Here is a 115,343-nt window from a genome sequence, read left to right on the forward strand (position 1 = left end):
CGCAGGCGGAAGCTGCGGGCGGAGTGTTGGACAGCATCCTGTCCTCCCCGTTCTTCACACAGCTTCTGGATTGGGTCAAAGACGCGAACGGCTTCCTGTGGGGGCCGCAGTTCCTGATCCCCCTGCTCTGCGGCACGGGGCTCTTCTTTTCCCTCCGTCTGGGGTTCGTTCAGGTCACGAAGTTCGGCACGGCGTGCCGCAAGCTCTTCGGGGACTTCTCGATCTTCGGGGAGGCTGCCGGCAAGTCCGGAATGAGCTCGTTCCAGGCGCTGGCCACGGCCATCGCCGCACAGGTGGGCACGGGCAACCTCGTGGGCGCCATGACGGCGCTGATCACGGGCGGCCCCGGCGCGATCTTCTGGATGTGGATCGCCGCGTTCTTCGGCATGGCCACGAACTTCGCCGAAGCCTGCCTGGCGCAACTCTACAAGGATAAGGACGAGTCCGGACAGGTGGTGGGCGGACCGGCCTTCTACATCTCCCGCGGCCTCGGCGGCGGCGTCTTCGCCAGGTTCCTGGCGGCCTTCTTCGCGGTCGCCATCATCCTGGCCCTGGGCTTCATGGGCAACATGGTTCAGGCCAACTCCATCAGCGACGCCTTCCACGGCGCCTTCAACGTGGACGTCAGGGTGACGGGCGCAGTCCTCGCCATCGTCGCGGGCGTCATCTTCATCGGCGGAGTGAAGCGCATCGCCGCCGTCATGGAGAAGCTCGTTCCCCTCATGGCCATCCTCTACATCGTCGTCGGCCTGGCGCTCATCGCCATGAATGCCCACCTGATCCCGCGGGTGTTCAAGGATATCTTCACCTGCGCCTTCCAGGCCAAGGCGGTCTGGGGCGGCGCCGTGGGCGTCGCGGTGGCCAAGGCGGCCCGCTACGGCATCGCCCGCGGCCTCTTCTCCAACGAGGCCGGCATGGGCTCCACACCCCACGCTCACGCGGTGGCCAAGGTGAACCACCCCGTCGAGCAGGGCGTCCTCGGCATCATCGCCGTGTTCATCGACACCTTCGTCGTCCTGAACATCACGGTGTTCAGCGTCATGTCCGCCGGCCTCCTCGAGGAGGGCTTCTTCAAGGACGGCGAACCCATCATGAAGGGCATCTCCGTCGTGCAGGCCGCGTTCGAGAACCACTTCCTCGGCGCGTTCGGCGGCCCCTTCATCGCCATCTGCCTCCTCTTCTTCGCCTTCTCCACGGTCATCGGCTGGTACTACTTCGGCGAGACCAACATCCGCTACCTCTTCGGGACGAAGGGACTCCTGCCCTATCAGGTCCTGGTCATGCTCTTCATCTTCATCGGAAGCGTGCTGAAGATCGACCTGGTGTGGGAGCTCTCGGACTTCTTCAACGGCATCATGGTCGTCCCGAACCTCATCGCCATCCTCCTGCTGAGCGGCAAGGTCGTCCGCCTGCTGGACGAGTACAACCGGGGGATTCCCTACGACGCCGAGCGCATCAAGGCCGACCTCCCCACCCCCGGCGACGCGAAGAACTGACCTCAGCGCCACGCTGTCGAACCTCAGGGAGGGCTGCCCTTCAGGGCGGCCCTCCCTTTTTCCTTTCACTCAAAAAGCGTGTGTGACCATGGTAAAATGGCCGAAGGGAAAGGAGTGATCGACAATGTTTTGCACAAAGTGCGGCGCTCAAATCGGCGACGAGGCGGCTTTCTGCGAGCAGTGTGGCGCAAGGACCCGTCGGGGGCAGAGCTCCGACCCAGCCTCGAACCCGACGGAAGAGACGAAGCCCCACCGGAGGGCTCCCAGCCCCATCTCCGACTTCATGGCGTGGTGTATGGTGGGGCTGGAGTGCGCTATCGCCCTCTACCTTGGCCTCTACGTCTTCCAAAACGGATTCTTCATCAACAGCACGGGCTATGAAGTCCCTCAATACCTGGCCTTTCTGGCGGACTGTGCTCTGAGGCTCCTCTGCGCAAAGATGGACTCGGACGTCCTGACGGCAAAGGGCTACCCGGCCCCCTCCATCGCCTGGGCCTTCTTCTTTCCGCCCATTTACCTCTACAGGAGGGGCAAGGCCCTTCAACGTCCTCACACCCTTCCAGCCCTGCTCTCCTTTGCGGCCATGATCGCCTCGACAGGCATCTTCGTAAGTGCAGAGATACGCCGCGCGGAGGTGGAGGCCACAGCCTCCCGCACCGTTTCCGGGATCATCCGGGAGAGGTTCTCCATGGACGTCCAGTGTCTCAAAGTCAAGTTGACCAAACGGCTCTTCAAGGGGAACTACGAGGCCCTGGCCCAACTGAGCAACGGCAGGGCGCTTCCCATTCAAGTGCTGGAACAGCAGGAGGACGTCTTCGTTTCACTGCGCCCCGCCCCCCTTCTGCTGGACGAGCTCTTCTCAAACTTGCTCTCGCTTGGCGATCAGGACACGTTTTCGCCCGCCGAGGCGGAGTCCGTCGACGAAAAGTCCCGCGATAGGCGAAACGCAACCAATCTAGTTTCATCCCTACGTTCCCTCAAGGCTGCCACCTTCCTGTTTTATGCGGACCATGCGGAAAACGGACGGGAAAGGAAGGTGATGGAACTCGTCAACGGACAGGACGGCATTGCCCAGCTAAAGGCCTACCTCGACAATCCGGAGCGATACGGCGAGCGTTACTCCATTTCGCTTTGGGACGCGAGCGATGGATCGCAACGCCTCATGGTCGTCTGCGACCTCTCGGGAGAGTCCGAGGGGGTGCGTCAGGCGCTGCAAGAGAGAGCGCGGTCCGTAGGGCTTTACGAAGGGCGTTCCCAATCGCTGGACGACTTTTACGCCGGAGGAGACTCCGTCTGCATGGTTGCTATGCCCGTCAACCTGGACATGACGCCTCGGATCACGCAGGCACAGCGTGCGGAGTTAAGCGATGCCTTCAGGTCCGGTTCGGCCGCAAGGCTGAAGGAGGTGCTTCAGCGGGAGCGCCTCTCTCCCGATATGATGTTCGAGGACGGGGAGCTCCTCCTGAGGGTAGCCGTAAAGGAGTCACCGAACGCAGACACGATCAAGGCTCTGCTGGCTCTGGGCGCAAACGTCAACGCGGAACGGCGGGACGGGCGAACAGCCCTCACGGCCGCTGCGGACGGAGGGCCTCTGGACGTGGTCAAGGCGCTGCTGGACGCTGGAGCGAACGTCAACGCAAAGAACAGGCACACCGGCTGGACTGTGCTCATGTTTGCGCTAAAAGAGGCAAATCCCGACGTAGTCCGGCTGTTGCTCAATTCCGGCGCAGACGTCGCAGCGGAGAACTCGGATGGGCAAACGCCGTTGGCCTTTGCCGTCCTACAAGGTGCAAGCACGAACGTCCTGAAGATGCTGTTGGACGCGGGCGCGGACATCGAAGCCAGGGACGGGGACGACAACACCCCCCTGATCCTTGCAGCCCAGTACACCTCAAACCCCGACGTCCTGCTCGTGCTGCTGGACGCCGGCGCCGACGCGGGCGCGAGGAACGCGGCGGGTCTGACGGCCCTGGACCTCGCCTCAACGAACCCAAACCTCGATGGAGCTCCAGCCCTGCAGAAACTTCGCAAAAAGACGCAGTAACCCCATCCCCCCCACGCTGCCTGAACCTCAAGGCGGGTTGCCCTTCGGGGCGGCCCGCCCTTTTTCAGCACGGACCGGACGCCGCATGTTATAATAAGGATAAGGTACATTCGCGTTAATTCACTGAAGGGAGAAGGCAAGGAGGGAACTATTCCATGAACGTCACGTCCATGCTCTCGTCGGGCTATCTTGAGCCTGTCATCCGTGAGCCGTCGTCGGACAAGCTTCGAGACGACAGGTGGCTTGGGGCGCAGGGGGCGGTGCGCTCGTCTGCAGCGGGGGAGGGTTCCCTGGCGCTTCAGGAGCGCAGCGTCCTGGACCAGGAGCGAGCGCTGAAAGCGGCAGCGGGCGGAAACGCCGAGGTCTACACGGTCTACCACTACACCGTGGGCGCAGACGGGCGGCGTTACATCACGGGGGCCTCCGTGACCATGAAGGGGCAGGAGGCGGACCTGAACCGGGCAGGGAACGGGCTTGCAACGCAGGAGATCCAACCTGGGGTGCCCCAGGAGGCGGGCGCGGCGGAGGCCGACGAAACGGCCGAAGCCCCGGAAGCCCAACCCCGAACGGACGCAAAGAGCGCGGAGGAACGCCAGAAGGACGCCCAGGTCCAGGAGCTGAAGCAGATCGAGCGGGAGGTCATCGCCCACGAGGCGGCGCACATGGTCGCTGCCGGTGCCCTGGGCGGGGGCGTCAGCTACACCTACACCGCAGGGCCGGACGGAAAGCGGTACATCACCGGTGGGGAGGTCCCCATCCAGATCCAGCAGGGGGCAACGCCGGAGGAGACGCTCCGCAACATGCAGCAGGTGCAGCGCGCGGCGCTGGCCCCGGCGGACCCATCGGGGCAGGACCGCCAGGTGGCGGCCCGGGCGGCGGCCATGGCCGCACAGGCGCGCAGCGAGATCGCCTCAGAGGGCGCACGAAAGGCGGCCCGGAGGACCGACGCGACGCAGGAGGAGGCCCCCTCCAAGGCCGAGACGGTGGCCCGCGGGACGCCGGTGCCCCCGCCGGAAGCGGCGGAACCGGACCCCTCGAAGGCGGGAGCCGCAGCCGTCGTCGCCTCCGTCCGCGCAGCGGACGTCATGGGCCAGCGCGCCGCCGCATAGAGGTCGTTCCCTGACGGAACAGGGCCCGCCGCGGGGTTTGGGAAACCCCGCGGCGGGCCCTGCGCGTTCCTCTCCGCCCCTAAGTCGGCCGGTTCTCCGGCTTAGGCTCCCGAAAGAGCAGCCCCTCGATGACCTCGTGGAGGGACGCGCCCTCGTAGAGGAAGGCAAAGACCCCCTCCGCGATGGGCAGCTCGATGCCGGCGCGCCGGGCGTAGGCGGTGAGAGCGCGCACCGTGTGCGCCCCCTCCACCACCTCTCCGACCTCCTCCGCGGCGAGGGCCGGCGTCTTGCCCCGGCCGACGGCCAGGCCGAAGCGGAAGTTCCGCGAGTGCGCGCTGTAGCAGGTGGCCATCAGGTCCCCGACGCCGGCGAGGCCGGCCAGGGTGAGGGGGTTGGCTCCCATGGCGACGCCCAGCCGCATGATCTCAGCAAGGCCCCGCGTCGCCAGCGCAGCCCTGGCGTTGTCGCCCAGTTCCAGGGCGCAGGCCACCCCCACCGCGATGGCGATGACGTTCTTCACCGCCGCCCCCATCTCGACGCCCAACACGTCGCCGCTCGTGTAGACGCGGAAGTGCGGGCTATTCATCCGCGCCTGCCAGTCCATCGCGACCTCCAGGTCCTCCGAGGCCGCGATGACCGCGGTGGGCAGGTCGCGCACCACCTCCTCCGCGTGGCTTGGGCCGGACATCGCGGCAAGGGAGGCGCCCGGAAGGACCTCCGCAAAGATGCGGTGCGGCAGGAGCCCCGTCGTGATCTCGATCCCCTTGGAGAGCGACAGGAAGCGTTTCCCCTCGACGGGCAGGCCCCGAACCCGCTCCAGGACGTCCCGCAGGCTCTGGGTGGGAATGGCCGTGATCACGTGGCTGGCCGTCGCCAGCGCCGCAGCCATGTCCGGCGTCGCTTCGAGGGAGGGGGCCAGGCCGTACCCCTTCAGGTGCCTGGGGTTCCTGTGGACTGAAGCGATGACCTGGGCCTGTTCCGGGTCCCGACACCACAGCACCGTCTCCAGCCCCCGCCGGGCCAGGCTGTTGGCCACGGCCGTGCCGAAGCTCCCCGCCCCAAGGACCGCAAACCGCATGTCAGTGCTCCTCCTCGGCGGGCGTCCCGGGCCGGACCACCAGGGTGATCCCCTCCATGGCCGCGACGACGCTCGACGACCCCGCCGGCATCGCGCCGCCCTCCGTCCGCGCGCGCCACAGCTCCCCGTGGCAGCGCACCCTGCCCCCCTCCGGGGTGATCTTCGTCACGGCCACCGCTTCGAGGCCGATCATCCCCCGCTCCCCGGTGGTTACGCGCCGACGCATCCCTCGAAAGACCAGCACGGCAAAGAGCACAAAACAGCCCCCCAGGGTCACCGCCGCTCCCGCCACGGCCGAGAGCGAGAAGCGCAGGAGCTCTCCTCCCGGCGCCTGGAACAGGAATATCCCGCCCAGGCAGAAGACCGCCAGCCCCAGGACGCTCAGGATGCCCATGCCTCCCACCAGGAGGTCCCCCACCATCACCGCGATCCCCGCCCCAAGCAGGAGCACGCCGGCCCAGCTGAAGGGCAGCATTTTGAGCCCGATGCTCCCCAGAAGCAACATCAGGGCGCCCGTCGTCCCCAGGACGAAGCCACCGGGGGTCATGACCTCGAAGAAGATGGCCAGCAGGCCGCCGGACAGCAGCATGTAGGCCACCTCCGGACTGGACACGAACTGGATCAGCCGCTCCTGCAGGGTCATCTCCATCCGCTCCGTCGGCGCCCCCGGCCGAAGGCGAATCGTGACGGTCCGCGCGGAGTCCAGCTTCACGCGGCGGCCGTCGAGGGCCGCCAAAAGCGACGGGACGTCCGAGGCGATGAGGTCCACGACGCGCCGCTCGAGCGCCTCCTGTGCCGTCAACGACAGGCTCTCGTCGACCATCAGCTGAGCGTCCACCTGGTTCCGCCCGCGCAGCTGGGCCACGGACCGAATCTGGGCGCGGAGGTCGTTCAGGACCTTCCTGCTCATGTCGTTCTCCCCCAGGTCCTCGCCGCCCGCGGAGACGGGGTGTGCCGCCCCGATGTTGGTCCCCGGAGCCATGGCCGCCACGTGGGCCGCCTGCACGATGAAGGCGCCCGCCGAGGCGGCGCGTCCGCCTCCGGGCACCCACACCACCACCGGCACGGGGGAGGCCAGGATGGACTGCACGATGCCGCGCATGGACTCCACCAGTCCCCCCGGCGTGTCCAGCTGAAACACCAGCACGTCCCGCCCCTCCTGAGCCGCCCGACGAACGGCCTGCTGGACGAACTCCTCCATCTGCACCCCCACCGTGCCGGTGAGGGGCGCCACCAGAACGCCCCCGCCGCCCTCCGAGCCCCAGGCCACGGACAGAGCCAGGACGACGAGGAGCAAGGCCAGAGCGCAGGACCGAACCGCCACCTTGACTGCGCGCATCTTCACCACGTGCAACGACCTCCCTTGGAGAAATCCAAAATCAACAGTTCAAGAAAGCGCCGACGAACCCGTTTCAGGCAACCCGATGCAATCAGCGCTCCTTAAGGATCAGCGCGGCCAACGCCTCGTCCAGGTGCGCGACGCGGAGGAGCTCAAGGCCCTCGTCCCGGTCGATCCGTTCTCTGGAGCTGACCACGGCCGAGGTGAAGCCCAGGCGCGCCGCCTCCCGAAGCCTCATGCCGATGCGGGACACCGGGCGCACCTCCCCGGCCAGGCCCACCTCCCCCAGCCAGCAGGAGCCGCCGGGGAGGGGCGTGTTCCTCAGGGCGCTGGCCAGGGCCGCGCAGGCGGGCAGGTCCGCGGAGGGGTCCTGGATGGAAAGGCCTCCCGCCACGTTGAGGTACAGGTCGTGGGCGCTGGCGGCGATGCCGCACCGCCGCTCCACCACCGCCGCCAGCAGTTGGAGACGGTTCAGCTCCACGCCACGGGCCGTGCGCCTTGGGTAGGGGAACACCGTGGGGGTGGCCAGCGTCTGGATCTCCGCCGCAAGGGGCGTCGTCCCCTCCAGCGCGACCGTCATGGCCACGCCGGGCACCGCGGAGTCCGAGCGGTTCCAGTAGAGCCCGCTCTTGTCCTCCACCGGCACGAGGCCGTCCTCCCGCATCTCGAAGACGCCCAGCTCCTCCGTGCTGCCGTAGCGGTTCTTCACCGCACGGAGCATTCGATAGGAGGAATAGCCCTCCCCGGAGAAGTCCAGCACCGCGTCCACCATGTGCTCCAGCAGCATCGGGCCGGCCAGCCGCCCCTCCTTCGTGATGTGCCCGATCATGACGGCGGGGACGTTTCGCTCCCGCGCGGCGTCCAGAACCCCCTGGGCTACGGCCCTCACCTGCGTCGGGGTACCGGGCCAGGTCCCCTCCTCCCCGGACCGCATGGCCTGCACGCTGTCCAGCACGAAGAAGGCCGCGTCCTCCAGGTTCGCCAGAGCTCCCTCCAGGTCCGTCCCGCAGGAGAGCATCAGGTGCTCCGACAGCGCCCCAATGCGCGCGGCACGCAGGGCCACCTGAGCCTCCGACTCCTCCCCCGACACGTAGAGCACCTTCCGGCCGGACGCGGCCACGCGCCCCGCCGCCTGGAGCAGGAGCGTGGACTTGCCGATGCCGGGCTGCCCTCCGATGAGGACCACCCCGCCCGGCGTCAGTCCGCCGCCCAGCACGCGGTCCAGCTCGCCGATGCCCGTGGAGAGCCGCGCCGGAGGCCTGACCTCGACGGCGCTCACCACCCTCGCGGGTGCGGCCGCCCGCGGGCCTGCGCCCCGCCGTCCCGGTCGGGCGGCGGGCGCGGACGGGACGGCCTCCAGGGCGCCCCAGGCCCCACAGGACGGGCAGCGCCCCGTCCGCGTCATCGTGACGTGGCCGCACTCCGAACAGACGTACCGCACCGCATCGCCCATCCTCATCCCTCCTTCAGAATATATGGCCTATAATATACTAAAAGCGAAGTTTGCGTCCGTCATGGGCAGAATTTTCGAGTTTTGAGCTGCAAAGCGCGGCCAAAGGGGCTAATACCAATTCGCGTTTAAAGAAGGGCAAGAAAGGCCCCCCTGCAAGGGGGGCTGCCCCGAAGGGGCTGGGGGGTGTTTTTCATAAGACGCGCCTGTCTGACATTCCCCGTCAACGCCTCCACAAGGCAATCAATTGCCTTGCTTCGGCACAGCCGACCAACGCAGCGCCGCAATCGCTGACGCGATTGCGTAAGCTGCGTCGTCTGGCTGAACCCCTCCGGTTCGCTGACGCGAACCACCTCTCCTTTCAGGGGAGGCAATCCATATTAAAAAACGCGAATTGGTATAACGTACGTTGGAACCCGGTTTTATGAGTTTTCTGCCTCACCTGAAGGGCGAAAGGACTGGTTTTGAACTTGAACAGGGTTGTGCTGGGAATCACGCTGGCCGCGGCGACGGGGCTGATCTGGGGCGCCGGAAGCCCGGCGTACAAGCTCATGGGACAGCAGGGCGTCTCCATGGTCACCGTCACCTTCCTCCGCTGCGCCGTGGGAGGTCCCGTCCTGTGGCTGCTCTTTCGCCTCCTGGCCCCGCGGCATCTGAGGGCGCCGCGGCGGGACCTCCTTCGGGTCCTCCTCCTGTCGATCCTGGCCCCCGCCCTCGACTACCTGGGCTTCATGCTCTCCGTGGTCTACCTGCCCGTGGCCACGGCCAACGTCCTGCACTACGTCAACCCCTTCGTCATCGCCCTGGGGTCTGCGCTGCTGCTGCACGAGCGCCCCACCGCCTGCGACCTCATCGGCGCCGCCATCGTCTTTGCCGGCGTCACCTGCTCCGTCCTCACGCCGGAGTGGAGGTTTGACGCAGGGATCTCGATCCCCGGCCTCCTCTGGGGCGTGCTGGCCATCTTCGGCATCACGGCCCAGGCGCTCTGCGGGCGGGCCGGGTCTGGAGGAGGGATGAGCGGCCTCGGCTTCTTCTGCTGGTCCCACCTCCTGGGGACCCTCTGGATAGCGCTCTACAAGACCTTCGCCGAGGGCTGGGGCGACATGGCGACGCTGACGCCCGCCCAGATGGGCCTGATCGCCATCCCCCTCTTCGGCGGAACGGTGCTGGGCTTCTCCGCCTTCTACGCGGCCCTGCAGTACATCCCCGCCCCTACCGTCACCCTGCTGACCTCCATGGAGGTCCCCTCGGCGCTCCTCTTCACCGCCCTCGTCCTTGGGGCGCGGCCCACGGCGCCCCAGGCGCTGGGGTGCGTCCTCATCCTGGCCGCCATCGCGCTCTCCTCCTTCGGGGCACGGCGACGGGGCGGTGAGGTCAGCGCACCACCCCGCTGATCGTGCCGCCGCCCACCACGACGTCTTCCTCCTCCATGTCATACAGCACGAGGGCCTGTCCCACCGTCGGGGCCCGCAGCGGCTCGTCGAACTCCACGCGCAGGCCCTCCGGGGCCTGCACCGCCGTGGCGGGGACCTCCCGCTGGCGGAAGCGCACCCTGGCCCTCACGCGCAGGGGGCGCCGGATGGAGGGCACGGCGATGAGGTTGAAGTCCTGCGCCGTGACCCCGCGGGCGGAGAGCCCCTCCCCGTGCGTCAGCGTGACGGTGTTGGCGTCAGCGTCGATGGCCGTCACGAAGAGCGGCGCGCTACTGGCGATGCCCAGCCCCTTCCGCTGGCCCACGGTGTAGCGCACGATGCCGCGGTGGCGCCCCAGGACGCGCCCCGCGGCGTCAATGAAGTCCCCGGCCGGATAGGACCTCCCCGTGTAGCGTTCCATGAAGGCGGCGTAGTCCCCGTCCGGCACAAAGCAGATGTCCTGGGAGTCGCGCTTTTGCGCGTTGATCAGGCCGCGGGCCTCGGCGACCCGGCGCACCGCGTCCTTGGTCATCCCCCCCAGGGGAAGGAGGGTGTGGGCCAGCTGGTCCTGCGTCATCATGCAGAGGACATAGCTCTGGTCCCGCGCCGGGTCCGTCCCCTTCCGCAGCAGGTGCCGGCCCCGGTCCGGGTCCCAGCCGATGCGCGCGTAGTGCCCCGTGACGACGAGGTCCAGCCCCCTCTCCCGCGCAGCCGTCAAGAGCCGGCCGAACTTCAGGTGCCGGTTGCAGTCGATGCAGGGGTTGGGCGTCCCCCCCCGCTCGTAGGTCGCGATGAACTTCTCGACGACCTTCAGCCTGAAGTCCGCCGCGCAGTCCAAAACCTCGTGGGGGATGCCCAGGAGCGCCGCGACCGCGGCGGCGTCCTCCGCGTCCCCTCGAGGGCGGCCGCAGGCGGGCTCGTCCGGAAAGAGGCGCATCGTCGCCCCCAGGCACCGATACCCCGCTTCCATCGCCAGACAGGCGGCCACGCTGCTGTCCACCCCGCCGCTCATGGCGACCAACGCACCCCGACTCGTCCGCTCCATCCCATCACCTCCGAAGGCCTGCCGGCCCGACCCCGACAAAAAAGGCGCGGAGGAGAGAGGCCCCCCGCGCCGAACGCACGCCCGACAGCCCTACCGCGCGGGGATCGCCGCCAGCCTCTCCAGCGCGGCCAGCCTCAGGCAGGTGCAGAAGACGTCGATGGCCTGCTTCAGCTCGTCCACCGGCGGCAGGCTCGGCGCGATGCGCACGTTGCTGTCCTGAGGGTCGCGGCCGTAGGGGAAGGTCGCCCCGGCGGCGGTCATCGTGACGCCGGCCTCGCGGCACAGGCGCAGCGTCTCCCCGGCCGTGCCCGGCATACAGTTGACGCTCACGAAGTAGCCGCCCTTCGGGTGCTGCCAGTCGGCGATGCCAAGCGGCGCGATCTCCCGCTCCAGCGCCTCCAGGACGGCGTGGAACTTCGGGCGCAGGATCTCCGCGTGCCTCTTCATCAGGGCCAGGACGCCCGCCTTGTCCTTCAGGAAGCGGACGTGGCGCAGCTGGTTGACCTTGTCGAAGCTGATCACCTGAACGTCCAACAGTTTGCTGAAGTACTTCAGGTTCGCCTCGCTCATGGCCGCCGCGGCGACGCCCGCCCCCGGCAGCGTGATCTTGGAGGTGGAGGCGAACTCCAGGACCATGTCCGGCCTCCCCGCCTCCGCGCACAGGCTCAGGATGTCCGGGAAGGGGACGTAGTCCCCCTCGAACTCGTGGACGCAGTAGGCGTTGTCCCACATCAGGAGGAAGTCCGGCGCCGCGGGCTTCAGGGCCGCGATGCGGCGGACGGTCTCGTCGGAGTAGACGATGCCGTCCGGGTTCGAGTACTTCGGCACGCACCACATGCCCCGCACCGCCGGGTCCCGGACCTCGCGCTCCACGGCGTCCATGTCCGGCCCCGCAGGCGTCATGGGGATCGTGATCATGGTCATGCCGAAGGTCTCGGATATCCTGAAGTGGCGGTCGTAGCCCGGCGCCGGGCAGAGCCACTTCACTTCGGGCTCACGGCTCCATGGGCGCTCGCTGCGCAGCAGTCCGTGGGTGAAGGCCTTCGAGACGGCGTCGTACATCAGCTGAAGGCTGGCGTTGCCCCCCACCAGCACCTGCGACGGCAGGACGCCCAGGAGCTCCGCAAAGAGCTTCCGGGCCGAGGGCAGCCCCTCCAGCCCGCCGTAGTTCCGGACGTCCATCCCGTCAACGATGAAATCGGAGTCGCTCCGCAGCACGTCAAAGATGCCGGAGACCATGTCGAGCTGCGCCTTGCCGGGCTTGCCGCGAGCCATGTTCAGGCTCAGCTTCCGCCCCTTCAGCTCCTCGTAGCGGCCCCGCACCGCCTGCCGCTCCGCCTCCAGCTCCCCCTGGGCCATCTCCGCATACCTCTTCACGTCGAACCTCTCCTTTCGGGAATGTGTTTCCACCCGCTCCCCACTATACCATGCCCGCAGGCTTATTTACCAACGGGCCGGCGATCCGCGGACTATATTCTCTGCAGGAGGCGGACAAAAAAAGCGGGCGCGGGGGACCCCCCGCGCCCGCCCTCCCCGACAGCGGCGGAGAGGAACCGACCTACGGCCTCTTCAACAGGTCCTCGCCCCAGCCCGCGGGCAGGAACTGGCCCCCGAACTTTCCGTCGAACACGGCCTTCGTGGCCGGCGACTGAAACGCCTTCACGATCCTCCGAAAGAGCTCCACCTTCGCCGGGTCCTCCAGGTCCGCCGTCCGCGCGACGATGATGTTCCAGTACTCGCGGTCGCTGACGCTCGTGTCGTTGAAGAGGACGTCCTCCGCCGTCAGGCCGAAGTCCATCGCGTAGCCGCAGTTGATGATGGCCGCCGCCACGTCCGGCAGCACGGAGGGGATGGTGTTGGCCGCCATCTCGCTGATCTCGACCTTCACCTTGTACTCCTCGATATCCTCCTTCGTGGGGCTGAAGGAGGCCCCGTCCTTCAGCCTGACGATCCCGGCCGCAGCCAGCACCTTGAGGGCCCGCCCGCCGTTGGTGGGGTCGTTGGGGATGGCGATGACGTCGCCGTCCTTCAGGTCCGCCACGGACTTCACCTTCCTGGAGTAGAGGTTCAGGGGGATGATGAAGGTGCTGCCGACGGTCGTCAGCCGGTAGCCGTACTCCTTGATCTCGTTCTGGAGGTAGATGTCGTGCTGAAAGCCATCCAGGTCGATCTCGCCGTCCGACAGCGCCCGATTGGGCGTCACGTAGTCGGAGAAGTGGACCAGCTCGAGGTCGATGCCCTCTTTGGCCAGCTCCTCCTTCGCCGGAGCCCACATGTCCTCGTAGAGGCTGCCCACCACGCCGAGCTTCACCGTCTGGGCCGCAGTGGCTGCGCCCGTCAGGCCGAGGAACGCCACAAGGATCGCGCCCGCAAAAAAGACCCGCTTCATCGCAAAGGTCCTCCTTACACCCGCGCTACTTGCGGAAGGGCGCTAGGAAGTCCTCGTCCCAGCCCGCGCACACCACGTAGCCGCCGAACATCTTGTCGAGGACCGCCTTCGTGGCCTCGGACCGGAAGGCCTTCATCACCTTGCCGTAGAGCTCCACCTTGGCGGGGTCCTCCAGGTCTGCCGTCCGCGCGGCCACCAGGTTCCAGTAGGGCTTCTCGTTCAGGCTCGTGTCCCGGAAGATGGCGTCTTCCAGCTTGAAGCCGAAGTCCATGGCGTAGTTTCCGTTGATGACGGCGGCCGTCACGTCCGGCAGCGCGGCGGGGATGATGTTGGCCGCCATCTCCTTGATCTCGACCTTCACGTTGTACTTCTCGACGTCCGCCACCGTCGGGCTGAAGCCCGCGCTCTCCTTCAGCGTGATGAGCCCCGACGCGGCCAGCACCTTGAGGGCCCGCCCGCCGTTGGTCACGTCGTTCGGGATGGCCACGGTGTCCCCGTCCTTGATCTCCGAGACGGACTTCACCTTCCGAGAGAAGATGTTCATGGCCTCGATGAAGGTGCCGCCGATGTTCGTCAGCTTGTAGCCGTACTCCTTGATCTCGTTCTGGAGGTAAATGTCGTGCTGGAAGGCGTTCAGCTCGATGTCGCCGTCCGACAGCGCCCGGTTGGGCGTCACGTAATCCGTGAAGGGCACGAACTCCAGGTCGATCCCCTCCTTCGCCAGCTCCTCCTTCGCCGGAGCCCAGAAGTCCTCGTAGATACCGCCCACCAAACCCAGCCTCACCGTCTGAGCCGCCGTCGCCGTGCCCGTCAGGGCCAGTGCAAGCACTGCCGCCGCAAAAAACGCCTTTTTCATCCAAACCATTCCTTTCGTCTTGTTCTAAGGAAGCGCTGGCCGCCCGCACCGGGACGCGCGCTTCCTCGAAAAATTTTAAGGGACGCCGCCTCAGTGGGTGCTCCGGCGTGCGATGCGCTCGCCCAGCCACTGGACAACGCTGACCGCGGCCACGGGCCCCTTGTCCATCTGAGCCAGGGCAGATTCCACCGCCGTGCCCCCGTCCGCCCTGAACCGCTTCACGATGTGCCCAAGCTCGATCAAGCCACATTCCCCCTAAGTTAAGAAGCCACCGTCGTTCTTCCAACATTGACCTAACCTGTCAGCCTACAAAAAAAGCGGGATGCACCGTGCTCCCGCCAATAAAAAAAGCGGGGCTTCACCGCTCCCCGCTTCGATCTCTATGGACCGGGCCTCCCGGCACAGGACCCCTGAAACCCTCAGCGGACAGCATCCATTGTGTACATGCGCATCATCATGCCCATGCACATCATCATGCCGCCCACGAAAAGAAGGATTCCGGTTTCAGGCTTCATCCCACGAACTCCCATCTTCAAAAATTTATGCTGCGAAGTATACCTCAGAGGCCCTCCGTTGTCAAATTTTTCAGCCGTCGGTCGCGCTTTCGGCACAAAGGGCCGAAGCTCCCGTCGGTAGCCAGAGAAAAGTCACCCTTAAGGGCTCAGAGCAAATGTCCTCCTTAGTATTTCACTGCTCTGAGTTAGCGTCATCACTTTTCTTGGAAAGAGCGATTTCAGAGGTGGTGTGGAATGGGTTTGTGAAGTTTCATGGGCTCGTCCTTTTTGTCCTTTACAACTTTTTACAGGGTGACATTACGACTGATCGACGACAGACCTCTCCATAATTCTTGACACGAATCGGGGGCAGGGATAAACTTAGAGTACTTCGTACTTCTTTTACTCCTGACTTTGAAAAGTTAGGGAGGCTTTTTAAGATGTCTCGTGTCGACGACGATGCTACAGGCGTTAAGGGATCGGGATTCCATCCGGACGAGACAAGGATTTACAATATTCTTGTCTGCGTTTCGGCTATCCTTTTACTTTTTTTAAATATCCGAAGCTCAATGGGTAAATACGAGGCGTTTCTTGTGTTCGGCGAAGAGGAGAAGTTGACCAGCCTTTTGATCGAGTGGACAACAGCACTGTGTGCGGAGTTTTATTTCTCCTGGACGATCTATCGTGGCATAACGCTGAAATGGAAGCGCCTCGGGCTCCTTATTCTGTTCTGCCTGTTATGCATTGGATATGTTCTGACGAGCATCGTTCTCTTTGCTTTCTTCTTCGACTTGCGGGAAGAAGGAACGAGCTCTAGTCTAGGCCAGATTATCGTATCTATTCTCTGCAAAATTTTTGTCTTTTTTGTATTGGCTGTTATAGCAGCTTTCCTCTCTTTTTCTGTCCCACTATATAACCCTTATAGTTATTACGACTTTCGTCCTGCGCCCTTCAGGGGCGTGTGGCCCCAGCGATTGAACATAGAAAAGTTGAGCGAAAATATAAGAGGCGATGTGCTGAGAGCGGTCTATGACAGGCGCGGCCTGGACGAAAACTACCTTCTGACGGACCGGGAAGAATTTCTGCGCGCCCTGGGGGAGATTGCCGCCTCAACGGATGCCCGGGGAACGGCCGTTTCCATGGAAAGCGTGAACTACAAGGTGCTTTTTGACGCCGGAGCGCTTCGTTTTATCCTTCGTGACAACGTGTGCTATCTTGACGTCGACCTCAACAAAACCGCTTCATTGATCTATTTTTCGCCTCCGTTTAAGGTTGAGCATTATATTTATCATGTTGCTCTTGTAAACGAGGAGGGGTACTTTGAGCTCTCCTCCGAAGTGTCGCGCGACGTCTATTACACGGATAAATCGTTGTGGGATGCTCTTTTTGCTGAGCGCCTCTCAAAGGCGAAGCCTATGGGGAATTGTCTTTTGCTTAATGGCCCGGTACTTGCCGTGCCGGATTTCAAACACCCGGATCTTGTAACGATGCGTGACGATAACTACTGGAATGATGAAAAGTGGCGCATTCTTGACAACGTGTACATCCCGCTGGTTGTGTTTTTGAACGTCGAGCCGTTCCCCTGCGTCAGGGTGCCGTAGGGCGTTTAGTTCTCCGCAAAATCTTAGAAAGAGGGGTGTGTTGTTCATGAGAAAGGGGTGCCGAGTGCAGTACATTGGGAATGGAGGTGTTTTCAGTTGAAACGGTACGTCACAAGACGCACGCTTGTGGTTCTGGTACTGTTTCTGCTTGCGGCGTCGCCGTTGGTGTACCGTTGGCTGGACCACACGCTGGTGTTTTATGACAGGTTGATACAGGGAGGGCATGCCTTTCCTCCTGTCAGAGTCGTTGATGGGCGGTTGGGTTATATGGAAGATATCCTTTGTTACTATGTTTCTAAATACAATGAAAGCAGGGACATTTTACTGTCCGATTTAAGGAGGGGAGTCAACAACATGAAAATGCTTACTGAAAAATATCAATATAAGACTGAACCCTCTATTAAGAGCTTTTACATAACGGGAGACAGCGGAGATGTGTGTTGGCTGGGGTATAACCTGGAGCCACCGCACCTTGACGGGCGGTTTGGCCTGGACAGAGCGAACCTGACTGTTAAAAAGAGGATTGAAGAAGTCTCCAATCAAAAACGGTTGGGATACTTTTTCTATGGCTCTTTATCGATCGATTCTCCCCCAATCTCAGATGATAAGAGGTTTCTTTTCAAGGCCTCTGATTCTGTCGTGTGGAAACGGGCTGTTAAAGTGGAAGCCGCGTTGAAAGATGCACTTTTCAAGGAGGGAACTCATGATGAACAGGTATTTTAAAGCACTTCTGCTGTCGGACTTGGTGGTGCTTCTGTCCTCAAGGGATGCAATGGCCTATTATCCTGTATCTTGATTAACCGAAGGGTTGTCGGGTGTGGTGCGTTGGGAAGGGAGGCGTTTTCAGTTGAAACGGTACGTTACAAGACGCACGCTTGTGGTTCTGGTACTGTTTCTGCTTGCGGCGTCGCCGTTGGTGTACGACTGGCTGGACCACACGCTGGTGTTTTATGACAGGCTGATACAAGGAGGGCATGCTATTTCTCCTGTTAGAGTCGTTCTTTTGCGGTTGTGTTCTTTGGAAGACAAACTTTCTTACTACGTTTCTAAGGACAATGAGAGCAGGGATATTTTTCTGTCTGATTTAAGGATAGGAGTTGACAACATGAAAATGCTCGTCGAAAAATATCCGAGCATTGCTAATTCATCCGTTCCATTTATGAGCTTTTACATACTGGGTGACAGTGTAGATGTGTTCTGGTTGGGGTATGACCTGGAGCCGCCGCACGTTGAAGGTCGGTTTGGCTTGGATAGAGCGAGTCCGACTATTAAAGAGAGTATTGAAAAAAGACGAGAGCTGCTGTACGGGCACTCTCTTTACGGCTCTTTATCGATCGATTCTCCCCCGATCTCAGATGATAAGAGGTTTCTTTTCAAGGCCTCTGACTCTGTCGTCTGGATACGGGCTGTTAAAGTGGAAGCCGAGTTGAAAGATGCACTTTTCAAGGAGGGAACTCATGATGAACAGGTATTTTAAAGCACTTCTGCTGTCGGGCTTGGTGGTGCTTCTGCCCTCAAGGGCTGCAACGGCCTATTATCCTGTATCTTGATTAACCGAAGGGTCGCGGGTACCGTACGTTGGAAGGGAGGCGTTTTCAATTGAAACGGTACGTTACAAGACGCACGCTTGTTGTTCTGTTGCTGTTCCTGCTTGCGGCGTCGCCGCTTCTGTACCACTGGCTGGACCACACGGTTGTGGTTGAAGATAAGAATTTTATGCGTGCTAGCGTGCCCCACATTTTAACTTCTATATCGGAGACAGTATACCACGTATATTTTACTAAAAAAGATGTTTTTGAAAAGGTTAAAAAAGGTGTTAACAATATAGAGGTATTTCTTGAAGCGTATCCCGATTTGTATTGGCCCAATGACCCAGTTTTGCTGAATCCATCTTTAAATAAGTTTTTATGTGACCGGAGCGAGTGAAGATGTGTGGTGGATTGGGTTTACCTTGAGCCACCCCATATTAAGGGATATTTTGGGCTTCAGCGAAAAAGTCATGCTGCCAAGACAAGGCTTGAAAAGGCGGCAATACGTATGCCTTATCGAAAACCCTATGGTTCGTCATCAATTAACGTTCCGCCTGCGTCAGATGACCTTAAATACCTCTTCAAGGCCAGTGATTCCGCCATATGGAGACGTATAGCTCCTGTTAAGCCCGATTTAAAGTGATTCCCAAATCCAAAGGCAAAGTTTTTAACGTGTGGCGAGGTCAGGTTTTGCGCGTTTTTTGCCGCGCCGGACGGATGCAAGGTCGGAGTTGAGTTAACCTATACGATGACGGGCTTGATTAAGGTCGTTGTGAGCTGCGGATTGGGGAACTGTCGTAACCCTTGACACGAATCGGGGGCAGGGATAAACTTAGAGTACTTCGTACTTCTTTTACTCCTGACTTTGAAAAGTTAGGGAGGCTTTTTAAGATGTCTCGTGTCGACGACGATGCTACAGGCGTTAAGGGATCGGGATTCCATCCGGACGAGACAAGGATATACAATATCCTTGTCTGCGTTTCGGCTATCCTTTTGCTTTTTTTAAATATCCGAAGCTCGATGGGTAAATACGAGGCGTTTCTTTTGTTTGGCGAAGAGGAGAAGTTGACCAGCCTTTTGATCGAGTGGACAACAGCGCTGTGTGCGGAGTTTTATTTCTCCTGGACGATCTATCGCGGCATAACGCTGAAATGGAAGCGCCTCGGGCTCCTTATTTTGTTCTGCCTGTTATGCATTGGATATGTTCTGACGAGCATCGTTCTCTTTGCTTTCTTCTTCGACTTGCGCGAAGAAGGAACGAGCTCTGGTTTAGGCCAGATTATCGTATCTATTCTCTGCAAAATTTTTGTCTTTTTTGTATTGGCTGTTATAGCAGCTTTCCTCTCTTTTTCTGTCCCACTATATAACCCTTATAGTTATTACGACTTTCGTCCTGCGCCCTTCAGGGGCGTGTGGCCCCAGCGATTGAACATAGAAAAGTTGAGCGAAAATATAAGAGGTGATGTGCTGAGAGCGGTCTATGACAGGCGCGGCCTGGACGAAAACTACCTTCTGACGGACCGGGAAGAATTTCTGCGCACCCTGGGGGAGATTGCCGCTTCAACGGATGCCCGGGGAACGGCCGTTTCCATGGAAAGCGTGAACTACAAGGTGCTTTTTGACGCCGGAGCGCTTCGTTTTATCCTTCGTGACAACGTGTGCTATCTTGACGTCGACCTCAACAAAACCGCTTCATTGATATTTTTTTCGCCGCGGTTTGAGTATGATATATTGAAGGCCGCTCTTTCAAATAAGGGCTACTTTGAGCTCTCCTCCGAAGTGTCGCGCGACGTCTATTACACGGATAAATCGTTGTGGGATGCTCTTTTTGCTGAGCGCCTCTCAAAGGCGAAGCCTATGGGGAATTGTCTTTTGCTTAATGGCCCGGTACTTGCCGTGCCGGATTTCAAACACCCGGCTCTTGTAACGATGGATGATTATGACTACCGGGGTGATGAAAAGTGGCGTATTCTTGACAACATGTACATCCCGCTGGTTATGTTTTTGAACGTCGAGCCGTTCCCCTGCGTCAGGGTGCCGTAGGGCGTTTAGTTCTCCGCAAAATCTTAGAAAGAGGGGTGTGTTGTTCATGAGAAAGGGGTATTTTGTTTTCTTTGCCGTGCTGTTGGGCCTGCTGATGCCCTGTGATGAGGGGTGTGCTATCAGTTGCGCTAAACCTGAGGAGGGGCATATAGACCAGGAGGTCGTTCCGCCGTTGCTGCAATACCAGGGCGCCCCGATATGCTGGAATTTTGTGGGGACGGTAAGCGGCGAGCCTTACTTCAACGTCTCCCTCGATAAGGTGGCGAAGGGGCAGGAGGGGCTTCAGCACGCCCAAGCCGGGTGTGTCAACACTTCGATGGGGACAATAATGTACGCCAATGCCTACCCCAGCGCCTCCGCGCTGCCCGGAGAGGCCCTGGATACGGACACTGAGTTTACGATTTCTGTCGGCAACCTTTTAAACCCTTTTAACTGGAAACGGGTTAAGATGAAGGGAGGCTCGGACAGGGGCAATTTCTATAAATGGGACCTGATGATCCCTTACCCCGTGTCCTCAGACCTGTCGCCCGTCGCTTCCGCCGATCCCCGAAGGGATGAAATGGCCGTGTTCCTGCGCGATATTGGCGCAGCCATGAGGACGGAGTATAAATCTTCAGCGGGAAATTCATATTTTTTCAAGGCTCCGGGGATTCTCAAGAAGTATTTCTTTTACAAAGACGCGCGTTATTACGGATGCAATCAGCTTGCCTTATTCTTCAACCTTGCGGATTTAACGCGAGAAGAAACAGAGGAGACCATCACGCCCAGCCTTGAGATGGGCATGCCGGTGATGATACAGCTTGCAGGGTTTGAAGATGATCCTCGAGCAAGTCATGCCATTGTTGTCGATGGCTATGCCTATGCCAGCGATAAGTTCGTCCAGGAGAACTACGGGGGTAAGTGCAATGATAATTTTAAAAAACTTCTTTATCACCTGGTTTTGAACGAGGGAGATAGAAGCGTGGATGGGTGGTACGACCTGGAGGATCGTACTGAGGTCGTGAGCATTGGTCGGTATACGAAGGTAACCGCCATCAACTACAATATATGCTCAAAGGACGAGGGGGGGGTTATCGGGGGGAGGCTCTTTCTCAGGAAGAGCGATGGGGAACTGGAGCTGCTCTCCGGCGACGCCTGTGCTGATTACGAGATGCAGGCACAGCTGATTCCTTTCGGTTTGGATAAGAGCGGGGTGACGCAGGCTAAAGCCAACGGGCACTATGCGCTGAGATATCCCATAGAGTGGGGACGGCTTCTCAATAACGCAGCCGTCAGGCTCATAAACAAGGCGGATGGAGCTGTCCTGGTAGCGTCAAGGATGTTGCCGGTCGGCGATAAAGACGACGATTCTGATGTGGGGCATTTAGGCGCAACGTTGCCTGGAATCTTTGGGGGGACGTATCACCTTCAAAGCCGTAATTTCTGGCCCGTGGACTTCATCCTGGACGAATCCGTGGTTATCGGAACAGGGGCGGATACGAAAGGGTTGAAGGCCTTGATTCAGTCTTCCGAAAACGCCAGCGACGACAGCGGCTTCAATCAATGGTGCCTGTCGGGCTTCGGCAAGCGGCTGAACAGCCGATGGACTGGAGAGGGAACGGACGCCTTTTTTGTCGACACGTTTCCGTACAATACCTTCCTGTCGTTGGGGGCGGGGCGGTTCCCGTGGATCGGTGAGCTGATGACGAAGGCGGAAAAGGTTGCGGCGGACGGCGGAATCGTCTTCATCTGCGGCGAGTCCTGGCCCTTCGCCCAGCGCCTCGCTGCGAGGGCCGGAAAACCGCTGGGCTTCTACAGCAAGGGGGCGATACGCCACACGTCGCCCAACGCCGTCGGGGTGGACCTGAAGGGCCGCCTCGCGAAGGAGACGGGCATGGGCCGCGTCGCCGTCCAGTTCACCCCGGACCTCGAGGCGCCCCTGATGTACAAGTCCCTGCCGGACGGCATCCGCATCCTCGCCATGGGCGAGGTCGTGGTCCTGACCGGTGGCCCGACGAGCCTCGGTGCGGAACGGCAGTTCTTCCCCATGGCGGTGGAGTTCGACCTCGGAAAGGGGAAGGTGATCTACACGTCCTTCACGGCGGACCCGAACCTCTCCGTCGCCGCGTCGCCGGAGGCGAAGAAGCTGATGCGCGAGCTTGTGGCCGGGCCGGTGCGGTATGCGCAGGAGCGGCGGACGACGCGGGAGGCCGCGGCGGAGCTGAGCAAGGCTGGAGTCTCCGGCGACGCCGTGCAGCGGGACAGCCTCGGCAGCATGGAACTGGGCAGGGCCGCCTCACGGGACTTCGAGGTGGAGTGCTCCCTGTCCGGGGACGTGACCTTCGTGCTTCAGGTCACGGACCAGAGGCTGGGACTCGACCTGCCTCCGACGGAGACGCTGCACGCCCTCGACGTATCGCTCTTCACGCCGGACGGGGAGCTGTTTGCCCGGCAGAAGCTCAACGGCACGCGGGCGTCCTTCGCGGTGTCCGCGGACGTGGCGCCGGAGGGGGTGGACCGCGTGGGCACGTGGCGGATGAAGCTGAACGAGGCGAAGGGCTTCATGCCCCGCCAGGTCGTGGTGGCCTTCTGTCTGGAGGGGGTCCACCCGCTTGACAACGGCGACCCGGGCTACGACCCGAACGCCTGGCAGGCGACCCTGAACGTCATCAGCGGCGACGACGGCGCCAACGTGCTGGTGGGCGCCTCGAACCCGGCGAGCGTGGACGTGTTCATCGGAGGGCCGGGTGACGACACGTACGTGGGCGGCAGCGGCGAGAACCTCTACACCTGGGAGCTGCGGGGCGGCGACGACACGATCGTCAACGACAGCGCGAAGTCCACGCTGTGGATTGGCAGCGGTGTGGAGCTCTCCGCCATGGGCGTTGAGAGGGTTGGCAAGGACATCGTCATCACCCTGCTGGATGAGAACAAGAGAAGGCTGGGATCCGTCACGGTGCGGGACTGGTACTCCGGCGCGGGCAAAAAGCTGAGGGAGATCGCCTTTGCGGACGGCCTGAGCCTGACGGCGGAGGAAGTGGAGAGCTGGGCGGCGGGCGGCGTCACGCCCCCCGCGAGCGGGGACGTGCCCGTCAGCTCGGACGTGCCCATTGCCTCCATCGTCCTGACGCCCTCGTCCCTGACCCTGAGGCCTGGGGAGACGGCGCAGCCGAGCGCCCTCGTCGCACCGCCGGACGCGACGGACAAGCGGATCGTGTGGAGCACGTCAGCCCCTGCCGTCGCGACGGTGTCGGGCGGGAGCGTCCAGGCCGTCGGGGTCGGGACGGCGCAGATCACGGCGACCTCCGCAGCGGATGCAACCGTGCGGGCGGTCTGCTCCGTGACGGTGAGGAAGCAGAGCGGGGGCGGCGGGACGGTCGAAGAGTTGGCCCACTACCGCGAGAAGTATCCGGGGCGTAACGTCCTGATCGCGTCGGAGGGCGACAGCGAGCTCCTGGGGACGGATGGAGCGGACGTGCTGGTTGGGAGTGCGGGAGACAACTGGCTGGAGGGGAAGGAGGGCGACGACATCTACGTCCAGACCCTGGGCGGCGGCCACGACACGATCTCGAACCGCAGCAGCGGGGCGCAGGACGTTGACGAGCTGCACTTCGGCCCTGGGATCGTCCCCGAGACGGTGTGGCTCCGCCGCAGTGGCGGCGACCTGGTCTTCTCCCTGCCAAATGAAAGGGGAGCGGAATCGGCCAGCACGACGGTGGAGGACTGGTATCGGGATGCCAGGGCGCGTTTGGACCGGGTTGTCTTCGTGGACGGCACGGTCTGGACGGCGGAGGAGACGGAGAGGCGTGTGGAGATTCCGTTCGGGGTGCAGAAGGGCGGCAGCGGAGCGGACCGGATGAAGACGCGCAGCCGTAAAGGGGAGACGGCGGTGCTCTATGGGCTGGAGGGAGAAGACCGGCTGAAGGGAGGAAGGGGCGACGACGTGTTCGTCGGTGGCCCCGGAGACGACTTCATCCACACCTGGAGCCTGTTTGGTGGCAAGTCGCACAAGACCTTCATCTGGAACCGGGGCGACGGAGAGGACACGGTGGACTTCTACTTCTTCGGGCAGAAATCGGGTCAGCGTCGTGGGGTACTGCGTCTGGGGCCTGGGATAGCGCCGAAAGAGGTGCATCTTGAGCGTCACGGCGGCAGCGTGAAGGTGGTGCTGCCGGGAGGGAGCGTGACGTTCAAGAAGGCGGGATGGTTCACGGGCTTCCACCACCCGGACGCGATCGTGTTCGCGGACGGGACGACCTGGCAGTGGAAGGACGTCCCGCAACGGTGAGAGCCGGTGCACGCGTTGGGCGCGTCGAAGGGTGCGCCGCATAGCGCTTTTAAGCGGGGGCCTCCGGACCGGAGGCCCCCCGCACTTTTCCGAAAGATGGCGGCAGGGGATGAGAGGCACCGTCATGCCGCCCCGCTGCACTCCAGTGCTTCAGTGCCTCGTTGTTAATTGACAGAACAGCAATGATTACGTTTCCCAACCCCAGGGCAAGCTTCAAGAGAGCGCCGACCGTCCCGCACCGGGGCGCGCGCCTCCTCGAAAAATCAGTGGGTGCTCCGGCGCGCGATGCGCTCGCCCAGCCACTGGACGACGCTGACCGCGGCCACGAGGAGGATCACCGTCACCCACGTGATGTCCGTCATGTTTCGGTCGTGCCCGTAGCGGATGGCAAAGTCGCCCAGCCCTCCCGCGCCCACGGCGCCGGCCATGGCCGTCAGGCCCAGCAGGCTGATGGCGGTGATGGTGGTGCCTCGCGCGATGGGGGCGACGCTCTCCCGCAGGTACACGCGGAAGATGACCTCGAGGGGGCTCGATCCCATGGAGAGCGCCGCCTCCACCAGCCCCTTGTCCATCTGGGCCAGGGCGGACTCCACCTGGCGCGTAAAGAAGGGCGCCGCCCCGAACACCAGCGGCACGATGGCGCCGCGCACGTAGATGGCCGTGCCCGTCAGGAGGCGGGAGAGGGGCATCAGGGCCGTCAGCAGGATGATGAAGGGGATGGACCGAAACAGGTTCACCAGCTTGTCCAGCACGTGATAGAGCGCGGGCCGTTCCAGGATTCCGCCCGGCCTCGTCACCGTCAGCACCACGCCGAGGAACAGCCCCACGACGAAGCAGATGGACCCGGCCCACACCTCCATCAGGATCGTGTCGCCGACGGCCTTCCAGAACTCCGGAAGCCGCTTCATCAGGTTCGGCAGCGCCTCAGTCAGAAACGTCTGCATCCTTGATCACCTCCACCCTTACGCTGTGCTGTCTCAGATACTCGATCGCGTCCTCGATCCTCCGCCGCTCGCCCTGGAAGATCACCACCGTGCCGCCCACCAGCGCGTCCGCCACGATCTCCACGTCCGCCAGGATGATGTTCAGGTCGATGTCGAACTTCCGGGCCGTCGACGAGATGAGGGGCGTCGAGACGCTGTTCTGGAGGTAGGTGAGGCGCGCCAGGATCTCGCCCCGCCTCAGGTTCACGACGTTCGAGTCGTTCCACACCAGCTCCTCCGCCTTGGCGAGGTGGGACGTGGAGCGCACGAAGTTCTTCGTCGTCCGGTGCTGTGGCGTCGCAAAGATGTCGAAGACGCTGCCCTCCTCCACGATCCGCCCCCGCTCCATCACCGCCGTGCGGCTGCAGATGCTCTTCACCACCTCCATCTCGTGAGTGATGACCACCACCGTCAGGCCCAGCCTGCGGTTCAGCTCCCGGATCAGGCGCAGGATCGACGCGGTGGTCTGCGGGTCCAGCGCCGAGGTCGCCTCGTCGCACAGCAGGATCTTCGGCTCGTTGGCCAGGGCCCGCGCGATGGCCACCCTTTGCTTCTGCCCCCCCGACAGCTCCGAGGGGTAGGTCCCCTCCTTGTCCAGGATGTCCACCAGCGACAGGAGCTCCCGAACCTTCTCCCGCACCTGCTCCCGCGACAGGCCGCTGCCCGCCAGGGGGTAGGCCACGTTCTGCCCCACCGTTCGAGAAGGCATCAGGTTGAACTGCTGGAAGATCATCCCGATCTTCCGCCGCGCCCGATAGAGGTCCTTCGGGGCCAGCTCCGTCATCTCCACGCCGTCGATTCGGACGGAGCCCGACGTGGGGCGCTCCAGCAGGTTGATGCACCGCACCAGCGTGGACTTGCCCGCGCCGGAGAAGCCGATGATGCCGTAGATCTCTCCGTCCTCCACCCTCAGGGAGACGTCGTTCACAGCGTCCACCGCCGTGCCCCCGTCCGCCCTGAACCGCTTCACGATGTGCTCAAGCTCAATCAAGCCACATTCCCCCTAAGTCAAGGAGCCGACGCCGTTCTTCCGACATCCGCCCAACCTGTCAGCCTACAAAAAAAGCGGGACGCACCGCGCTCCCGCCAATAAAAAAAGCGGGGCTTCACCGCTCCCCGCTTCGATCTCTATGGACCGGGCCTCCCGGCACAGGACCCCTGAAACCCTCAGCGGACAGCATCCATTGTGCACATGCGCATCATCATGCCCATGCACATCATCATGCCGCCCACGAAAAGAACGATCCCGGTTTCAGGCTTCATCCCACGATCTCCCATCCTCGAAAATTTATGCTGCGCAGTATACCTCAGGGGACCTCCGTTGTCAAATTTTTCAGCCGCCGGCCCCAGCCCCTGCGGGGCCAAAACAACCCCTCAGTCCCCCCTTCGGGGAGCCTTCCGGCTTGCCGTTCGCTACCGCTCACGGGGCGCCAGTCTCGCCCTTGCAGGGCTCGTCAGTCCCCCTTTCAGGGGAGGCAATCCACATTAGACGCGAATTGGTATCAGGAGCTGGCAGCCCTTCTTTTTTGAAAGCCCTGTCGCAAGTAATGTTTATGTTTTAATCCTCTTTTTAGAAAATTGACGACAACCTCTTGTTTCCCCTCTTGACACGGTGCGGCAACCTTGATAGGATAAAAACACATCGTTTTTGTGCTTCATGGATATAGACTTGGAACTAAGAAGGGAAAAACAGCGCTGCATGAGGCGACGTTAGGAAGATATGAAGAGGTGGTGCTCCTGTTGATTCAGTCGGGAGCTGATGTCAACGCCAGCAACAACGAAGGAGTGACGCCTCTTTGTTTCGCCTCCGGCATGGGGCTGCGGCGGGTGGTGTCCGCTCTGCTGGAACGCGGGGCCAATCCCAATGTCCGCATGGAGGGTGTAACGCCTTTACACATGTCGACGGGAATAACCCTGACAGACCAAAGACCTTCGGGAGAATGGGAGAGCTTCAGCGAGATGCTGAAGCGCACGGGAAGGGATGGAACCGACTTCCTGAAGGTGGCGAAAGCCCTGGTCGAGGCTGGGGCTGAGGTCAACGCTCTACGCAGTCAAGGTAAAAAGAGCACGCCGCTCGACATGGCCGAGGTGTGTGGAAATACGATGGTTGCGGAATACCTCAAGAGCGTCGGTGGCAAGAGGTGGAAGCCTTGGTACTGGCCGTTCTGAAATGAACGGTGAGCGAATTATCTTCAGGATAGGCAGTCTTGGATAGATTTTGGGGATGTTTCTGGAGAAAAGGAGTGAAGTGCAATGTTCATTATGATTATGAATTCCATAACTCCCCTAAGTACAAGTGGAAAAATTCCAACCTGCGGGGAATTCCTGGTTATGTGGGGTGTGATGTTTATTGTCGCCGTGTATTGTTTCATTGATAAAAAGTATCGTTAGAGGGGTGAAAGCAAGTATGCCCTCAAACTGTACGTCGCCGACAAGATTTGCTCCTTCTTGAAAGACCTGACGGATGAGGGGAAGGTGGCGAGCCTGTCTACGCAGGGATCAAGAGCCTGAACTGCCCACACCATCCCATTACCTTCTGCTAAATCGATATATCAAAAGAAGATGGCTAAAACAATGACGAAAGAGCAAGTCATGGCTATTATTCCTAAAAAATACGTGTCAAAAAACATTTTTCACTGTGGTTTTTATTATACAGGACATGGCGTTAAGTATCGTCACACGGCTTGGACGGGGTGGAAATATATCGTTAACATAAGTACAATTCAATTTTTAGTGTACGATATATCAATAAAAGCCTTTTTTCTGTTATCAATGGCGTATTATTTTTTTCAGGGGGAGCTTTTTCCGTGTTTGTTTTCTTTAATGCTTAGTGGTCTGATATTCAATATTGGCAGTTTGATGGCAAAGTGTTTATGTCCAATATATGCAGAAATTGACTTGACGAAAGAAGTCATTAGGTGGGGATATGTTTTTAAAAAAGAGATTTCATTTGAGGATATTGCTTATTTGAAAGTGGTAAGGCTGTATAGTCCGTTAGGTCGAATGAAGAATGACGCAGAAGGCATCTACTTGCGTATGGTTTTTAGTGAAAAAGAGCATCATTTTATGAACGGTTGTTTGAATGCTCTTATAGTTCGATTACCTTTTAATGAAGTGCAATGCGTGGAGGATTTGAAAAACGTTCTTATTAGCTTAATGAAAATAGATATACCAATAAAGTACTTTATGATCGATCAGGAGGTTGAGGACATCACAGGATTATACATTGCGAATGAAACGGCCTGACGTGGGAAGAAGAAGTGTCGCCCCTGAAGGGCAGGCGCACGAGGCGGCCCGGACAAAGGAACGTTTCGCGCTGTGTTTTGTAGAGATTCCTTAGCAAATGAATAAACCTCGTAAAATACAGGTGAAAGAAAAATGAACAACAAAGCCAATGTAACTGATAAAGTCATTTTCTCAAAAGAGCGTTGGCTATCATTTTTTTCTATAATTTTGATTAGTTTTTTAGAGTATTTTGCAGCGTTATACATCTACAAAGAAAATAACTCGATTATATTTGTTTTGTATTTTTTATTCACGCTTATCGGTATGTCGATGTGCTATATTTCAGGTTATTATTTTAATGGGTTCGTTTTTGAACGTATTTTTCGCCGAAAGAAACTGATAAGGATATTGTCTGTGTTAACAATGCTGGGCGTTGATCTTGTGTATTATCACTTAGTGTCAACGGTAATATCGCTTTGCCTTACGCCAAAAGGGCTTAGCTTTGAAGTGGTTTCAAGATGGGAATCTTTTTCGTTAACCTATACTGCTGCGCGATGGTCCTGTGTTTTTCAGTTCGCATTTTAAACATTGCACATCAAAGCGTTAGCGGTATCGTGAACTTTCCGCTCCTCTGCCCCGCACTCGGGGCAGGTGAATTTAGAGCCCTTTTGAAAGTCCAGGTGGATATCAAGCCTCTTAGCTGCAGGGGCCAACTCCAGGGATTCGACAAACCACGGCGACGGTATGTCAAGCGCCATTTGAAACAGTTCGATGTCCTTCATAAATATGCTAAAAATGTGCTAAAAATGTCATAACGGGTGCCTTTTATAAGCCATCCACTCCTTCCAGCGAGGAGCCCGTTTATGTAGGGCGATTGACCGCCTGCCACAACAACATTATAATGTGCATAAAAGGTATGTATAAATTGGAGGTGTGAGATGGTCTACGGGTACATGCGTATCTCTACGGGCGACCGGACGGTCGATGTGCAGCGGGACGCGCTGGTGAGCGCCGGTATTCCGGAGGAGAACATCTACAGCGACACGATAACGGGTTCTACCCGCATATCGCGGCGTCCGGAGTTTGAGAAGCTGCGGGAGCGTCTGCGACAGGGGGACATCCTGGTCGTCTGGAAGATGGACCGTCTGGGACGATCCATCCTGGACCTGATCACCACCGTGTTCGACCTCTTGGATCGCGATGTGACGGTACGCTCGATCACGGACGCCGTGGACAGTTCGACGCCGCAGGGCAGGGCGCTGTTTGGGATACTGGACACCATCGCCGATCTCGAGCGGGAGAACGTACGGGAGCGGGTCCGTGCAGGGATGCGGGCGGCCCGACAGCGCGGAACGCACTGCGGACGTCCCCGAATGGCAAATAGAGAAATGGCGGAAGCGATACGGGAGCACCTGCGCCGCGACGCATCCGTGCGGGATATCGCGCGGCAACTGAATATATCGGTCAGTCTGATCTACAAGGTGCTGAGGGAGTTTCCGGATCAGGACGCCGAACCGGCGCCGCCCATGCCGGAAGAAACTGAGGATGGACCGGAGCTGATGATACCCTGAAGACCACGCCGCGCCGCGGCGCCCCCAATGGGGCCGGAACGTGAAGGACAAAAGACCGCGGCAAGCAACCAAAGATTTGATAGTCAAAACATACTGGACCGAAAGGGGCCGGACATCAAACGGAAGGGGTGGGGTAGATGCAAAACACGCAAGACGAGCTGGAGCGGGAGGATGAGGAAACCATCGTCGGTGAAGCGACGGAGGACACGAACGAGGCGACGCATGACGACGCCGAGGCGAGGCACTGGCTCAAGGTCTTTGCGGCGCTGGCGTTCTGGGGGCTGGGGTTCCTGCTGTTCTACAACGGCGGGCCGGGTGTCTTCAAATCGTTCGTGAGCCCAATGGACTTCGAAAACCACTATTTGTTCTACGGCGCGGCGGCGTTTGTGGCGATGGTCGTCTGCGGGGCGAACACGCTCGCCTGTATCGTCATCGGACACAGGAAGAACGCGAATCTGTTCATGCTGTTCATCGCCGTATCGTTCATCTCTATTTTCGTCGTCCTCAGCCTGTTCGGCGCGGTGTTCTCGTTCTTCGCGGGACAGGCGACGACGCCGTATCGCAGGCAAGATGACGACTGGTGAACGCAGATATTAACACGGTGCAACAAAACTGGAAGGGAGAGGAGCACGTTGGTGAAGAAGTCTACTTTACGCACTCGCAGCGTTTCAGGGTTCGTCTTGTTGTTTCTGTTGCTGCTGACGCTTTTCGCGGGACGGGTAAGCGCTGTACAAAGGGAAGCACTGCTGAGGATAGACGGCACAACGGGGCCTGAGGAGGTATGGAGTTGATTCAAGACGGGGCGAACGTCAACGCCAAAAACGACACTGGAACGACGCCCTTGATGATTGCGGCAGGCAACAATCCCAACCCGGAAGTCCTGAAGGGTTTGATAGAGGCTGGTGCAGACGTCAATGCCAAAGACAAAGATGGGTGGACACCGTTGATGATTGCGACCCAAGACAGCTCAAACCCGGAAGTCCTGAAGGTTTTGATGGCAGCCGGCGCGGACCTCAACGCTAAAAACACAGGTGGGGGGACGCCGTTGATAGTTGCTGCGTACAATAACACAAACCCGGAAATCTTGAGGGTCTTGCTAAGGGCTGGCGTGAATGTCGACGAAAGACAGAAAGATGGGTGGACGCCGTTGATGGCTGCTGCCCGATATAACTCCAACCCAGAAGTCCTGAAGATCTTGCTGGAGGCCGGCGCGGACCTAAACGCTAAAGACGAAGATGGAGGGACACCGTTGATGGCTGCTGCCCGATACAACTCCAACCCAGAAGTCCTGAAGATCTTGCTGGAGGCCGGCGCAGACCTCAACGCTAAAGACGAAGATGGGTGGACGCCGTTGATGCTTGCGATCCGATATAACACAACCCAGGAAGTCCTGAAGATCTTGCTGGAAGCCGGCGCAGACGTCAACGCCAAAGAGGAAGATGGGGTGACGCCGTTGATGCTTGCAACAAGTAAGAACACCCCAGAAACACTAACTGCGCTGCTAGAGGCTGGCGCGGACCTCAATGCCAAAAACAAAGATGAGGGGACGCCGTTGATGGCTGCTGCCCAACATAGCTCAAACCCGGAAGTCCTGAAGGTTTTGATAGCAGCCGGCGCGGACCTCAACGCAAAAAACAAAGATGGGGGAACGGCGTTGATGTTTGCGGCCATACATAACTCAAACCCGGAAGTCCTGAAGGTTTTGATAGCAGCCGGCGCGGACCTCAACGCAAAAGACGAAGATGAGTGGACGCCATTAATGTTTGCGGCGTACTATAACTCAAACCCGGAAGTCCTGAAGGTGCTGCTGGAGGCCGGAACAGACGTCAACGCCAAAAATAAAGTTGGGGCGACGCCGTTGATGGCTGCTGCCTGGCATAACACAAACCCGGAAGTCCTGAAAGTCTTTATAGAAGCTGGCGCGGACATCAACGTCAAAAACAAAGTTGGGGCGACGCCGTTGATGGCTGCGGCAGGCAGTAATCCCAACCCGGAAGTCCTGAAAGTCTTTATAGAAGCTGGCGCGGACGTCAACGCCAAAAACAAAGATGGATCGACGCCGTTGATGGCTGCGGCAGGCAGTAATCCCAACCCGGAAGTCCTGAAGGCGCTGCTGGAGGCCGGTGCGGACGCGAAGGCAAAGAACAACGAGGGTCAAACGGCCCTCGACTACGCGAGAATGAATGAAAAACTCAAGGACACAGAGGCGCTGAGGCTGCTGGAGGACAAGGCCGGACAAAATTGAAGAAAATGAAGGGCAAACGAAGGGCCGATGCAGGCCCTCCGTTCACGAGTTTGCTGAGGCCGCTGGATTGAAAGCGCAGGCGGCGGCACGGTGCAACAAAACTGGAAGGGAGAGGAGCACGTTGGTGAAGAAGTCTACTTTACACACTCGCAGCGTTTCAGGGTTCGTCTTGTTGTTTCTGTTGCCGCTGACGCTTTTCAGGGGGCAGGCAGGCGCCGCAGACACAAAAACGGAAGATCTGCTGGCGATAGCCGACGGAGCGAGGCCCGAAAGGGTACGGCAATTGATTCAAGCCGGCGCGGACGTCAACGCGAAAAACGAATATGGGTGGACGCCGTTGATGATTGCGGCGATTGAGAACACCCCGGAAGTCCTGAAGGTCTTGATAGAAGCCGGAGCGGACGTCAACGCCAAAGACAGAAATGGGTTGACGCCGTTGATGCATGCGGCCGGACATAACACAAACCCGGAAGTTCTGAAGGTGCTGCTGGAGGCCGGAGCGGACGTCAACGCCAAAGACAAAAATGGGTCGACGCTGTTGATGCATGCGGCGAGTGGAAACACCCCGGAAGTCCTGAAGGTCTTGATAGAAGCCGGAGCGGACGTCAACGCAAAAGACGAAGATGAGTGGACGCCGTTGATGCATGCGGCCCAACACAACCCCAACCCCAAAGCCCTGACGGCGCTGCTGGAGGCCGGTGCGGACGCGAAGACGAAGAACAATGAGGACAAAACGGCCCTCGACTACGCGAGAATGAATGAAAAACTCAAGGACACACCGGCGTTGAAGCTGCTGGAGGAAAAGACCGGACAAAATTGAAGAAAATGAAGGGCAAACGAAGGGCCGACGCAGGCCCTTCGTTCACGAGTTTGCTGAGGCCGCTGGATTGAAAACGCAGGCGGCGGCACGGTGCAACAAAACTGGAAGGGAGAGGATCACGTTGGTGAAGAAGTCTACTTTACACACTCGCAGCGTTTCTGGGTTTGTCTTTTTGTTCCTGTTGCCGCTGACGCTTTTTGCGGGACAGGCAAGCGCCACAGACACAAAAACGGAAGATCTGCTGGCGATAGCCGACGGAGCGAGGCCCGAAAGGGTACGGCAATTGATTCAAGCCGGCGCGGACGTCAACGCGAAAAACGAATATGGGTGGACGCCGTTGATGATTGCGGCGATTGAGAACACCCCGGAAGTCCTGAAGGTCTTGATAGAAGCCGGAGCGGACGTCAACGCCAAAGACAGAAATGGGTTGACGCCGTTGATGCATGCGGCCGGACATAACACAAACCCGGAAGTTCTGAAGGTGCTGCTGGAGGCCGGTGCGGACGCGAAGGCAAAGAACAACGAGGGCAAAACGGCCCTCGACTGCGCGAGATGGAATGGAAAACTCAAGGGCACAGGGGCGTTGAAGCTGCTGGAAGAAAAGACCGGACAAAATTGAAGAAAATGAAGGGCAAACGAAGGGCCGATGCAGGCCCTTCGTTCACGAGTTTGCTGAGGCCGCTGGATTGAAAACGCAGGCGGCAACACGGTGCAACAAAACTGGAAGGGAGAGGAGCACGTTGGTGAAGAAGTCTACTTTACACACTCGCAGCGTTTCAGGGTTCGTCTTTTTGTTCTTGTTGCTGCTGACGCTTTTCGCGGGACAGGCAAGCGCCGCAGACACAAAAACGGAAGAGTTGCTGGAGATAGCCGGCAAAGCTGGCCCTGAGGAGGTACGGCAGCTGATTCAAGACGGGGCGGACGTCAACGCCCAGTTGATGGCTGCTGCGTACAGGAACCCACACCCGGAAGTCCTGAGGGTCTTGATAGAAGCCGGAGCGGACGTCAATGCCAAAACCAAAGATGGAGCGACGCCGTTGATGGCTGCGGCAGACAACAATCCCAACCCGGAAGTCCTGAAGGTTTTGATAGAGGCCGGAGCGGACGTCAACGCCCAACAGAAAGATGGGTGGACGCCATTGATGTTTGCGGCAGGCAACAATCCCAACCCGGAAGTCCTGAAGGTCTTGATAGAAGCCGGAGCGGACGTCAACGCAAAAGACGAAGATGAGTGGACGCCGTTGATGCATGCGGCCCGATACAACCCCCACCCAGAAGTCCTGAAGGTCTTGATAGAGGCCGGCGCGGACCTCAACGCTAAAGACACAGATGGATTGACACCATTGATGCATGCGTCCCGAAACAACTCAAACCCGGAAGTCCTGAGGGTCTTGTTGGAGGCCGGCGCGGACCTCAACGCCCAACAGAAAGATGGGTGGACGCCATTGATGTTTGCGGCCCGATATAACTCAAATCCAGCAGTCCTGAAGGTCTTGTTGGAGGCCGGTGCGGACGTCAACGCGAAGAACAAAGATGGGTTGACGCCGTTGATGTTTGCGGCCCGAAATAACTCAACCCCGGAAGTCCTGAGGGCCTTGATAAGGGCTGGAGCGGACGTCAACGCAAAAAGTAACGACGGGTGGACGCCGTTGATGGCTGCTGCGTACAGGAACCCACACCCGGAAGTCCTGAAGGTTTTGATAGAGGCCGGGGCGGACGTCAACGCAAAAAGTAACGACGGGTGGACGCCGTTGATGCTTGCGGCGAGTGAGAACACCCCGGAAGTCCTGAAGGTCTTGATAGAAGCCGGAGCGGACGTCAACGCCAAAAACAAAGATGGAGTGACGGCGTTGATGCCTGCGGCCCGAAACAACTCAAACCCGGAAGTTCTGAAGGTGCTGCTGGAGGCCGGTGCGGACGCGAAGGCAAAGAACAACGAGGGTCAAACGGCCCTCGACTACGCGAGGAAGAATGAAAAACTCAAGGACACAGGGGCGCTGAAGCTGCTGGAGGAAAAGACCGGACAAAATTGAAGAAAATGAAGGGCAAACGAAGGGCCGGCGCAGGCCCTTCGTTCACGAGTTTGCTGAGGCCGCTGGATTGAAAACGCAGACGGCGGCACGGTGCAACAAAACTGGAAGGGAGAGGAGCACGTTGGTGAAGAAGTCTACTTTACACACTCGCAGTGTTTCAGGGTTCGTCTTTTTGTTCTTGTTGCTGCTGGCGCTTTTCGCGGGACAGGCAGGCGCCGCAGACACAAAAACGGAAGAGCTGCTGGAGATAGCCGGCAACGCGGGACCCGGAAAGGTATGGCAGCTGATCCAGGACGGAGCGGACGTCAACGCCAAAAACAAAGATGGAGTGACGCCATTGATGCTTGCGGCATACAATAACTCAAATCCAGAAGTCCTGACTACGCTGCTGGAGGCTGGAGCGGACATCAACGCAAGACATGAAGATGGGTCGATGCCGTTGATGTTTGCGGCGATTAAGAACACCCCGGAAGTCCTGAAGGTCTTGATAGAAGCCGGAGCGGACGTCAACGCGAAGAACAAAGATGGGTTGACGCCGTTGATGCTTGCGGTAGGCAACAATCCCAACCCGGAAGTCCTGAAGGTCTTGATGGAGGCAGGAGCAGACATCAACGCCAAAAACAAATTTGATTTGACGCCGTTGATGTTTGCGGCCCTATACAACTCGAACCCGGAAGTCCTGAAGGTCTTGATAGAAGCCGGAGCAGACGTCAACGCCCAAAACAAAGATGGGTGGACGCCGTTGATGGCTGCTGCCTGGCATAACACAAACCCGGAAGTCCTGAAAGTCTTGATAGAAGCTGGCGCGGACGCGAAGGCAAAGAACAACGTGGGCAAAACAGCCCTCGATTACGCGCTGGAGAATGAAAAACTCAAGGACACAGAGGCGCTGAAGCTGCTGGAGGAAAGGACGAATTCATCCCCGACGGAAGAGCTGCTGGCGATAGCCGGCAACGCGGAACCCGAAAAGGTACGGCAATTGATTCAAGCCGGGGCGGACGTCAACGCCAAAAACGAAGATTGGTGGACGCCATGGACGCCGTTGATGTTTGCGGCCAAACAGAACAAAAACCCGGAAGTCCTGAGGGTCTTGATAGGGGCCGGAGCGGACGTCAACGCCAAAAACAGATATGGGTTGACGCCGTTGATGCATGCGGCCGAACAGAACAAAAACCCGGAAGTCCTGAAGGTGCTGCTGGAGGCCGGCGCGGACCTCAACGCAAGACGTGAAAATGGGTCGACGCCGTTGAGAGATGCGGCCCGATATAACACCCCGGAAGTCTTGAAGGTTTTGATAGCGGCTGGCGCGGACGTCAACGCCAAAAACACCGATGGAACGACGCCATTGATGGCTGCTGCGTACAGGAACCCACACCCGGAAGTCCTGAGGGTCTTGATAGAAGCCGGCGCGGACGTCAACGCCAAAGACAAAGATGAGTGGACGCCGTTAATGGCTGCGGCCGAACAGAACAAAAACCCGGAAGTCCTGAAGGTGCTGCTGGAGGCCGGCGCGGACGTCAACGCAAGACGTGAAAATGGGTCGACGCCGTTGATGTATGCGGCCCGAGACAACACAAACCCGGAAGTTCTGAAGGTGCTGCTGGAGGCCGGCGCGGACGTCAACGCAAGACGCGAAGATGGGTCGACGGCGTTGATAGCTGCGGCCCGATACAACCCCCACCCGGAAGTCCTAAAGGTCTTGATAGAAGCCGGAGCGGACGTCAACGCCAAAAACAAAGATGGAGTGACGCCGTTGATGCCTGCGGCCCAAAACAACTCAAACCCGGAAGTCCTGACTGTACTGCTGGAGGCTGGAGCGGACGCGAAAGCAAAGGACAACGAGGGCAAAACGGCCCTCGATTACGCGCGGGAGAATGAAAAACTCAAGGACACAGGGGCGTTGAAGCTGCTGGAGGACAAGGCCGGACAAAATTAAAAGAGAACGAAGGGCCGATGCAGGCCCTCCGTTCACGAGTTTGCTGAGGCTGCTGGATTGAAAACTCAGGCGGCGGCACGGTGCAGGAAAAACGGAGACGGCTCACGCCGTCTCCCTTCATCCCACAGAATCGCAGGACACGCTGGACGAGGCGCCCGACGCCTACAAGCGAATGGAGGACACATCCTGTCTGCCATCCAGGGCACGACGGACGTCGCCGAACGGCTGCAGCCCGCCTGCATTTTCAAAGCTGAGGAAGGAGTAAGGATATGGAAATCACACCGGCCGCACTGAAGGCCGTCGCAGCGTTGAGACACGCGGGGTTCGACGCTTACCCAGTCGGCGGCTGCGTGCGCGACAGCCTCGTCCCGTTGATCGGGACCCCGCAGAACCCGTCCGACCCCGCGTCGGTCCGGGCGATACTCGACTGCGCGCCGTCGGACTGGGACATCGCCACGAATGCGGCGCCGGAACACGTCCGAAGCATCCTCGGCGGGCGCCTCGCCGCGAAGCCCGGACTGCGGCACGATACCGTCATGACGTCGGTGGACGGGACGCCTGTCGAGATAACGACGTTCCGCGGCGGTGCCGCGACGATCGAGGAGGACCTCGCCTGCCGAGACTTCACCGTCAATGCTATGGCGCTCAATGCCGATGGCCGGTTGCTCGACCCGTTCGGCGGCGCGAACGATATCCGGTCCGGAGTGTTGCGCGCGGTCGGGGATCCGGCCGAACGGTTCCGAGAGGACGGGCTGCGCATCCTCCGCGGGCTTCGGTTCGCCGCCGTGTTCGGTTGGGACATCGAGCCCGACACGGCACTCGTCATGCACATGGAGAAGGACCTGCTAAGGGACATCGCGGTGGAGCGGACGCGCGCGGAGCTGGTGAAGATGCTCTGCGGTGTGCACGTCGGGCCTGTGCTGCGCAAGTTCTGGAACGTACTGTCCGTCGCGGCCCCGGAGATCGCGCCGACCGTCGGGTTCCGGCAGAACAACCGTCACCACCACCTCGACGTCTGGAAACACACCATCGCCGTCGTGGAGGCAGCGCCGGCAGTCCCGATCCTGCGGCTCGCGGCGCTGCTGCACGACTTGGGGAAGCCCGCGTGTTATACTGTCGACGCAGCGGGCATAGGACACTTTTACGGGCACGCCGCGCGAAGCGCGGAGATTGCGAGAGATATCATGGCGCGTCTACGGTTCTCCGACGAGATACGGCGGCGCGTCGTGACGCTGGTGGAGCACCACGGCGACATCCTGACGGACACCCCGTCGCGCCGAACGGTGCGGCGCATGGTGTCGAACCTCGGGGTCGATGTCTTCCACGACCTGCTGGCGCTGCGGCGGGCGGACATCGCGGGGCACAAGGTGGAGACGTGCGGCAAGGCCATGGCGGCCTGCGTTCGGTTCGAGGAGCTCCTGGCGGAACTGGAGGCGGAGAACGCGTGCTTCTCCTTGAAGGACCTCGCCGTGCGAGGCGGCGACATCATGGAGCTGGGGTACCGCGGACCCGGTATCGGGAAAGCCCTCAGGGCACTGCTGGACGCAGTCGTCGAGGAACGCGTTCCGAACGAACGCGAAGCGCTGCTGGAGCTCCTGCGGCACGACGTTATGCCAGGGCTGGACGGTCCGGCGAGTTGAACAAAGTGGGAAGGGAAAATGTGAGAGACGATACGGCATCTGCCGGGGATGAAAGCACCCGGACTGTCGAACGACCCTAGTAGCCGAGGCGAAAGGGGATTTGCGCTTTTTTACGCATTTCCAGGATGATCGTATGTCCCGCTTGGCATGGTCACCCAGCAAGGGCAATGCGGAACGATCCGGATTCGTAGGAAGGGACAGAACTCCTTGACAAACCCGCCCGTCGAGGTACTATTATGAAGGACGACCCAGGGGAGCAAGCGCTGAGAGGAGGCCGCAGGGCCTCGACCCTGGAACCTGACCCGGATAATGCCGGCGTAGGAAGACGGTCGTGCGTGGAGCCCGCAATGCCCCGCGCCCATCATGCCTCCCACTGGGACGTTCCCTATATCTCAACGTTTGGGAGGTTTTTTCATGTCCAATTCCAATGCAGCCAGCATCCGCAGCGCTACGGCAGCCATGGTCGAGGGGGCCCTCTGCATCGCCCTCGCCGTCGTCCTGTCCAAGGTCAACCTGTTCGCCCTGCCGAACGGCGGCTCCGTCGACGCGGGGCTGGCACCGCTCTTCATCTTCGCCTGGCGCAGGGGCCTGAGGTGGGGCGTCGCGGCCGGAGCGCTGGCCGGCGTCGTCAAGGTCCTGCTGGGCGGCTACATCGTCCACCCCGTGCAGGTCGTGCTGGAGTATCCCCTGGCCTACGCCATGACGGGCCTCGCCGCAGCCTTCTCCTGCAAGAAGCCCTTGGGGCAGGCGATGGGCCTGGTGCTGGGGTTCCTGGCCCAGACGGGCTGCCACGTCGTGGCGGGGGCCATCTTCTTCGCCCAGTACGCGCCCAAGGGGCAGAACCCCTGGGTCTACTCCCTCCTCTACAACGCTCCCACCCTGGGCGCGAAGTACCTCCTGTCCGCTGTGGCCGCGTGGCTGCTCTGGAAGGCGCTGGAACGGGCCCTGCCGAAAAGGTAGTCAGCCGGGCCGCAGCGGCGCCTGATAGCAAGGGGGGCGGCGCACCGCCCCCCCACATTCGCGCTATAATTTCACCGGGCCGCCGGGCAGGAGGACCGCCATGGGCACCGCGGGCAGTGCTCCTCCCGCGGAGGCAGGTCCCGCACGGCCCCCAGACGGGCCGCGGCACGCACGCGGCCCTCGATCGCCTCCCAGTCCTCGACCTTCCGCATCCGCAGGGGACTCCTCTCCCTCAGGAACACGAGCCCCGCCTCCACCCGTCTGCAGGGCGCCCCGGCCAGCTCCGCGCCCTTCCGAGCCGCCAGGGCGTAGAGGTCCAACTGCGCGCTATAGAGCTCCTCCGGAGCGTTTTGCATCAGCGTGACTTTGTAGTCCAGAACGCGCCAGATCTCCCCCTCGCGCCACACCACGTCCATGGCCCCGGAGAGGGCCAGCCCCCCCACCTCCACCCTGAAGCCCGCCTCCCGTCGCGCCCCAAGGGGCAGCGCGCCCCGCACCATGACCCCAGCCTCGGAGCCGACAAAGTGCAGGAGCCACGGGCGAAGGGCGTTTCGGTTTTCCTCCTCCCGCCACACGTCCCGAAGCAGCGTCGGCAGGGACCGCAGCGCCCTGGGGTCCGTCAGCCAGCGTTCCAGCTCCGCCTCGGCGTCGCCCTCCGCGGAGGGCCACCGCGCCAGGATCCAGTGCGCCAGACTGCCCAGGTCCGACCCGCCGCGCCCGTCCTCCTCCGCCGCGCCCCGCGGCGCCTCCCAGGCCAGGTCCAGCCCCTGCCGGTAGCGCCGCCGCCAGGCCAGAGGACACCACTCCATCAGGGAGAAGGACGTGGCGGACAGGACCGCCAGCTCCCTCGTCCCCGAATCCGGACGCGCCACAGCGACGGGGGCCGGCGTCGGCACGGCCCGCTGGGGCTTTCCAGCGGGCTGGGCCCCATCGCCGGAGGGGATCAGCTCCACGTCAGGGCCCGTCAGGTCCGGGCCGCAGTCGCCGCGCCCCTGCATCCAGTCCAGCACGATGCTCGTCCAGCCTCCCTTCTCCGCCGGCGCGCTCCCCTCTTTCCCGAACGTCACGAGGCCGCAGTGGATCAGGGAGTCCTGCGCCCGGGTCGCCGCCACGTAGAGGAGGCGCAGGTCCTCCTCCCTCTCGCCCTGGCGCGTCAGCGCCCGTTCCCAGGCCATGCTCAGGGGCTCACGGGCAGAGGGCCGGGACGCGGACAGCTCGTCCGGCAGGTCCGCGAAGGCCGCGCCCAGCGTCCGCGACGGGCAGAGCGTGCGGGGCCTCCTCCGTTTCGCGGTGTCGAAGATCGCCACCACGGGGTACTCCAGCCCCTTAGAGGCGTGGACCGTGGACAGCAGGACGGCGTTCACGCCCTCGCCGTGCCAGGCCGGCTCCTCCATGTCCACGCCGCGGCGCAGTGCGCGGTCCATCCAGTCCGCGCAGGCGGCCAGGCTGGAGGCGCTCCCCCGCTGGAAGGAGCGCGCGATGGCCACGGCCCGGCGGACGTTCCTCAGCGCGCGCAGCCTCTCCTTCTCAGGGAGGTTCGCCAGCCAGCGCCGGTCCCGGTCCAGGGGGGACAGGATCGCCGCGGGACCGTTCCTCCGGCCGATGAGGGAGGTCCTCTCCAGGCGGGCGGCCGCATCGGGAAGCGCCTCCTTCAGGGCTTCCATGACCCCTCGTCCGGTCCGGAGCGTCCCTCCGATCCGCTCGAGGCAGCGCCGGGCCTCGTCGATCGGGACGCCGGAGAAGGGCGACATCAGCCAGCCGAACACGGCCGCGCCGTCCTCCCAGTCCTCCGCCGCGCGCAGGAGGCAGATCACGTCCGTCACCTCCCCGCGGCTGAAGTAGTCCCGGCTGCGGTCCTGCACGGCGGGGACCCCCGCCGCGGCGAAGGCGTCCTCCAGGAGCTCGTGGCTTCCCCGCGTCCGCGCCAGGACGGCGAAGTCCCCGTACCGCAGGGGGCGGAGGGCGTTCAGCCCCTTGTCCCACACGGTGCGGCCCTCCTCCACCCAGCGGGCCACGCGGCGGGCCAGCGCCCCGGCCAGTCGCCTTCGGGCCCCCAGGACCGCGCGCCCCTCCTTCACCGCCAGCAGGACGGAGAAGGGTGCCGTCGTCCCGGCTCCCCGCTCTCCGGACCCCGCCGGAGACAGGGGCTCGAACTCGAGGCGCGACATCGCCTCCGAGGTCCCCAGCCCGTCGCGCCAAATATGGGCAAAGAGGTCGTTGAGCCGCGTCAGGAGCGCTCCCCGCGTCCGAAAGCTGACGTCCAGCGTCACCCGCGCGTCCGCCCGGCCGATGGCCTCGGCGAACAGGGAGGGTTCCGCGTGGCGGAAGCCGTAGATCGACTGCTTGGGGTCCCCGACGGCGAAGAGCGAACGCACGCCCTCATGCCGCAGCGTCTCGATCATGCCAAACTGCAGCGGGTCCGTGTCCTGAAACTCGTCCACCAGGATGTGGCGGAAGGTCCGCTGGGCCTTCCCGGACTCCACGGCCGCCCTGGCCTGAAGGATCATGTCGGAGAAGGAGAGCAGGCCCCGCCGGCGGCGCTCCGCGTCCCACAGCCCCCAGGCCGCCGCGCAGAACCGAAGCAGGGCGGACCGCATGAGCCGTTCCGGCTCCGGCAGGGGCGCGTCCGGCGACGGGGCGGAGAGCGCCGGGGTCCCCTCGTCCTCCTCCGCCTCCTGCCACGCGCCAAGCGTCGTCCCCAGCACTTCCTTCACCTTCTTCAACAGGCCGCTGTTCCCACCCTTGAGGCGCTCCCGATCCATGACCTCCAGGTAGAAGGTGCGGAGCTCGTCGTCCGCCGCCTCCGGCCCCGACAGCCGACCCTCCCAGCGCTCCATGAATTCCATCAGGAGCCGGTCGGGGACGTTCCTGCCGCTGGCCTGAGCCGCCGCCCCCGCGGCGCGGATGTCCTCCGCCAGGGCGTCGAAGACGTCGCGCCACGTCGCCCAGGCACGGCGCCACGAGAGGCGCAGCAGCGCCAGGACCTCCCGGCCCGCCGCCCGCGCCTGGGGGTCGTCCTCCCTCAGAGCCTCATCGCCCCAGCGCATCATGTCCTCCCAGCGGTGCCCCAGGTCCGCGTGGAGCTCCGCCGCCTCCCGCGCCAGGTCCTTCAGCGCCTCGGCCCCCCATCGTCCCACGGCGGCGGAGATCAGCGGGTCCTGGTCCAGCTCGCGGGCAACAGCCCGAAGATGGGAGCTCCCGCAGGCGTCGGCCAGCTCTCCCAGGCCGGCCTCCTCCAGGGCGTCGCGCACCCGCGCCCAGAAGCGCTCCGTCTGAGGTCCGGAGACCACGGCGGAGCGCGGATCGACGTCCAGCGCCAGCCCCGACTCCCGGACGAGGCGGGCGGCAAAGGCGTGGATCGTCGAAATCCACGCCTCGCTGAAGCCCTCCAGAACCTCCCGACGACGCTCCTGACTGACGGGGGCGTCCGGCACGTCCATCAGGGCACGGACGCGATCCTCGATGCGGCGGCGCATCTCCCCGGCGGCGGCGTCCGTGTAGGTCAGGGTCAGGATGTCGCAGGGCAGGCAGTCCGCGTCCGTCAGGAGCAGGCGCGCGTAGCGGTTGGAAAGGACCCAGGTCTTGCCTGTCCCGGCCCCGGCCCCCACCGTGATGAGGCCGTCGGAGGACGTGACCGCCGCACGCTGGCCCTCCGGCGTCCCATCGGGCAGCAGTGCCCCGTCCCAGAAGCTACTCGCGGCGTCCCTGTCCATAGTCGCGGAACCTCTCCCGCGCAGCCAGCAGGTCCGAGGAGGAGAGCAGCGCCGGCGTGCCGACGGCCGCCGCGTGGACCAAAACCTCGCAGGCGAACTCCAACTGTTCCGCCAGGGCGAAGGCATGGCCAACGTCCGACCCTGCGGCCAGGACGCCATGGTTCCCCAGCAGCACCGCAAAGCGTCCCCGCATCCCCTCACAGGCCGCCTCCGCCAGCTCCCGGGTGCCAAAGGGGTAGTAGGCCGTGCAGCGCACGTCGCCGCCGGCCAGGGCTGCCGCGCAGTGCACGGGCGGCAGCCCCCCCGCCTGGGCCTCCCGCGTGCAGGAGACGGCCGTGGCGTAGACGGAGTGGGTGTGCACGACGGCCCCGACGTCCTCCCGTTCGAGGTAGATCAGGCGGTGCATCTCCACCTCGCTGGAGGGCCTGCGGGCTCCGTCCGCGACGTTCCCTTCCATGTCCAGGACCACCACGTCCTCCGGCCTCGTCTCGAAGTAGTCCATGCCGGAGGGACTGACGGCAAACAGCCGCCTCTCCCGGCTCAGGACGCTGACGTTTCCCCCCGTGCCCCGCGTGAGGCCGCGCTCCACCAGCCTGCGGCCGTACTCCACGACGGCGTTTCGTTCGCGTTCGAGCAGCGTGACGATCTCCCCCTTCCTGCTTCCTGTAATTAAATTATAGCGGACGGGACGCCCCATCTGTTAGAATAGGTTTACGCCCTGAAGAACGAGCCGGTCCCCTTGAGGGCCGCCGGCCTGACGAAGAAGCAAAGGAGTGACGAACATGCAGCAGCTCTATGCGACGTGGCGAATGGACTACATCAGCGCTCCCAAACCCGAAGGGGAGGGCTGCATCTTCTGCGCCTTCCCGGCGGAGCGCCGGGACGAGGAACGCTTCATCCTGCACCGCGGCGAAGCCTGTTACGTGATCATGAACCTCTACCCCTACAACCCCGGGCACATGATGGTGCTCCCCTTCCGGCACACCAGCGACTACCAGTCCCTGACCGAGCAGGAGGTGCGGGAGATGCACCGCTTCACCGCCCACGCGGTGAAGGTGCTGGGCAAGCTGATGCACCCGGACGGCTTCAACCTGGGCATGAACCTGGGGAAGCCCGCGGGCGCCGGCGTGGCCGGGCACCTGCACCGCCACATCGTTCCGCGCTGGACGGGCGACTGCAACTTCATGCCCGTGCTCTCCGAGACGCGCGTGGTGTCCGAGGCCATCGAGGACACCTACCGCCGCCTGCGGACGGTGTGGAACGAGGAGATGATGGTCTGACGTGCCCGGAAGAACCGTTCCGGACGAGTACCTGGAGCCCCTGTCGTCGGCGGAGGCCGAGACGAAGGTCCGGCGCTCGATCTTCATCGCCCGACTCGACCCCTGCCGCAGCGAGGGGGAGGCCCGGACCGCCCTGGCCCGGGTGCAGGCCGCGCACCGCGACGCGACCCACAACTGCTGGGCCTGCCTCTTGGGCCCGGACCCGGCGGTCGAGTTCAGCAGCGACGCCGGAGAGCCCTCAGGGACGGCGGGACGCCCCATCCTGGGGGCCTTGAAGCGCTCCGGCATGGTGAACCTCCTCGTCGTCGTGACGCGCTACTTCGGCGGCATCAAACTGGGCGTTCGTGGGCTCATCGAGGCCTACAGCGGCGCGGCGGACCTGGCCGTAGCCGCTGCTTGTCCCGTGCGGCGTGTCCTGTCGCGCCCCCTCTCGGTGCGCCTCCCCTATCCCGCCATCGGCCCGGTGACCCGCCTCCTGGAGGACTGGGGCGCCGGGGAGGAGGCGCAGTGGACCTACGGCGAGGAAGTCCTGGTCCACACCCGCGTCCCGCGCTCGCGCGCGGCGGGGCTGGCCGCGGCGCTCTCCGAGATGGCGGCCTGCGGAACGGTCCTGGCGTGGCGCGACGAGGGCGCCCCTCCGTGAGGCGCCCCGTCACAGGCCCGTGCCGCGCTCGCTGAAGAAAAGCGGCAGCGGCGCCGTTCGCTTTCCCTCACCCGACCTCCCCAACGCGGGACCTCCACGCCAGGCCAACCGATTGCCGGACCTGAGCGACGGGAGGTCCCGCTTCGTTTCCATTCCGGCCTCCGGGAGCACAACGGCTGGCGCCTCCCCGCAGTCGGGCTTCCCGTCATTAAGTCATTAATCAGTAAAGATCAACGGTTTTTTACGCTTATACTAATTTGCGTCTAAAGGGCAAGAAAGGCCCCCCTGCAAGGGGGGCTGCCCCGAAGGGGCTGGGGGGTGTTGAGCCTGAGAAACAACCCCTCCGGTTCGCTGACGCGAACCACCTCCCCTTTCAGGGGAGGCAATCCATATTAAACGCGATTTGGTATTATTTCCCAAAAAGGGCACGAATCGGAGAACGAAGAAAGGGCCGCGGCAGTGAGGCATAACGCCAGACGCCGCGGCCCTCGGACTGATAAGACGAGGTGATAGGTCGTTCTGAAAGGACCTTAATTATAATATAAAACTTGAAGTTTTGTCCAGAAAAACATCAGTCTGCGTCAAAATTTACGTAAAACTCCGGGGGTGAATCCAGGGGGGCTGTCCACCTCCGCAGCGTCGGCACAACGATGGACGCTATCGGTCCGGCCCTATCGGCCCCAGACCCTTTCCCCCTCCTCCAGCCGTTCCTGAAACAGCTTCATCGTCCGGTCGAAGGGCTCCCGGCTCGTCAGGTCCACACCGGCGCGCCGCAGGATGTTCAGGGATTCGTCGCTGCCGCCGCTCTTCAAAAAGGTCAGGTAGCGGTCCACGGCCCCCGGTTCCCCCGCGAGGATGGCGCTGGCGAAGGCGTTGGCCGCGGTGAAGCCCGTGACGTACTTGTAGACGTAAAACGCGCTGTAGAAGTGCGGGATGCGGGCCCACTCCACCCACAGAAGTTCGTCCGGGGCCATGTCCGGCCCGTAGCACCTCTCGTTCAGTTCACGCCACAGGCCGCTCATCCACTCCGGCGTCAGGGCGCCCCCCTCCTCCGCGCGGGCATGGACCTGAAGCTCGAAGTCCGCAAACATCGCCTGGCGGAAGAAGGTCGTCCGAACCATGTTGTAGTAGTAGCTCAGGAGCCACTTCCGCTCTTCCTCCGTCTTGGCGGTCTTCAGGAGGTGCCCCAGGAGCAGCGCCTCGTTCGTCGTCGAGGCCACCTCCGCAAGGAGGATGGTGTAGTCGCCGTAGACCTGGGGCTGGTTCCTGTGGGAGTACCAGCTGTGCATGGAGTGCCCCATCTCGTGCGCCAGCGTGAAGACGTCGTTCAGGGTTCCGTTGTAGTTCAGCAGCACGTAGGGGTGCGTGGCGTAGGACCCCCAGGAGTAGGCCCCCTTGCGCTTGCCCCGGTTCTCGTAGACGTCGATCCAGCGCTCCGCAAGACCGCGCTTGAAGTTCGCCACGTAGTCCTCACCCAGCGGGGCCAGGGCCTCCGCCACCATCCGGCAGGCCCTCTCGTAGGGGATGTCCTCCCGCGGTTCCTCGGCGATGGGGACGTTCAGGTCGTAATAGTGCAGCCGGTCGAGCTTCAGCGCCCGTTTCCGCAGCGCCACCAGGCGGTGCATCAGGGGGGCGCAGCGAGCGGCCGTGTCCACCACGTTCTCGTACACGCTGCGGGGCACGTTGTCGCCAAAGAGCGCCGCTTCCAGGCTGTCCTTGTAACGCCGCGCCCTGGCGTAGAACAGGTCGCCCTTCACGGACCCCGCGTAGAGCGCGGCCAGGGCGTTCTTGAAGGAACCGTAGGTTCCGTAGATGCCCTCGAACGCCGCCCGGCGCACGTCCCGGCTGGGGCTGCGGCTGAGCTTGTACCAGCGCTCCTCCGTCAACTCGACGCTGCGCCCTTCCTCATCCCGGATCGTGGGGAACTTCAGGTCCGCGTTCGTCAACAGCGAGAAGGCGTTCTCCGGGGCCGCCGTCGCCTCTCTGGCGCTGGCCAGAAGCGCCTCCTCCGCCCTGGGCAGGATGTGTTCCCGCTCCCGCAGCAGCCGCTCCACGAAGAAGGCGTAGAGCTTCAGCCCCGGCTCCCCCCGCACCCAGCGCCGCAGCTCGTCCTCGGGCAGCTCCAGGACCTCAGGGGCAAAGAAAGCGGTCACCACGCCGTGCCTGGCGGACAACGCCTCGATGCGGCTGGCCAGCTCCATGGGGCGTGTCTCCCTCAGGTCCTCGTGGCTCTTCATGTTGGCGTAGACGTAGAGCTTCTCCAGCTCCAGAGAGACGGCCTCCTCGGCCTTCAGGTACTCCAGAAGCTTCTTCGGCCCTTCGCCCAACCGCCCCGCAAAGCCCGCCAGCGCGTCGATCTTCGGCGTCAGATCGCTGAAGGCCCTCTCCCAGGCCTCGAAGGAGGGATAGATCGCCTCCAGGTCCCATCGCATGGCCTCCGGGACGTCCCGCCTCTCCGGCACCCCGCCCGTCCCATCCCCCATGGCCTCCGGGGCTTCAAACCGCATCGCAAAATTCATCGGAACAACACCTCGCGTCAAAGCATCAAATTTTTCAACGCCGGCAGCCGCACCGCCGGCGGCCAAGCCCGCGCAGGAAAAACAGGCGGCGGCCAGAAGCGGCAGCGCGCGCCGCGTCCTCAACCCCTTCATCCTCCATCGCCTCCGTCCTCCCTCAACTGCCCAAAAACGCCTGAAAACCAACGCCATGCTTTCATTATGTTATCACAGGCGGGACGCCCAGGCCGGAACCGCGAGCCGGGCGCAGGCCCCCGGCGCGGCAGGGGACCGATGGCTTTCCTGGAGGGAGGGTTTGCCTCCCTCTTTCCGGCCCCAGAAAAGGCAAATTTTGAGTTTAAAAGAATTGATCAAAATTAACCTAAAAGAAAAGAAATAGAGAAGGATGGGGCCATCATACGGAACGAGCGTAACCGAGGGGCCGTCCCGTCGAGACGGCCCCTCGTTTCACTTATCGCCCGACGCTTGGCCGCAGGTCACGCCACGAAGAGCGGAACGCTGGTGGGGCCATTCTTCAATGTCAATGTCACCTGGCGGGCAGCCTTGACAAACGTCAAATGAAAATGATACTTTATCCCTAAAAGCTCTACCGTATCTACCGTTTCTTTGGGCGTTGAGCGAAAGAGGACGGAGTGGGTGCCCGGCTCCGTCCGATCATGGGGCCGTGCCCGTCCGGCACGCGAAGCTGGGTTGATGGGACGGCAATGCCACAAAAACAGGAGGTCTTGATATGAGCTTTGAGGTAGTGGATGGTGTCTTCACGATCAGCGAGAACGCCGTCTTCTCGACGGCCATGGCCTGCGTCCTGCTCCTGCTGGGCTACCGGGTCAAGCGGAAGGTGCCCTTCCTGGAGAAGTACTGCATCCCGGCGCCGGTCATCGGCGGATTCCTCTTCATGTTCGTCACCTTCATCGGCCACAACACGGGGACCTTTGCCTTCAAGTTCGACTCCGCCTTTCAATCCCCCTTCATGCTGGCGTTCTTCACCACGGTGGGACTGGGAGCCAGCTTTGAGCTGCTGAAGAAGGGCGGCCTGCTCCTGATCCTCTACTGGCTCTGCGCCGGGGTGATCTCCATTGTCCAGAACGTTATCGGCATCACGGTGGGGGACGCGGTGGGCCTCCCCGCACCCTACGCGCTCCTCTCCAGCGCCATCTCCATGATCGGCGGCCACGGCGCCGCCGGAGCTTACGGCAGGACCTTTGAGGAGCTGGGCTACGCCGGCGCCATGGGCGTTGGCGCGGCAGCGGCGACCTTTGGCCTTATCTCAGGCGTCATGGTGGGAGGGCCCCTGGCACGGCGCCTCATCGTGCGCTACAACCTGAAGCCCCAGGAGGACAACGGCAGCTACGCGGAGATCGAGAGCATCAACGCCGCGGAGGGCGTGAAGCTCACGGGCCTTGAGACCATTCAGAACGTGGCGGCCATCATCATCTGCATGGCCCTAGGCATGGTGGTGTCCGGTTGGATCGGCAAGCTCCTCGGCATGTCCTTCCCGGACTACGTGGGCGCCATGTTCGTGGCGGTGGCCCTGCGCAACCTGAACGAGAAATTCCAGTTTTACAAGTTCAGCTTCTCCCTGAGCGACAAGATCGGCGACGTCATGCTGAATCTCTACCTGGGCCTGGCCCTCATGACCCTGCGCCTTTGGGAGCTCATGGACCTCATGGGGGGCATGCTGCTGATCGTGGTGGCGCAGCTCGTCTTCATGTGCGTCATCGCCTACTTCGTCGTCTTCCGCATCCTGGGCTCCAACTACGACGCGGCGGTGATGTGCGCGGGGCTCTGCGGCCACGGGCTGGGCGCGACGCCCAGCGCCATCGTCAACATGACGGCGGTGACGGAGCAGTACGGCATGTCCCGCAAGGCCTTCATGATCGTGCCCATCGTGGGGGCCTTCCTGGTGGACATCATCTACCAGCCCCAGACCATCTACTTCATCAAGAAGTTCGTTGAGGGCATCACAAAGTGAGCCGCGGCATCAGACTTCTTCACCCAGCGGACTACCGCGTGACGGACTGGAGCGGCGGGCGGACGACAGAGCTGGCGATCGCCCCGGAGGGCAGCCTTTACGCCGAGAGGGAGTTCCTGTGGCGCTTCAGCTCCGCCACGGCAGAGGTGGAGGAGAGCACCTACACCAGCCTGCCGGACTACAACCGCGTGATCCTCTCCCTTCGGGGCCTGCTGCGCCTCTCCCATGATGACGCGACCTGGCGGGACTTCGCGGAGTTCGAGCCCTACGCCTTCGACGGGGGAGTCACCACGCAGGCCCGAGGGAAGGTCGTGGACCTGAACCTGATGCTGCGCAAGGGGCGATGCGCCGGGACGATGATCCCCATCGTGGGCGGCCCCGGCCTGAGGACGGACGTGACGGCGGCTCTGGCCGCCGCGCTGCCGGGAGCGGAGGAGCTGCTCATCTTCTGCTTTGAGGGGGCAACGGAGGTCGTGAGCGGGGACGGGACCTGGTCCCTGGGGGCGGGCGATACGCTGCACGCCTCAAACCTCGACGGGGAGGCGTGGAGCGTCAGGGCGACGGAGAGGGTCAAGGCCGTCGCAGCGGCGGTTCGGTACGAGGGCCGCTGCGCAGAAAACTAAGGGAGGACTGTACATGAAACAACTTATCGAGTGTGTGCCGAACTACAGCGAAGGGCGCGACGCGGGGAAGATCGAGCAGATCGTGGACTGCTTCCGCGGCAAGGCAGGGGTACGGCTTCTGGACTACCAGACGGACCCCAACCACAACCGGCTGGTGGTCACCGTCATCGGAGAGCCCGCGCCCCTGAAGGAGACCGTTCTGGCGTCCTTCGGCAAGGCCGTCGAGCTCATCGACCTGACGAAGCACGAGGGCCAGCACCCGCGGATGGGGGCCGTGGACGTGGTGCCCTTCATCCCCTGCCGCGGCACGACGGTTGAGGACGCGGACCGCCTGGCGAAGGAGGTGGGGGAGGCCGTCGGGTCCCGCTATCAGATTCCCGTCTTCCTCTACGAGGACTCTGCCACCGCGCCGCACCGCCAGAACCTGGCCTCCATCCGCAAGGGGCAGTTCGAGGGGATGCCGGAGAAGCTGAAGGACACGGCGATGTGGACGCCGGACTACGGCCCCGCGGGGCGGATACACCCCACGGCGGGCGTGGTGGCGGTCGGCGCCCGGATGCCCCTCGTGGCGTTCAACATCAACCTGAGCACGCCGGACCTGGAGATCGCGGACAGGATCGCCAAGCGGGTCCGCAACCTCAGCGGCGGCTATCGCTTCATCAAGGCCATCGGCGTGGACCTGAGCGACAGGCACATGGCGCAGGTGTCGATGAACCTGGTGAACTATCAGAAGACGGCGGTGTACCGCGCCTTCGAGGCCGTGAAGATGGAGGCCCGGCGCTACGGCGTCAGCGTCGTGGAGAGCGAGGTCGTCGGGCTTTTGCCCATGGAGGCCCTGATCGACTGCGCGGAGTACTACCTGCAGATCTCGGACGAGTTCGACCCCGCAAAGCAGATCATGGAGAACCGACTGCTGGAGGAGGAATAGCGTCTCCGTCGGCCGGGCCATCGGGCCTGAGTCATTCATAAAAATACGTATCTGTCATACAGAACGAGTGTACTAGAGAGGGGCCGCCCCAAAGGGACGGCCCCTGCTTCGTGCTTATCGCCGACACCTGGCCGCAGGTCACTCCACGAAGAGCGGGACGATCCTCTGCTGGAGCACGTCCACCAACCCCAGGTCCGAGAACTTCGCCTTGGGGATGACCGGCAGGGCCAGGGAGACGATGCGCATCAGCGGGTTTGGCACGTCGAGGCCCAGCTTGTTGCGCAGCGTCGCCTTGACGTCCGCGATGTCGCGCGCCAGCTCCGCCGCGGGGAGGCGGGAGATGAGGCCGTAGATGGGCAGCTCCAAGCGGGCGATCACCCGCCCGTCCAGCGCAGCGACCTTGCCTCCGCCGCACTCGATGAGGGCCTCGATCACGACCAGCGCGTCCTCCGGGGTGTCGTACACCACCACCAGGTTGTGGCAGTCGTGGGACACCGTGGCGCCGTAGGCCCCCCGCTGCGTTCCGAAGCCCCGAACGACGCCCACGAAGCGCGTGTTCAGTCCATGGCGGTTCAGCACGGCGACGAACTTCAGGTCTGGGTCGCCGCCCAGGTTCAGGCAGCCGTTCAGCACGGGCAGGCGTTCGACGCCGAACTCCGTGGTGGTCCCCTTCGGGGTCGCGTAGCGTACGACCCGCACTCGCGCGGCGTCCCCCTCCGCACGAATTTTGAGGTCCTCCACGCCGGGGTGCCTCAGTCGGACGGTGTTGACCTTTTCCTGGGGGAAGGAGCGGGGCTCGATGGCGAGGGTGAGACGCCCGTCCTCCGCGACGCAGCGCCCCGCAGCGAACACGGCGCTGGGCCTGGGACAGGCCAGCTCCGGCACGATCTGAAGGTCCGCGGCGAAGCCGGGGGCTACGGCCCCCAGGTTCGTGATGCCGATCTCCCGCGCGGCGTTGAGCGTCCCGCAGACGACGGCCTGCTCCGGTGACATTCCGCACCGCACCGCACTGGCGGCGACGCGGCTGACGTGCCCCGTGGTCAGGATGTCCTCCGGCTCCAGGTCGTCCGTGCAGAGGGACAGGTTCGTGAGGGAGCGGAAGTCCAGGACGGCGGGGACGATGGCCTCGACGTTCATGGACATCGAGCTCTCGCGCATGTCCACGTTCATGCCGAGCCGCAGTTTCTCCCTGGCCTCACGGCCCGTACGGGTCTCGTGGTCGCTCCGCACGCCGGCCGCCAGGTAGGCGTTCAGGTCCCGCCCCGAAAGGAAGGGCGCATGTCCCTGCATGAAGCCGCCCCGTTTCTCGCAGGCCCCCATGATGGCCCGCATCCGGCTGCTGTTGGACAGCACGCCAGGGTAGTCCATCAGCTCCGCGACGCCCAGCACCCTGGGGTGGGCCATCAGGCGCTCCACCTCCGCCGCCCCAAAGGAGGCTCCAGCGTTCTCCAGACCGGGCGCGGAGGGGACGCAGGAGGGCGTGAGCACGTAGAACCGCATGGGCAGGTCCTCACTGGCCGCCAGCATGTAGGCCACCGCCTCCACGCCGCCGACGTTGGCCACCTCGTGGGGGTCCGTGATGAGGGTCGTCGTCCCCATGGGCAGCACGGCCTCCGCCATGTGGGCCGGCGTCATCATGCTGCTCTCGATGTGCAGGTGGCTGTCGATGAAGCCGGGGATCAGGAACTGCCCTCGTCCGTCGTAGCGTTCGCGGGCCTCGATCTCAAAGCGGCCCCCTTCGCCGTCCGGGTCCGAGGAGACGCACGCGATGAAGCCGTCGACGATCCCCACCTCGGCCTCGTAGGTCTCCCAGGTAAACACGTTGAAGAGCTTGACGTTGTGGATGAGGAGGTCGCAGGGGATACGCCCCATCGCCGCATCCACCAGCCGCCCCCGATCCTTTGGATGAATTTGCATGACTGCCTCCGAAATCGTTACCGTCGTTACCGAAGTCTTATCTCAAAGCGCTGTCGTGCGTTCGCAGCCGGCGCTACAGGTTCAGGAAGTACGCGATCAGGGGAACGCACAGCAGGTACGTGCCCCAGTGCAGCTCGCGGCCGCGGCCGGAGAGCACCTTCGCCGCAGTGTAGCACAGGATGCCCGAACTGATGCCGTTGGCCAGCCCCAGGTAGGCCGTCATCAGGATGGTCATGAAGGCGGGGAAGGACTCCGTGAAGTCCTTGAAGTTGATGCCCTGGACGGCCGGCATCATCATCAGGCCGATGATGATCAGCACGGGGGCCGTCGCCTGGGAGGGCACGCAGGAGATCAGCGGGACGAACAGCAGCATGGCGAAGAAGCAGAGCGCCGTGACGATGGCCGTCATGCCCGTCTTGCCCCCCTCCTCCACGCCCGCGGCCGACTCCACGAAGGTCGTGACGGTCGTCAGTCCGAAGATGGAGCCCACCACCGTCCCGATGGCGTCCACCAGGAAGGGCTTGCCGATGTCCGGCAGGTCGCCGTTCTCGTCCAGGAGCCCGGCCTTCGCGCCGACGCCCAGCACCGTGCCCAGCGTCGAGAAGAAGTCCCCCACGAAGAAGGTGAACATGAAGGGAATGTACTGCCAGTGCAGCGCTCCCAGGACGTCGAGCTTCAGGAACAGCGGCTCCAGGCTCACCGGCATGGCGACCCAGGCGGCGGGCAGCTTCGTGATGCCCATGGGGATGCCGATGATGGAGGTGAGGACGATGCTCCACAAGAGCGCCCCGCGCACCCGGAAGGACATGAAGGCCGTCACGATGAAGAGCCCGATGACGGAGAGCAGCGTCCCCGCGCTGTGCAGGTCGCCGAACCGCATGGCCTTGTCAACGACCAGGATCCCGGCGCTCTTCAACCCCAGCTGCGCGATGAAGATGCCCACCGCCGCACCGATGGCCAGCTTGATGGAGCGCGGCATGAGCTTGACGATGACCTCGCGGATGCCGAGGACCGTCAGCAGGACGAAGACCACCCCCGACAGGAACACCATCCCCATCCCAACCTGCCACGTGACGATGCCGTCCTTCACCAGCGTGAAGGCGAAGAAGGCGTTGCCGCCCATGCCCGTGGCCAGGGCAAAGGGCAGGTTGGCGTAGAGCCCCATGAACAGGGTGACGGCGCCGCACACGAGCGCCATGGACACCACGCAGGCCATGCGGTCCATTCCCGCGCCGTTTGCCATGAAGGACGGGTGGACCACCAGGATGTAGGACATCGTCATGAACGTCGTGAGCCCCGCGGCGACCTCCGTCTGAAGGTTGCTGCCGCGCCCGGAGATGTTGAAGAAGCGATCCAGGAAATTCAATTGAATAACCCCTTTTCTCAGCTGAAGATCAAAAGGCAGGCCAGAGGCGCAGCTCTGCCGCCTATTTGGGCAACCTGACCTTCGCGGCGCCGTCCGCTGCGTCCGCCACGTAGAACCTGGGGGCACAGCCCATCTGCAACTCGTAGCCCGCGCCGACGTCACGGATGAAGCGGCTCACGAGATGCCGCTCCACGACGTTGACCGTACAGCCTCCGAAGCCCGCCCCCGTCATGCGCGCGCCGATCACCCCCGGCTGACGCCACGCCAGCTCCGCCAGCGCGTCCAGCTCCGGGCAGGTGACCTCGTAGTCGTCGCGCAGGGACAGGTGGGAGGCCCGCATCAGGAGGCCAAAGGTGCGCAGGTCCGCCAGGCTCAGGGCCCTGGCCGCGTCCAGGGTGCGCTGGTTCTCCGTGACGGCGTGTCGGGCGCGCCGACGGTTCACCGGGTCCGGGATCTCGCTTTCCAGCCGGTTGAAGTCCTCCACCGACAGCTCGCAGAGCGTCCGGATGGGGCGTACGCGGCGGATGGCCTCACAGGCCGCCTCGCACTGCCGGCAGCGCAGGTTGTAGTCCTCGCGCCCTGCCGACTGACGCCTGTTGGTGTCCGCGATCACGATCTGATAGCCCCCGCTGTAGAGGAGGACGTAGAGGTGGGTCAGGGCGGCGCAGTTCAGCAGGACGGCGCAGCCCTTCCGCCCCATGCTGACGGCGAACTGGTCCATGATCCCGCACTGGGTTCCGATAAACCGGTTTTCCGTTTCCTGCCCCATGATCGCCATGTTCAGCCGGTCGATGCGAAGGCCGAACAGGTCGTTGACGACGCAGGCGGTCAGCACCTCCAGCGCGGCCGAGGACGAAAGCCCCGCCCCGACGGGCAGCTCACCCCAGAAGAGGATGTCCAGGCCGGAGGGGATGGGGTAGCGGTGCACTTCCAGCGTGCTCAACATTCCCAGGGGGTAGTTGGCCCAGCCCCACTCCACGCGGAGCTCGATGCCGCTGCGTCCCGTCTCCGTCGGCGGTCTGTCGTCGAAGTTCATGGACCCCACGCGGACCCTGTTCCCCTCCCGCCGGACCGCAAGGGCCCATATCCCCAGGGAGATGGCGCAGGGCAGGACGTGCCCTCCGTTGTAGTCCGTGTGCTCCCCGATCAGGTTGACGCGGCCTGGGGCAAAGTACAGCGTCGGCTCCCCCTCTCCGAACAGCTCGCGAAAGCGGGGCAGCATCTTCTCGTAAACGGCCTTGATCTCCATAAGACGACCAGCCCTCCTCCAGGACAGGCCAACCAAAAAATCCCTTCCCTGCCCGCAGGCGTGGAAGGGCCCGCAAAAAAGTCCCTTTATTATGACACATCCGAAGGGCAAACGCCTATACCTGAAAACACAAAGTAAATCGGGGAGAGCGCCGGCGACTCCGACGCTCTCCCCCAAGGGACGCCTAAAGCGCTGCAGCGAACTGGTCGAAGGCCTCCAGCCCGGCGTCGTCCCGCTTGAAGACCCCGCAGTCGCTGAGGACCCGCGCAAACACGCGGCCCACCTCGTCGCGGAACATGCCCGGCACCGCCTCCGCCTCCAGACCCACATGGCGCTCCCGCAGGCCCCGATACCAGGGGTCGTGCGCCGCCAGAGCCGGGTGGGCGGCGAGGTCCACCTCGCCCCGAAGCCAGGCCTCCGCCAGCTCCGACAGGGCCCACTTCAGGCGCGGGGGCAGGATGGCCAGGCCCAGCACCTCGATGAGACCGATGTTCTCCTTCTTGATGTGCTGCACGTCCGCGTGGGGGTGGAATATCCCCAGGGGGTGCTCCGGGCTCGTGCGATTGTTGCGCAGGACCAGGTCCAGCTCGTAGCGCCCGTCCCGCCGCCGTGCGATGGGCGTGACGGTGTTGTGGGGCACATCCCCCGTCCGGGACAGCACGCCCACCTCCGGAGCGCTCCAGCCCCGCCAGGCCTCCAGGACGCCGCAGGCCGCGTCGATCAACGGCGCGGCCTCGCGGGAGGCGAGGCGCAGCACGGACATGGGCCAGTTGACGCGCCCCATGGCGACGCCGCTCCGCGCCGGGTAGTCCCGCTCCACCTGCGCCCGGTCCAGCGCGAAGACGAAGCGGCCGCCCTGGTAGTGGTCGTGGGACAGGATGGAGCCGCCCACGATGGGCAGGTCCGCGTTGGACCCCACGAAGTAGTGCGGGAAGAGGTCCAGGAACCGCAGCAGGTTCTCGAAGGTCTCCCGCGTGATGGCCATGGGGACGTGCTCTCCGTTCAGGACGATGCAGTGCTCGTCGTAGTAGCTGTAGGGCGAGTACTGCAGGAACCAGCTCTGACCCTGCCGAAGGTCCAGGGGGATCAGGCGCAGGTTCTGCCGCGCCGGGTGCCCCGGATGGCCGAAGAAGCCCTCGTTCTCACGGCACAGGAGGCACCGCGGATAGCCCGTCGCGGGGGCCTTCCCCGCCCTGGCGATGTCCCGCGGGTCCTTCTCCGGCTTCGACAGGTTGATGGTGACGTCCAGCTCCCCGAAGTCCGTCCCCGTCCGCCACCGAATGTTCCGCGCCGTGCGGGCCGAGCGGACGTAGTTCGAGGCGACGCCCAGCCCGTAGAAGTAGTCCGTCGCCCTGCGGGGGGAGGTCCGGGACAGGGCGCGGAACCTCTCGACGACGTCCGAGGGGCGCGGCGTCAGGACGCCCATCAGTCGCGTGTCCAGCAGATCCCGTTCCTCCGGGCCGCCCTCGATGATCCCCGCAGCCTCCGCCCAGTCCAGGATGCGCTCCAGGATGCCGTCCGGCGACGCCCCCGGAAGCAGGTCGTCCGCGACGGGCTCCGCCCGCAGGTCTGGGAGGCCCAGCTCCCCGATGAGGCCGTTGGCGGCCCAGACGGCGTCCTCCGCCTCGATCAGCCCCTGCAGGAGGGCGAAGCGCACCAGCCGGTTCAGCTCGCGGTTGACGTCCACGTCCGCTGCCGGCATGGCTAATTCCCCCAGCCCTGAGGATGGGCGCTGTGCCAGTGCCAGGCCGAGGCGATGATGTCCTCCATGGAGGTTACCTGGGGCCGCCAGCCCAAAACCCTTCCGGCCAGGGCGCTGTCCGCCACCAGCCGCGCCGGGTCCCCCGCGCGGCGGGGCCCCACCTTCACGGGGATGTCCCGCCCCGTGGCCCTCCGGGCAGCGTTGATCATCTCCATCACGGAGTAGCCGTCGCCGCTGCCCAGGTTCAGGATCCGGCTCTCGCCGCCCTTCGCCAGGTAGTCCAGCGCCATCAGGTGCGCCTGAGCCAGATCCTCGATATAGACGTAGTCCCGGATGCAGGTCCCGTCCGGCGTCGGGTAGTCGTCGCCGAACACCGTGACGCAGTCCCGCCGCCCCAGCGGCACCTGAAGGATGATGGGCACCAGGTGCGTCTCGTTCCGGTGGTCCTCGCCCAGGCTCCCGTCGTGCCACGCCCCCGCCACGTTGAAGTACCGCAGGGACACGTAACGGATGCCGTGCCGCTCCCCGACCCAATGCATCATGCGCTCCATCACGCGCTTCGTCTCGCCGTAGGGGTTCGTGGGCTTCGTCTCGTCGTCCTCGAGGATGGGCACGCGGCTCGGCTCGCCGTACACGGCCGCCGAGGACGAAAACACGATCTGACGCAGCCCGTGGCGCACCATAGCCTCCAGCAGGGACTGCATCCCTCCCACGTTGTTCGCGAAGTACAAGAGGGGCTTCTCCACGCTCTCCCCCACCAGGGAGCAGGCGCAGAAGTGCAGCACCGCCTCGATCTTATGCTCCGAGAATATCCTGTCCATCAGGGCCGCGTCGCGGACGTCCCCCTCGTAGAAGGGGACCCCGTCGGGGACCGCCGGCCGGTGTCCCGTCCACAGGTTGTCCACCACCACGGCTTCAGAGCCGCGGTCCAGCAGGGCGCGCACGTTGTGGGAGCCGATGTAGCCGGCCCCTCCGCAGACCAGAATCGCCATGTCATCCACCCGTCCTTCCCACAGGCAAAAGCGTCAGGGACGCTCCATCCGCCCCGCGCCGTCCGCCGCGTCCACCTCGTAGAAGTCGGCGCGCAGGCCCGTGGCCTTCGCATAGCCGGCTCCCACGTCCCGGACGAAGGCCTCCACGCACGGGGCCTCCACGATGCTGACCGTGCAGCCCCCGAAGCCGCCCCCCGTCATGCGCGAGCCGACCACGCCGGGCTGCCGCCAGGCCAGCTCCACCAGCGCATCCAACTCCGGGCAGGACACCTCGTAGTCGTCCCGCAGCGAGACGTGGGACTGGTTCATCAGCCGCCCGAACAACGCCAGGTCCGACATCTCCAGGGCCGCGAGGGCGTGAAGGGTGCGCTGGTTCTCCGTGACGGCGTGGCGGGCGCGCCGCAGGTTCACGGGGTTGCGGATCACGCCCGACAGATACTTGAACCCCGGCTCCGTCAGCTCCCCAAGGGCCTTGACGGGCCGCACGCGACGCAGGTCCTCCAGCGCGGCCTCGCACTGGGCCCGCCGCAGGTTGTACTCCGACCCGGCCAGGGCGTGGGGCTTGTTGGTGTTGCTGATGACGATGCGAAACCCGTCCAGGTTCAGGGGCACGAGCTTGAAGTCGAGCGTCCTGCAGTCCAGGAATACGGCGCAGTTCCGCCTGCCCATGGTGATGGCGAACTGGTCCATGATGCCGCACTTCATGCCCACGAAGTCGTTCTCCGCCCTCTGGGCCAGAAGCGCCGTCTCGACGCCCTGGAGCCCCATTCCGAACAGGCCGTCCGCGACGCGGGCCGTCAGCACCTCGATGGAGGCGGAGGAGGACAGCCCCGCACCTCCCGGCAGGTCCCCCCAGAACAGGAGGTCCAGCCCCGCAGGCAGCGGATGCCCAGCCTCCTCCAGCACCCGGAGAACCCCCAGGGGATAGTTGGCCCAGCCCCGCTCCTGCCGGTACTCCAGACCGCGGGCCGGCGCCTCGGTCGTCCCGGCTTCCTCAAAGTTCATGGAGTGGAGCCGCACCAAGTCCGTCCCCTGCCGGGGCGCCGCAAGGGCCCAGATCCCCAGGGAGATGGCGCAGGGGAACACGTGCCCGCCGTTGTAGTCCGTGTGTTCGCCGATGAGGTTCACGCGCCCCGGCGAGCGGAAGAGCGCCGGAGCCCCGCCGCCGGTTCCGAAGAGCTCCTGAAATCGGGAGAGCATCCTCCCGTACATGTCACGAATGCCCTGCATGATCCCACCCCCTAATCCTCAGGGTCGAAAAAGCGCAGCCTCACGCGCGTCCGGACGGAGGCGAAGGGGGCCAGCGTCCGCATGGACCCGTGGCGGCGCTCCTCGAGGCGCCCCATCGTGTAGCAGGTGGAGGGTTCGAGGGCCAGGACGTACTCCCCGCTCCTCATGCACTTCCACTGGGAGAGGATGGGCAGCGTGTCCAGGGACCAGGAGAGCTCGGCACCGATCCCGAGCCGCCGGTTGATCAGGCGGGCCCTGGGGTCCTCCCCGGCGGGGCGCACCTCGTTGAAGTAGACGCGCTCCTCCTCGCCGTCGATGGGCGCGGTGCAGCGGCACTGGTCCGCCAGCCCCGCCTCGGCCCAGGGCGAGCGCGGGGTGACCTTTCGGTCCTCCGGCAGCTCGAGCGTCGCGTCCGCGTCCAGCAGGGGCCAGCCGAAGTTGCAGTGGTAGAGCAGCGCGTACTCGACGGGCTGCGGCGTCAGGTTCGTGACCTCGTCCTCGACCAGGAGCTCGCTGCCCCAGGCCGGCGCCGTGATGACGCGCTTCAGCGACAGGTTGTGGCGCCACTGCTCCGTCTCCCTCACCGTGCCGGACACGCGGATGACGCCCCCCTCCGCGGAGGCCGAGAGCCCCCGCGCGCTCTGCCCGTGGTAGCGACCGTGGAGGGGGTGGAACTCCCCGTCCCCCTCCTCGTCCCGACACTGGGGTCCCACGGAGAGCAGCCCGCAGGTGTACATCATCCCGCCGGGAAAGGTGTGGTCGAAGTTGTCCGGGACGGGCAGGAAGCGGGAGGGCGCGTCGTAGCCGTTCTTCGTCATGTAGTTGACGTTGACGCCGCGCCAGCGCAGCCGGCCAACGTCCAGGCCGCTGTCCGGCAGGACGTCGAAGTCCAGGCCTCCGGCGGTGCTCACCTGGTACACCGCCGCGCCCCTGGCGTTCCCCTCGTCGAGGATGAGGCGCCGGACGCCGTAGACCTGCTCCTCCGTGCCGACGTGCCGGTAGAGCGACTCCATGCTGAGGCCTTCCATGACGTTCCCTACCTTCTGCGGTACTTCGTCATGTCGATGGCCACGGCCGCGGCGATGATCACGCCCTTGATGACCTGCTGCCACATGGGGGAGACGTTGACGAACTGCAGGCCGTATTGAATGATCGTGAAGATGAGGACGCCCGACACGATGCCGCTGACGCGCCCGATGCCGCCGTTCAGGGAGACACCGCCCACCACGCAGGCCGCGATGGCGTCCAGCTCGTAGCCGTTGCCGTAGTTGTTGGTGGCGCCCGCCGTGCGCGCCGCCTCGAGGACCCCCGCGATGCCGTAGAGGCACGAGGCCAGGATGAAGATGCCCATGATGTTGCGGAAGACGCTGATGCCCGCCACCACGGCCGCCTCCCGGTTGCCGCCGATGGCGTAGACGTTCTTTCCGAACACGGTCTTGTTCAGGATGAACCAGATGAGGACGCAGATCACCGCCGCGATGGGGATCAGGATGGATATCCCCGGAAAGCCGCCCGGCTCGGAGCTGGCGAAGACCTTCATCTGCCCCAGGGCCGTGAAGTCGGGCCGGATGCCGCCGATGGGCTGGGAGTTGTTGGGCGGCATGTCGAAGTAGAGGGAACAGGCGCCGTAGATGATGACCTGCGTCGCCAGGGTGGCGATGAAGGGGTGCATGTCGTACTTGGCCACCAGAAACCCGTTCAGCGCGCCGAAGGCCATGCAGGCCAGCACCGCCAGGAGGATGGGAAGCCAGACGCTGACCTGCGGCAGGTCCGGAAAGAAGCGGTTGGCGTAGGCCGAGGTCTGCAGCATGGAGGTGGAGACGACCGCCGCCAGCCCCACCATGCGGCCTGCGGAGAGGTCCGTGCCCGCGATCAGGAGCGTGAAGCAGATGCCCAGGGCGATGATGAGGCGCGTCGAGGACTGCGTCAGGACGTCAAGCGCCACGCGCACCTGCATGAAGCGCGGCTGGATGACGCAGATGACCACCACCAGGACCAGCATGGCCAGCAGGATGGCGTAGTTCGTCAGGAAGGCGCCGAAGGACTTGCGGGACAGCACCACGTCCTCCGCCTCCCCCTCGGCGCCGCGCCCCCGCGCGGCCACTACTCCCTTCAGCGCCACCACGGCGCCGATGATCATCAGGAAGACGGGCAGGTCGTAGACGCTCTTCAGCGACAGGGCCTCCTTGATCCCGCTCAGGGCGGGGACGGCCTGAACGGCCTTCAGGATGACGCCAAGGATCAGGACGGATGCGCCCGAAGTCCGCAGGAAATGGTTGTACTTCTCGCGTGTGATTCGTCTTTCCGCCATTTCGATAAACCTCCCGAAATCGATATGTGTTCAAGCGGGCCGTTCGGTCGCCCCTACTTTGAAAACTGCGTCGCCAGGCGCATGATCTCGACCTGATCGAACTGGTCCCGGTTCAGCATCCCCGTGACGCGCCCCGCGCACATCACCATGATGCGGTCGGACATGCCCATGAGCTCCGGCATCTCCGAGGAGATCATGATGATGGACTTTCCCTGGGCGATCTGGCTCAGCATGATGGTGTAGATCTCGTACTTCGCCCCCACGTCGATGCCCCGCGTGGGCTCGTCCAGGATCAGGACGTCCGAGTTCGTCAGGAGCCAGCGGGCGATGAGCACCTTCTGCTGGTTGCCTCCCGAAAGGTTCTGGATGAGGGTGTCCAGGGAGGGCGTCTTGACGTTGAGCTCGCCGCAGGACTCCGACGCCGCCTCGATCCGCTCGCGGTCGTTCAGCACGCCGAGGTGCGCGTAGTGCTTCTGGTTCGCGATCACCGTGTTCTCCAGCACCGGCAGGATGCCGAAGATGCCCGTGGCCCGCCGTTCCTCCGTCAGCAGGGCCAGCCCGTGGGCCTTGGCCTCGCGCGGGGAGTGGGACAGGGAGGGCTCTCCGTCCTTCAGCACCGTGCCGGAGGCGACGTCGCGAAGCCCGAAGAGCGCCTCCACGAACTCCGTCCGCTGGGCCCCCACCAGGCCGCCGATGCCCAGGATCTCCCCCCGCCGCAGCTCAAAGGAGATGTCCTGAAAGGAGCTCTTCAGGGGCGAGGACAGGTGCTCCACCTTCAGCACCAGCTCCTCCGACGGCGCGACGAGTTTCGGCGGGAAGCGGTCCGTCATCTCGCGCCCCACCATGCGCTGGATGATGCCGTCCATGGTCAGCTCGCTGGCGGGCCAGGTCCCGATGTAGTGCCCGTCGCGCATGATGGAGACCTCGTCGGCGATCTGGAGGATTTCCTCCATCTTGTGCGAGATGTAGATGATGGCGATGTTCTGCTTTCGCAGCCGGTTGATGATCTTGAAGAGGTGTTCCGTCTCCCGGTCCGTCAGGGAGGAGGTGGGCTCGTCCATGATGATGATGCGCGCGTTCGTGCTGACGGCCCGCGCGATCTCCATCATCTGGAGCTTCGCCGCCGACAGGCTGCCGGCCTGCGCGGCGGGGTCCACGTCCAGCTCCAGGTCCTTGAACAGGGCCAGCGTCCTGTCGTACATCGCCTTGTGGTCCACCACGCCGAAGGTTGATGGAAAGCGCCCCAGCCAGACGTTCTCCATGACGGGGCGGAACCGGATGGGGTGGAGCTCCTGATGGATCATGGAGATGCCGTCGTCCATGGCCTCGCGGGCCGAGTTGATCCGCACCGGCGTCCCGTCCAGGAGGATCTCGCCGCCGTCCGGGGAGTAGATGCCGAACAGGCACTTCATCAGCGTGGACTTGCCCGCCCCGTTCTCCCCCATCAGCGCGTGGACCGTTCCGGGCCGCACGTTGAGCGAGACCCTGTCCAGGGCCTTCACCCCGGGAAACGTCTTGGTGATCTCCTTCATCTCTAGGACATATTCGCTCATTGGTTCTCCCCCTTACGTCATCGCGTCAAGAGCCCCTCTTAAGGAAACGCCCCCGCCGACGGAGGCCGACAGGGGCACGGAAATTACCGCAACGCCTTCAACGCCGGAAGGACGGCAGGCCTACATGAACTCCTTGTAGTTCTCCGACGTCACCTTCCGATAGGGGATCCAGATGTACCTTTCGTCCGTGACGTCGTAGCCGATGGACTCCTTCGTCACCTCCCGGCCCTCCGCAGCGGCCACGGCGACGCGCACCGCGGCCTTGCCCTGGTTCACGGCGTCGTTCAGGACCGTCCCCAGCATGGAGCCGTCCTTCATCGCCTCAAGGGCCGGCGCCGTGGCGTCCACGCCCACCACCGGGACGAACTTCGCAGGGTCGCCCGCGTTGTATCCCTCGGCCTTCAGGGCCTCGATGGCGCCGAGCGCCATGTCGTCGTTGTTCGCCAGCACGGCCTCGATCCTGTCCAGCCCCACGGCGGAGATGAAGCCGCTCATCTTGTTGGCGCCCTGCACCTTGTCCCAGTTCGCCGTGTCGCTGCCCAGCTCCTCCAGCTCAAAGCCGCTGTCCTTCATGGCCTTGACCGAGTACTCGGTGCGGAGCGTGGCGTCCTGGTGTCCCTGCTCGCCGCGGATCATGATGTACTGAATCTTGCCGTCTCCGTTTTTGTCCGCGGCCTTGTTCGCCTTGAAGTAGTCCGCGATGATCTGGCCGGACAGCGTGCCGGACTCCTCGGCCTTGGCCCCGACGTACCAGGTCTTGTCGTAGCTCTTCATGACCTCCTCCTGAGGCTCGCGGTTCACGAAGACGATGGGGAGCCCCTCCGCCTTCGCCTTGAGCATCAGGGGTGCAGCCGCCGTGCGGTCCACCGGGTTCACGATCAGCGCGTTGACGCCCTTCGTGATGTAGGTGTCCACCTGGTTGTTCTGGTCCGGCTGGCGGTTCTGGGAGTCCACGATCTCAAGCGAGCCGCTGTGCTCCTTCATCTCCGCGTTCATGGCGTTGCGAACGCCCGTCATGAACGTGTCGTCGAACTTGTAGATGCACGCGCCCACCAGCACGTCCGCAGCCATGGCCGAGACGGCAAGCCCCAGCACCAGAACCGTACCGACGCATAAAGCCCACTTCTTCATTCAGAAACCCCTCCCGTTGTCGTGTGATGTGCTCTCGTCCGCCGCGGCGAACGTCTTATGCCCCCACAGGGGGCCGTTGTCCTCAAGAGGTCCGACCGTTGTGCGAAAAATACAAACTCTGTCCTTAGATTCTACTACAAAATTCAGTTTTATGCAGGTCCTTTTACCCTGAGGGCACGCTCACTCCGTCCTCACCCTTGGGATGGGGTTGAAGATCACGTCCCCCGCCCCGATGGAGAGGTCGTCGCTCCGCGCGCTTCCCACGTGCATGTCCTCCGGCAGGCCGACGGGGGAGGCCCGGAACTCCTCGCCGCCCCCCGCCACGGCGACGGGAGCGTGAAGCTCCGGCGCGGGCTGGAGGCCCCACCGGTCGAGTACCGAGGGGCGGCGGTCCTCCCGCAGGTCCGGGCTCATCCACCAGCGCTCGCCGTCCGGGCTCAAGAAGAGGCGGTCCGCGTCCTCCCCCGCGCCGACAGCGGCGGACAGGGGAAGGGCCCTTGTGACGAACCCCTTGCCCTCCGGCACGACGCTCGCCGCCCGAAGCCACGCCATGGGACCTCCAAGCCACGGGCTCCCGCCCGGCGCCTCCATCACGCCAAGCTCCGGGGCCTCCGTCCGCAGGAAGCGCCTTGCGCCGGAGTAGCGGTCCACGGGCACGCCGACCCACCAGGCCTGCCCTGCGGCGACCACCTGCACGGAGTCCAGCCACTCCGACCCGGCGTCCTCAAAGCACCCCTTGATCCGGGCCGTCGCGGGGAGCTCCGCACGCCCCGACTCAGCCTGGCACAGGTTCACCACAAGGGCCAGAGCGCAGAGGCGTCCCATCACGCGATGGACCTCGACGTCCTGCACGACCTCAACCGCCGACGCCGGGGCGCAGCCCCCCGCGGCGAGCGCGAGGAGCACCGCAGCCGCCAGGACGGACCTCAAACGTGTACAATGCCTCATCAAACGATCTCCCTTCGTCTCCGGCCGACGCGCGCCGCAAGGGGCGCGCTCCGCCCATCATTATAAACGAAATAAACGAAGCGGACGAATATCGTGGTCCCCGCACGGCGGCGCTCTCCAAACGCGCAGGGGGTGTCGGCAGGGCCAAAGGCAGCCCCTCCACCTCACTCCGTCAGGCACCTCCGCGGATTTTGCGCGGCACCTTGCGCTAAGCCGCGAATGGATTAAACTATAAGTGGTTGTTTTGCGCACCTCAACACCATCTCAACACTATCATTTATTATATAGGGGGTTTTGTCATGATCACGTTTTTCGTCGCACTGGCCGCTCTGATCGTCGGCTACTGCACCTACGGGCTCTTCGTGACGTTGGTGTTCAAGCCGGACGACCGTAGGACGCCCTGCCAGGTTCACCCGGACGGCGTGGACTACGTCCCGCTCCCCATCTGGCGCGCGTTCCTGATCCAGCTTCTGAACATCGCGGGCCTTGGCCCCATCTTCGGCGCGCTCTCCGGCGCCATCTGGGGGCCCTCGGTGTACCTGTGGATCGTCCTCGGCACGATCTTCGCCGGCGCCGTCCACGACTACCTGAGCGGGATGCTCTCCATGCGCAACGACGGCGCGAGCATCTCCGAGCTGACGGGCATGTACCTTGGCCCCACCATGAAGACCGTCATGCGCATCTTCTCCGTGGTGCTGCTGGTGATGATCGGCGTCGTCTTCATGGTCGGCCCGGCCCAGCTTCTGAGCCGCATGATCATGGGCGCCGGCAGGGACTTCAACCTGCCGCGGACCGCTGCCGTCTCCATCCAGGCGGCTCCCGCCGTCGCAGCCCCCAAAACTGAAGCCGAAAAGACCGCAGCGCCGAAGGCCGATGAGGGCAAGGTGCCAGTGGAGGCCAAGCCCGCGCCCATCGAAGAAGCCAAGCCGGAGGCCCCGGCCGAGGAGGCCAAGCCCGCCCCTGTCGAAGAAGTAAAGCCGGAAGCCCCGGCCGCTGAGGTCAAGCCCGTTCCCGCCGAAGAAGTGAAGCCGGAAACCCCGGCCGAGGAGGCCAAGCCCGCGCCGACCGAAGAAGCGAAGCCGGAAGCTGCGGCTGCTGAGGAGGTGAAGCCCGTCGCGGAGCCGGAGATGGTGTACGGCCTGACGGAGGCGGAGTGGGTGAAGTACCTCACCATCGCCATCCTGGTCTACTACTTCCTCGCGACGCTCCTGCCCATCGACAAGGTCATCGGCCGGTTCTACCCAATCTTCGGCCTCTGCCTGATCCTCATGGCGGTGCTCATCGGCGGCGCCACGGTGATGAACCACCTGAACGGCACGCACCCGATGATCGAGCTCTGGGACGGCCTCTATAACATGCACCCGAAGGGTGCGACGACGCCCATCTGGCCCCTGATGTTCATCACGGTAGCCTGCGGCGCCATCTCCGGATTCCACGCCACGCAGTCGCCCATGATGGCGCGCTGCCTCACCAGCGAGCGCCAGGGACGCTTCGTGTTCTACGGCGCCATGGTCGCCGAGGGCATCATCGCCCTGATCTGGGCCAGCGCGGGCATCGCCTTCTACAACACCTTCGGCTCCCCCATCACCACGGAGGGGCTCTTCCTGGCCAGGGGCGGAAACTCCGCCACCGTCTACGACATCTCGAAGGGGCTCCTTGGCTCCATGGGCAGCATTCTGGCCCTGCTGGGCGTCGTGGCCTGCCCCATCACGTCCGGCGACACGGCGTTCCGCAGCGCGCGCCTGACGCTGGCCGACTGGTTCAAGATCGACCAGAAGGCCATCAAGCCGCGCCTGATGCTGGCCCTGCCGCTGCTCCTGATCGGCTACGCCATCTCCTTCGTCGATTACGGCATCGTGTGGCGCTACTTCTCCTGGTCCAACCAGACGCTGGCCATGATCGCGCTCTGGGCGGGCGCCGTCTACCTGTGCCGGAACGTCTCCCCCGTCAGTGGCTTCATGGCCGCCATTCCCGCCACGTTCATGTCCGCGGTGAGCTCCACCTACTTCTGCTTCGCCCCGGAGTGCCTGGGCTTCGCCACGAAGTTCAGCGAGGGGCTTACCCTGTGCGGCGTGACGGTGGACGGCGTTCAGCTCTCCTACGGGATCGGCCTCGTCTTCGCTCTCGTCCTGTTCTCCATCTTCTTCGGCGTCCACCGCTCCGCCAACTACTACAAGTCCCTCAAGAAGGGCGCCTGACGGCTCCACGCCGCGGAGGTAACAAGGAGGGGCGGACCGGCACGGTTCGCCCCTCCCTTTTTCGTCTTGCGCGCCGCCCCGCTTCGCACTCCGCGCATCCTGTATAATGAAGCGGGATTCACACCAAATCGCGTCTAATGTGGATTGCCTCCCCTGAAAGGGGAGGTGCCGCCAAGGGCGGCGGAGGGGTTTGCTCTTAGCCTACTCAACACCCCCCAGCCCCTTCGGGGCAGCCCCCCTTGCAGGGGGGCCTTTCTTTCCCTTTAGACACAAATTGGTATCACACCATTTTACTTTTATTATTGGGAGGAACGACCTGTGTACACGATCGAAAATCACGACACGCGCCCGCAGCACAACCTCGCGCTCGAGGAGTACCTCTGCCGCCTGGCCGCCCGCGAGGGCAGCGAGTTCTTCATGCTGTGGCAGAACGAGCCGACCATCGTCGTCGGGCGCTTTCAGAGCACCCTGAGCGAGATCAACGGGGACTTCGTGAAGCGGCACGGCATCCACGTGGTGCGGCGAAACTCGGGGGGCGGCGCCGTCTACCACGACCTGGGCAACATCAACTACAGCTTCGTCCGGGCCGACCTGGGCGAGTTCGACTTCGCCTTCTTCACCCAGCCCATCATCGACGCCCTGGACAAGCTGGGGGTCCACGCGGAGCTGTCGGGCCGCAACGACATCGCCATCGACGGAAAGAAGATCTCGGGCGGCGCGCAGTATCGGCACGGAGGCATCGCCATGCACCACGGGACGCTGCTCTTCGACGAGGACCTGGACGTCCTCTCCCAGGCGCTGAACGTCGACGCGGCGAAGTTCAAGAGCAAGGGCGTGCAGTCCGTGCGCAGCCGCGTCACCAACGTCAAGCCCCACATGCCGAACGCGGGGGACATGACAGCGCGGGACTTCATGGCGCTGCTCCAGGCACAGATTCAGGGCCTGACCCCAAGGACGCTGACGGAGGAGGACGGCCGCGAGGTGCAGAAGCTGATGGACGAGAAGTACTCCACCTGGGAGTGGAACTACGGCACCTCCCCCGCCTTCACGGAGGCGCGGCGCGAGCGCTTCCCCTGGGGTGGCGTCGAGGCGCGCCTGAGCGTCCAGGACGGGCGCGTGACGGGCTGCACGTTCTTCGGCGACTACTTCGGGACGGGGGACTATGGGCCGCTCCTGAGCCGCATCCTGGGGACGCCCTACACGCGGGAGGCGCTGCACGAGGCGCTCTCCGGCTTTGAGCCGGGGGAGATGTTCGCGGGGGCGTCGGGAGCGGACGTCGAGAAGCTGCTCACCCCGGAGGTCTGACGTTGAGCGGCCCTTCCCCCGTGAACGTCCGCCCCGCCGCCATGGCGGATGCGCGGGACATCCACGCGCTGCGCGTCATGACGGGCGTGTTCGAGAACATCCTTTCGCTCCAAAGCGAGCGGCTGGAGGACGTCGAGGACTTTCTGCGCGGGATGCGGGACCCGCTGCTGGCGGCGGAGGTCGATGGGCGCGTCGTCGGCCTGGCGGGGCTCGAGGTGTCGAAGCCGGCGCGGCAGCGACACGTGGGAACGCTCGGCATCATGGTGCACCGCGAGTATCAGGGCCGCGGCATCGGCCGTTCTCTCCTCTCCGCGCTCCTCGACATCGCGGACCGATGGCTGATGCTGAAGCGCGTGCAGCTCACCGTCTTTACGGACAACCAGCGGGCCATCGGGCTCTACAAATCCCTGGGGTTCGTCGTCGAGGGGACGGAGCGCTTCGCGGCCATCCGGGACGGCCGGTATGCGGACGAGTACCTGATGGCCCGCTACAGGGAGTGACCGGGGCGTCCCCCTGCGGGGCTCGGCGCCTTCCGGAAGCCACGGCCTCGATGTCGCTTTCCATGCGACCACGGACGGCCGCCTCCCTCCTATAATGGGGCCGTAAGGGTAAAAAAACGGCCCCGCCGTCTCGCGCGGCGCCGGTCACAGGAGGGCTCGAAGATGAAAGAGAACCTGACGGAGATCGTGTTCGTCCTTGACCGCAGCGGCTCCATGAGCGGGCTGGAGTCCGACACCATCGGCGGCTTCAACGCCATGATCGAGAAGCAGAGGAAGGGGGACGGCGAGGCCCTCATCTCCACGGTCCTCTTCAACGACCAGAGCGAGGTCCTCCACGACCGCGCGGACGTGAAGGACGTCAGGCCCCTGACGGAGGCGGAGTACTCCGTCGGCGGGTCCACCGCGCTGCTGGACGCCATCGGCGGCGCGATCCACCACATCGGGAACGTCCACCGGTACGCCCGCCCCGAGGACGTGCCGGAGCGCACCCTGTTCGTGATCACGACCGACGGACAGGAGAACGCGAGCCGCCGGTACGGCCTCAGAAAGGTCAGGCAGATGATCGAGCTCGAGAAGAGCCGGTACGGCTGGGAGTTCCTGTTCCTCGGCGCCAACATCGACGCGATCGAGACCGCAGAGCGCTTCGGGATCGGCAGGGACCGCGCCGCGAACTATTGCAGCGACAGCGAGGGGACGCGGCTCAACTACGACGTGATGAGCGAGGCCATCTCCACCGTCAGGCTCCGCCAGCCCCTGTCCGCCGATTGGAAGCGGCGCATCGACGAGGACTGCCGCCGACGAAGCGGCCGGAAAGGCGACGCGGAATAGCGCCAGGCGGGCCCCCGCTACGCCCCCAGCAGGCTCTGGTTGAAGGCGAAGAGCGCCTCGTTGATCTCGAACACGTTGTAGTTTCCGTTCCGGATGAAGTACTCGATGATGACGTCGAACTTGCTGCTGCGGGAGAGCGCGAACCCGGCCTTCATCAGCATGTCCTTTGCCTCGTCGAGGGGCAGCTCCAGCGCGATGGCAAAGGCGAGGGCCGTGGGCTTGCTCGGCCTGTAGTCCACGTCGCTCCTGATCTTCGAGAAGAGCTTCCGGTCGATGTTGGCCTTCTTGTAGCACTCCACGTCCGTCATGCCCTTTTCGTCGATCTTGCGGAGGAGCATTCGCGAAAAGCTCTCGTCGATCCGGCTCACCACCTCGTCGAGGTCCTTCAGAGGCCCGGCGGGGCTCATCGGCCCCCTCTTCCGGGCGGGATCTCGGGGGACGCATTCATGGACTTCGTCGAGGTCCTCCAGGACCTCGGCGGACCTCAGCAGCTCCGCCTCCCACTCAGGGAACGACCTCCTGCGCCGCTGCGCCTCGTTCCTGTCCGCGTGCTCCTCGACGTAGTGGTCGTCCACGTACTCCGCGACGTCCCGGAACAGCTTCGCGCTGATCTGGTAGGCCCTCCGGTCGAAGATGACGATGTAGACGGTCATGTCGTTCCGGAAGAGGAATTCGCTGATCGTGTCGACCGCGACCCGGAGCGCCCGGTCCTTCGGGTAGCCGTAGGCGCCGGAGGAGATGAGGGGGAAGGCGACGGACTCGCAGCCGTGCTCCTTCGCCAGCTCGAGGGAGGTCCTGTAGCAGGAGGCGAGCAGGTCCCGCTCCCCGTGCCGGCCGTCCCGCCACACCGGGCCGACGGCGTGGATGACGTACCTGCAGGGCAGCCCGTAGCCGCCGGTTATCTTTGCGCTTCCCGTCTCACAGCCCCCCAGCGTCCGGCACTCCTCCAGGAGCCCCGCGCCGGCGGCGCGGTGAATGCACCCGTCAACGCCGCCCCCGCCCAACAGCGACGAGTTGGCGGCGTTCACGATGGCGTCCACCTTCATCTTCGTGATGTCGTTCCTGACGATTTCAAGCGGCATGGCGCAGGGCCCTCCTTCGCTTCAGAATCGGGCGGAGCGCTTTCGCCCGACGGACGCCTGAACCCCTCAAAGCGCCTCGGCCTTGTAGGAGCTGCGGACGAACGGCCCCGACGCCACCCGCGCGAAGCCCAGCTCGAGGGCCTCGATCCGATAGCGCTCGAAGGTCTCCGGCGTGACGTACTCGTGCACCGCGATGTGCCGCGCGGTGGGCTGCAGGTACTGCCCCACGGTCAGCATGTCGCAGTCGCCCTCCCTGAGGCGCCTCATGACGTCGATCACCTCGTCCTCCCGCTCTCCCAGCCCGACCATGATGCCCGACTTCGTCTTGAAGCCCTTGCTCTTGGCGTAGCGGAGGACCCCCAGGGAGCGCTCGAAGTCGGCCTGGGGGCGCACCCTGGGGTAGAGGGCGGGGACCGTCTCCACGTTGTGGTTCAGGACCTCCGGGCGCTCCGCCAGGATGACGTCCAGCAGGTCCTCGCGCCCCTGCATGTCGGGGATCAGGAGCTCGACGGTCGTCTCCGGACACTGCGCCCGAAGCTCCCGGACGCAGGCGGCGAATTGCCCCGCCCCCTGATCGGGCAGGTCGTCCCGCGTGACGGAGGTGATGACGGCGTGGCGGAGCTTCAGGGAGCGGACGGCCGCGGCGACGTGCTCCGGCTCCAGCGGGTCCACGGGGTCGGGTCGCTCCCGGCTGACGTTGCAGAAGGTGCAGTTGCGCGTGCAGTTTCGCCCCAGAATGATGAAGGTCGCCGTCCTCTTGCCGTAGCACTCCATGCGGTTCGGACAGTTGGCCTCCTGACACACGGTGTTCAGGTGCAGGGCCTTCAGGAGCGCCTCGACCTCCTGAAACGGGCGCCCTCCCTGAACCTTGATCTTGAGCCACTCAGGCTTCCGCATCGCCGCTCTGGGTTCCGTCATGGGCTGTTCCTCCTTTATGCGGCGTCCGTGGCCTGGACGGCCAGGACGTCCTGGATCAGGACCTCGTTCTCCATGCCCCGGATGTAGTCGTCAACGCGGACCCCCTCGAGCCCCCGGCGCAGCGACTCGCGCTCGATCGCGCAGCCCTTCAAGCGTCCGGCCAGCTCGAAGACGTCCCGGTCCCCGAAGAAGTCCCCCAAAATCTCCGCGTGCTCGATGAGGCTCCGCCCGACCTCCAGGCGATACCCGATCATGCCGAAGGGGTGCCGGACGTCGTAGCGGTGCGTGAACCGGTAGCGGATCCCGAAGTTCCACGCCGGGGAGTCGAAGCGCTCCCGCTTGATCCGCAGGACCTCCCGCAGGTCCTCCTGGTGGACGGCGCAGGTCTCGCGGACGCCGTAGTGCCCCATGAGCTGTTCCTTCAGGTATTCCATGAAGTCCCGCACGTCCATGCGGACGTATGGGGCAAGGGTCCCGATCCGGCTGGCGACGGAGCGGACCTGCTTGTTCACGAACTTGACGGGGTTGGGGCGCAGCGCCCTCGATATGGCCTCCCGGTCCACGTCGAACAGGAGCGTCCCGTGGTGCAGCACCCGGTCCCCGTATCGAAACTGGGCGTTTCCGGAGACCTTTTTGCCCTCCACGGTGATGTCGTTCCGGCCCGTGAACTCCGCGTCGATGCCAAGCCGCTTCAGGGCACCGACGACCGGCGAGGCGAACTTGAGGAACGGGTTTTCGTCCTCCCCGCCGCCGCTCCAAAACGGGGCGATGAGGGAGTACTGCAGGTTCCTGAGGTCGCAGTAGATGGCCCCTCCGCCGGAGAGCCGGCGCACCACGCGGATGCCCTTCTCCCGAACGTAGTCGGCGTCGTACTCGCAGAGGGCGTCCTGATTCCGGCCGATCAGGATCGTCGGCACGTTCTGCCAGACCATCACGACGTCCTCCTGAAGGTTCTTCAAGAGGTATTCCTCGAGGGCGTGGTTATACGCGGGGTCGGTGGACGGGTTCTCGATCAACAGCAACGCTCGGACCTCCTCAATTCGGGGCGTCTCTCCGGCCGCATTGGTCGGAACGTGCCCCCGTATCGCGTCCCGCCCCACTGCCCTCCGCAGCCCCGGCGTGCCGGGCCCCTGCAGGGCGGCCCAGGCGCCGCTGCACCCGGACCACCTCGCAGGCGGGCCTTTTCCGGTTTGCCGAAGGAGGGAGCCAGGGGGGACTTCATGCCTCAACCTCATGCCTCACAGCACTTTTCCGTATAAGTATACCATGAGTGCCAGGCGCGGGCAGGCCACATCAAGGGGTGCTATAGGGGTGCTATAAATGAGGAACCCGCTGAGAAGCGGGTTCCTCATCGCGCTCCGGCGGGCTGGACGGTTCGGGCACCAAAGAGGACGGAGCGCCTCGCCGGGCCGCCGTTCGTGCGGCATCGAGATGAAGCGCCGCGCGCTACGGCTTCGGCAGCCTCTGACGGACGTAGGTCCCCTCGATCGTCACGCCCAAACCTACGGTGCTCGACGAGAAGCCCGGAGACGCCACCACCTGCACCTTGTCGCCCTTAAAGGTGAAGGTCGCGCTTTCCTCCCCGTCCAAGGCCTTGAGCACTCCCTTCCGCACCGCGCCCTCGCCGGACCAGGCGCCACTTCGGACGTTGTCCGGCCGCAGGACCACGATAGCCTCCGCGCCAACGCGGACCTCTCCGGCCTCCTTGTCGATCCACCGGACGGAGAGCCAGCCCGTCTCCCGCCCGTCCTCGCGCCGGACGTAATAGCCCTGGGGGCCGTCGGGACGATCCTGAAGGAAGATCCGCTCCGTGAGGTCCGGCAGCGCCTCTGTACGCATTCCGGTCGCCGTCGTGTAGGCTTCGAGGGCCGCGTAGCCGTTCTCCATGATGAGCCTGGCCTGCGTGTCGCGCCCCTTCCTCACCCACTCCGCCTGATCCGCCTTCAGGGCCTTGATCCCCGCCTTCGACAGCCCACCTTCCTTTAATATTCTGGACCAGGTTTCGTTCAGCGCGCCGTCGGCCCTGGCGAAATTCCGGTCCTTCATCATCTCGCGGTACTCCGCATCGCTCAGCCCCGCGGCCGGCCCCGCCAGCGCGCCAAGACAGAGCGCCCCACAGGCGGCAAACGCCGCCAACAGGCCAAAAAGACGTGAGGGTCGCACCATGTCCGTCGTTCCTCCTTAATAAGCCAATCGTCCGGGGGGCAGTCCCCCCGCCGGATGCCTGCAGGCTAAAACTCCGTCATCAACAGGGAGCCGTCCTCGCCGCTCTGGTCCAGGACGAAGCGCCGCGCGCTACGGCTTCGGCAGCCTCTGACGAACGTAGGTCCCCTCGATCGTCACGCCCAAACCTACGGTGCTCGATGAGAAGCCCGGAGACGTCACCACCTGCACCTTGTCGCCCTTAAAGGTGAAGGTCGCGCTTTCCTCCCCGTCCAAAGCCTTGAGCACGCCCTTCCGCACCGTGCCCTCGCCGAACCAGGCGCCACTTCGGACGCTGTCCGGCTGCAGGACCGCGATCGCCTCCGCGCCGACTTTGACCTCTCCGGCCTCCTTGTCGATCCACCGGACGGAGAGCCAACCCGTCTCCCGCCCGTCCTCGCGCCGGACGTAATAGCCCTGGGGGCCGTCGGGACGATCCTGAAGGAAGATCCGCTCCGTGAGGTCCGGCAGCGCCTCTGTACGCATTCCGGTCGCCGTCGTGTAGGCTTCGAGGGCCGCGTAGCCGTTCTCCATGATGAGCCTGGCCTGCGTGTCGCGCCCCTTCCTCACCCACTCCGCCTGATCCGCCTTCAGGGCCTTGATCCCCGCCTTCGAGAGGCCCCCCTCCTTCAGGATCCTGGCCCAGGCTTCGTTCAGAGCTCTGTCGGCCTCGGCAAAGCCCCGGTCCTTCATCATCTCGCGATACTCCGCATCGCTCAGCCCCGCGGCCGGCCCCGCCAGCGCGCCAAGACAGAGCGCCCCACAGGCGGCAAACGCCGCCAACAGGCCAAAAAGACGTGAGGGTCGCACCATATCCGTCGTTCCTCCTTAATAACAAAAATAAATCAAATAATACCAGTTCGCGTTTAATATGGATTGCCTCCCCTGAAAGGGGAGGTGGTTCGCGTCAGCGAACCGGAGGGGTTGTTTCTCAGGCTCAACACCCCCCAGCCCCTTCGGGGCAGCCCCCCTTGCAGGGGGGCCTTTCTTGCCCTTTAGACGCAAATTGGTATAAGCCAAATCGTCCGGGGAGCAGTCCTCCCACCGCCGGACGCTGCCCCCAGGCTAAAACTCCGTCATCAACAGGGAGCCGTCCTCGCCGCTCTGGTCCAGGACGAAGCGCCGCGCGCTACGGCTTCGGCAGCCTCTGACGAACGTAGGTCCCCTCGATCGTCACGCCCAAACCTACGGTGCTCGATGAGAAGCCCGGAGACGTCACCACCTGCACCTTGTCGCCCTTAAAGGTGAAGGTCGCGCTTTCCTCCCCGTCCAAAGCCTTGAGCACGCCCTTCCGCACCGTGCCCTCGCCGAACCAGGCGCCACTTCGGACGCTGTCCGGCTGCAGGACCGCGATCGCCTCCGCGCCGACTTTGACCTCTCCGGCCTTCTTGTCGGTCCACCGGACGGAGAGCCAGCCAGTCTCCCGCCCGCCTTCGCGACGGACGTAATAGCCCTGGGGGCCGTCGGGGCGATCCTGAAGGGAGATCCGCTCCGAGAGGCCAGGCAACTCCTCCGTACGCCTCACGGTCGCCGTCGTGTAGGCTTCGAGGGCCGTGTAGCCGCTCTCCATGATGAGTTTGGCCTGCACGTCGCGTCCCTTCCTCACCCACTCCGCCTGATCCGCCTTCAGGGCCTTGATCCCCGCCTTCGACAGCCCACCTTCCTTTAATATTCTGGACCAGGTTTCGTTCAGCACGCCGTCGGCCCTGGCGAAATTCCGGTCCTTCATCATCTCGCGGTACTCCGCATCGCTCAGCCCCGCAGCCGGCCCCGCCAGCGCGCCAAGACAGAGCACCCCACAGGCGGCAAACGCCGCCAACAGACCAAAAAGACGTGAAGGTCGTATCATGTCCGTCGTTCCTCCTTAATAAGCCAATCGTCCTGGGGGCAGTCCTTCCCCCGCCAGATGCCTGCCTTCAGGCTAAAACTCCCTCATCAACAGGGAGCCGTCCCCGCCGCTCTGGTCCAGGGCGAAGCGCCGCGCGCTACGGCTTCGTCAGCCTCTGACGGACGTAGGTCCCATCGAGCGTCACGTCCACGTCCGGGGCGATGTCCTCGGACACCACCACCTGCACGCTGTCGCCTTTGAAGGTGAAGGTCGCGCTTCCCTGACCATCGTAGTCTCCGTCAGCCTTGAGCACTCCTTTCCGCACCGTGCCCTCACCAGACCAGTAGCGGGATTCGACATCCTTCGGCCCCAGGACCAGGTTGGCCTCCATATCGACGTTGACCTTTCCGGCCTCCTTGTCGGTCCACCGGACGGAGAGCCAGCTCGTTTCCCGCCCGTCCTCGCGCCGGACGTAATAGCCCTGGGGGCCGTCGGGGCGATCCTGAAGGAATATCCGCTCCGCGATGTCCGGCAGCGAATCTGCACGCATTCCGGTCACCGTCGTGTAGGCTTCGAGGGCCGTGTAGCTGTCCTCCGTCATATAACGCCTGGCCGCCGCGTCGCGCCCCTTCCTCACCCACTCCGCCTGATCCGCCTTCAGGGCCTTGATCCCCGCCTTTGAGAGGCCCCCCTCCTTCAGGAGCCTGGACCAGACTTCGTTCAGCCCTCTGTCGGCCTCGGCAAAGCCCCGGTCCTTCATCATCTCGCGATACTCCGCATCGCTCAGCCCCGCGGCCGGCCCCGCCAGCGCGCCAAGACAGAGCGCCCCACAGGCGGCAAACGCCGCCAACAGGCCAAAAAGACGTGAAGATCGCACCATGATCCGTCGTTCCTCCTTAATAACAAAAATAAATCAAATAATACCAGTTCGCGTTTAATATGGATTGCCTCCCCTGAAAGGGGAGGTGGTTCGCGTCAGCGAACCGGAGGGGTTGTTTCTCAGGCTCAACACCCCCCAGCCCCTTCGGGGCAGCCCCCCTTGCAGGGGGGCCTTTCTTGCCCTTTAGACGCAAATTGGTATAAGCCAAATCGTCCGGGGGGCAGTCCCCCCGCCGGATGCCTGCGGGCTAAAACTCCGTCAGCAACAGGGAGCCGTCCTCACCGCTTTGGTCCAGGATGAAGCGCCGCGTCGCGCCCGTCCCGTCAACGTAGGAGATCCCGTTGTTGGGTATGGAGCCGAAAAACATCATGCGGACCAGGAGCGGGCGCCCCGGCAGCAACTCCTTCTGCCCGTACCGCTCCTCGACGTCGAAGCTCGCCTTCCCCTCCTCGCTTATCTCCGTGAAGGTGAGCCCCAGCACCTTGAGGTCCCGCACCGCCCTCTCCGCCGACAGGAGAACCTTCGCCTGAGGTTCCCCCTCAAAGGCGGTGCACTCGTCGTATTCAGTGACGCCGGCCAGCGCGTCCTCCGCCCACTCCGCCCGCACCTCCGGCGCGGCACCCGCCGGCACCGCCAGCGTCAGGACCGCCAGAGCCGCCAGCACAAGGACGACCCCCCCCGCAAACCTCTCAACCATGCGCCTCATGTTCCGTACCTCCGTTCCATTTCCGTCGCGGTGCCCATTTCCGCCGCCTCAATAGAAGCTTAAAAAAACGCTATCCGCCGAGGTAGGCGCTCCGGACGCGCGCGTCGTTCAAGAGCTCCTCCCCCGTGCCGGAGAGGGCCACGGCCCCCACCTCCAGGACGTAGGCCCTGTGCGCGATCTTCAGCGCGGCCCAGGCGTTCTGCTCCACCAGCAGGATGGTCCGGCCCTGCGCGTTGATGGCGCGGATGATGTCGAACACCTCCTCCACCAAGATGGGGGCCAGGCCCAGCGACGGCTCGTCCAGCATCAGGAGGTTCGGTCGGCTCATCAGGGCGCGGCCCACGGAAAGCATCTGCTGCTCGCCGCCAGAGAGCGTTCCGCCCTTCTGCCTCCGCCGCTCCCTGAGGCGCGGAAAGAGCGTGAAGACGTGCTCCAGGTCCTCCTCAACGCCTGCGGCGTCGTTCCGCGTCCAAGCCCCAAGCCGCAGGTTCTCCTCCGCCGTCAGGTGGGGCAGGATGCGGCGGCCCTCCGGGCTCAGGGCGATGCCCATCTTAACCCGGTCCTCCGTGGACCTGCCCTGAAGGGGAACCGCCTCCCCATCGGGGGCCCGGAGGTCCATGCGCGCCGCGCGGGACGGCGTCAGCCCCATGATGGAGCGGATGACGCTGCTCTTGCCCGCGCCGTTCGCGCCGATGAGCGTCACGACCTGGCCCTCTTCGATGGAGAGGGACACGTCGCGCACCGCGTGGATTGCGCCGTAGTACACGTTCAGCTTTTCGACCTCGAGCAGGCTCATCTCAGGCCCCCTCCTTCTGCGCCGCGCCCGCGCCGAGGTAGGCCTCGATGACTCCGGGGTCGCGCCGGATTTCCTCCGGCGTGCCGCGGGCGATGAGCCTGCCCTGGTCCAGCACGTGGATCGTGTCGCACACGTTCATGACCACCTTCATGTCGTGCTCGATGAGCAGGATCGTGAGGTGGAACTCGTCCCGCAGGCGGCGGATGAACTGCATCAGCTCCGAGGACTCCTGGGGGTTCATCCCCGCCGCCGGCTCGTCCAGCAGCAGGAGGCGGGGGGCCGTCCCCAGGGCGCGGGCGATCTCAAGCCGCCGCTGTGCGCCGTAGGGCAGGGCGGACGCCCGCTCGTTCGCGTAGGACGCCAGGCCAAGCCGGCCCAGGAGCTCCTGCGCGCACTGGCGCACACCCGTCTCCTCTCGGATCACGTCCGTGAAGACGAAGGGCAGGAGCGACATCCACCAGTAGGTCCTTCGCCGCACCCAGGCCCCCACCATGACGTTCTGCAGCGCCGTCTCGTTCGCAAAGAGGCGGATGTTCTGGAACGTCCGGGAGATGCCCTCGCGGCAGACCTTGTGAGGGGGCCGGCCCGTGATGTCCCGCCCCATGAAGCGGACCGATCCGGACGCCGGCCTGTAGAAGCCGCTGATGGCGTTGAAGGCGGAGGTCTTGCCCGCGCCGTTCGGCCCGATGAGCCCCGCGATGGCTCCCTCCTCCACGTCCAGGGAGAGGCCGTCCACCGCCGTCAGCCCCCCGAAGCGCAGGGTGAGGTCCCGCACCTCCAGCAGGGGGCCGCCCTTCGGCAGGGGCGCGGGGGCCCGGTAGGTCAGGGCGAAGCTCCCGCCGGCCCCCTCCGCTTCCTTCCGGCGCCTCCGGGGGAAGAACCAGCTCCAGCTGAACTCGCGCATCCCCATGATCCCCTCGCGGCGGAAGATAATGACCGCAATGAGGAGGATCGAGAAGATCACCATGCGCATTCCGGGGATGCCGGGGATGTGCAGCGAGCCGACGACGATGGGGTTCTCGACGAAGCGAAGCCACTCCAGCATCACGGTGACAAGCGCCGCGCCCACGATGGAGCCCGTGACGGACCCCAGCCCGCCGATGACGACGATCATCAGGACGTTGTAGGTCTGCGTGATCATGAACATGCGCGGGTCGATGGTCGTGATGAGGTTCCCCATCAGCGCGCCGCCCAGGCCGGCGCCAAAGCAGCCCAGCGTGAAGGCCAGCACCCGCATCCGGAACGTGTTGATGCCCATCATGCGCGCGGCCGCCTCGTCGTCGCGCACGGCCCGCATGGCGCCTCCCGTGCCGCTGTTCAGCATGGAAACGGTGCAGACCAGCACCGCCGCCAGGCAGCCCCAGCTCATCCAGAGCGTCGTGTGGGGCGGGATGCCCTTCAGGCCCAGGGAGCCGTTCGTCAGCGGCGTGAGGTTCGTGATGAGGATGCGGATGATCTCGGCAAAGCCCAGCGTGGCGATGCCGAGGTAGTCTCCGCCGAGGGACAGGACCGGCAGGGCCACCAGCCAGCCGAAGAAGGCCGCCGCCAGCCCTGCGGCGAGGATGGAGAGCAGGAAGGGGGCGTTCACGTTCAGGAGCCACGGGAGGATGGGGTCCAATATCCACATGGCCTGCTTCTGGGCCGCGGGCAGGATCAGGATGGCGGAGACGTAGGCGCCGATGGCCATGAAGCCCGCATGTCCCAGGGAGAACATGCCCGTGACGCCGTAGACGAGGTTCAGGCTCAGGCCCAGGATGCCGTTGACGGCGACGAGGTTCAGGATACGGACCCAGTAGCCGTTCAGGAAGGAAGGGGCCTCGTTCAGGAACCAGGCGAACAGACAGACGGCGGCGATGGTGAGGCACCGGCTGCAAATATTCCGGTTGATGTCCCCTCGTGTCATATCTTGTCCTCCATTTTCTCGCCCAGAAGCCCCGTGGGGCAGAACAGCAGGATGAGGATCAGGATCAGGAAGGCGAAGGCGTCCTTGTAGCCCGAAACCACCGGAAAGAAGGCCACGAACATGATCTCCACGAACCCCAGGAGGAGGCCGCCGATCATGGCGCCCGGCACGGAGCCGATGCCGCCCAGCACCGCAGCGATGAAGGCCTTGATGCCCGGCGTCATGCCCATGAAGGGCTCCACCCGCGGATAGCGCAACGCCCACAGGATGCCCGCCACGGCCGCGAGGGCGGAGCCGATGCCGAAGGCCAGGGCGATGATGCGATTCACCGAGACGCCCATCATGCGCGTCGCCTCGATGTCGAAGGAGATGGCGCGCATGGCGAGGCCCGGCTTCGTCCGGTAAATAACCCAAACGAGAAGGGCGACCAGCAGGAAGGAGATGGCGGGGACGACCAGCCCCAGCGGGATGAGGCGCACGCCGCCGCCCACCAGGATGGGCTTCATCAGGAGCGGGGGCTGCACCACGGGGCGCGGCATTCCGGTGAAGACGACGACGGCGAAGTTCTCGATGAAGAAGGAGACGCCGATGGCGCTGATGAGCGCGGAGATGCGCGGCGCGCGGCGCAGCGGGCGGTAGGCGATGCGGTCCACCAGAAGCCCGCAGGCCGTCGTGCCGGCGACGGCGAGGGCGACGCCCAGGACCCACGGGAGCCTGTAGACGATGGTCGCAAAGTACACGAAATAGGCCCCCAGCATGAAGATGTCGCCGTGGGCGAAGTTGATGAGGCGCAGGATGCCGTAGACCATCGTGTAGCCCACCGCGATCAGCCCATAGAGCGAACCAAGGCTCAGGGCGTTGACGAAATGCTGGACGAAGATGTTGAGAGTCAAGCCATTACCTCCCTGCATTCCGAAAAATTCAAAAAAGGGGGAAGGGCCTGCGCAGGCCCCTCCCCCGTCCTGTCGCTCCCAAGCGGAGGGCGTGCCAAAGCGCTCCGGAGCGTTAAATCTCCGGCTTCACCAGGCCGAGGAAGGTCTTCTTTCCGTTCCGAATCTCGACGATCCCCATCTCCTTCTCCGCGTCGTGGGTGGCGTTGATCGTGGTCATCCCCGTGACGGTCGGCAGGTCCTTCGTCCCCTCCAGGGCGTCGCGAATCTTCTCCGGCTCGGCGCTCCCCGCGCGCGCGATGGCGTCCGCCAGCATGACGTAGCAGTCGTAGCCCAGGGCGCAGTTCACGTTCGGGGCCTTGTCCGGGTGCTCCTTGTTCCACTCCGCGGTGAACTGAGCCGCCACGGGGTTCATGTTCTCCATCGAGGGGTCGTAGGCAAAGGTGGTGTGCAGGAAGCCTTCCACCGCGTCGCCGCCCAGCGTGACGATCTCCGGGTTGTCCATGGCGTCCGCGCCGATGAAGCGGAACTCCGCCCCCAGCTCCCGCGCCTGCTTCAGGACGATGGCTCCCTCCGCGAAATAGGCGGGGAGGAAGACGATGTCCGGCTTCTTGCTGATCAGCTCCGTCAGCTGCGCCGTGAAGTCCTGGTCGCCGGACTGATACTTCAGCTCCGCCACGATCTCGCCGCCCATCTTCTCGTAGGCCTGTTTGAAGAAGGCGCCGAGGCCGACGCTGTAGTCGTTGGTGACGTCCACCAGCGTCGCCGCCCTCTTGAAGTCGAGGTTCTTGAAGGCGTAGGTCGCTGCGCCGGCGCCCTGGAACGGGTCGATGAAGCAGGCACGGAAGTAGTACCGCTTGCCCTGCGTCACCAGCGGGTTGGTGCAGGAGGTACCGATCACGGGGACCCCCGCCTTCTCCGCCACCTCGCCGCCCGCCATGGCCAGCGAGGACCCGTAGGTGCCGATGATGGCGTTGACCTTGTCGTTCTCGATGAGGCGCGTGACGGCGTTGGCCGCCTCCACCTTGTCGGACTTGTTGTCCACCACGACGAGCTCCACCTTCCTGCCGAGGATCTCAGGGTTCAGCTTGTGGGCCAGCTGCGTGCCCTCGAGCTCCAGCTGCCCGCCGAAGGCGTTCTGCCCCGTCAGACAGTTGAAGACCCCGATCCGGATGACGTCGTCCGCTCCCATGGACGCGCCGGCGATCGTCAGCGCCAGGGCCAACGCCAGCAGCAGAGCCGTGAAAACCTTACGCATCGCACATCACTCCTTCCCCGATTTTCCCCATGGCAGCCGCCCCGGGGCAAAAAATTTCCGCTTAATAGACTATTTAAAATGTTATTCTACCCCATCTGCTCACGGTACGCAACGGGGGCGCCGCTGCCCGAAGCCGCAGCTGCGACAGTTTTATTAAGCTCAAGCCCATCGTCGCAGAAGTTATACCAATTTGCGTCTAAAGGGCAAGAAAGGCCCCCCTGCAAGGGGGGCTGGCGAGCCCCGGAGGGGCGAGACTGAGGGGTTGTTTTGGGGCGTGAAAAGCAACCCCTCCGGTTCGCTAGCGCGAACCACCTCCCCTTTCAGGGGAGGCGAAAAGAAGAGGCGCGTTTTAGGCCCCCGGTTTATTTGGCCCCCCTGCAAGGGGGGCTGGCGAGCCCCGGAGGGGCGAGACTGAGGGGTTGTTTTGGGGCGTGAAAGACAACCCCTCCGGTTCGCTAGCGCGAACCGCCTCCCCTTGCAGGGGAGGCAAAAAGAAGAGGCGCGTTTTTCTGGCTACCCTGCAAGGAGGGGAGGGGTGGGGAGTTGTCGTTGGGGACGTCAACGCCCTGCCCCTTCCTCATCGGCCCCGTCAGTCGTTCCAGTCGGTCCTCAGGGAGAGGATGGCCCAGGTGTCCTTCCCTTTCCAGTTGTACGGCTTGGCCACGGCCTGGAACTTCGCGGGACGCTCCTTTTTGTTCTCCACGTTGTAGAGCTCGCCGCTCATGTTGACGACCTTCCCCTCGCGGGAGGCCTGCTGCACGTCGGCGTAGTACACCGTTTCGCCCTCCGCCTTCTCGAAGTGGTAGAGCTTTCCGTCAAAGTGGCAGCGTGGGTCGGAGTCCGTCACGCTCTGGTTCTCCAGGTCCAGGTCAAAGTACTTCTTCACGGACTCGACGACGAACTTCCCCTCGATCGTCAGGTCCCCGTGGGGACACTTCCTGTCCTTGCAGAGCTTGATACGGCTCTTGTAGTTGTTGAGGTAGTTGTGCTGGATGCCGAAGCGGATCAGCTCCGCGGCGTCGAGGTCCAAGTCGAAGTTGTAGAGCCCCACCTCCGTGAAGTTGCTGATGAAGACGCCCATCCTCCGCATCTCATCCTTCCCGAACGAGGCCGCCGACGCCCCGAAGGCCAACGCCAGAACCAGCAGCACGGCAAGGGCCGCAGAGGCCTTCAACCGTTGTTTCATATGCTCCATGCTCGATCCCTCCATGAAAAATTTCGTTTCGCAACGCCGAGTCGGGGTTCTCCGGCTGCGACGACCGCAATTCTCCGCCACAGTCCTGCCCCAACCCCTTTCGTTCAATGGCGTTAATCATAGCACAAGTCACCGTACCAGATAAGGCACCCCGCCTCCCTTTTAGAGGCCGTTGCGGCGGCCTGAAGGCAGGATGCCGCTCGAAACCGCGCCCGCCCCTCACCGGGCCGTCCCGTCGTCGAACTAAAAGCCCAGGCTCTTCTCCATGCGCTCGGCGACGGACGCGAAGCGCTCCTGTTCCTCCTTCGGGCAGCTCAGGACAAACGACGTCCAGGCCTCCTCGTTGACGACGGCGCACTCGAAAAAGAGGCGCTCCTTCCCGTCGCCGTAGACGAGTCGGTAGCCGTCCGGGGCCGCTTCCTTCGACAGGACGTGCGAGACGTCCTCCAGCCTAGACGCCAGCATGGCCTCTCCGTCCTCCTCCAGCACGTTGTACCCGCCCGACAGCGTGAGGGCGTACCGGCCATCCTTCGACGAGAGCCAGACGCCGTCGCCGTTCTCCGGCTCCTTCATCTCGCTGAAGATGTCCGGGTACTCCACGGAGTAGCCAAAGCGATCGTTCTCGTACTTCGTCCACGGGTCCGCCGCCGCAGGGACGGCCAGCAAAACCGCCAGGACGCAGGCCGCCGCAAAAACCTTCCTCATGACAATCCCTCCCTCAGTTTCGTGACCGTCCCTCGAGGCGAACGCACGGAGCGCCGTTTCGAGGGCAATTCCCGCCATCATCTATGCGTCCGTTCCTCTAAGTAAGGGGCGGAAGGCACGTTAGACGTCCGTCCGCTGACCCCTTTCGTAGAGCCCCGCCTCCGTCAGGACGCGGGGGACGGGCCGGTCGTGGGGCTCCATCGGGATGTCCTCCCGGACGAGGCGCTCAGGACAGACCAGCACCGCAAAGCCGCGATAGGCGGAGAGGAATCGGTCGTAGAAGCCGCCCCCCTTCCCCAGCCTCAGCCCGGCCCGGCTGCAGCTCAGGCATGGGATGACGGCGAAGTCCACCTCGTCCGCCCCCACCAGGGGCGACCCCTTCACGGGCTCCGGGATGCCGTAGGCCCCAGGCACCAACCGATCCATGGCGTCGATCTGCCACAGTTCCATCACCCCCATGCTGACGCACAGGGGCACGCAGAGCCGCTTTGCGTCGCACAGCGCGCCCTCCAGAAACGGGCGGGTGTCGATCTCCCGCCCGGCCCCAACGAAACAGAAGACCGTCCCGGCGGACCGGTACTCCGGCAGGGCCAGCAGCCGGGCACAGATCACCGAGCCGGCCTCCGCCCGGTAGGCGTCGGGCAAGGCCTTTTCAACCTCCCGAAGCTCCTTCCTCAGGACCTTCTTTTCCTCTTGAACGGTCACGGTCGCATCCTCCCCACATTGGACATTCATTTTGGATCGCCGCCTCTCGATCCTCCAACCACAGCACAAAACAAACTCCGTCATCCGCAAGGTGCGGGGTTCCATTATGCCACACGGCCCTGCAAAAAACGAGCGCCCCCCTGAGACACGGGGGAGCGCTCCTGGTATTCACAGCACTCACATCATTACATCGCCAACGTGGCCGGCGTGGCGGGCCCCAGGGGCAGCCCCAGGAGGTACCAGACCACCAGCAGGAGCGTGAAGCCTGCCAGGTAGAACAGCGAATAGGGCATGGCCAGCGAGATGACCGTCCCAATGCCCACCTTCGTATCCTCCTTCGGCTTGTACTGCTCGAGGAGCCCCAACATCACCGGCAGGTAGTAGGAGAGGGGGGAGATGATGTTGGTGGAGGAGTCCCCGATGCGGTAGGCCACCTGCGTCAGGGCCGGGGAGAAGCCGACCCCCGCGAACATGGGAACGAAGATGGGGGCCAGGATCAGCCACTTCGCGGAGCCGCTGATCATGAAGAGGTTCAGGAAGGACACCAAAACGACGAAGATCACCAGCAGCGGGATGCCGCCCAGGTTCATGGCCTTCAGGAACTCCGCTCCCGTCACGGAAAGCACCGTGTCGAAGTGGCTCATGCGGAAGAGCGCCACAAAGAGCGAGGCCGGCAACACCACCACCATGAAACTCGTGCTGCCGATGAGCCCCTTCTGCATGAGTTTCGGCACGTCCTCCGCCCGGCGGATCACCCCGGCGCCGATGCCGTAGGCCGTCCCCACGACGAAGAACAGACCGAAGAGCAGGGGCATGATGCTGCTGAGGAGCGGCGAGCGCGGGACGATGGCGCCCGTCTCCGGGTTGCGGAACAGGGAGCCCTCCGGGTACGTCAGCCACACGATGAGGGCCACGTAGGCGACGAGGGCCAGAAGGCTGCAGAACAGCCCCCGGTTCTCCGCCGGCGTGACGGCGTGCTCCTTCAGCGCGTCCGCATCGCGGACCGTCTCCGCGTCCCCGACCATCTTCACGATGTAGTGCTCCGTGACGTACACCGTGAGCCCTGTCAGGACCAGCGTGGCGGCGAGCATAAAGTACCAGTTCATGAGCGGGTGGACCGGCGTGCCCGGCGGAATTGTGGGCACGCCCTCGACGGCCGTGGCCGTGATGCCCGACAGCAGGGCGTCCGTCCCCGCCACGAAGAAGTTGGCCGTGAAGCCCCCTGCCCCCGCCGCGTATCCCGCCGCCACCCCCACCCAGGGGTTGCGGCCCAGCGCCTTGAACACGGCGCCGGCGATGACGGGCGTGAAGATGATCCCCGCGTCGGAGGCCAGGTTGGCGTTGATGCCGACGACGGCCACCACCGCCACCACCAGCGCCCGCGGGGCGCCTAAAATCGTCTTGCGCATCAGGGCGGAGATCATGCCCGTGTGCTCCAGCAGGCTGATGCCCAGCATCATCGTCATGATGAGGCCCAGGGGGGCAAAGTTGACGTAGGTCTTGACAAAGCCCGCCAGGAACTCGCGCATGGCGGGGTATGACAGCAGGTTCACCACGGAGACGGTGGTCTCCCTGGGGGCCTCCCCCGCCTTGCCGGCCATGTACGTCACGGACAGGCCCTCCCTGCCCAGCCACCAGGACAGGCCCATCAGGACCAGCGACAGCACGACGAACAGCCAAAACGGGTGCGGAAACTTGTTCCCGATCACCTCGATGCCCCGGATGAACCTTTCAAAAAAGCTGCGCTTCGGCGCGACGATCGTCTCGTCCACGTTTCTCTCCGGATTTTCCGACATTCTCTCGTACCTCCGTTCTCAACCAATCAAGGAACACCCTTCAGCCCCTCCGCGGCTCCTCCGGCGGCATCCCCCCCCTCTCTGGCTCTCTGATACGCCTATCGACGGCCCAGAAAGGCGACGGCGCAGGACGCGAGGAAGCGCATCCCGAAGGGGAAGCACCCTTCGTCCGGACGGAAGCGCGTGCTGTGCAGCACTCCCGTCTCCTCCGGCCCCACACCGGCGGGACGGCAGCCCAGCCAGGCGAAGGCCGAGGGACGCTCGCGGGCGAAGAAGGCGAAGTCCTCCGCGCCCAGCTCCGGCCGCTCCGCCACGACGAGGTGTTCCGCCCCCATGGCCTCCCTCACCGCCTCCGCGGCCAGATCGAACATTTCGGGGTCGTTCACCAGAGGGGGGTAGCCCTTGACGTAGCGCACCTCGCAGCTGCCCCTCAGGGACCGGGCGATGCCCTCCGCCGCGCGCTCGATGAGGTCCGGCATGGCCGCCTGAACCTCCTCCCTCAGGGTGCGCACCGTCCCCTCCATCTCCACCCGGTCCGGGATGACGTTGTACCGCCATCCGCCCTTGATGGTCCCGATGGTGACCACGGCCGCATCCAGGGGCGAGACGCTGCGCGAGACGACGCTCTGGAGCCCGCAGAGCACCTGCCCCGCGATCATGATGGCGTCCACGCCCTGATCCGGCGCAGACCCATGGGCTGCCCTGCCCTTCACGGTGAGGTACACCCGGTCGGAGGCCCCCATCTGAGGCCCGGACCGCAACACGACCCTCCCCGTCTCGTAGGCGGGCCAGACGTGAAGGCCGAACAGGCCGTCCACGCGGGGGTCCTCCAGAGCCCCGTCCGCGATCATGCCCGGCGCTCCCCCAACGGGGTTCAGCTCCTCGGCGGGCTGAAAGATGAACTTCACGTTGCCCGGCAGCGCGTCGCGCATCCCCGCGAGAACGCAGGCGGTCCCCAGAAGCATGGCCGTATGGGTGTCGTGCCCGCAGGCGTGCATGACGCCCGGAACCTCCGAGGCGCAGGGCAGCCCCGTCTCCTCCTGCATGGGGAGGGCGTCCATGTCGGCGCGCAGGCCCACCGTCGGCCCCATGTCCGCCCCGCCGCCCGTGCCCCGCAGCAGCCCCAGGACGCCGTGGCCCCCCACGCCGCGCCGGACCTCAAGCCCCAGCCCCTCCAGCACCCCCGCAACGAGCTCCGCCGTCCGCTCCTCGCACCGGCTCAGCTCCGGATGGCGATGGATCGCCCGGCGCCACTCCACGACCCGATCGAGGTGCCGGCGCACCTCTCGTTCGATCCTCTCATGCTCTTCCATATGACGTCCTCTCCTCCACCTTCACGACGGTCCTCGCCCCCCGTAAGGCCCGATTCCCTAATGATCTCGATATATCTTATCACGCTGATGCGAGTGAGCGCCCTCCATCGTCCGATGACCAGCAGGGCGTCCATTCATCAGCGAAGGTCAAGCGTTTTGTTCTCTTTTTGTCCTTTGATTTTATACCAATTTGCGTTTAATGTAGATTGCCTCCCCTGAAAGGGGAGGTGGTTCGCGTCAGCGAACCGGAGGGGTGCGGCCAGACGACCGGCCTCACGCAAGCCGATCTTTCGGGAGGATTGCGGCGGCCGGTCGGCTGTGCCGAAGCAAGGCAATTGATTGCCTTGTGGAGGCGTTGACGGGGAATGTCAGACAGGCGCGTCTTATGAAAAACACCCCTCCCCTTCGGGGAGCCTTCCGGCTGCCGTTCGCTACCGCTCACGGGCCGTCAGTCCCAGCCCCTTCGGGGCAGCCCCCCTGCAGGGGGGCCTTTCTTGCCCTTCTTTAAACGCGAATTGATATGAATACACAAAAAGGGGCCGCGCGGCGTTCGCCGCGCGGCCCCCTACTCTCCCGCTTCCTCTACGTTCGCCGTCTCAGGAGCGCCAGCGGAAGGAACAGCGCCGCGGCCCCCAGGCCCAGCGCGCTGCAGAAGCCACTGTCCCCGTCATTCTCGTCTGCTACCTCGTTGAAGGTCGCAAGGGACGTGACCGTCCCGCCCAGGTCGCCGCTCGTGAGGGTTCGGACCAACGCGTCATCCTTGAAGATCAGGACCCGGTCGCCCGTCGTCGCCGCCAGCGCCTTGGCGCTCGTGTCCCAGACCAGCCTCCGAAGTCCGTCCTTTGGCGCGTCCGCAGAGCGCCACACCTCGGCAGCAGCGCTGTCCTTCCAATGGTAGAGCGCGTCCGCACCGGAAGCCGTCTGCGCGATGAAGTAGATGCTGCTTCCGCCGTCCTCGCAGACCGAAACGATATCGCCATAGCCACCCGAGCCGTTGACGAGGTCCTTGAACTTCCCCCTGCCCGGCTGGTAGACCTTGATTCCGTCCCCATTCCCGTAGACGAGGGCAAGCACCTTCTCGTCGTCGTAGAGGGCCATGTCGGTCGCTCCAGCGCCGAGGTCGAAGCTCGCGTAGGGCACGAGGCGGCCGTCCAGGCGGAACAGCCACCCCGACACGTTGTCCCCGTTCGCGTTCCCAGCCGTGAGAAGGGCGTATATCTCCTTGCCGCGGACGCGGACGCGCTGCCCGTGGACGTTCCCTCCGTCCGCGCTGAGCGCCAGGACGTTGCCTGTGGGCAGCAGGGTTTCCGTCCTGATCTCGACGAGGTTGCCGCTGTCGTAGGCCGCGGCGAACAGGCTGCGCCCGTTGTCGGAAACGTCCATGTCCCGGACGCCGCGCACCCCGGGCCAGTCCGCGCTGGCTATGGGCGCGTTCCAGCCCCTGGCGGCGCTGTAGACGTAGACCGCATCCCCGGTGGTGGAGTTGGAATGGCTGACCAGGACGTACTGGCCGCCGTCGCGCTGAAAGGCGTAGACCGCCGCGTCCGCAGGCCGCCCCGTCAGGACGGAGGGGCGCACGTCGACGCTCGCGGCGCTTGAGATCCCGATGACGCCCACCGACGCCGTGGAGCTCCCCGCCCCCACAGCCGTGTAGACCACGTTGGCTCCCGCCGCCCCGGCGGAGAACAGGAGCAGCAGCGCGGGGAGAAGTTCTTTCGCGAACCGCAAGTTCCTCGATCCAAAGCTCTTCAACCTCAAGTTCCTTGACCTCCCTGATGTGCAAAGTGTGCGGCGCGGCCCGCAGGGGCTCTTCGGGCGCCTTTCTCCCCAATTATAGACTATGGGAGGCCGTCCTTCATCCGCGTCGCTGCGGGGTGGACCGCCGGCGCAGGGCCAGGAGCGGGAGGACCAGCGCCAGGCCCCCCAGGTCGAGCGCACCGCACCCGCCGCCCGAACTGCTCTTGTCCTTCCCTCCATCGCCCGCCGGGCGGTCGATCACCGCGATGCTGGTGGGGTTGCCGCCCAGCTCCGCGCTGCCGATCGTTTTGACGTGGCGCCCGTCCGCCTCGAGGACGGCCACCCTGTCGCCCATCACGGCGAAGACCCGATTTCGGTACGCCGTGTCGCGCACCAGCTGGCAGGCGTAGCCGGCGACGCCCTTTGCCTCGTACACCTTCACGGGGTACCGCGCGGAGCCGGTCCAGCGATAGAGGGTCAGGGTGGGCCTCGCCGCCGCCCCGTCCCGCCGCTCAGCGATGAAATAGAAACCGCCCCCGCCGTCCTCGCAGACCGCCGTCACGCTGCCCAGGGCGGTGCCGTCGTCCGCGCTGACGACCTCCAAAGCCAGCCAGTCCGCGCCGTCCGCGGCGTTCAGGTTCACCACCTGCACGCCGCCCGTGCCGCGACAGGCGACGGCGATCCGGCCGGCGTCGATCTTCGCCATGTCCACGGCGTTCCTGCCCAGCCCCTCGTACCGCACGAGCTCCTTGTTCAGTGCGCTGTCCAGCCCCACCAGGACGCTGCTCGCGTAGGTGTAGCCGGGATAGCTGCCCCGCGTCGCCGTGAACAGGGCATAGATCACGTTCCCGGCGGCGAGGACCCGTTCCGCGTGGGGGACGTACCCCGCCGGGGCGGCGGTGCAGATGTAATAACGGCCCGTGGCGGTGTAGCTCGAGGTGTTCACCTGAATGACGGCGCCCCCTTCGTGGGCGGCGGCGTACAGGTTCCCGCCGTAGGCGGCCAGGCCGTGAACGTTCATGGCGTTCGTCCAGGTCCTGTTGGCGACGGGCACGTCCCAGCTGGCGGGATTGTAAACGGCCGCCTTGTCCCCCGTGGTGTGGTCGTGCTCCAAAAAGACGTAGAGCCGCCTGCCGCCCTGCGGGAACGACGCGCCCAGGGCGTCGCCCCGAAGGCTGCCGACCGCCCTCCCGGCCTGCAGGGCCTCGTCGATGACCCCGATGGCGCCCGTGTAGCCCGCGTCCACCGTCGTGTAGGCGACGTTCGCCGCCGCCGCGCCGCAGAGCGCCAGGGCCACCAGGAACGCACACGACAGCTTTTTCATGAACTTCACCTCCTTTGAATTAAGGAAGCGCTGATTAATCTTCAAAAGTTGTTGAAAGCAATTAAGGATCATCAAACAAAGGGTATCCTTCAGCGCTTCCCTAAAATTTTAAAATGGGGCTACGCCCCCCACTTCGGGGAGCCTTCCGGCTGCCGTTCGCTGGCGCTCACGGGCCGTCAGTCCCAATCCCCACGCGCTTCGCGCGGCCTGATGAAGTTTCAGGCACTGAAGGGAGCCCATACGGTTGACAGTTCTCAACGACTGAATCAGTGTTTCCTTAAGTGGGGCCGGTCGCGGTACAGGCTGTCAAGCCCCCGGCGAAACGTTCCGGCCTTCAACGAACCAGGTGGGCAACCCCATCACTCCTGTCGGTCCCGACCCCTCTCATAGAGCGCCAGCAGCTCCAGGGCCGCCTGGGTGGCGGCCAGCTCGCCCCGCTCCACCCGCTCCTCGATCTCCGGCATCTCCGCCGCGACGCCGGGGTCCTCGTAGAAGCGGCGCAGCAGGTGGTCCTCTACCATCGAGTGGACCCAGGACAGCGCCTGGCGCCGGCGGCGTTCCGCGAAAACGCCCGAGCTCCGGACGTTTTCCATGAAGTCCTCCACCATGCCCCACACCTCCGGGATGCCCTCGCGCGTCAGGGCGGAGCAGGTGTAGGCACGGCTCGTCCAGCCGTCCGTGGAGGGCCGCAGGTAGTGCAGGAACTGCTCGTAGTCCGCCCGGGTGGTCTGGGCCCTCATCCGGTTGGCCCCGTCGGCCTTGTTCACCACGATGGCGTCCGCCAGCTCCATCACCCCCTTCTTCATCCCCTGGAGGTCGTCTCCCGCGCCCGTGATGACCAGGAGCATGAAGAAGTCCACCATGTCCCGCACCGTCACCTCGCTCTGGCCGACGCCCACCGTCTCCACCAGGACGACGTCGTACCCCGCCGCCTCGCAGAGCAGCATCGTCTCGCGGCTCTTGCGCGTGAGCCCCCCCAGCGTCCCCCCGGAGGGGGAGGGGCGGATGAAGGCGTTCTCGTTCCGGGACAGCTCCTCCATGCGCGTCTTGTCCCCCAGGATGCTGCCCCTCGTCACCGTGCTGCTGGGGTCCACCGCCAGCACCGCCACCCTGTGCCCCCGGTCGCAGAGCCACGTGCCCAGCGCCTCAATGAACGTGCTCTTGCCCGCACCCGGCACGCCCGTGATGCCCACGCGCACGGCGCGCCCGGTCCGCGGCAGCACGGCGGAGATGACCTGCCGGGCCAGGTCGAAGTGGGCCGGCGCGTTGCTCTCCACCAGCGTGATGGCGCGGGAGAGGACCGCGCGGTCGCCCTCCAGCACGCCCTCCACGTAGTCCCGAAGCGCCAGCTTCCGGCGTTTCGGGACGGGAGCAGGGGACGGCTCCGGCGCAAACGCCATGCCGTCGTGGGCGTCGGTCACGCCGCCCATGACGCGGCAGGCGAACTCGGCTCCAGCCCCTTCCGGCGTCCATTCGGGCCTAGTCGTCGTCGACACGGCGGTTGAGCTCCTCCATGACCTTTTTGGCGGAGACGGGGATGACCGTCCCGGGGCCGAAGATGGCGGCGGCGCCGTGCTCGCGCAGGAAGGCGTAGTCCTGCGCCGGGATGACGCCGCCCACGACCACCATGATGTCCTCGCGTCCGCGCTTCTTCAGCTCGTCCACCAGCTGCGGCAGAAGCGTCTTGTGCCCCGCGGCCAGAGAGCTCATGCCGACGACGTGGACGTCGTTGTCCACCGCCTCCTGGGCCGTCTCCGCCGGGGTCTGGAACAGCGGGCCGATATCCACGTCGTAGCCCATGTCGGCGAAGGCCGTGGCGATGACCTTCGCGCCCCGGTCATGGCCGTCCTGCCCCATCTTGGCGACCATGATGCGCGGGCGGCGGCCGTGCTTCCTCTCGAAGTCGTCCGTCATCCTCCGCACCTCGTCGATGACGTCCGCGTCCTTGAACTCGCTGCTGTAGACGCCGGAGATGGAGCGGATCACCGCCTGATGGCGCCCGCAGACCTTCTCCACGGCAGCCGATATCTCGCCGAGCGACGCCCTGGCCCGTGCCGCGTCCACGGACAGCGCCAGCAGGTTGCCCTCGCCCGTCTCCGTGGCCTTCGTGATGGCGTCGAGGCACTCCTTCACCTTCTCCTGATCCCGGTTCTCCCTCAACTTCTTCAATCTCGCAATCTGCGCCTCGCGCACGGCCGTGTTGTCCACCTCCAGGATCTCAAGCGGGTCCTCCTTGTCGAGGCGGAAGCTGTTGACGCCCACGATCTCCTCCGCGCCCGAATCGATGTGGGCCTGACGCCGGGCCGCCGCCTCCTCGATGCGCATCTTCGGAAGCCCCGTGTCGATGGCCGCAGCCATGCCCCCCAGCTCCTCGACCTCCTGGATGTGGGCCCAGCTGCGCCGCAGGAGCTCGCTGGTCAGGGACTCCACGTACCAGGAGCCGCCCCAGGGGTCGATGACCTTGCAGACCTTCGTCTCGTCCTGGATGTAGAGCTGCGTGTTGCGCGCGATCCGCGCGGAGAAGTCCGTGGGCAGCGCGATGGCCTCGTCCAGGGCGTTCGTGTGCAGCGACTGCGTGTGGCCCAGCGCCGCCGCCATGGCCTCGATGCAGGTGCGCTCCACGTTGTTGTAGGGGTCCTGCTCCGTCAGGCTCCAGCCGGAGGTCTGACTGTGGGTGCGCAGCGCCATGGACTTGGGGTTCTTCGGGTCGAAGCCCTTGACGATCTTGGCCCACAACATGCGGGCGGCGCGCATCTTGGCGACCTCCATGAAGTAGTTCTTGCCGATGCCCCAGAAGAAGGAGAGGCGCGGGGCGAAGGCGTCGATGGTGAGCCCCGCCTTGATGCCCGTGCGCAGGTACTCCAGGCCGTCCGCCAGCGTGTAGCCCAGCTCGATGTCCGCCGTGCCCCCCGCCTCCTGGATGTGGTAGCCCGATATGCTGATGCTGTTGAACTTCGGCATGTACTGCGAGGTGTAGGCGAAGATGTCCCCGATGATGCGCATCGAGGTCCTGGGCGGGTAGATGTAGGTGTTGCGCACCATGAACTCCTTCAGGATGTCGTTCTGGATCGTGCCGGACAGGACGGACTTGTCCACGCCCTGCTCCTCCGCGGCCAGGATGTAGAAGGCCAGGACGGGCAGCACGGCGCCGTTCATCGTCATGGAGACGGACATCTGGTCCAGCGGAATGCCGGAGAACAGGATTTCCATGTCCAGGATGGAGTCCACGGCCACCCCCGCCTTGCCCACGTCGCCCACGACGCGCGGGTGGTCGGAGTCGTAGCCGCGGTGCGTCGCCAGGTCGAAGGCGATGGAGAGGCCCTTCTGGCCCGCGGCCAGGTTGCGCCGGTAGAAGGCGTTGCTCTCCTCGGCCGTGGAGAAGCCGGCGTACTGGCGCACCGTCCAGGGGCGCGTGACGTACATCGTGGGGTAGGGCCCCCGCAGGAAGGGAGGCAGCCCCGGCTTGTCGAAGGCCAAATGGGCGAGGTGCCCGCCCTTCGCCTCCGTGTAGAGGGGTGGGACGTCGATCTGCTCCATCGTTCGGGTCGTCATCGCCTCGGGCGCAGACCCCGTCTCCGCCTCGAAGTTGCGGCTCCAGACCGCCTCGTCAAAGTCCGGGCCGGAAGTGGGGCAGTTCAGCGAAATTTGCGTAAAATCCGGGTTTTTATACGATACGGACATCTTTAGAACATCCCCTTCATCTTCTGAAATCCGGACAAAGTCTCAAGACAGTTCGAGCGGACGCTGATGAAGCCCTCCACGCCGGCCTCGACGTAGGCGTCCTTGAACTCCGGAGCTGGCTCCCCGGCCAGGTAGACGCCCATCTTCGGCGCCCGCTCCTTGATCGCCCGCGCCAGCGGCGGCACCACCTCAGGGTACGTGGCGTCCGTGGAGCAGATCACCGCGATCTCCGCACCGCTCGCGGCGGCGGCCTCCGCGCACGCCTCCGGCGTCTCGAAGCCGTCGTTGCGGAGCATCTCGAAGGCGGCCACCTCCATGAAGCTCGAGATGAAGTCCGCCCGTGCCTTGTGCTGGGGGATGGGCCCCATGTTGGCCAGAAAGACGCGGAAGTTATCACCCGTCCGCGCCCTGTAGGCCTCCGTCCTGGCCCTCAGCTCCTCGAACTGCTCCGTCCAGCGGTGGGGCCTCACGGGCTCCGCCGCGACGTCGCCCCTCCCGCCTCCCAGCGCGGCCCGGACCTCGCCCAGCGTGGCGCCGGCCTCGGCCGCTGCGGCGACCTTCCCGATCAGGCCGTCGCCCGACAGCCCCTCGAGGGCCTTCTTCACCCCGGCGTCGTCCCGCGCCCCCCGGGCGCCCTTCAGCGCCCGCAGACGCTCCTCCCTTAGCCCCTCCCAGTCCGGCGACCCGAACTCCGGCAGGGGCTCGCTCATGTTGGGGTACATGTTCGTGCCGACGGCGCGGTCGGAGCGCTTCGCCAGGTTCTTCCAGCGGCTCGCGAGGGTCCCGGCCACGTCCTCCTGCAGCACGCCCGCCTTGACGCTCTCCAGGAAGCCGCCCCGGCCCTCGATCTCCTGAAGCCTGGCCCAGACCCTGCGGCTCAGCTCGTCCGTCAGGGCCTCCAGATACCAGGAACCTCCCGCGGGGTCAATGGGCTCCCGCAGGTTGAACTCCTTCTGAAGCATGATCTGGGCGTTGCGGGCCACGCGGCGCGAGAATTCGGAGCCTGGCCGCAGCGCCTCGTCAAAGCAGCCGACGGTCAGCCCCTCCACGCCGCCCACGATCGCTGAAAACGCCTCCGTGGCACCGCGCAGCATGTTGACGTAGGGGTCGTACACCGTGCGGGTGAAGCGGGAGGTGCGGGCGAAAATCTGGGACTTCCGGGCCTCTTCGCCGCCGCCGAAGCTCTCCGCGATCTGAGCCCACGCGATGCGCGCGGCGCGCAGCTTCGCGATCTCCATGAAGAAGTTGGCCCCTTGCGAGAACTCGAAGCGCAGCCGGCGGGCGAATTGCTCCACCGAGATGCCCCGCGCCAGCATGGCGCGCAGCGTCTCGATGGCGGCCGTCATGGCGCAGGCGGCCTCCTGGGTCGCGTCCGCGCCGCCGTCGTGCGGCACGCTGCCGCGGATCAGGACCGTGCGCAGCGGGGAGCCGGCGGCCTCGGCCCAACGGATCGTCTCCGCCATCTCGTCCCAGAGTCGATCCAGGGGCGCGGGCAGCCCCCCCCTCTCCAGCAGGCAGCCCATGGGGTCCGCCCCCACGCAGCCCGCAAGCGTCCTGGGGGCGACGCCCTCCCTTTGGGCCAGCGCGGCCACGAAGCCCAGCAGCGGCGCGGCGGAGGCTCCGGCGTAGATCGCCAGGGGGCGGCCCAGCAGGCCCTTCAGCAGGGCCTCGACGTCGTCCAGCGTGGAGAGGGAGACGCCCGCTCCATCCGTCCCCGGCGCGTCGGCGTCCAGCCCCGCCTCCGTCCGGGGGTCCAGGCGAAAGGCGACGGAGTTGGCCCCCCGCTCCAACTCGTGGGCCAGGCTTCTGTGGGCCTCATGGGGCAACGCCTCATCGCAGAACTGCACGATCTCCCAGGCGCGCTTCAGGTTGCCGGAGGCCTCGTTGCCCCGCAGGGAGTAGGAACCGGGGTAGGTGCGCGCAGCCCTCAGGCCCCCCGTGTCCTCCGCCGTGTACATCGGGTTCAGGGTGATGCCCTCGTAGGTTTTGGTGAACATCTTCTTGTCGAAGGGTGCGCCCTTCAGGGCTGCGGTGGCCGCCTCCTTCCACGCCTCGTAGCTCAGAGGGGTGAACTCGTCGAAGGCGACGTCGGGAAGGTGCGCGGCAGCCGTCTGGCCCCCCGCCCCCGGTTCTTTTGCATTGCTCATACACGATTCCTCCCGTTCTGGCGACGGCGCGGTCCTGCGCCGCCCCAAGGTCTTTGGACAGGGCGAAAGCCCCGTCCGGCAGCTCCGCTGCCCAACGCAATCCGGGTCCCGCCGCACCCTGGCACGGCAGGACGACAAGCCGCCCGCCTCCACGCGGAAGGGGAAGGTCTTTCCCGGCAGGTCTCCTGGCTCTCATTCATCCTTCGCCCGCGCCTTCCCGCCCCACGGCAGTGGCTGACCTGCGGGCTCGTCGTGATTACAGTGGCCGGGCCGCTCCGGTTTCGCACCGGATTCCCTGCAGCCGCAGAAAATTTTCGTTAACTTTGTGTATTATAACGTAGGTTCGTGACTTCGGGACGCCCACAAAGGGCAAATGGCAGGGCAAAGAGGGGCAAAAGCGGAAAAATCGCCCCAGGCTCCACGCCGGAGGGCAGGAGTCCTCGAGAGGACGCGGCAGGGCGAAAGCGCGGAGGCAGGGGGCCCTGCCTCCGCACAAAATCTCTTGAAGATATCAGCTCCTGTACGCCTCGGGGATCGAGTGAAAGTCCTTGTCCCCGCGCCCCGACAGGTTGACCAGGATCGTCTCGCCCTTGTCGAGCGAGGGCAGGAGGCGCAGCGCCCAGGCCAGCGCGTGGCTGCTCTCGAGCGCCGGCAGGATGCCCTCCCGCCGGCAGAGGGTCCGGAACGCGGCGAGGGCCTCCTCGTCGGTCACCCTCTCGTAGCGGGCCCGCCCCACGTCCTTCAGCCAGGCGTGTTCCGGCCCCACGCCGGGGTAGTCGAGCCCTGCGGAGATCGAATAGACGGGGGCGGCCTCTCCGGCTGCGTCCGTCAGGACGTAACTCCTGAACCCCTGAAAGACCTTCGGGGTCCCGAAGGCCAGCGTCGCCGCGTGGTCCCCCAGCCGGTCCGTCCCCCGGCCGGCCGGCTCCACCCCCACCAGCCGGACCTCCGCGTCGTCGAGGAAGGCCGAGAAGAGCCCGATGGCGTTGCTGCCCCCTCCGACGCAGGCGACGGCGTAGTCCGGCAGTCGCCCCTCGCGCTTCAGAAACTGCTCCCGCGCCTCGCGCCCGATGACGCTCTGGAACTCCCGCACGATGGAGGGGTACGGGTGCGGCCCGACGGCCGAGCCCAGGAGGTAAAAGGTGTCCGGCTCCTCCACATAGACGGACAGGGCCCTGTCCACCGCCTCCCTGAGGGTCTGCTGCCCCTCCGTCACCGCCACGACGCGGGTCCCCATGGCCCGCATCCGCTCCACGTTGGGCCTCTGGCGCTCCATGTCCAGGGCTCCCATGTACACCGTGCACTCCATGCCGAAGAGCGCGGCGGCCATGGCCGAGGCCGTGCCGTGCATCCCCGCGCCCGTCTCCGCGATGATGCGCTTCGCCCCCATGCGCCTGGCCAGGAGGATCTGCCCGATGCAGTTGTTGATCTTGTGCGCGCCGCCGTGGTTCAGGTCCTCCCGCTTCAGGAAGAGCCGCCCCCCGCCCAGGTCCTCCGAGACGTTGCGGCACTCCGTCAGCGCCGAGGGACGCCCCACGTAGTCCCTGAGGAGCGTCAGGTACTCCTCCTGAAACGCCGTGTCCGCCATCGCGTCCCGGAAGGCCTCGTCTAATTCGTCCAGGCGCGCCTTCAGCGGTTCGGGGATGAACTGCCCGCCGTACTCCCCAAAGAACCCCGTGACCATCGCTTTCCTCTCGACGTCGTTCGCCATCGTAATCTCCTCCTGAATAAAGCAAAAATGAAGTAAAAGTTTGGGATACAAAAAAGCCCGGGGCCAAAGGGTCGGCCCCGAGCTCTGACGCTCTCGATACAAAACAAAAGGGCCGGAGGGTTGATTCCCTCCGGCCCTTAAAGCGCTTTCTTCTTCAACGCGCGCGGACAGAGGGCAGCTTAAGGCTGCCACCACCACATCCCGTTGTTCCGAACCTGCACTGCGGCCTCTCCGTCTCTGCGCCTCATCGCTCTCGTCCTCCCCTATACCAATAAGGGTAAATTCAGCATTAAATTATCACCACTGCGTTAGGATGTCAAGAGTTTTCGAGCGCATTGTATTGCCGCCCTTCGGGGTTGTGTATATAATAGCGGCGAAGTTGTTTTTTATCCCGGTGAATGGCCTTCCCCGGCGTTTTGACGAGCTGAAAAAGCTTTGTGCGGCAGGAGCGGCCCTCCGGGTTTCGCGCGTTTGCGCGACGGCGCTACGGGATGTTTTTTCGGCTTTTGATGCGGCAAGGGAGACGGAAAGATGACGATTCGGAGCAAGATGTTGGGGACGGTTGCAGCGGTTTTCCTGGTGTTGTTCTTGATGGTCGGGGTCGTTTACCTCTGGGGCGGCTCGACGCTGTCCTCCGTTCTGAGGGGAGCCGGGGTGGAGAGCGTGTCCCAGTCGGCCCAGGTCTTTCGAGGCGTCCTGACCCGATCCTCCGCGGTCCTCTCGGCCTCCGCCGAATCGCTGCGGTACGCTTATCTGAACTTCGGGGCGGTCTCTCAGGACGAGGTGGCCCGCGCCGCCGCCGCCCTTCTGGCCAAGAACAGGCCGAACGGCATCAAGGAGCTGTTCTGGGGCTACGAGTCGGATGGGCGCTTTGCGGACGGAGGCGGCTGGAAAGCCCCCGACGACTTCGACTCCCGGACGCGCCCTTGGTACAAGCTGGCCGTCGCGGCCAGGGACGGGGAGGTCATCTGCTCAGAGCCCTACATCATCGCAGCGACCAACAGCCTTGGGATCACCATGGCGGTCGCCGTCCGGGACGACGCGGGGAAACTCCTTGGAGTCGTCGGCGCGGACCTGGACGTGGATCAGATCAGTTCGCAGACGGCGGCCCTCAAGATATTCGGCCAGGGCTCCGGGGTTTTGATCCGCAAGGACGGCCTGATCGTCGCCTCCCCCCAGAAGGAGCAGGTCATGAAGGCCAACCTCCTGACGGACCCGGCCTTTCCGGAAAGCGTCCGCCAGACGGTCCGACGGATGACGGCGGGCGAGAGCGGGGCCACCGAGTACACCCACGAGGGCGAGAGGCGCCTGATGTTCTACGCCCCGGTGGGGTACGACCTCTACCTCGGCGCGTTCTTCCCCTATTCCGTGATCTCCGGCATCCTCAAGACGCTGCTCCTGATCCTGCTGGGCGTCGCGATCACGCCGCTGATCATCGTCGGAGTCTCCTTCTTCTGCATCGTTCGGGGCATGACGCGCTCCGTGCGCCGGATGACCGACCTCATGGAGGAGCTGGAGGCGGGCGACCTCTCGACCCGCTTCGACGATTCGGGCAAGGACGAGTTCGCCAGGATCTCCGGGATGCTGAACCGGACGGCAGGGTCCATCGGGGAGGTCGTCTCCCGCATCCGGACCGGCGTGGCGGAGAACTCCCGCCAGTCCGAGGAGCTCTCGAAGATATCGGGGGACCTGCTGGCCTCGATGGACACCGTCGGGGGGCTGATGGGCAAGTCGGACGCCCTCCTCGGCGAGAGCTCCTCGGCCCTCCAGTCGATCAACGCGGCGATCGGCGAGGTGGCGTCCGGGGCCCAGTCGAGCGCCCAGGCGGCCACGGAGGGCGCCACCCAGTCCGCCACCGTCAGCACCGGGACGACGGAGGGAGTCCACAGCGTGGGCCGGATCGTCGAGGGCATGAAGCTGGCGGAGGAGAAGTCCGAGGAGACGATGGAGCAGATCGGCCACCTGGCGCAGTCGGTGGAGGCCATCTCCGGCTTCGTGAGCTCCATCACGTCGATCGCGGACCAGACGAACCTCCTGGCCCTCAACGCCGCGATCGAAGCGGCACGGGCGGGCGAGGCGGGGCGCGGCTTCGCCGTCGTGGCGGAGGAGGTCCGCAAGCTGGCCGAGGAGTCCGGGAACGCCGCCAACGAGGTCAGCAAACTGATCCAGGACCTTCAGGAGCGTTCAGGCGGATCGCTCTCCGCGACGAAGGAGATGGCCCAGAACCTCTCCGAGCTCCTCGGCAGCGCCGAGGCGGTCGACAAGGAGCTGCAGGGGGTTCTGAACGCCACGAACCACTTGAACGACTCGATCCAGAACGTCGCGGCGGTCTCCGAGGAACAGGCTGCGTCCGCGGAGGAGATGACCGCCTCCGTCCAGGGCGTGACGAACTCCATCGGGGAGATCGTGGGCGTCCAGAAGGAGATCGGTCAGGCGGCCTCCGGGACGGCGGACGCCGCAAAGAGCATCGAACAGGCCTCCCGCAGCATGGCGGAGACGGCAGAGCAGCTGAGCGAGCTCATCGGCCGCTTCAAGACGGAGCCGGTCGGCAGGGGCCTCGCCCTGAGGCGCTGAGGCGGGGGAAATTTCCCGCAGCACAGGGGCTCCGAAAAGATGCTGGGAACTCAAGACGCTCACTCGAAGAAGCGGAGAGAGGGCGATCCCCCCTTTCGGGGGTTCCGCGGTCCCGCTGTGCGGGAGGCGAAAGCCATGAACACCCCACGGCAGCCGCACGACGCGCAGAGGACGGCCCTCGCCCTCCTCTGCGCGCTCTACATCGCCCTCTTTTGCTGGCTCGGCCTCTACGCCCGCCCCTCCGCCGACGACTACAACTTCGCTAACGCCTTTCTGGAGCAGGGCTTCTTCAACATGCAGAGGCAGTTTTACCTCCAGTGGACCGGGAGGGCCTTCAACACGTTTTTGCTCGCCCTGGCCGCCCCCTGGAGCACGGGACCCCTCTACGGCCTCCTGCCCCTCACGACGGTGCTGCTGTCCCTGGGGTCCCTCTACTTCTGCGCACACAGCCTCGTGCCGGGGCTCTCCGCCAGGGATAAGACGGCCTGTTCTCTTTTGCTGTGCGCCGCGTCCCTATCCGCCCTGCCCGCCTTGAACGAGACCCTTTACTGGCTGAGCGGGATGCCCTACACCTGGGCGACCGCCCTCTCGCTCCTTGCGCTGGCCCTGGCGGGCCGGGCATTCCGGGAGAACGGCATGGGGGTAAACTCCTGGAGCTGCACATTCCTGTTGCTCCTGAACGGGACCCTCCTCGAGCCCGTCAGCGTGATGCAGGTCGTCCTGGCCTTTCTTGCGGCGCTTTACTTTCTGTCCATCGGTGCAGCGGCGAAGGCAAAGCGGGCCGCCGTCTTCCTGCTCGCCGCCCTGCTGGCTTTCCTCGTGATGCTCCTGGCGCCGGGGACGACGATCCGCATGGGAGGCACGGCGACGGTCGCTTTTTTCCCAAGGCTGATCAGAACTCTGGGCGTCGCCGGGCTCTTCGGCCTCATGACGGCCCTCAGGTTCTTCACGGCCCCCATCGTCTGGACCTTCCCGCTCTTCCTGCCCACCATCGCTCAGGCCGTCCCGCCCCTCGACGGCCGCGTGACCTCCCGCCTCAAAGCATGGCACGTCGTCCTGCTCACGGCCCTGATCGCGCCGCTGATGCAGGCCGTCGCCGGATGGGGAACGGGGGTTGGGCTACCCGAACGCGCAGTGAGCCTGACGCTCTGGCTGATGGGGGCCGCGTGGGGGCTTCTGTGGGCCTTCGGCTATCGGCAGGAGGGGACGCTCGAACGGCTGCGCTCCTCCCGCCTCTTCCGTTGGCGTTGGGGACTCCTGGGCCTGTGCCTCCTCCTGAGCTCCAATTTCGTCGCCCTGATCGGGGACCTTGGGGTCGCTTCCGCCTACAGGGCCGAGTTGATGGCCCGCGACGAGCTGGTGCGGAGCCGCAGGGAGACGGAAAGCGGGGACGTCGTCGTCCCGCTTCTGGCGCTCAGGCCGCGGCTCTTGTTCTTCTCGGACCTGAGGCCCTGGTCGTCGGACTGGAAAAATCAATCCTACGCCGCGTGGAACGGGGTTACGGGCGTTGCGGCCCTGCCGCAGGCGATCTGCGAGGACGAGCGGGCGCTGAGGGGCTTCCTGCGGGGGGACCCGATGGCCCTGGAGAGGCTGGCCGAGGACGGAAGCCCTCACCTTCAGTTCCTGACGGGGGAGCTCTACGACACGACCTTCGCCTCGATGGAGGGCGTCGCGAAGGACGACGCCAAAGCGGCGGCGTGGTACCTCGGAGCCGCGGAACGGGGGGACGCTCACGCAAGGCGGCGGCTGGCCCGCCTGTACGCTCTGGGCAAGGGGGTCCCGAAGAGTTACCTCAAGGCGATCCTCTGGCTCCTTCGATCCCAGCTTTAAACGGCCTTAAACGCGAGGCGCCCGTCCGTGGCCGCTGTTGTCGACCCCCCGTTCCCCCGGGACAGGAGCCTCGCGTAGACGCTCTGGCGCAGGTCCCAGCCCAACTCCGAAGCGGCGAAGTTCACCAGGTCCTCAAGCCCTCCCGGCGCGCCCATCCTCTGCCGGCCCGCCGCGCTCATGAGCCGGTAGCGCACGGGGTCCTCCAGCACGCTCAAAGCCCCCTCCGCCAGGGCCTGGGCCGTGGGAGCCGTCAGGAGCTCCGCGTCGCCCAGGAGCTTTTTCTGCACGCGCTTGCCCTTCTCGTCGATGGAGACCACCGGGATTCCCAGCCCCGCACAGAGCTGATTGGCCGTCCCGCCCAGCCCCAGCAGCAGCGCCGCGCCCCGGGCCGCCGCCGACACCGGCGCGTCGGTCAACGCGACGACAAGGCCCTCCCGGCACAGGGCGGGCGTCCCCCCGTCCTCCCGGAGGGTCCAGCCCCCGCAGGAGGCGCCGAGCCTCTCGCGGGAGAGCGTGGGCGCCAGCACCATGCGAAAGGCGCAGCGCCGCAGCCCGGAGAGCCGCACCGCGGCGTCGAGGATCAGGTTGACGTCTCGATAGGCGCGCAGCCGGCTGCCCGGCAGGAGCAGGACGAGGGGGACGTCGTCCGGTCCAGGCGGCAGGGGGGCCGGGCCGACGGCCCCATCCTCCAGCAGGTCCATGACGGGGTTGCCCGCGTAGACGGCATTCGCCCCGGCGCGGGCCAGCTGTTCCGCGCTCTCCGGGTCCCGCGTCCAGGTGCGGAGGGCCAGGCGCCGGATCAGGGCGCGCTCCAGCCGCCAATGCCCGGAGAGCCGCACCGTCTTGGCCGTGGCCACGAACAGCGGCCGGACGCCGCTGCCCCACAGCGCGTGCAGGAGCAGGTAGACGTCCCCCACGCAGACCGGCGTCCGAATGGCTCCCCTGAGCGCCTGCCAGTCCCTCAGCTGGGCCCTGACGTGGCTCAGCAGGCCCGCCCGCATGTCGCTCAACAGGTCCTTCAGGTGGTACTTCACCACGCCCCCCGACGGCGTGACGGAAGGCGCAGAGGCCACGGGGAAGCCCGAGCCGGCGTAGGCGTCCCCGCGCCCCACCAGCGGGAAGGCCAGCACCTCCGCGCCGGGGAAGCGGTCCCTCAGCCGCCGCGCCAGCAGGACGCCGATGGCGTCCTCGCCATACCCGTTGGAGGCCACGGCCAGCCGCGGGCGCAGCGCCCCCGTCAGCGCGTCCAGAAACCGGGACGGCTCGTCCAGCACGGCGGACACGCAGGGGATCAGGAGGGGCAGGGAGGGCCGCCAGCCGTCCGGAAGGTTGTACAGGTCCTTCTCGGTGCAGGCCAGGGCCTCCGCGCCGAGGTCCGCGGCCGTGCGGCACAGGGCGTCCAGCTCGCCCGGCCCGTAACGGTGGTGATCCCGAAAGCGACGTTCGCCCACCGTCAGGAGCCCCGCGTCCGCCAGGGACCGCCCGAAGCTCTCCGGGCTCCCGATGGCGGAGAAGGCCAGCACGCGAAGCCCCGCAGCCGGCGGGGCGCAGCGGGCCGGACGCGCCGCGTCCGGCGCCCAGACCTCCCAGCGATCCACCTCGACGCGGGAGGTGAAGACGCGCTCCAGGGGGACGAAGCGCCCCACCGTCTCCCGCAGCTTCGAGAGCGCCTCCGGCGTCGCCTGGTCCGCCTTGGTGATCACCGCCAGGTGCGCCCTGGAGAGGGCGCCGACGGGCTCCCTCAGGATGCCCGATGGGATCAGCCGGCCGCTGCCGAAGGGGCAGGCGGCGTCGATCAGGACGATGTCCGCGTCCCGCCTCAGGGCGCGATGCTGAAAGGCGTCGTCCGCGATCGCCAGCTCCACCCCCGCCTCCCGAAGCGCGCGGATGCCCAGCGCGCGACGCCGGGCCACCGCCACGGGGACCTCCGGAAGGCGGCGGGAGAGCAGGAGAGGCTCGTCGCCGACGGCGTCGCGACTGCCCTCCCCGCCGAAGATCACCACGGGACTTCGGGTCCGACCGCCCGAGTAGCCGCGGCTCACGATGCCCGGTCGGACGCCCCGCTCCGCCATGGCTCGGGCCAGCATCTCCACGAAGGGGGTCTTGTTCGTGCCTCCATAGGTGAGGTTTCCCACGCTGACGAAGGGGATGGGGGGCTCCTCCGCGCGCTTCAGGCCGTGCCGGTACAGGAAGTCGATGCAGGTCACGGCCCCCCGGACAACCCATTCGGCCGGGTCCAGGAGACGCCATGGCGACGCGCGGCGCTCGCCCCGCACCCAGGCCATGTAGCTTTGGACGACGCGGTTCACGGGCGTCCGGCTCCCTCCGCCCCACCGGCGGCTCCCCGCTCCCTCCGCGGACCGTCGGGCTCCGCCCCGCGGGAGGGGAACTGCAGGCGGTAGAGGTCCGCGTAGAGCCCGCCCTCCCGCAGCAGCGCGGCGTGGCTGCCCTCCTGAAGGATACGGCCGTCCTTCAGCACCAGGATGCGGTCCGCGCCCTGTACGGTGGAGAGCCGGTGGGCGATGATGAGGGAGGTTCGGCCGGCCATGGCGCGATCCATGGCCTCCTGGACCTGCCGTTCCGCGGCCAGGTCCAGGGAGGAGGTGGCCTCGTCCAGGATCAGGACGCTGGGGTCGCGGACGACGGCGCGGGCGATGGCGATCCTCTGACGCTGGCCGCCGGAGAGGGTGACGCCCCGCTCGCCCACCTCCGTGCCGTACCCCTCCGGGAGGCCCTCGATGAAGTCCGCGATGTTCGCGACGCCCGCGGCCTCGCGCACGCGCCGCATCAGCGCCTCGTCCTTCAGCAGGTCCGGCCCGTCCTCCGCCAGCCCGTAGGCGATGTTGAAGGCCACGCTGCCCTTCATCAGGACGCAGTCCTGGGGCACGATGCCGATCTGGCGCCGCAGCTCCGGCAGGCGAAGCGAGCGGACGTCCCGGCCGTCGATCAGGACGCGGCCCGACGTGGGATCGTAGAAGCGGGGGATCAGGTCCGCCAGCGTGGACTTCCCGGAGCCGGTGGGCCCCACGAGGGCCGCCTTCTCCCCCGGACGGACGGTGAGGCGGATGCCCCGCAGCACCTCCTGCCCCGCCGCGTAGGCGAAGTGGACGTCCTCAAAGGTCACCTCGCCGCGAAGCCGGCCCGGCAGCTCCAAAGAGCGGGACGTGTCCTCCGTGGGGGCCCGGAGCATGTCGAAGATGCGGTCCGCGGCGGCAAGGCCGGTCTGCAGGGCGCCCATGCGGCTCATGACGGTGCGGATCGGCTGGACCATGAAGGCGATGTACCCGATGAAGGAGATGAGTTCGCCGGGGGTGAGGGACCCCTGGATGACGCTTCGTCCCCCGAACCAGAACACCACGGCCAACGCGCAGATCAGGAACACCTCCACGACCCCGGCCAGGAGGGCCTGGATGGACACGGCGTGGAGCAGCGCCTGAAAGTTCTGGAGGTTCCCCTCCCGAAAGCGCTTCAGCTCCTGTTCCTCCGTGGCGAAGGCGCGCACCACGCGGATGGCGGAAAAGGCCTCCTGGGCGATGGCGGTGATGTCCGCCAGCCGTTCCTGAACCCGGTGCCCCGCGCGGCGCAGTCTCCGGGCCGCGAAGGACAGGAGCCAGGCCACGACGGGCAGCACCAGCACGATCAGGAGCGTCAGGCGCCAGTTGATGTAGAGGATGAAGGCGAACATCCCCGCGAAGGTCACGGCGTTGAAGGCCAGGTCCACGAAGGTGTTGGTGACGAGGCTCTGCAGCGTGGCCACGTCGCCCGTGATGCGGCTCATCAGCTCTCCGACCCGCGAGGCGTCGATCCGCTGAAGCGCCATGTGCTGCATGTGGTCGTAGAGCGCCACCCGGACGTCCATCACGACGCTCTGCCCCACCTCGTTCATCAGGTACTGCTGCCAGTAGGACGTCACGGCCTTGAGGGCGAAGATGGCAACGACGGCCAGACAGATGAGGTTGAGGCTCAGGACGCTTCGGGAGATCAGGACGTCGTCCACCACGCTCTTGAAGAGCCAGGGCGGCAGGACGTTCAGCCCGGAGGAGGCCAGCATGAAGGCCACCCCCGCCACAAGGCGCAGGCGGTAGGGCGCGGCGCAGGCGATGAGCCGCCGTGCGGCCCCCTGCGCGTCCTGCCCCGTCATGCGGAGCCGTCCTCCGCGGGGATGGCGTCGCACAGGCGGGCGGCCGCCCCGCCCTGCCCCGACAGGGCCAGCAGTTCCTCCCGCGCGCGGGCCAGCCCTTCGGCGTCGCTCAGGTCCTCCGCCATCCGGGAGGCGGTCTGCTCCGGGGTGACGTCGCCGTACAGCTCGTCCATCACGCGCCGGTCCGTCAGGCGGTTCGGCAGGGCGATGACGCCGTTCCAGCGGTTCAGGATCCGCCGCGCCGCGGCGCGGCGCAGTCCGCGCCCCACCAGCGGCAGCGAGGCCAGGACGCCCCTCAGCCCCGCGATGGGGATGAGGTCCAGGAAGCTTTCGGGCGCCACCACCAGCGAGGGGACGCCGCAGTGCATCAGCTCGAAGTTGTTGGTGCCCGGCTGGGTCAGGGCGAAGTCCGCGTCCCTCATGACGAGGCCCGCGGGGGCCCGCACGGGGCGCAGCCCCGCGTCGTCCCATTCCCTCAGCTCCGCCTCCGGGACGAAGGGGGGAAAGAGGGTGCGCACCTCGGCCTCCGGAAGCCGGGCGCGCAGGGCGGCCCGGGCGGCGGCAAGCCAGGGCAGGGCGGCGCGGCGGATGGGGGGACGGCTTCCGGGAAGGAAGAGCACACGCCCCCCTCCCCTGGGACGGCTCCAGTCCCTGCCCGCGGTCCCGTGGGGCAGCGTCGGGCAGCCCCGCTCCGGACTCTGGGTGGCGTCCAGGAGAAGCGCGTCCTTCACGAGGTCCCCGATGGCGCGGGCTCCGGGGATGGCGCGGGCCTGGGAGGGAAAGGCCGTAAAGACCCGCGCGCCCTTCAGCCCCTTCTTGGGACCGTAGGTGTAGCAGAGGAGCGGAGCACGGGCTGAGCGCGCGATGCGCGCGCCGAACAGCATGTCCCCGCCCAGCTGGATGACGCAGTCCGTGCGCTCGTCGGCCATGGCCCGCCAGAGGCCCGGACCGCCGCTCGGCCCCTCCAGCTTATCGACGCCCAACAGGGACGCCGCCTCCCGCTCGTGCCCCGACGCGAAGGGACAGGGCAGAAGCCACAGGGACACGGAATGTCCCCGCCGGCGAAGTTCCATCGCCACGGGCCGGACCCAGCCCCAGAGCTCGCCGGGGCCGTTCGTCAACAGGGAAACTCGCATACGAAAAGCCCCTCCCTCAACCGTCAAGTCCTCCGCTCCGGCCCGCGCACAGGCCGATCACGCACTCCGCCCAAAAGTCTGCCGCATCCTCCGTCCCCATGGCCTCCCGCCCGCGGTCCAACCGCCCATCGACCTCCGCCCGCAGGACGGGGTCCTCCAGGTAGCGGCGCAGCTCCTTCACGATGCGCTCCGGCACGGCGTTGCCACACAGGAGCTCCGGGTAGACCGGCGCCTCCGTCAGGCAGTTGGGGATCGAGATGTAGGGCGTGCGCACCAGCGCCTTCAGGAGGAGGCGGGTGAGGGGGCGCACGTTGTAGATGACGACCATGAAACGCCGCAGTGCCATCGCCTCCACCGCCACGGTGCCGCTGACCCCCACCGAGGCGCGGCAGGCGACCAGCAGCCCCCGCCCCTCTCCATCCCACGTCTCAAAGCCCCTCGTCCGCTCCCGCAGCTCGTCGGCCAGGGGCGCCGCAAGCCCCGGGGCGATGGAGAAGACGGGAAGGTACCCCTCGTCCCGCAGGATGTGCGCCGTGCCCAGCAGGACGTCCAGGTGGTGCTTGATGTCGTAGCGCCGGCTCCCCGGCATGAGGGCGATCGCCCGTGCGCCGCCGATGCGCCGCGTCAGCCCCTCCGGCGCGCCGTAGCCGCGAAGCTCGCTCGCCAGCGGATGCGCCCGCCAGAGGGAACGGACCCCGCGCTCCGAGAGGAAGCGATCCTCAAAGGAGAAGAGGGGCAGGCAGAGGTCGAAGTCCCGCCTCAGGGCCTTTGTCCGACCGCTGCGCCAGGCCCACACGGTGGGAGGGATCAGGCTGACGATGCGCCCGCCGTAGCCGGCGCGCCGCAGGGCCGAGGCCAGCGGGAGGTGGTAGTCGGGGCTGTCGATCAGCACGACGGCCTCCGGTTGGGCCTCCATGACGGCGCGGACCATCGCGCGCCGCAGCCTCAGGATGCGCGGCAGCGCCCGCAGAGCCTCTCCCAGACCCATGATCTGCAGCTCCTCGTAACTCCAGTGGGGCCAGTTCCCCAAGTCGGGGCAGGCGGCCTCGGCCCTGGGCCCCATCATGCCCCAGACCCGCCCCGCCAGCGCCGGCTCGTGCTCCTGCAGGCGGCGGAGGAACCCCGCCGCGTAGACGTCGCCGCTGACCTCGCCGCAGCTCACGAAGAGGGAGCGTACCGCGCTCATGGCGCGATCCCCTGGACGGCGATGCCGTAGCGGCCGGCCATGGACAGGGCCCTGTCCGGGTCCAGGATCAGCGTGCGCCCCGCCTCCACGGCCAGGCAGGTGAGGCCGGCGCGGCGCATCCCCTCGATGGTGTCGGGCCCCACGGTGGGCAGGTCGTAGCGCAGGTCCTGGTCCCGCCGCATCATCTTGACGACGACGCCCCGTCCCGCCAGCGTCCCCGCCCTGGCGATCATGGCGTCCGTCCCCTCCATGGCCTCCACGGCCACCACGGCACCCTCCGCCACGACCACGGCCTGACCGAAGGAACAGGGCAGGGTGACGCGCAGGACCTGCCGCCCGCACTCCACGTCCCGCGCCTCGGCCCCGGTGGGGGCCCGCGCGGCCAGACGGCCCTCCGCGGCCAGGTACTCCGGCAGGATCTGCCAGTAGGGGATCACGGAGAAGCCCTCGCGCTCCAGCGCGCGGACGACGGCCCCCAGGAGCGAGTGGTCGTCCATCAGGCTGCCGGCCAGCACGGACCGGCTCAGCCGGTCGAACAGCAGCGGCAGAAAGTAGATGACGCGCTTGGGGATCCAGCCGGCCATGATGACCCGCCCCGCCCCGAAGCGCCGCATCTCCCGGACGCCGCGCCCCAGGCTGGGCCAGCGGAGGCGCACCAGCCTCCGGGCGAAGGGGGCCAGGGCCTCCAGGTCGTCCCGCACCGCCAGCACCAGTGGGGCCTCCCCTGCCTCCGCCAGCTTCCGCGCGATGGCCTCCGGCAGGGCTCCCTCCCCGGCGATCAGGGCAATGGGCGCGCCCGCGATGGGGTCCGTCATCGCCGGTCAACCCTCCAGGCGAAGAACAGCGCAACGGCCAGGAAGAGCAGGTTCGGTCCCCAGCCCGCCAGCGAGGGCCAGATGGCCCCGGCCTCTCCCAGGGCACGGCACATGGACATGACGACGTAGTAGGCGAACACGATGACGACGCTGATGCCGAAGCCGACTCCCGACCCCCGCCGGCCCTGGCGCGACGCGCCGAACCCCGCCCCCAACACCGCCATGATGACGCAGGCCCAGGGCACCCCCAGCTTGAGGTGGAACATCACCCACAGGCGGGAGAGGTCCGCCCCCACGGAGCTGGACTGCTGTATGTAGCGCCACAGCTCGTGGGCGCTCATGTCCACCGGCCGCTTCGTGCTCATCTGCAGCTGTTCGGGCGACAGGTTCAGGGCAAGCCTCTGGCGCTCGAAGCGCAGGAGGAGGGTGACCTCCCCGTCCCGGTCCACCTCGTAGACGCGCCCGTCCTCGATCCACCACTGCCCCTCCTGCCACAGGCCCCGCTCGGCGGTCAGCGTACGCGCCAGGCGGTCCCGGTCGAACTCATGCACCATGACGCCGCGCATCACGCCCTGCTTCGCGTCCAGCTGGTCCACGTACAGCACGCGGCGCAGCACGCCGTCCTCCTCCTCCCGCAGGAAGACCTTTTCCTGCACGGCGGAGGCCTGATTCTTCAGGATCTCGTACTTCATCAGACGGTCCGCCGCCTCGGTGGTGAAGGGGACCACGGTCTCGTTGAAGGCCAGCGCCAGGAGGGAGACGAGAAGGGACGCCTCGACGACGGGCCGCAACACGCGGGAGAAGGGGATTCCAAGGGACTTGAGCGCGATGAGCTCGCTGCCACTCCCCAGGGAGGACATGCCCAAAAGGGTGGCCAGAAGCGACGACATGGGCAGCGTCATGGCCACCACCTCGGGCAGGCGATAGAAGAAGAGTCGCGTCACCACCCCCAGGGAGACGCCCTGCTCGATGATGAGCCTCGCGGCCTGAAAGAGCAGGTCCCCCGCCACGAAGATCAGCGTGAAGATCAGGATGCCAAACAGGAACGGGCCGGCGACGGCCCCCAGGATGAGGCGGTCCAAAAGCCGCGGCCTGAAGGGGTTCATTGTGCGTTCAGCGTGTACTTTCTGGCCATGGACGCGATGAGGCCGTCCACCAGCGACCTCGCGTTCGGCACGTCGTCCGTGCTCTCAAAGGAGGCAGCGACGTGAAGCGCTGTGACCTCGGAAAGGGAGCGATGGTCCTGGTTCAGCGTCCCCAGGAGCCCCAGCATTTTCTTGACGACGGCCTCCGCCGAAGCGGCGGGGCATTCGGGAAGCATCAACATCAGTTCCCGATCCCCCGACGGGGCGGCGACATCCGAGGTGCGGAGGCTCTTTCGGATGAGGGCGCCGTAGGCGACGAAGGCCTCCCTGGAGTCGGGGTCCCGCTCCGCGGCGGCGGAGAACACGAGGCGGATCAGCAGCACGGTCAGCGGGTGTCCGTAGCGCCGCGTCCGATAGAGCTCCTCGTCCAGGCGCATCATGGCGTAGCGGAAGGTCTGCAGGCCCGTGACGGGGTCCGTCAGGGCCGTTGCGCCCGCTTCGGGGGCGGGAGCTGCCACACGTTCGTTGAGCTGAAAATAGTAGCGGTCGTCCTCCATGGGGCGCTGGATCACGTCCCACGTCCTTCCACCCAGCGTGGCGGTGGCGTCCCCCGGCGTCAGCAGCACGGCGACGCTCTGGCCCTTCACCGCCTCCAGGGGCAGCTGCGCGGCCTCCAGCATGCCGCTGCTGACGCTCTCGACGACGCCCTCTCCGTCCGTGACGACGAAGGGCACGGGCAGGCGGACCTCCGTCTCGTCCGTCCCCTTCGGCGCGGCAGGGCCGGGCCGCCTCCGACGATAGTGGTAGAGGTTCACCAGCGCGACGGCCCCGCACACGGCCATGATGACGCCCACCCACTGGAACATGCGCGCGCCGCGGCTCAGGGCCAGGGGACAGAGCAGGATCCCCTGAGCGACGAGCTGCAGCGGCAGGAGCCCGACACCGAAGCCATGGACGATGAAGAGCCCGTAGAGCGCCGAGAGGACGACGAACAGGAGGCCCGTCATCCCCCAAAACGACGGGTTCACGGGCTCCGCGCTCAACGGCGAGCCCATGGCGCCCGCCACGAAGACGGTGGCGACGGCGACTGCCGGGGGCAGCGTGAGCCATTGAAAGAGCGAGCCGTTTCGGTCCATGGCTCAGCGGCGCGGAAGGGACGAATACAGCCCGAGGACGCGGCCCATCGGCAGCCCGGACAGCTGGAACGGCGTTATGGCCTTCAAGGTTGCACGACCTCCTTATCGAAAAAAGCGCTGCCTCGCTCCGCAAAAGCTTTTGGACGCCCCTTTCGCGGTCCGACGGAGGCGTCCGTCAGCAATTTCTTTAGATTCAACGAGGGCCCGCAAGGCGATCGGCGCCTCGCGGACCGGTTTTCGTCACTCAAAATAACGTCAAGTTTATTATAGCCCAACGGAGCCCTTTTGGAGCGCTCCCTCCTCAGCGGTACAGCAGTTCCTCCCCCGACGGGTAGCTCAGGGCGTAGTCCACCACGATCTCCACGGTCTCGCCAGCCTTGACGGACAGCTCCCACGTCAGGCGGTTCTCCGGATCGCGCTCCGCAGGAGCCGGCTCGATGCGCTTCACCTCCAGCTTCACCTTGTCGTCCGTGGGGATGGGCAGGCGGTCCCGCACCGTGACCGTGCGGTCCTCGGCCATGCCGTTCGTCACCTTGATCCTGTAGCCGTTGGTGGACACGCCGCTGAACCAGGAGGAGCCGGTCTTGGCCACGAGCGGCTCCTTGCTGGCGGTGATGAGGGGCGCGTAGCCGAAGGGGAGCCGCATCTGCCCCACGCCGTACTCCGGAAGGGAGGTGACGCCCGCCGGCGCGCCGTCCACCATGAGGTCCGCGCGCCCTGGGATCAGAGAGGTCTCGGCGTTGTCCATGCTGGCGACAAGCCAGGCGCTCCCGCGCTGCTCCGGGATGAGGACCAGCAGGGGCTTTCCCGTGAGGTCGATGCGCCCCAGCGTGAAGGTGGAGGGCAGTCCCGCGCCGGAGAGCGTGCCCTGTCCCGTCACCGTGCGGTCGGAGAGGGTCGTCGTCATCGTCAGACGCCTGGGGGCCGGTCGGGCGGCCTCTGCGGAGGGGGCGGCTACAGCATAAGGCGCTATGGCCCCCGCATCACTCATCGACCTCCGGAACTTGCGGACGTCACCGTCCTGCTCTTTGGGCTTCAGCGCCACGCGCAGCGGCGCCAGCTCCGGCGCCCGGACGCCCTCGTCCTGTGCCTTCGTGTGGAACGTGACGACACCGCTGTAGTCCAGCCCCGTGCGCTGCTCGGCCAGGGCGAAGAGGTCCGTCTCGATGGCTCCCGTTGCGGTGGTCAGGTTCATGGTGTACCGGGGGGACCACTCGGCAGCCTCTGCAAAGGCCTCCAGCAGGAGGACCGCGTCGCCGTGCCCGTGCCCGGACACCAAAAGGAACGAACCCGCGCCGTCGGGGGTCCGAGCCTCCAGCTCCTCCCTCAGGACCTCGAGCTTCTCCGTCTCCAGGGCGAGCGCCGTGGTCAGCTCCGCCAGCTCCTTCTCCGCATCGAGCTTCAGGGTCTGGGCCTCCCGGACGTAGGCGATGAGGTCCCGCGCCTGGGTCCCGTCCTCGGGGGCGGGGTCGATGGCCTCCAGCAGACGGAGCGTCTGCTGGAACGCGCTCTTTCGGGCGTTGAGGCGCGCCACGGCCGCCGCCTGAGCCTCCACCTCCGCCTTCAGTCCCGCCAGGGCGGGAGGCGTCCAGTCGGCCCGTCGGCGGCTCACCACCTTGAAGTCCTCGGCGTCGAGGGGGTTCAAGAGGCGCACGGAGTCCTCCCGAAACGCGCCGGGCAACTCGATCTCAAAGTCCCCCTGCGACGCGACCTCCAGGACGAACTTCGCTCCGGACGGGTAGAGGTCCAGCGAGCGGACGGTGAAGTCCGCCGCCTGCGCCGCACACGCCCAGCCGAACGTCGTCAGGAGGGCCAGCGCCAGGACGCCAAACAGCGACAGTTTCATTGTTTCCTCTCCTTTCATAGATCGTGTTCCGGGCCAGGGCCCGGCTTCCGCCGCTATTGTAGCATGAAGAAGGGGAAGCCCCAACCGCAGGGGCAGCCCCCCTTGCAGGGGAGGCAATCCATATTAAACGCGAATTGGTATCAGGTATTTTTCTCCGTCATTCGGGCTGTCAGATCATGAACGAGGGCACGTGGGCTCAATGGGTTCCGGGACGGAAATGCAGGGCGCGGCAGACACGTATCCAGCGGGCCATCTCTCCGAGGTCGGGGACGCGCGCGGAGAGCACCAGGGCATCCTTCTACAAGCTACAAGCAGACGAGCGCCGTGTGCTTTTTCGCGTCGACGAC

Annotated in this window: 89 protein-coding genes, 1 pseudogene and 2 riboswitches (2 of these 92 only partly in view); of the genes and pseudogenes, 33 read left to right on the plus strand and 57 right to left on the minus strand. The window is 64.9% G+C overall.

From position 1 onward, the window contains the following. The 3 genes from ACK28C_RS03655 to ACK28C_RS03665 all read left to right on the plus strand — a co-directional run. Window positions 1–1,496, plus strand: the 3' portion of a protein-coding gene (locus ACK28C_RS03655; protein WP_015556051.1) for a sodium:alanine symporter family protein. The gene continues 52 nt to the left of window position 1, outside the view; only the last 1,496 of its 1,548 coding nucleotides appear in the window; its start codon lies off the left edge, out of view; the stop codon is at window positions 1,494–1,496. A 124-nt stretch (window positions 1,497–1,620) separates the two neighbouring features. Continuing rightward, a complete protein-coding gene (locus ACK28C_RS03660; protein ID WP_015556050.1) occupies window positions 1,621–3,540 on the plus strand; it encodes an ankyrin repeat domain-containing protein in 1,920 nt (639 codons plus the stop codon). 155 nt (window positions 3,541–3,695) lie between these two features. After that, on the plus strand, window positions 3,696–4,649 hold the full coding sequence (locus ACK28C_RS03665; RefSeq protein ID WP_015556049.1) for a putative metalloprotease CJM1_0395 family protein: 954 nt from the start codon (window positions 3,696–3,698) through the stop codon (window positions 4,647–4,649). 79 nt (window positions 4,650–4,728) lie between these two features. Here ACK28C_RS03665 and ACK28C_RS03670 read toward each other — a convergent pair whose 3' ends face one another. The 3 genes from ACK28C_RS03670 to radA all read right to left on the minus strand — a co-directional run bounded on the left by ACK28C_RS03670 (window position 4,729) and on the right by radA (window position 8,519). After that, window positions 4,729–5,727: an NAD(P)H-dependent glycerol-3-phosphate dehydrogenase gene (locus ACK28C_RS03670; RefSeq protein WP_015556048.1), complete on the minus strand. Its 999-nt coding sequence runs from the start codon at window positions 5,725–5,727 to the stop codon at window positions 4,729–4,731. Window position 5,728: 1 nt separating this feature from the next. Further along, window positions 5,729–7,066: a nodulation protein NfeD gene (locus tag ACK28C_RS03675; RefSeq protein WP_279369739.1), complete on the minus strand. Its 1,338-nt coding sequence runs from the start codon at window positions 7,064–7,066 to the stop codon at window positions 5,729–5,731. Between the two features lie 91 nt (window positions 7,067–7,157). Beyond that, a complete protein-coding gene (gene radA / locus ACK28C_RS03680; protein WP_409152452.1) occupies window positions 7,158–8,519 on the minus strand; it encodes a DNA repair protein RadA in 1,362 nt (453 codons plus the stop codon). 461 nt (window positions 8,520–8,980) lie between these two features. On the opposite strand from radA, the gene ACK28C_RS03685 reads away from it, so the two are divergent. After that, the gene (locus ACK28C_RS03685; RefSeq protein ID WP_409152453.1) at window positions 8,981–9,910 is read left to right on the plus strand and encodes a DMT family transporter; all 930 of its coding nucleotides are present in this window, start codon (window positions 8,981–8,983) and stop codon (window positions 9,908–9,910) included. Here the strand turns inward: ACK28C_RS03685 and mnmA are convergent. From mnmA to ACK28C_RS03710, 5 genes are all read right to left on the minus strand, one after another. After that, window positions 9,891–10,973: a tRNA 2-thiouridine(34) synthase MnmA gene (mnmA, locus tag ACK28C_RS03690; protein WP_208873951.1), complete on the minus strand. Its 1,083-nt coding sequence runs from the start codon at window positions 10,971–10,973 to the stop codon at window positions 9,891–9,893. The genes ACK28C_RS03685 and mnmA overlap by 20 nt on opposite strands. A gap of 90 nt (window positions 10,974–11,063) precedes the next feature. Continuing rightward, entirely contained in the window at window positions 11,064–12,350 is a 1,287-nt protein-coding gene (locus tag ACK28C_RS03695; RefSeq protein ID WP_409152454.1) for an aminotransferase class I/II-fold pyridoxal phosphate-dependent enzyme, read from the minus strand. Between the two features lie 181 nt (window positions 12,351–12,531). Next, window positions 12,532–13,362, minus strand: a complete 831-nt coding sequence (locus ACK28C_RS03700; RefSeq protein WP_015556047.1) for a MetQ/NlpA family ABC transporter substrate-binding protein — start codon at window positions 13,360–13,362, stop codon at window positions 12,532–12,534. Between the two features lie 25 nt (window positions 13,363–13,387). After that, window positions 13,388–14,218 (minus strand): MetQ/NlpA family ABC transporter substrate-binding protein, encoded by an 831-nt coding sequence (locus ACK28C_RS03705; RefSeq protein WP_015556046.1) that lies wholly within the window; start codon window positions 14,216–14,218, stop codon window positions 13,388–13,390. 90 nt (window positions 14,219–14,308) lie between these two features. After that, a complete protein-coding gene (locus ACK28C_RS03710; protein WP_208872610.1) occupies window positions 14,309–14,461 on the minus strand; it encodes a hypothetical protein in 153 nt (50 codons plus the stop codon). 691 nt (window positions 14,462–15,152) lie between these two features. On the opposite strand from ACK28C_RS03710, the gene ACK28C_RS03715 reads away from it, so the two are divergent. The 7 genes and pseudogenes from ACK28C_RS03715 to ACK28C_RS03745 all read left to right on the plus strand — a co-directional run bounded on the left by ACK28C_RS03715 (window position 15,153) and on the right by ACK28C_RS03745 (window position 24,152). Further along, complete coding sequence (locus ACK28C_RS03715; RefSeq protein ID WP_409152456.1) at window positions 15,153–16,313, plus strand: hypothetical protein; 1,161 nt, start codon at window positions 15,153–15,155, stop codon at window positions 16,311–16,313. Window positions 16,314–16,409: 96 nt separating this feature from the next. After that, window positions 16,410–17,036, plus strand: a complete 627-nt coding sequence (locus ACK28C_RS03720) for a hypothetical protein (RefSeq protein ID WP_208872607.1) — start codon at window positions 16,410–16,412, stop codon at window positions 17,034–17,036. Between the two features lie 124 nt (window positions 17,037–17,160). Continuing rightward, on the plus strand, window positions 17,161–17,790 hold the full coding sequence (locus tag ACK28C_RS03725) for a hypothetical protein (protein ID WP_208872606.1): 630 nt from the start codon (window positions 17,161–17,163) through the stop codon (window positions 17,788–17,790). Between the two features lie 122 nt (window positions 17,791–17,912). Next, on the plus strand, window positions 17,913–18,239 hold the full coding sequence (locus ACK28C_RS03730; RefSeq protein ID WP_208872605.1) for a hypothetical protein: 327 nt from the start codon (window positions 17,913–17,915) through the stop codon (window positions 18,237–18,239). 494 nt (window positions 18,240–18,733) lie between these two features. After that, on the plus strand, window positions 18,734–19,885 hold the full coding sequence (locus ACK28C_RS03735) for a hypothetical protein (protein WP_409152457.1): 1,152 nt from the start codon (window positions 18,734–18,736) through the stop codon (window positions 19,883–19,885). A gap of 94 nt (window positions 19,886–19,979) precedes the next feature. Then, a pseudogene (locus tag ACK28C_RS03740) lies at window positions 19,980–20,771 on the plus strand (C10 family peptidase); the annotation flags it as partial. 609 nt (window positions 20,772–21,380) lie between these two features. Further along, on the plus strand, window positions 21,381–24,152 hold the full coding sequence (locus tag ACK28C_RS03745; protein ID WP_409152635.1) for a calcium-binding protein: 2,772 nt from the start codon (window positions 21,381–21,383) through the stop codon (window positions 24,150–24,152). A 263-nt stretch (window positions 24,153–24,415) separates the two neighbouring features. On the opposite strand, the gene ACK28C_RS03750 is transcribed toward ACK28C_RS03745, so the two are convergent. Both ACK28C_RS03750 and ACK28C_RS03755 read right to left on the minus strand, forming a co-directional pair. Next, entirely contained in the window at window positions 24,416–25,096 is a 681-nt protein-coding gene (locus ACK28C_RS03750; protein ID WP_208872601.1) for a methionine ABC transporter permease, read from the minus strand. Beyond that, window positions 25,077–26,126 (minus strand): methionine ABC transporter ATP-binding protein, encoded by a 1,050-nt coding sequence (locus tag ACK28C_RS03755; RefSeq protein WP_208872600.1) that lies wholly within the window; start codon window positions 26,124–26,126, stop codon window positions 25,077–25,079. Before ACK28C_RS03755 ends, ACK28C_RS03750 begins: the two co-directional genes overlap by 20 nt. A 659-nt stretch (window positions 26,127–26,785) precedes the next feature. Here ACK28C_RS03755 and ACK28C_RS03760 point away from each other — a divergent pair. Both ACK28C_RS03760 and ACK28C_RS03765 read left to right on the plus strand, forming a co-directional pair. Beyond that, window positions 26,786–27,304, plus strand: a complete 519-nt coding sequence (locus tag ACK28C_RS03760) for an ankyrin repeat domain-containing protein (protein WP_279369712.1) — start codon at window positions 26,786–26,788, stop codon at window positions 27,302–27,304. Window positions 27,305–27,697: 393 nt separating this feature from the next. Beyond that, window positions 27,698–28,381, plus strand: coding sequence for a hypothetical protein (locus ACK28C_RS03765; protein WP_409152458.1), 684 nt, complete (start codon window positions 27,698–27,700; stop codon window positions 28,379–28,381). Window positions 28,382–28,941: 560 nt separating this feature from the next. Here the strand turns inward: ACK28C_RS03765 and ACK28C_RS03770 are convergent. Continuing rightward, window positions 28,942–29,142 carry a hypothetical protein gene (locus ACK28C_RS03770; protein WP_208872597.1) on the minus strand — a complete coding sequence of 67 codons (201 nt, stop codon included), beginning with the start codon at window positions 29,140–29,142 and terminating at the stop codon, window positions 28,942–28,944. 156 nt (window positions 29,143–29,298) lie between these two features. On the opposite strand from ACK28C_RS03770, the gene ACK28C_RS03775 reads away from it, so the two are divergent. From ACK28C_RS03775 to thiT, 9 genes are all read left to right on the plus strand, one after another. Beyond that, on the plus strand, window positions 29,299–29,931 hold the full coding sequence (locus ACK28C_RS03775) for a recombinase family protein (protein WP_015556041.1): 633 nt from the start codon (window positions 29,299–29,301) through the stop codon (window positions 29,929–29,931). Between the two features lie 137 nt (window positions 29,932–30,068). Further along, window positions 30,069–30,515, plus strand: coding sequence for a hypothetical protein (locus ACK28C_RS03780; protein WP_015556040.1), 447 nt, complete (start codon window positions 30,069–30,071; stop codon window positions 30,513–30,515). Between the two features lie 203 nt (window positions 30,516–30,718). Further along, window positions 30,719–32,176 (plus strand): ankyrin repeat domain-containing protein, encoded by a 1,458-nt coding sequence (locus tag ACK28C_RS03785; protein WP_409152459.1) that lies wholly within the window; start codon window positions 30,719–30,721, stop codon window positions 32,174–32,176. Window positions 32,177–32,300: 124 nt separating this feature from the next. Next, a complete protein-coding gene (locus ACK28C_RS03790) occupies window positions 32,301–32,996 on the plus strand; it encodes an ankyrin repeat domain-containing protein (protein ID WP_409152636.1) in 696 nt (231 codons plus the stop codon). A gap of 124 nt (window positions 32,997–33,120) precedes the next feature. Further along, on the plus strand, window positions 33,121–33,615 hold the full coding sequence (locus ACK28C_RS03795; protein ID WP_409152637.1) for an ankyrin repeat domain-containing protein: 495 nt from the start codon (window positions 33,121–33,123) through the stop codon (window positions 33,613–33,615). 238 nt (window positions 33,616–33,853) lie between these two features. Beyond that, window positions 33,854–35,029, plus strand: a complete 1,176-nt coding sequence (locus ACK28C_RS03800; RefSeq protein WP_409152460.1) for an ankyrin repeat domain-containing protein — start codon at window positions 33,854–33,856, stop codon at window positions 35,027–35,029. Window positions 35,030–35,201: 172 nt separating this feature from the next. Further along, entirely contained in the window at window positions 35,202–36,965 is a 1,764-nt protein-coding gene (locus ACK28C_RS03805) for an ankyrin repeat domain-containing protein (protein ID WP_409152461.1), read from the plus strand. Between the two features lie 269 nt (window positions 36,966–37,234). After that, window positions 37,235–38,605, plus strand: a complete 1,371-nt coding sequence (locus ACK28C_RS03810) for a CCA tRNA nucleotidyltransferase (RefSeq protein WP_015556038.1) — start codon at window positions 37,235–37,237, stop codon at window positions 38,603–38,605. A gap of 240 nt (window positions 38,606–38,845) precedes the next feature. Then, a riboswitch (TPP riboswitch) is annotated at window positions 38,846–38,948 on the plus strand. Window positions 38,949–39,019: 71 nt separating this feature from the next. Next, window positions 39,020–39,565 carry an energy-coupled thiamine transporter ThiT gene (gene thiT, locus ACK28C_RS03815; RefSeq protein WP_015556037.1) on the plus strand — a complete coding sequence of 182 codons (546 nt, stop codon included), beginning with the start codon at window positions 39,020–39,022 and terminating at the stop codon, window positions 39,563–39,565. 71 nt (window positions 39,566–39,636) lie between these two features. Here the strand turns inward: thiT and ACK28C_RS03820 are convergent, their stop codons facing one another. Beyond that, window positions 39,637–43,278, minus strand: a complete 3,642-nt coding sequence (locus tag ACK28C_RS03820; RefSeq protein WP_015556036.1) for an exodeoxyribonuclease V subunit beta — start codon at window positions 43,276–43,278, stop codon at window positions 39,637–39,639. Then, window positions 43,256–43,975: an L-fuculose-phosphate aldolase gene (locus ACK28C_RS03825; RefSeq protein ID WP_015556035.1), complete on the minus strand. Its 720-nt coding sequence runs from the start codon at window positions 43,973–43,975 to the stop codon at window positions 43,256–43,258. The genes ACK28C_RS03820 and ACK28C_RS03825 overlap by 23 nt, the downstream gene beginning before the upstream one ends. 85 nt (window positions 43,976–44,060) lie before the next feature. Between ACK28C_RS03825 and ACK28C_RS03830 the strand changes: the two genes are divergently transcribed. Next, entirely contained in the window at window positions 44,061–44,558 is a 498-nt protein-coding gene (locus ACK28C_RS03830) for an HIT domain-containing protein (protein WP_015556034.1), read from the plus strand. A gap of 1 nt (window position 44,559) precedes the next feature. Further along, entirely contained in the window at window positions 44,560–45,201 is a 642-nt protein-coding gene (locus ACK28C_RS03835) for a YigZ family protein (protein ID WP_243440563.1), read from the plus strand. Between the two features lie 671 nt (window positions 45,202–45,872). Here the strand turns inward: ACK28C_RS03835 and pepF are convergent. Then, on the minus strand, window positions 45,873–47,852 hold the full coding sequence (gene pepF, locus ACK28C_RS03840; protein ID WP_015556033.1) for an oligoendopeptidase F: 1,980 nt from the start codon (window positions 47,850–47,852) through the stop codon (window positions 45,873–45,875). A gap of 595 nt (window positions 47,853–48,447) precedes the next feature. Here pepF and gltS point away from each other — a divergent pair. The 3 genes from gltS to ftcD are packed head-to-tail and all read left to right on the plus strand — an operon-like array spanning window position 48,448 to window position 51,240. After that, window positions 48,448–49,689: a sodium/glutamate symporter gene (gene gltS / locus ACK28C_RS03845; protein ID WP_015556032.1), complete on the plus strand. Its 1,242-nt coding sequence runs from the start codon at window positions 48,448–48,450 to the stop codon at window positions 49,687–49,689. Next, complete coding sequence (locus ACK28C_RS03850; protein WP_409152462.1) at window positions 49,686–50,312, plus strand: HutD family protein; 627 nt, start codon at window positions 49,686–49,688, stop codon at window positions 50,310–50,312. Before gltS ends, ACK28C_RS03850 begins: the two co-directional genes overlap by 4 nt. Before the next feature lie 13 nt (window positions 50,313–50,325). Then, window positions 50,326–51,240 carry a glutamate formimidoyltransferase gene (gene ftcD, locus ACK28C_RS03855; protein WP_409151978.1) on the plus strand — a complete coding sequence of 305 codons (915 nt, stop codon included), beginning with the start codon at window positions 50,326–50,328 and terminating at the stop codon, window positions 51,238–51,240. A gap of 138 nt (window positions 51,241–51,378) precedes the next feature. Here ftcD and ACK28C_RS03860 read toward each other — a convergent pair whose 3' ends face one another. From ACK28C_RS03860 to ACK28C_RS03910, 11 genes are all read right to left on the minus strand, one after another. Then, window positions 51,379–53,157: an adenine deaminase gene (locus tag ACK28C_RS03860; RefSeq protein ID WP_409152463.1), complete on the minus strand. Its 1,779-nt coding sequence runs from the start codon at window positions 53,155–53,157 to the stop codon at window positions 51,379–51,381. A 73-nt stretch (window positions 53,158–53,230) separates the two neighbouring features. Further along, window positions 53,231–54,523 (minus strand): NCS2 family permease, encoded by a 1,293-nt coding sequence (locus ACK28C_RS03865; RefSeq protein WP_243440562.1) that lies wholly within the window; start codon window positions 54,521–54,523, stop codon window positions 53,231–53,233. A 61-nt stretch (window positions 54,524–54,584) separates the two neighbouring features. Beyond that, window positions 54,585–55,772, minus strand: coding sequence for a galactokinase (locus ACK28C_RS03870; protein WP_015556031.1), 1,188 nt, complete (start codon window positions 55,770–55,772; stop codon window positions 54,585–54,587). A 184-nt stretch (window positions 55,773–55,956) separates the two neighbouring features. Beyond that, the gene (locus ACK28C_RS03875; protein WP_409152464.1) at window positions 55,957–57,474 is read right to left on the minus strand and encodes a UDP-glucose--hexose-1-phosphate uridylyltransferase; all 1,518 of its coding nucleotides are present in this window, start codon (window positions 57,472–57,474) and stop codon (window positions 55,957–55,959) included. A 2-nt stretch (window positions 57,475–57,476) separates the two neighbouring features. Further along, window positions 57,477–58,466, minus strand: a complete 990-nt coding sequence (galE, locus tag ACK28C_RS03880) for a UDP-glucose 4-epimerase GalE (RefSeq protein WP_015556030.1) — start codon at window positions 58,464–58,466, stop codon at window positions 57,477–57,479. A gap of 33 nt (window positions 58,467–58,499) precedes the next feature. Continuing rightward, window positions 58,500–59,696 carry a galactokinase gene (locus ACK28C_RS03885; RefSeq protein ID WP_015556029.1) on the minus strand — a complete coding sequence of 399 codons (1,197 nt, stop codon included), beginning with the start codon at window positions 59,694–59,696 and terminating at the stop codon, window positions 58,500–58,502. Window positions 59,697–59,707: 11 nt separating this feature from the next. Beyond that, window positions 59,708–60,724, minus strand: coding sequence for an aldose 1-epimerase family protein (locus tag ACK28C_RS03890; RefSeq protein ID WP_015556028.1), 1,017 nt, complete (start codon window positions 60,722–60,724; stop codon window positions 59,708–59,710). Between the two features lie 8 nt (window positions 60,725–60,732). Continuing rightward, window positions 60,733–62,007 carry a galactose/methyl galactoside ABC transporter permease MglC gene (gene mglC, locus ACK28C_RS03895; protein WP_015556027.1) on the minus strand — a complete coding sequence of 425 codons (1,275 nt, stop codon included), beginning with the start codon at window positions 62,005–62,007 and terminating at the stop codon, window positions 60,733–60,735. Window positions 62,008–62,060: 53 nt separating this feature from the next. After that, window positions 62,061–63,560, minus strand: a complete 1,500-nt coding sequence (locus tag ACK28C_RS03900; RefSeq protein WP_015556026.1) for a sugar ABC transporter ATP-binding protein — start codon at window positions 63,558–63,560, stop codon at window positions 62,061–62,063. Window positions 63,561–63,680: 120 nt separating this feature from the next. Further along, window positions 63,681–64,691 carry a galactose ABC transporter substrate-binding protein gene (locus ACK28C_RS03905; RefSeq protein ID WP_015556025.1) on the minus strand — a complete coding sequence of 337 codons (1,011 nt, stop codon included), beginning with the start codon at window positions 64,689–64,691 and terminating at the stop codon, window positions 63,681–63,683. 180 nt (window positions 64,692–64,871) lie between these two features. Then, a complete protein-coding gene (locus ACK28C_RS03910) occupies window positions 64,872–65,639 on the minus strand; it encodes a hypothetical protein (protein WP_208872591.1) in 768 nt (255 codons plus the stop codon). Between the two features lie 299 nt (window positions 65,640–65,938). On the opposite strand from ACK28C_RS03910, the gene ACK28C_RS03915 reads away from it, so the two are divergent. From ACK28C_RS03915 to ACK28C_RS03930, 4 genes are all read left to right on the plus strand, one after another. Further along, complete coding sequence (locus ACK28C_RS03915) at window positions 65,939–67,837, plus strand: carbon starvation protein A (RefSeq protein WP_015556024.1); 1,899 nt, start codon at window positions 65,939–65,941, stop codon at window positions 67,835–67,837. A gap of 318 nt (window positions 67,838–68,155) precedes the next feature. Continuing rightward, a complete protein-coding gene (locus ACK28C_RS03920; RefSeq protein WP_208872590.1) occupies window positions 68,156–69,142 on the plus strand; it encodes a lipoate--protein ligase in 987 nt (328 codons plus the stop codon). A 2-nt stretch (window positions 69,143–69,144) separates the two neighbouring features. Then, a complete protein-coding gene (locus ACK28C_RS03925) occupies window positions 69,145–69,642 on the plus strand; it encodes a GNAT family N-acetyltransferase (protein WP_208872589.1) in 498 nt (165 codons plus the stop codon). 162 nt (window positions 69,643–69,804) lie between these two features. Next, complete coding sequence (locus tag ACK28C_RS03930; protein ID WP_015556023.1) at window positions 69,805–70,470, plus strand: vWA domain-containing protein; 666 nt, start codon at window positions 69,805–69,807, stop codon at window positions 70,468–70,470. Window positions 70,471–70,487: 17 nt separating this feature from the next. On the opposite strand, the gene ACK28C_RS03935 is transcribed toward ACK28C_RS03930, so the two are convergent. The 23 genes from ACK28C_RS03935 to trpB form a co-directional block, all read right to left on the minus strand. Then, a complete protein-coding gene (locus ACK28C_RS03935) occupies window positions 70,488–71,552 on the minus strand; it encodes an O-acetyl-ADP-ribose deacetylase (protein ID WP_015556022.1) in 1,065 nt (354 codons plus the stop codon). 66 nt (window positions 71,553–71,618) lie between these two features. Continuing rightward, on the minus strand, window positions 71,619–72,470 hold the full coding sequence (gene lipA / locus ACK28C_RS03940) for a lipoyl synthase (RefSeq protein WP_015556021.1): 852 nt from the start codon (window positions 72,468–72,470) through the stop codon (window positions 71,619–71,621). A gap of 14 nt (window positions 72,471–72,484) precedes the next feature. Further along, window positions 72,485–73,492 carry a lipoate--protein ligase gene (locus ACK28C_RS03945; RefSeq protein WP_208872588.1) on the minus strand — a complete coding sequence of 336 codons (1,008 nt, stop codon included), beginning with the start codon at window positions 73,490–73,492 and terminating at the stop codon, window positions 72,485–72,487. 424 nt (window positions 73,493–73,916) lie between these two features. Beyond that, the gene (locus tag ACK28C_RS03950; protein WP_409152465.1) at window positions 73,917–74,636 is read right to left on the minus strand and encodes a hypothetical protein; all 720 of its coding nucleotides are present in this window, start codon (window positions 74,634–74,636) and stop codon (window positions 73,917–73,919) included. Between the two features lie 129 nt (window positions 74,637–74,765). Beyond that, complete coding sequence (locus tag ACK28C_RS03955; RefSeq protein WP_409152466.1) at window positions 74,766–75,485, minus strand: hypothetical protein; 720 nt, start codon at window positions 75,483–75,485, stop codon at window positions 74,766–74,768. Between the two features lie 316 nt (window positions 75,486–75,801). Further along, window positions 75,802–76,521, minus strand: a complete 720-nt coding sequence (locus ACK28C_RS03960; protein WP_409152467.1) for a hypothetical protein — start codon at window positions 76,519–76,521, stop codon at window positions 75,802–75,804. 136 nt (window positions 76,522–76,657) lie between these two features. Further along, window positions 76,658–77,380: a hypothetical protein gene (locus ACK28C_RS03965; RefSeq protein ID WP_409152468.1), complete on the minus strand. Its 723-nt coding sequence runs from the start codon at window positions 77,378–77,380 to the stop codon at window positions 76,658–76,660. A 247-nt stretch (window positions 77,381–77,627) separates the two neighbouring features. Then, entirely contained in the window at window positions 77,628–78,086 is a 459-nt protein-coding gene (locus ACK28C_RS03970; protein WP_015556966.1) for a hypothetical protein, read from the minus strand. A gap of 70 nt (window positions 78,087–78,156) precedes the next feature. Beyond that, on the minus strand, window positions 78,157–78,882 hold the full coding sequence (locus tag ACK28C_RS03975) for an ABC transporter ATP-binding protein (RefSeq protein ID WP_015556965.1): 726 nt from the start codon (window positions 78,880–78,882) through the stop codon (window positions 78,157–78,159). A 1-nt stretch (window position 78,883) separates the two neighbouring features. Beyond that, complete coding sequence (locus ACK28C_RS03980) at window positions 78,884–80,785, minus strand: ABC transporter permease subunit (RefSeq protein ID WP_409152469.1); 1,902 nt, start codon at window positions 80,783–80,785, stop codon at window positions 78,884–78,886. Then, window positions 80,782–81,678, minus strand: coding sequence for a branched-chain amino acid ABC transporter permease (locus ACK28C_RS03985; protein ID WP_208873699.1), 897 nt, complete (start codon window positions 81,676–81,678; stop codon window positions 80,782–80,784). Before ACK28C_RS03985 ends, ACK28C_RS03980 begins: the two co-directional genes overlap by 4 nt. Before the next feature lie 112 nt (window positions 81,679–81,790). Continuing rightward, window positions 81,791–82,933: an ABC transporter substrate-binding protein gene (locus ACK28C_RS03990; RefSeq protein ID WP_015556964.1), complete on the minus strand. Its 1,143-nt coding sequence runs from the start codon at window positions 82,931–82,933 to the stop codon at window positions 81,791–81,793. 589 nt (window positions 82,934–83,522) lie between these two features. Further along, window positions 83,523–84,128, minus strand: a complete 606-nt coding sequence (locus ACK28C_RS03995) for a hypothetical protein (RefSeq protein ID WP_015556963.1) — start codon at window positions 84,126–84,128, stop codon at window positions 83,523–83,525. A gap of 243 nt (window positions 84,129–84,371) precedes the next feature. After that, entirely contained in the window at window positions 84,372–84,833 is a 462-nt protein-coding gene (locus tag ACK28C_RS04000; protein WP_208873695.1) for a hypothetical protein, read from the minus strand. 120 nt (window positions 84,834–84,953) lie between these two features. Next, complete coding sequence (locus tag ACK28C_RS04005) at window positions 84,954–85,538, minus strand: 5-formyltetrahydrofolate cyclo-ligase (protein ID WP_208873694.1); 585 nt, start codon at window positions 85,536–85,538, stop codon at window positions 84,954–84,956. Between the two features lie 185 nt (window positions 85,539–85,723). Further along, window positions 85,724–87,334 carry an AbgT family transporter gene (locus tag ACK28C_RS04010; RefSeq protein ID WP_015556961.1) on the minus strand — a complete coding sequence of 537 codons (1,611 nt, stop codon included), beginning with the start codon at window positions 87,332–87,334 and terminating at the stop codon, window positions 85,724–85,726. 98 nt (window positions 87,335–87,432) lie between these two features. Continuing rightward, window positions 87,433–88,647, minus strand: coding sequence for a M20 family metallopeptidase (locus ACK28C_RS04015; RefSeq protein ID WP_015556960.1), 1,215 nt, complete (start codon window positions 88,645–88,647; stop codon window positions 87,433–87,435). Window positions 88,648–89,229: 582 nt separating this feature from the next. After that, the gene (locus ACK28C_RS04020) at window positions 89,230–90,375 is read right to left on the minus strand and encodes a hypothetical protein (protein WP_409152470.1); all 1,146 of its coding nucleotides are present in this window, start codon (window positions 90,373–90,375) and stop codon (window positions 89,230–89,232) included. A gap of 127 nt (window positions 90,376–90,502) precedes the next feature. After that, window positions 90,503–91,708, minus strand: a complete 1,206-nt coding sequence (locus ACK28C_RS04025; RefSeq protein WP_015556959.1) for a Synerg-CTERM sorting domain-containing protein — start codon at window positions 91,706–91,708, stop codon at window positions 90,503–90,505. A gap of 359 nt (window positions 91,709–92,067) precedes the next feature. Further along, window positions 92,068–93,204, minus strand: a complete 1,137-nt coding sequence (gene meaB, locus ACK28C_RS04030; RefSeq protein WP_243440660.1) for a methylmalonyl Co-A mutase-associated GTPase MeaB — start codon at window positions 93,202–93,204, stop codon at window positions 92,068–92,070. After that, window positions 93,188–95,389: a methylmalonyl-CoA mutase gene (scpA, locus tag ACK28C_RS04035; RefSeq protein WP_015556958.1), complete on the minus strand. Its 2,202-nt coding sequence runs from the start codon at window positions 95,387–95,389 to the stop codon at window positions 93,188–93,190. The genes meaB and scpA overlap by 17 nt, the downstream gene beginning before the upstream one ends. Window positions 95,390–95,391: 2 nt before the next feature. Further along, window positions 95,392–97,536 (minus strand): methylmalonyl-CoA mutase family protein, encoded by a 2,145-nt coding sequence (locus ACK28C_RS04040; RefSeq protein ID WP_409152471.1) that lies wholly within the window; start codon window positions 97,534–97,536, stop codon window positions 95,392–95,394. 157 nt (window positions 97,537–97,693) lie between these two features. After that, window positions 97,694–97,857: riboswitch (cobalamin riboswitch) on the minus strand. A 190-nt stretch (window positions 97,858–98,047) separates the two neighbouring features. Next, window positions 98,048–99,247 (minus strand): tryptophan synthase subunit beta, encoded by a 1,200-nt coding sequence (gene trpB / locus ACK28C_RS04045; RefSeq protein WP_409152472.1) that lies wholly within the window; start codon window positions 99,245–99,247, stop codon window positions 98,048–98,050. Window positions 99,248–99,778: 531 nt separating this feature from the next. Here trpB and ACK28C_RS04050 point away from each other — a divergent pair. Both ACK28C_RS04050 and ACK28C_RS04055 read left to right on the plus strand, forming a co-directional pair. Next, window positions 99,779–101,821 (plus strand): methyl-accepting chemotaxis protein, encoded by a 2,043-nt coding sequence (locus ACK28C_RS04050; RefSeq protein ID WP_409152473.1) that lies wholly within the window; start codon window positions 99,779–99,781, stop codon window positions 101,819–101,821. A 135-nt stretch (window positions 101,822–101,956) separates the two neighbouring features. Beyond that, window positions 101,957–103,651: a tetratricopeptide repeat protein gene (locus ACK28C_RS04055; protein WP_409152474.1), complete on the plus strand. Its 1,695-nt coding sequence runs from the start codon at window positions 101,957–101,959 to the stop codon at window positions 103,649–103,651. Here the strand turns inward: ACK28C_RS04055 and lpxK are convergent. The 9 genes from lpxK to ACK28C_RS04100 form a co-directional block, all read right to left on the minus strand. Beyond that, entirely contained in the window at window positions 103,648–105,960 is a 2,313-nt protein-coding gene (lpxK, locus tag ACK28C_RS04060; RefSeq protein WP_409152475.1) for a tetraacyldisaccharide 4'-kinase, read from the minus strand. The genes ACK28C_RS04055 and lpxK overlap by 4 nt on opposite strands. After that, entirely contained in the window at window positions 105,957–107,792 is a 1,836-nt protein-coding gene (locus ACK28C_RS04065) for an ABC transporter ATP-binding protein (RefSeq protein WP_409152476.1), read from the minus strand. The genes lpxK and ACK28C_RS04065 overlap by 4 nt, the downstream gene beginning before the upstream one ends. Continuing rightward, the gene (locus tag ACK28C_RS04070; RefSeq protein ID WP_409152477.1) at window positions 107,789–108,928 is read right to left on the minus strand and encodes a hypothetical protein; all 1,140 of its coding nucleotides are present in this window, start codon (window positions 108,926–108,928) and stop codon (window positions 107,789–107,791) included. The genes ACK28C_RS04065 and ACK28C_RS04070 overlap by 4 nt, the downstream gene beginning before the upstream one ends. A gap of 16 nt (window positions 108,929–108,944) precedes the next feature. Beyond that, window positions 108,945–110,114: a lipid-A-disaccharide synthase gene (locus ACK28C_RS04075; RefSeq protein ID WP_409152478.1), complete on the minus strand. Its 1,170-nt coding sequence runs from the start codon at window positions 110,112–110,114 to the stop codon at window positions 108,945–108,947. Then, complete coding sequence (locus ACK28C_RS04080) at window positions 110,111–110,929, minus strand: LpxI family protein (RefSeq protein WP_409152479.1); 819 nt, start codon at window positions 110,927–110,929, stop codon at window positions 110,111–110,113. The genes ACK28C_RS04075 and ACK28C_RS04080 overlap by 4 nt, the downstream gene beginning before the upstream one ends. Further along, the gene (locus ACK28C_RS04085) at window positions 110,926–112,035 is read right to left on the minus strand and encodes an LptF/LptG family permease (RefSeq protein WP_409152480.1); all 1,110 of its coding nucleotides are present in this window, start codon (window positions 112,033–112,035) and stop codon (window positions 110,926–110,928) included. The genes ACK28C_RS04080 and ACK28C_RS04085 overlap by 4 nt, the downstream gene beginning before the upstream one ends. Next, window positions 112,032–113,150: a diguanylate cyclase domain-containing protein gene (locus tag ACK28C_RS04090; protein ID WP_015556954.1), complete on the minus strand. Its 1,119-nt coding sequence runs from the start codon at window positions 113,148–113,150 to the stop codon at window positions 112,032–112,034. The genes ACK28C_RS04085 and ACK28C_RS04090 overlap by 4 nt, the downstream gene beginning before the upstream one ends. A 301-nt stretch (window positions 113,151–113,451) precedes the next feature. Then, complete coding sequence (locus ACK28C_RS04095) at window positions 113,452–114,996, minus strand: DUF4139 domain-containing protein (protein ID WP_015556953.1); 1,545 nt, start codon at window positions 114,994–114,996, stop codon at window positions 113,452–113,454. Between the two features lie 305 nt (window positions 114,997–115,301). After that, window positions 115,302–115,343 carry the 3' end of an AAA family ATPase gene (locus ACK28C_RS04100; protein ID WP_409152481.1) on the minus strand. 1,530 nt of this gene lie beyond the right edge of the window, so 42 of the gene's 1,572 nt are visible here — the last part of the coding sequence; its start codon lies off the right edge, out of view — the gene reads right to left on this strand; the stop codon is at window positions 115,302–115,304.

Origin of the sequence: Fretibacterium fastidiosum, assembly GCF_964642095.1 — a bacterium.
Taxonomy (GTDB): Bacteria; Synergistota; Synergistia; order Synergistales; family Aminobacteriaceae; genus Fretibacterium; species Fretibacterium fastidiosum.

Excerpts from the sequence above, each read along its gene's own strand:
- ACK28C_RS03660 (WP_015556050.1), top strand. The coding sequence starts at position 1,621 with ATGTTTTGCACAAAGTGCGGCGCTCAAATCGGCGACGAGGCGGCTTTC.
- ACK28C_RS03665 (WP_015556049.1), top strand. The coding sequence starts at position 3,696 with ATGAACGTCACGTCCATGCTCTCGTCGGGCTATCTTGAGCCTGTCATC.
- ACK28C_RS03670 (WP_015556048.1), bottom strand. The coding sequence starts at position 5,727 with ATGCGGTTTGCGGTCCTTGGGGCGGGGAGCTTCGGCACGGCCGTGGCC.
- ACK28C_RS03675 (WP_279369739.1), bottom strand. The coding sequence starts at position 7,066 with ATGCGCGCAGTCAAGGTGGCGGTTCGGTCCTGCGCTCTGGCCTTGCTC.
- radA (WP_409152452.1), bottom strand. The coding sequence starts at position 8,519 with ATGGGCGATGCGGTGCGGTACGTCTGTTCGGAGTGCGGCCACGTCACG.
- mnmA (WP_208873951.1), bottom strand. The coding sequence starts at position 10,973 with ATGGAGCGGACGAGTCGGGGTGCGTTGGTCGCCATGAGCGGCGGGGTG.
- ACK28C_RS03700 (WP_015556047.1), bottom strand. The coding sequence starts at position 13,362 with ATGAAGCGGGTCTTTTTTGCGGGCGCGATCCTTGTGGCGTTCCTCGGC.
- ACK28C_RS03705 (WP_015556046.1), bottom strand. The coding sequence starts at position 14,218 with ATGAAAAAGGCGTTTTTTGCGGCGGCAGTGCTTGCACTGGCCCTGACG.
- ACK28C_RS03715 (WP_409152456.1), top strand. The coding sequence starts at position 15,153 with ATGTCTCGTGTCGACGACGATGCTACAGGCGTTAAGGGATCGGGATTC.
- ACK28C_RS03735 (WP_409152457.1), top strand. The coding sequence starts at position 18,734 with ATGTCTCGTGTCGACGACGATGCTACAGGCGTTAAGGGATCGGGATTC.
- ACK28C_RS03750 (WP_208872601.1), bottom strand. The coding sequence starts at position 25,096 with ATGCAGACGTTTCTGACTGAGGCGCTGCCGAACCTGATGAAGCGGCTT.
- ACK28C_RS03765 (WP_409152458.1), top strand. The coding sequence starts at position 27,698 with ATGGCTAAAACAATGACGAAAGAGCAAGTCATGGCTATTATTCCTAAA.
- ACK28C_RS03770 (WP_208872597.1), bottom strand. The coding sequence starts at position 29,142 with ATGAAGGACATCGAACTGTTTCAAATGGCGCTTGACATACCGTCGCCG.
- ACK28C_RS03775 (WP_015556041.1), top strand. The coding sequence starts at position 29,299 with ATGGTCTACGGGTACATGCGTATCTCTACGGGCGACCGGACGGTCGAT.
- ACK28C_RS03780 (WP_015556040.1), top strand. The coding sequence starts at position 30,069 with ATGCAAAACACGCAAGACGAGCTGGAGCGGGAGGATGAGGAAACCATC.
- ACK28C_RS03810 (WP_015556038.1), top strand. The coding sequence starts at position 37,235 with ATGGAAATCACACCGGCCGCACTGAAGGCCGTCGCAGCGTTGAGACAC.
- thiT (WP_015556037.1), top strand. The coding sequence starts at position 39,020 with ATGTCCAATTCCAATGCAGCCAGCATCCGCAGCGCTACGGCAGCCATG.
- ACK28C_RS03820 (WP_015556036.1), bottom strand. The coding sequence starts at position 43,278 with ATGGACAGGGACGCCGCGAGTAGCTTCTGGGACGGGGCACTGCTGCCC.
- ACK28C_RS03825 (WP_015556035.1), bottom strand. The coding sequence starts at position 43,975 with ATGGGGCGTCCCGTCCGCTATAATTTAATTACAGGAAGCAGGAAGGGG.
- ACK28C_RS03830 (WP_015556034.1), top strand. The coding sequence starts at position 44,061 with ATGCAGCAGCTCTATGCGACGTGGCGAATGGACTACATCAGCGCTCCC.
- pepF (WP_015556033.1), bottom strand. The coding sequence starts at position 47,852 with ATGAAGGGGTTGAGGACGCGGCGCGCGCTGCCGCTTCTGGCCGCCGCC.
- gltS (WP_015556032.1), top strand. The coding sequence starts at position 48,448 with ATGAGCTTTGAGGTAGTGGATGGTGTCTTCACGATCAGCGAGAACGCC.
- ftcD (WP_409151978.1), top strand. The coding sequence starts at position 50,326 with ATGAAACAACTTATCGAGTGTGTGCCGAACTACAGCGAAGGGCGCGAC.
- ACK28C_RS03860 (WP_409152463.1), bottom strand. The coding sequence starts at position 53,157 with ATGCAAATTCATCCAAAGGATCGGGGGCGGCTGGTGGATGCGGCGATG.
- ACK28C_RS03870 (WP_015556031.1), bottom strand. The coding sequence starts at position 55,772 with ATGGAGATCAAGGCCGTTTACGAGAAGATGCTGCCCCGCTTTCGCGAG.
- ACK28C_RS03875 (WP_409152464.1), bottom strand. The coding sequence starts at position 57,474 with ATGCCGGCAGCGGACGTGGACGTCAACCGCGAGCTGAACCGGCTGGTG.
- galE (WP_015556030.1), bottom strand. The coding sequence starts at position 58,466 with ATGGCGATTCTGGTCTGCGGAGGGGCCGGCTACATCGGCTCCCACAAC.
- ACK28C_RS03885 (WP_015556029.1), bottom strand. The coding sequence starts at position 59,696 with ATGCAGGGCATTCGTGACATGTACGGGAGGATGCTCTCCCGATTTCAG.
- ACK28C_RS03890 (WP_015556028.1), bottom strand. The coding sequence starts at position 60,724 with ATGGAAGGCCTCAGCATGGAGTCGCTCTACCGGCACGTCGGCACGGAG.
- mglC (WP_015556027.1), bottom strand. The coding sequence starts at position 62,007 with ATGGCGGAAAGACGAATCACACGCGAGAAGTACAACCATTTCCTGCGG.
- ACK28C_RS03900 (WP_015556026.1), bottom strand. The coding sequence starts at position 63,560 with ATGAGCGAATATGTCCTAGAGATGAAGGAGATCACCAAGACGTTTCCC.
- ACK28C_RS03905 (WP_015556025.1), bottom strand. The coding sequence starts at position 64,691 with ATGAAGAAGTGGGCTTTATGCGTCGGTACGGTTCTGGTGCTGGGGCTT.
- ACK28C_RS03910 (WP_208872591.1), bottom strand. The coding sequence starts at position 65,639 with ATGAGGCATTGTACACGTTTGAGGTCCGTCCTGGCGGCTGCGGTGCTC.
- ACK28C_RS03915 (WP_015556024.1), top strand. The coding sequence starts at position 65,939 with ATGATCACGTTTTTCGTCGCACTGGCCGCTCTGATCGTCGGCTACTGC.
- ACK28C_RS03930 (WP_015556023.1), top strand. The coding sequence starts at position 69,805 with ATGAAAGAGAACCTGACGGAGATCGTGTTCGTCCTTGACCGCAGCGGC.
- ACK28C_RS03935 (WP_015556022.1), bottom strand. The coding sequence starts at position 71,552 with ATGCCGCTTGAAATCGTCAGGAACGACATCACGAAGATGAAGGTGGAC.
- lipA (WP_015556021.1), bottom strand. The coding sequence starts at position 72,470 with ATGACGGAACCCAGAGCGGCGATGCGGAAGCCTGAGTGGCTCAAGATC.
- ACK28C_RS03950 (WP_409152465.1), bottom strand. The coding sequence starts at position 74,636 with ATGGTGCGACCCTCACGTCTTTTTGGCCTGTTGGCGGCGTTTGCCGCC.
- ACK28C_RS03955 (WP_409152466.1), bottom strand. The coding sequence starts at position 75,485 with ATGGTGCGACCCTCACGTCTTTTTGGCCTGTTGGCGGCGTTTGCCGCC.
- ACK28C_RS03960 (WP_409152467.1), bottom strand. The coding sequence starts at position 76,521 with ATGATACGACCTTCACGTCTTTTTGGTCTGTTGGCGGCGTTTGCCGCC.
- ACK28C_RS03965 (WP_409152468.1), bottom strand. The coding sequence starts at position 77,380 with ATGGTGCGATCTTCACGTCTTTTTGGCCTGTTGGCGGCGTTTGCCGCC.
- ACK28C_RS03970 (WP_015556966.1), bottom strand. The coding sequence starts at position 78,086 with ATGAGGCGCATGGTTGAGAGGTTTGCGGGGGGGGTCGTCCTTGTGCTG.
- ACK28C_RS03975 (WP_015556965.1), bottom strand. The coding sequence starts at position 78,882 with ATGAGCCTGCTCGAGGTCGAAAAGCTGAACGTGTACTACGGCGCAATC.
- ACK28C_RS03980 (WP_409152469.1), bottom strand. The coding sequence starts at position 80,785 with ATGACACGAGGGGACATCAACCGGAATATTTGCAGCCGGTGCCTCACC.
- ACK28C_RS03990 (WP_015556964.1), bottom strand. The coding sequence starts at position 82,933 with ATGCGTAAGGTTTTCACGGCTCTGCTGCTGGCGTTGGCCCTGGCGCTG.
- ACK28C_RS03995 (WP_015556963.1), bottom strand. The coding sequence starts at position 84,128 with ATGGAGCATATGAAACAACGGTTGAAGGCCTCTGCGGCCCTTGCCGTG.
- ACK28C_RS04000 (WP_208873695.1), bottom strand. The coding sequence starts at position 84,833 with ATGAGGAAGGTTTTTGCGGCGGCCTGCGTCCTGGCGGTTTTGCTGGCC.
- ACK28C_RS04010 (WP_015556961.1), bottom strand. The coding sequence starts at position 87,334 with ATGTCGGAAAATCCGGAGAGAAACGTGGACGAGACGATCGTCGCGCCG.
- ACK28C_RS04015 (WP_015556960.1), bottom strand. The coding sequence starts at position 88,647 with ATGGAAGAGCATGAGAGGATCGAACGAGAGGTGCGCCGGCACCTCGAT.
- ACK28C_RS04025 (WP_015556959.1), bottom strand. The coding sequence starts at position 91,708 with ATGAAAAAGCTGTCGTGTGCGTTCCTGGTGGCCCTGGCGCTCTGCGGC.
- scpA (WP_015556958.1), bottom strand. The coding sequence starts at position 95,389 with ATGTCCGTATCGTATAAAAACCCGGATTTTACGCAAATTTCGCTGAAC.
- ACK28C_RS04040 (WP_409152471.1), bottom strand. The coding sequence starts at position 97,536 with ATGAGCAATGCAAAAGAACCGGGGGCGGGGGGCCAGACGGCTGCCGCG.
- trpB (WP_409152472.1), bottom strand. The coding sequence starts at position 99,247 with ATGGCGAACGACGTCGAGAGGAAAGCGATGGTCACGGGGTTCTTTGGG.
- ACK28C_RS04050 (WP_409152473.1), top strand. The coding sequence starts at position 99,779 with ATGACGATTCGGAGCAAGATGTTGGGGACGGTTGCAGCGGTTTTCCTG.
- ACK28C_RS04055 (WP_409152474.1), top strand. The coding sequence starts at position 101,957 with ATGAACACCCCACGGCAGCCGCACGACGCGCAGAGGACGGCCCTCGCC.
- ACK28C_RS04065 (WP_409152476.1), bottom strand. The coding sequence starts at position 107,792 with ATGACGGGGCAGGACGCGCAGGGGGCCGCACGGCGGCTCATCGCCTGC.
- ACK28C_RS04070 (WP_409152477.1), bottom strand. The coding sequence starts at position 108,928 with ATGCGAGTTTCCCTGTTGACGAACGGCCCCGGCGAGCTCTGGGGCTGG.
- ACK28C_RS04075 (WP_409152478.1), bottom strand. The coding sequence starts at position 110,114 with ATGAGCGCGGTACGCTCCCTCTTCGTGAGCTGCGGCGAGGTCAGCGGC.
- ACK28C_RS04080 (WP_409152479.1), bottom strand. The coding sequence starts at position 110,929 with ATGACGGACCCCATCGCGGGCGCGCCCATTGCCCTGATCGCCGGGGAG.
- ACK28C_RS04085 (WP_409152480.1), bottom strand. The coding sequence starts at position 112,035 with ATGAACCCCTTCAGGCCGCGGCTTTTGGACCGCCTCATCCTGGGGGCC.
- ACK28C_RS04090 (WP_015556954.1), bottom strand. The coding sequence starts at position 113,150 with ATGGACCGAAACGGCTCGCTCTTTCAATGGCTCACGCTGCCCCCGGCA.
- ACK28C_RS04095 (WP_015556953.1), bottom strand. The coding sequence starts at position 114,996 with ATGAAACTGTCGCTGTTTGGCGTCCTGGCGCTGGCCCTCCTGACGACG.